This window comes from Novosphingobium sp. Gsoil 351 (assembly GCF_009707465.1).
Taxonomy (GTDB): Bacteria; Pseudomonadota; Alphaproteobacteria; order Sphingomonadales; family Sphingomonadaceae; genus Novosphingobium.
In genome coordinates, this window is sequence record NZ_CP046120.1 from 2,703,975 (window position 1) to 2,815,547 (window position 111,573).

The 111,573-nt window shown below is 66.2% G+C and carries 111 protein-coding genes and 2 pseudogenes (2 of these 113 running past the window's edge); 47 read left to right on the top strand and 66 right to left on the bottom strand.

What is annotated here, in order from left to right; genetic code table 11:
- From GKE62_RS13045 to GKE62_RS13055, 3 genes are all read left to right on the top strand, one after another.
- Positions 1 to 1,170, top strand: the 3' portion of a protein-coding gene (locus GKE62_RS13045) for a pilus assembly protein CpaE (RefSeq protein ID WP_154692612.1). It extends 102 nt beyond the left edge of the window; only the last 1,170 of its 1,272 coding nucleotides appear in the window; its start codon lies off the left edge, out of view; the stop codon is at positions 1,168 to 1,170.
- A 96-nt stretch (positions 1,171 to 1,266) separates the two neighbouring features.
- The gene (locus tag GKE62_RS13050; RefSeq protein ID WP_154692613.1) at positions 1,267 to 2,238 is read left to right on the top strand and encodes a type II secretion system F family protein; all 972 of its coding nucleotides are present in this window, start codon (positions 1,267 to 1,269) and stop codon (positions 2,236 to 2,238) included.
- Positions 2,239 to 2,258: 20 nt separating this feature from the next.
- Positions 2,259 to 3,272: a type II secretion system F family protein gene (locus GKE62_RS13055; RefSeq protein ID WP_154692614.1), complete on the top strand. Its 1,014-nt coding sequence runs from the start codon at positions 2,259 to 2,261 to the stop codon at positions 3,270 to 3,272.
- 21 nt (positions 3,273 to 3,293) lie between these two features.
- Here the strand turns inward: GKE62_RS13055 and GKE62_RS13060 are convergent, their stop codons facing one another.
- From GKE62_RS13060 to clpB, 8 genes are all read right to left on the bottom strand, one after another.
- A complete protein-coding gene (locus GKE62_RS13060; RefSeq protein ID WP_154692615.1) occupies positions 3,294 to 4,301 on the bottom strand; it encodes a fumarylacetoacetate hydrolase family protein in 1,008 nt (335 codons plus the stop codon).
- Positions 4,298 to 4,756 (bottom strand): MarR family winged helix-turn-helix transcriptional regulator, encoded by a 459-nt coding sequence (locus tag GKE62_RS13065; RefSeq protein ID WP_154692616.1) that lies wholly within the window; start codon positions 4,754 to 4,756, stop codon positions 4,298 to 4,300. The genes GKE62_RS13060 and GKE62_RS13065 overlap by 4 nt, the downstream gene beginning before the upstream one ends.
- A gap of 45 nt (positions 4,757 to 4,801) precedes the next feature.
- On the bottom strand, positions 4,802 to 5,434 hold the full coding sequence (gene maiA / locus GKE62_RS13070; protein WP_154692617.1) for a maleylacetoacetate isomerase: 633 nt from the start codon (positions 5,432 to 5,434) through the stop codon (positions 4,802 to 4,804).
- The gene (locus GKE62_RS13075) at positions 5,434 to 6,060 is read right to left on the bottom strand and encodes a TetR family transcriptional regulator (RefSeq protein WP_154692618.1); all 627 of its coding nucleotides are present in this window, start codon (positions 6,058 to 6,060) and stop codon (positions 5,434 to 5,436) included. The genes maiA and GKE62_RS13075 overlap by 1 nt, the downstream gene beginning before the upstream one ends.
- Positions 6,057 to 6,929, bottom strand: coding sequence for a crotonase/enoyl-CoA hydratase family protein (locus tag GKE62_RS13080; RefSeq protein WP_154692619.1), 873 nt, complete (start codon positions 6,927 to 6,929; stop codon positions 6,057 to 6,059). The genes GKE62_RS13075 and GKE62_RS13080 overlap by 4 nt, the downstream gene beginning before the upstream one ends.
- A 177-nt stretch (positions 6,930 to 7,106) precedes the next feature.
- Positions 7,107 to 7,889 (bottom strand): SDR family NAD(P)-dependent oxidoreductase, encoded by a 783-nt coding sequence (locus tag GKE62_RS13085; protein ID WP_154692620.1) that lies wholly within the window; start codon positions 7,887 to 7,889, stop codon positions 7,107 to 7,109.
- Positions 7,890 to 8,006: 117 nt separating this feature from the next.
- Positions 8,007 to 9,179 carry an acetyl-CoA C-acetyltransferase gene (locus GKE62_RS13090; RefSeq protein WP_154692621.1) on the bottom strand — a complete coding sequence of 391 codons (1,173 nt, stop codon included), beginning with the start codon at positions 9,177 to 9,179 and terminating at the stop codon, positions 8,007 to 8,009.
- Between the two features lie 68 nt (positions 9,180 to 9,247).
- Positions 9,248 to 11,830: an ATP-dependent chaperone ClpB gene (gene clpB, locus GKE62_RS13095; RefSeq protein WP_154692622.1), complete on the bottom strand. Its 2,583-nt coding sequence runs from the start codon at positions 11,828 to 11,830 to the stop codon at positions 9,248 to 9,250.
- A gap of 263 nt (positions 11,831 to 12,093) precedes the next feature.
- Between clpB and nagZ the strand changes: the two genes are divergently transcribed.
- Genes nagZ through scpB form a run of 3 tightly spaced genes read left to right on the top strand, consistent with a single transcriptional unit; the run spans position 12,094 to position 14,512 of the window.
- A complete protein-coding gene (gene nagZ / locus GKE62_RS13100; RefSeq protein WP_154693720.1) occupies positions 12,094 to 13,119 on the top strand; it encodes a beta-N-acetylhexosaminidase in 1,026 nt (341 codons plus the stop codon).
- Entirely contained in the window at positions 13,119 to 13,916 is a 798-nt protein-coding gene (locus GKE62_RS13105) for a ScpA family protein (protein ID WP_154692623.1), read from the top strand. Before nagZ ends, GKE62_RS13105 begins: the two co-directional genes overlap by 1 nt.
- Positions 13,916 to 14,512 (top strand): SMC-Scp complex subunit ScpB, encoded by a 597-nt coding sequence (gene scpB / locus GKE62_RS13110; protein ID WP_154692624.1) that lies wholly within the window; start codon positions 13,916 to 13,918, stop codon positions 14,510 to 14,512. The genes GKE62_RS13105 and scpB overlap by 1 nt, the downstream gene beginning before the upstream one ends.
- A 4-nt stretch (positions 14,513 to 14,516) precedes the next feature.
- Here scpB and GKE62_RS13115 read toward each other — a convergent pair whose 3' ends face one another.
- Complete coding sequence (locus GKE62_RS13115; protein ID WP_154692625.1) at positions 14,517 to 15,134, bottom strand: DNA-3-methyladenine glycosylase; 618 nt, start codon at positions 15,132 to 15,134, stop codon at positions 14,517 to 14,519.
- A gap of 97 nt (positions 15,135 to 15,231) precedes the next feature.
- Between GKE62_RS13115 and GKE62_RS13120 the strand changes: the two genes are divergently transcribed.
- A complete protein-coding gene (locus tag GKE62_RS13120) occupies positions 15,232 to 15,549 on the top strand; it encodes a 2Fe-2S iron-sulfur cluster-binding protein (protein WP_154692626.1) in 318 nt (105 codons plus the stop codon).
- A gap of 160 nt (positions 15,550 to 15,709) precedes the next feature.
- Here GKE62_RS13120 and argC read toward each other — a convergent pair whose 3' ends face one another.
- The 4 genes from argC to GKE62_RS19065 all read right to left on the bottom strand — a co-directional run bounded on the left by argC (position 15,710) and on the right by GKE62_RS19065 (position 19,486).
- On the bottom strand, positions 15,710 to 16,624 hold the full coding sequence (gene argC / locus GKE62_RS13125; RefSeq protein ID WP_154692627.1) for an N-acetyl-gamma-glutamyl-phosphate reductase: 915 nt from the start codon (positions 16,622 to 16,624) through the stop codon (positions 15,710 to 15,712).
- Positions 16,621 to 17,331, bottom strand: coding sequence for a C40 family peptidase (locus GKE62_RS13130; RefSeq protein ID WP_230206685.1), 711 nt, complete (start codon positions 17,329 to 17,331; stop codon positions 16,621 to 16,623). The genes argC and GKE62_RS13130 overlap by 4 nt, the downstream gene beginning before the upstream one ends.
- Positions 17,332 to 17,420: 89 nt before the next feature.
- Positions 17,421 to 18,803 (bottom strand): M17 family metallopeptidase, encoded by a 1,383-nt coding sequence (locus GKE62_RS13135; protein WP_154692628.1) that lies wholly within the window; start codon positions 18,801 to 18,803, stop codon positions 17,421 to 17,423.
- 509 nt (positions 18,804 to 19,312) lie between these two features.
- Entirely contained in the window at positions 19,313 to 19,486 is a 174-nt protein-coding gene (locus GKE62_RS19065) for a hypothetical protein (RefSeq protein ID WP_230206686.1), read from the bottom strand.
- Between the two features lie 269 nt (positions 19,487 to 19,755).
- Between GKE62_RS19065 and map the strand changes: the two genes are divergently transcribed.
- The 7 genes from map (at position 19,756) to GKE62_RS13170 (ending at position 26,980) form a co-directional block, all read left to right on the top strand.
- On the top strand, positions 19,756 to 20,580 hold the full coding sequence (gene map / locus GKE62_RS13140; RefSeq protein ID WP_154692629.1) for a type I methionyl aminopeptidase: 825 nt from the start codon (positions 19,756 to 19,758) through the stop codon (positions 20,578 to 20,580).
- A 238-nt stretch (positions 20,581 to 20,818) separates the two neighbouring features.
- Positions 20,819 to 21,157: a P-II family nitrogen regulator gene (locus GKE62_RS13145; protein ID WP_154692630.1), complete on the top strand. Its 339-nt coding sequence runs from the start codon at positions 20,819 to 20,821 to the stop codon at positions 21,155 to 21,157.
- A gap of 158 nt (positions 21,158 to 21,315) precedes the next feature.
- Positions 21,316 to 22,725, top strand: a complete 1,410-nt coding sequence (glnA, locus tag GKE62_RS13150) for a type I glutamate--ammonia ligase (protein WP_154692631.1) — start codon at positions 21,316 to 21,318, stop codon at positions 22,723 to 22,725.
- Between the two features lie 254 nt (positions 22,726 to 22,979).
- Positions 22,980 to 24,047 carry a hypothetical protein gene (locus tag GKE62_RS13155; protein ID WP_154692632.1) on the top strand — a complete coding sequence of 356 codons (1,068 nt, stop codon included), beginning with the start codon at positions 22,980 to 22,982 and terminating at the stop codon, positions 24,045 to 24,047.
- A 23-nt stretch (positions 24,048 to 24,070) separates the two neighbouring features.
- Positions 24,071 to 24,643 carry a fasciclin domain-containing protein gene (locus GKE62_RS13160; protein WP_195908383.1) on the top strand — a complete coding sequence of 191 codons (573 nt, stop codon included), beginning with the start codon at positions 24,071 to 24,073 and terminating at the stop codon, positions 24,641 to 24,643.
- A gap of 104 nt (positions 24,644 to 24,747) precedes the next feature.
- Positions 24,748 to 26,172: an aldehyde dehydrogenase family protein gene (locus GKE62_RS13165; RefSeq protein WP_154692634.1), complete on the top strand. Its 1,425-nt coding sequence runs from the start codon at positions 24,748 to 24,750 to the stop codon at positions 26,170 to 26,172.
- A gap of 175 nt (positions 26,173 to 26,347) precedes the next feature.
- Complete coding sequence (locus GKE62_RS13170; protein ID WP_230206687.1) at positions 26,348 to 26,980, top strand: glycine zipper 2TM domain-containing protein; 633 nt, start codon at positions 26,348 to 26,350, stop codon at positions 26,978 to 26,980.
- A gap of 195 nt (positions 26,981 to 27,175) precedes the next feature.
- On the opposite strand, the gene GKE62_RS13175 is transcribed toward GKE62_RS13170, so the two are convergent.
- The 8 genes and pseudogenes from GKE62_RS13175 to GKE62_RS13210 form a co-directional block, all read right to left on the bottom strand.
- Positions 27,176 to 29,704: a translocation/assembly module TamB domain-containing protein gene (locus GKE62_RS13175; protein WP_154692636.1), complete on the bottom strand. Its 2,529-nt coding sequence runs from the start codon at positions 29,702 to 29,704 to the stop codon at positions 27,176 to 27,178.
- A complete protein-coding gene (locus GKE62_RS13180; protein ID WP_154692637.1) occupies positions 29,701 to 31,404 on the bottom strand; it encodes a hypothetical protein in 1,704 nt (567 codons plus the stop codon). The genes GKE62_RS13175 and GKE62_RS13180 overlap by 4 nt, the downstream gene beginning before the upstream one ends.
- The gene (locus GKE62_RS13185; RefSeq protein ID WP_230206688.1) at positions 31,404 to 33,227 is read right to left on the bottom strand and encodes an autotransporter assembly complex family protein; all 1,824 of its coding nucleotides are present in this window, start codon (positions 33,225 to 33,227) and stop codon (positions 31,404 to 31,406) included. Before GKE62_RS13185 ends, GKE62_RS13180 begins: the two co-directional genes overlap by 1 nt.
- 482 nt (positions 33,228 to 33,709) lie before the next feature.
- Positions 33,710 to 34,564 carry an arginyltransferase gene (locus tag GKE62_RS13190; protein WP_154692638.1) on the bottom strand — a complete coding sequence of 285 codons (855 nt, stop codon included), beginning with the start codon at positions 34,562 to 34,564 and terminating at the stop codon, positions 33,710 to 33,712.
- A gap of 176 nt (positions 34,565 to 34,740) precedes the next feature.
- Positions 34,741 to 35,250: a DUF1993 family protein gene (locus GKE62_RS13195; RefSeq protein WP_154692639.1), complete on the bottom strand. Its 510-nt coding sequence runs from the start codon at positions 35,248 to 35,250 to the stop codon at positions 34,741 to 34,743.
- Between the two features lie 154 nt (positions 35,251 to 35,404).
- Positions 35,405 to 36,611: pseudogene (locus GKE62_RS13200) on the bottom strand (M20 family metallopeptidase).
- Between the two features lie 41 nt (positions 36,612 to 36,652).
- A complete protein-coding gene (locus GKE62_RS13205; protein WP_154692640.1) occupies positions 36,653 to 37,897 on the bottom strand; it encodes a threonine ammonia-lyase in 1,245 nt (414 codons plus the stop codon).
- Between the two features lie 41 nt (positions 37,898 to 37,938).
- Positions 37,939 to 38,322 (bottom strand): hypothetical protein, encoded by a 384-nt coding sequence (locus GKE62_RS13210; protein ID WP_154692641.1) that lies wholly within the window; start codon positions 38,320 to 38,322, stop codon positions 37,939 to 37,941.
- 94 nt (positions 38,323 to 38,416) lie between these two features.
- Between GKE62_RS13210 and GKE62_RS13215 the strand changes: the two genes are divergently transcribed.
- The 3 genes from GKE62_RS13215 to GKE62_RS13225 all read left to right on the top strand — a co-directional run bounded on the left by GKE62_RS13215 (position 38,417) and on the right by GKE62_RS13225 (position 41,523).
- Positions 38,417 to 39,328, top strand: coding sequence for an NAD(P)-dependent oxidoreductase (locus GKE62_RS13215; RefSeq protein ID WP_154692642.1), 912 nt, complete (start codon positions 38,417 to 38,419; stop codon positions 39,326 to 39,328).
- Between the two features lie 59 nt (positions 39,329 to 39,387).
- Positions 39,388 to 41,004 carry an amidohydrolase gene (locus tag GKE62_RS13220; protein WP_154693722.1) on the top strand — a complete coding sequence of 539 codons (1,617 nt, stop codon included), beginning with the start codon at positions 39,388 to 39,390 and terminating at the stop codon, positions 41,002 to 41,004.
- A 303-nt stretch (positions 41,005 to 41,307) separates the two neighbouring features.
- Entirely contained in the window at positions 41,308 to 41,523 is a 216-nt protein-coding gene (locus tag GKE62_RS13225) for a hypothetical protein (RefSeq protein WP_154692643.1), read from the top strand.
- A gap of 184 nt (positions 41,524 to 41,707) precedes the next feature.
- Here the strand turns inward: GKE62_RS13225 and GKE62_RS13230 are convergent, their stop codons facing one another.
- Both GKE62_RS13230 and GKE62_RS13235 read right to left on the bottom strand, forming a co-directional pair.
- Complete coding sequence (locus GKE62_RS13230; protein WP_154692644.1) at positions 41,708 to 42,397, bottom strand: NnrU family protein; 690 nt, start codon at positions 42,395 to 42,397, stop codon at positions 41,708 to 41,710.
- Between the two features lie 435 nt (positions 42,398 to 42,832).
- On the bottom strand, positions 42,833 to 44,458 hold the full coding sequence (locus tag GKE62_RS13235) for a peptide MFS transporter (RefSeq protein WP_154692645.1): 1,626 nt from the start codon (positions 44,456 to 44,458) through the stop codon (positions 42,833 to 42,835).
- Positions 44,459 to 44,606: 148 nt separating this feature from the next.
- Here GKE62_RS13235 and GKE62_RS13240 point away from each other — a divergent pair, with 148 nt between their 5' ends.
- Positions 44,607 to 44,948, top strand: coding sequence for a GntR family transcriptional regulator (locus GKE62_RS13240; protein WP_154692646.1), 342 nt, complete (start codon positions 44,607 to 44,609; stop codon positions 44,946 to 44,948).
- A gap of 197 nt (positions 44,949 to 45,145) precedes the next feature.
- Positions 45,146 to 45,427 carry an integration host factor subunit beta gene (locus GKE62_RS13245; RefSeq protein ID WP_154692647.1) on the top strand — a complete coding sequence of 94 codons (282 nt, stop codon included), beginning with the start codon at positions 45,146 to 45,148 and terminating at the stop codon, positions 45,425 to 45,427.
- 453 nt (positions 45,428 to 45,880) lie between these two features.
- Here GKE62_RS13245 and GKE62_RS13250 read toward each other — a convergent pair whose 3' ends face one another.
- From GKE62_RS13250 to GKE62_RS13265, 4 genes are read right to left on the bottom strand one after another with little or no spacing between them, the layout of a single operon-like run.
- On the bottom strand, positions 45,881 to 46,351 hold the full coding sequence (locus GKE62_RS13250) for a DoxX family protein (RefSeq protein WP_230206689.1): 471 nt from the start codon (positions 46,349 to 46,351) through the stop codon (positions 45,881 to 45,883).
- A gap of 12 nt (positions 46,352 to 46,363) precedes the next feature.
- The gene (locus GKE62_RS13255; RefSeq protein WP_154692648.1) at positions 46,364 to 47,071 is read right to left on the bottom strand and encodes a DNA-binding domain-containing protein; all 708 of its coding nucleotides are present in this window, start codon (positions 47,069 to 47,071) and stop codon (positions 46,364 to 46,366) included.
- A complete protein-coding gene (locus GKE62_RS13260; RefSeq protein ID WP_154692649.1) occupies positions 47,064 to 47,894 on the bottom strand; it encodes a DUF692 family multinuclear iron-containing protein in 831 nt (276 codons plus the stop codon). Before GKE62_RS13260 ends, GKE62_RS13255 begins: the two co-directional genes overlap by 8 nt.
- Positions 47,895 to 47,899: 5 nt before the next feature.
- Positions 47,900 to 48,175 carry a DUF2282 domain-containing protein gene (locus GKE62_RS13265; protein ID WP_154692650.1) on the bottom strand — a complete coding sequence of 92 codons (276 nt, stop codon included), beginning with the start codon at positions 48,173 to 48,175 and terminating at the stop codon, positions 47,900 to 47,902.
- Between the two features lie 164 nt (positions 48,176 to 48,339).
- On the opposite strand from GKE62_RS13265, the gene GKE62_RS13270 reads away from it, so the two are divergent.
- Together GKE62_RS13270 and GKE62_RS13275 are read left to right on the top strand one after the other, a co-directional pair.
- A complete protein-coding gene (locus GKE62_RS13270; RefSeq protein WP_230206690.1) occupies positions 48,340 to 49,629 on the top strand; it encodes an NAD(P)/FAD-dependent oxidoreductase in 1,290 nt (429 codons plus the stop codon).
- Positions 49,626 to 50,048, top strand: coding sequence for a carboxymuconolactone decarboxylase family protein (locus GKE62_RS13275; protein WP_154692651.1), 423 nt, complete (start codon positions 49,626 to 49,628; stop codon positions 50,046 to 50,048). The genes GKE62_RS13270 and GKE62_RS13275 overlap by 4 nt, the downstream gene beginning before the upstream one ends.
- On the opposite strand, the gene GKE62_RS13280 is transcribed toward GKE62_RS13275, so the two are convergent.
- The 3 genes from GKE62_RS13280 to GKE62_RS18540 form a co-directional block, all read right to left on the bottom strand.
- Positions 49,997 to 50,944, bottom strand: coding sequence for a LysR family transcriptional regulator (locus tag GKE62_RS13280; RefSeq protein WP_154692652.1), 948 nt, complete (start codon positions 50,942 to 50,944; stop codon positions 49,997 to 49,999). The two genes, GKE62_RS13275 and GKE62_RS13280, sit on opposite strands and share 52 nt — an antisense overlap.
- A 143-nt stretch (positions 50,945 to 51,087) precedes the next feature.
- Positions 51,088 to 51,477: a response regulator gene (locus GKE62_RS13285; RefSeq protein ID WP_154692653.1), complete on the bottom strand. Its 390-nt coding sequence runs from the start codon at positions 51,475 to 51,477 to the stop codon at positions 51,088 to 51,090.
- Entirely contained in the window at positions 51,446 to 51,721 is a 276-nt protein-coding gene (locus tag GKE62_RS18540) for a hypothetical protein (protein WP_195908384.1), read from the bottom strand. Before GKE62_RS18540 ends, GKE62_RS13285 begins: the two co-directional genes overlap by 32 nt.
- A gap of 94 nt (positions 51,722 to 51,815) precedes the next feature.
- Between GKE62_RS18540 and GKE62_RS13290 the strand changes: the two genes are divergently transcribed.
- From GKE62_RS13290 to GKE62_RS13315, 6 genes are all read left to right on the top strand, one after another.
- Positions 51,816 to 57,200, top strand: coding sequence for a HAMP domain-containing protein (locus GKE62_RS13290; protein ID WP_230206691.1), 5,385 nt, complete (start codon positions 51,816 to 51,818; stop codon positions 57,198 to 57,200).
- A 74-nt stretch (positions 57,201 to 57,274) separates the two neighbouring features.
- The gene (locus GKE62_RS13295) at positions 57,275 to 58,822 is read left to right on the top strand and encodes an ATP-binding protein (RefSeq protein ID WP_195908385.1); all 1,548 of its coding nucleotides are present in this window, start codon (positions 57,275 to 57,277) and stop codon (positions 58,820 to 58,822) included.
- Positions 58,823 to 59,041: 219 nt separating this feature from the next.
- Positions 59,042 to 59,611: a cupin domain-containing protein gene (locus tag GKE62_RS13300; protein WP_230206692.1), complete on the top strand. Its 570-nt coding sequence runs from the start codon at positions 59,042 to 59,044 to the stop codon at positions 59,609 to 59,611.
- A 27-nt stretch (positions 59,612 to 59,638) separates the two neighbouring features.
- On the top strand, positions 59,639 to 60,316 hold the full coding sequence (locus tag GKE62_RS13305; RefSeq protein WP_154692656.1) for a nitroreductase: 678 nt from the start codon (positions 59,639 to 59,641) through the stop codon (positions 60,314 to 60,316).
- Between the two features lie 267 nt (positions 60,317 to 60,583).
- Positions 60,584 to 61,264, top strand: coding sequence for a PilZ domain-containing protein (locus GKE62_RS13310; protein WP_154693726.1), 681 nt, complete (start codon positions 60,584 to 60,586; stop codon positions 61,262 to 61,264).
- A 136-nt stretch (positions 61,265 to 61,400) separates the two neighbouring features.
- Positions 61,401 to 62,567 (top strand): hypothetical protein, encoded by a 1,167-nt coding sequence (locus GKE62_RS13315; RefSeq protein ID WP_154692657.1) that lies wholly within the window; start codon positions 61,401 to 61,403, stop codon positions 62,565 to 62,567.
- Here the strand turns inward: GKE62_RS13315 and msrB are convergent, their stop codons facing one another.
- The 4 genes from msrB to GKE62_RS13335 are packed head-to-tail and all read right to left on the bottom strand — an operon-like array spanning position 62,568 to position 66,684.
- Positions 62,568 to 63,053, bottom strand: coding sequence for a peptide-methionine (R)-S-oxide reductase MsrB (gene msrB, locus GKE62_RS13320; protein WP_154692658.1), 486 nt, complete (start codon positions 63,051 to 63,053; stop codon positions 62,568 to 62,570).
- Between the two features lie 29 nt (positions 63,054 to 63,082).
- Positions 63,083 to 64,405 carry a cytochrome P450 gene (locus GKE62_RS13325; RefSeq protein WP_154692659.1) on the bottom strand — a complete coding sequence of 441 codons (1,323 nt, stop codon included), beginning with the start codon at positions 64,403 to 64,405 and terminating at the stop codon, positions 63,083 to 63,085.
- 51 nt (positions 64,406 to 64,456) lie between these two features.
- A complete protein-coding gene (locus GKE62_RS13330) occupies positions 64,457 to 65,707 on the bottom strand; it encodes an ABC transporter permease (protein WP_154692660.1) in 1,251 nt (416 codons plus the stop codon).
- Positions 65,704 to 66,684 (bottom strand): ABC transporter ATP-binding protein, encoded by a 981-nt coding sequence (locus GKE62_RS13335; RefSeq protein ID WP_154692661.1) that lies wholly within the window; start codon positions 66,682 to 66,684, stop codon positions 65,704 to 65,706. The genes GKE62_RS13330 and GKE62_RS13335 overlap by 4 nt, the downstream gene beginning before the upstream one ends.
- Before the next feature lie 72 nt (positions 66,685 to 66,756).
- On the opposite strand from GKE62_RS13335, the gene queG reads away from it, so the two are divergent.
- The gene (gene queG / locus GKE62_RS13340) at positions 66,757 to 67,878 is read left to right on the top strand and encodes a tRNA epoxyqueuosine(34) reductase QueG (RefSeq protein WP_154693727.1); all 1,122 of its coding nucleotides are present in this window, start codon (positions 66,757 to 66,759) and stop codon (positions 67,876 to 67,878) included.
- A gap of 56 nt (positions 67,879 to 67,934) precedes the next feature.
- On the opposite strand, the gene GKE62_RS13345 is transcribed toward queG, so the two are convergent.
- From GKE62_RS13345 to GKE62_RS13365, 5 genes are all read right to left on the bottom strand, one after another.
- Complete coding sequence (locus tag GKE62_RS13345) at positions 67,935 to 69,158, bottom strand: NAD(P)/FAD-dependent oxidoreductase (RefSeq protein WP_154692662.1); 1,224 nt, start codon at positions 69,156 to 69,158, stop codon at positions 67,935 to 67,937.
- A 50-nt stretch (positions 69,159 to 69,208) separates the two neighbouring features.
- Positions 69,209 to 73,852, bottom strand: coding sequence for an NAD-glutamate dehydrogenase domain-containing protein (locus GKE62_RS13350; RefSeq protein ID WP_154692663.1), 4,644 nt, complete (start codon positions 73,850 to 73,852; stop codon positions 69,209 to 69,211).
- Positions 73,853 to 74,051: 199 nt separating this feature from the next.
- Positions 74,052 to 75,038 carry an LLM class flavin-dependent oxidoreductase gene (locus tag GKE62_RS13355; RefSeq protein ID WP_154692664.1) on the bottom strand — a complete coding sequence of 329 codons (987 nt, stop codon included), beginning with the start codon at positions 75,036 to 75,038 and terminating at the stop codon, positions 74,052 to 74,054.
- Positions 75,035 to 75,835 (bottom strand): tetratricopeptide repeat protein, encoded by an 801-nt coding sequence (locus GKE62_RS13360; RefSeq protein WP_195908387.1) that lies wholly within the window; start codon positions 75,833 to 75,835, stop codon positions 75,035 to 75,037. The genes GKE62_RS13355 and GKE62_RS13360 overlap by 4 nt, the downstream gene beginning before the upstream one ends.
- 53 nt (positions 75,836 to 75,888) lie before the next feature.
- Positions 75,889 to 76,644, bottom strand: coding sequence for an alpha/beta fold hydrolase (locus tag GKE62_RS13365; protein WP_154692666.1), 756 nt, complete (start codon positions 76,642 to 76,644; stop codon positions 75,889 to 75,891).
- Positions 76,645 to 76,706: 62 nt separating this feature from the next.
- On the opposite strand from GKE62_RS13365, the gene GKE62_RS13370 reads away from it, so the two are divergent.
- The 3 genes from GKE62_RS13370 (at position 76,707) to GKE62_RS13380 (ending at position 81,454) form a co-directional block, all read left to right on the top strand.
- A complete protein-coding gene (locus GKE62_RS13370; protein WP_154692667.1) occupies positions 76,707 to 78,353 on the top strand; it encodes an alkaline phosphatase in 1,647 nt (548 codons plus the stop codon).
- Positions 78,354 to 78,597: 244 nt separating this feature from the next.
- Complete coding sequence (gene thrS / locus GKE62_RS13375; protein ID WP_154692668.1) at positions 78,598 to 80,601, top strand: threonine--tRNA ligase; 2,004 nt, start codon at positions 78,598 to 78,600, stop codon at positions 80,599 to 80,601.
- 109 nt (positions 80,602 to 80,710) lie between these two features.
- Positions 80,711 to 81,454, top strand: a complete 744-nt coding sequence (locus GKE62_RS13380; RefSeq protein WP_154692669.1) for a sulfite exporter TauE/SafE family protein — start codon at positions 80,711 to 80,713, stop codon at positions 81,452 to 81,454.
- Here GKE62_RS13380 and GKE62_RS13385 read toward each other — a convergent pair.
- From GKE62_RS13385 to ispG, 5 genes are read right to left on the bottom strand one after another with little or no spacing between them, the layout of a single operon-like run.
- Positions 81,451 to 81,861, bottom strand: a complete 411-nt coding sequence (locus GKE62_RS13385; RefSeq protein WP_230206693.1) for a murein L,D-transpeptidase catalytic domain-containing protein — start codon at positions 81,859 to 81,861, stop codon at positions 81,451 to 81,453. The two genes, GKE62_RS13380 and GKE62_RS13385, sit on opposite strands and share 4 nt — an antisense overlap.
- Positions 81,785 to 82,078 (bottom strand): hypothetical protein, encoded by a 294-nt coding sequence (locus GKE62_RS19070; RefSeq protein WP_230206694.1) that lies wholly within the window; start codon positions 82,076 to 82,078, stop codon positions 81,785 to 81,787. Before GKE62_RS19070 ends, GKE62_RS13385 begins: the two co-directional genes overlap by 77 nt.
- 54 nt (positions 82,079 to 82,132) lie before the next feature.
- A complete protein-coding gene (locus GKE62_RS13390; RefSeq protein ID WP_154692670.1) occupies positions 82,133 to 82,630 on the bottom strand; it encodes a GNAT family N-acetyltransferase in 498 nt (165 codons plus the stop codon).
- 36 nt (positions 82,631 to 82,666) lie between these two features.
- Positions 82,667 to 83,191: a TIGR02281 family clan AA aspartic protease gene (locus GKE62_RS13395; protein ID WP_154692671.1), complete on the bottom strand. Its 525-nt coding sequence runs from the start codon at positions 83,189 to 83,191 to the stop codon at positions 82,667 to 82,669.
- A 38-nt stretch (positions 83,192 to 83,229) separates the two neighbouring features.
- Complete coding sequence (gene ispG, locus GKE62_RS13400; protein ID WP_154692672.1) at positions 83,230 to 84,363, bottom strand: flavodoxin-dependent (E)-4-hydroxy-3-methylbut-2-enyl-diphosphate synthase; 1,134 nt, start codon at positions 84,361 to 84,363, stop codon at positions 83,230 to 83,232.
- A gap of 300 nt (positions 84,364 to 84,663) precedes the next feature.
- On the opposite strand from ispG, the gene GKE62_RS13405 reads away from it, so the two are divergent.
- Positions 84,664 to 85,893 carry a glycosyl transferase gene (locus GKE62_RS13405; protein ID WP_154692673.1) on the top strand — a complete coding sequence of 410 codons (1,230 nt, stop codon included), beginning with the start codon at positions 84,664 to 84,666 and terminating at the stop codon, positions 85,891 to 85,893.
- Positions 85,894 to 85,964: 71 nt separating this feature from the next.
- Here the strand turns inward: GKE62_RS13405 and GKE62_RS13410 are convergent, their stop codons facing one another.
- Entirely contained in the window at positions 85,965 to 86,720 is a 756-nt protein-coding gene (locus GKE62_RS13410; RefSeq protein ID WP_154692674.1) for a sugar phosphate nucleotidyltransferase, read from the bottom strand.
- Between the two features lie 121 nt (positions 86,721 to 86,841).
- Here GKE62_RS13410 and GKE62_RS13415 point away from each other — a divergent pair, with 121 nt between their 5' ends.
- The 4 genes from GKE62_RS13415 to mtnP are packed head-to-tail and all read left to right on the top strand — an operon-like array spanning position 86,842 to position 90,721.
- Positions 86,842 to 88,305 carry a lipopolysaccharide biosynthesis protein gene (locus GKE62_RS13415; RefSeq protein WP_230206695.1) on the top strand — a complete coding sequence of 488 codons (1,464 nt, stop codon included), beginning with the start codon at positions 86,842 to 86,844 and terminating at the stop codon, positions 88,303 to 88,305.
- Positions 88,212 to 89,069 (top strand): CDP-alcohol phosphatidyltransferase family protein, encoded by an 858-nt coding sequence (locus GKE62_RS13420; RefSeq protein ID WP_154693728.1) that lies wholly within the window; start codon positions 88,212 to 88,214, stop codon positions 89,067 to 89,069. Before GKE62_RS13415 ends, GKE62_RS13420 begins: the two co-directional genes overlap by 94 nt.
- Positions 89,062 to 89,826: an N-formylglutamate amidohydrolase gene (locus GKE62_RS13425; RefSeq protein ID WP_154692675.1), complete on the top strand. Its 765-nt coding sequence runs from the start codon at positions 89,062 to 89,064 to the stop codon at positions 89,824 to 89,826. Before GKE62_RS13420 ends, GKE62_RS13425 begins: the two co-directional genes overlap by 8 nt.
- Before the next feature lie 16 nt (positions 89,827 to 89,842).
- Entirely contained in the window at positions 89,843 to 90,721 is an 879-nt protein-coding gene (gene mtnP, locus GKE62_RS13430) for an S-methyl-5'-thioadenosine phosphorylase (RefSeq protein WP_154692676.1), read from the top strand.
- A 193-nt stretch (positions 90,722 to 90,914) separates the two neighbouring features.
- Here mtnP and grxD read toward each other — a convergent pair whose 3' ends face one another.
- From grxD to GKE62_RS13460, 7 genes are read right to left on the bottom strand one after another with little or no spacing between them, the layout of a single operon-like run.
- On the bottom strand, positions 90,915 to 91,244 hold the full coding sequence (grxD, locus tag GKE62_RS13435; protein ID WP_154692677.1) for a Grx4 family monothiol glutaredoxin: 330 nt from the start codon (positions 91,242 to 91,244) through the stop codon (positions 90,915 to 90,917).
- Positions 91,245 to 91,264: 20 nt separating this feature from the next.
- A complete protein-coding gene (locus GKE62_RS13440; RefSeq protein ID WP_154692678.1) occupies positions 91,265 to 91,498 on the bottom strand; it encodes a BolA/IbaG family iron-sulfur metabolism protein in 234 nt (77 codons plus the stop codon).
- 5 nt (positions 91,499 to 91,503) lie between these two features.
- Positions 91,504 to 91,827 (bottom strand): DUF1476 domain-containing protein, encoded by a 324-nt coding sequence (locus GKE62_RS13445; RefSeq protein WP_154692679.1) that lies wholly within the window; start codon positions 91,825 to 91,827, stop codon positions 91,504 to 91,506.
- Between the two features lie 57 nt (positions 91,828 to 91,884).
- The gene (locus tag GKE62_RS13450; RefSeq protein WP_154692680.1) at positions 91,885 to 92,886 is read right to left on the bottom strand and encodes an NADPH:quinone oxidoreductase family protein; all 1,002 of its coding nucleotides are present in this window, start codon (positions 92,884 to 92,886) and stop codon (positions 91,885 to 91,887) included.
- Entirely contained in the window at positions 92,883 to 93,485 is a 603-nt protein-coding gene (leuD, locus tag GKE62_RS13455; RefSeq protein ID WP_154692681.1) for a 3-isopropylmalate dehydratase small subunit, read from the bottom strand. The genes GKE62_RS13450 and leuD overlap by 4 nt, the downstream gene beginning before the upstream one ends.
- Positions 93,486 to 93,519: 34 nt before the next feature.
- Positions 93,520 to 93,690, bottom strand: coding sequence for a hypothetical protein (locus GKE62_RS18545; protein ID WP_195908388.1), 171 nt, complete (start codon positions 93,688 to 93,690; stop codon positions 93,520 to 93,522).
- Between the two features lie 41 nt (positions 93,691 to 93,731).
- Positions 93,732 to 94,223, bottom strand: coding sequence for a DNA-deoxyinosine glycosylase (locus GKE62_RS13460; protein ID WP_154692682.1), 492 nt, complete (start codon positions 94,221 to 94,223; stop codon positions 93,732 to 93,734).
- Positions 94,224 to 94,310: 87 nt separating this feature from the next.
- Between GKE62_RS13460 and GKE62_RS13465 the strand changes: the two genes are divergently transcribed.
- Positions 94,311 to 94,637: a hypothetical protein gene (locus GKE62_RS13465; protein WP_154692683.1), complete on the top strand. Its 327-nt coding sequence runs from the start codon at positions 94,311 to 94,313 to the stop codon at positions 94,635 to 94,637.
- Between the two features lie 20 nt (positions 94,638 to 94,657).
- Here GKE62_RS13465 and leuC read toward each other — a convergent pair whose 3' ends face one another.
- Both leuC and GKE62_RS13475 read right to left on the bottom strand, forming a co-directional pair.
- Positions 94,658 to 96,088, bottom strand: a complete 1,431-nt coding sequence (gene leuC, locus GKE62_RS13470; protein WP_154692684.1) for a 3-isopropylmalate dehydratase large subunit — start codon at positions 96,086 to 96,088, stop codon at positions 94,658 to 94,660.
- A 206-nt stretch (positions 96,089 to 96,294) separates the two neighbouring features.
- On the bottom strand, positions 96,295 to 96,885 hold the full coding sequence (locus GKE62_RS13475; protein ID WP_154692685.1) for a hypothetical protein: 591 nt from the start codon (positions 96,883 to 96,885) through the stop codon (positions 96,295 to 96,297).
- 61 nt (positions 96,886 to 96,946) lie between these two features.
- On the opposite strand from GKE62_RS13475, the gene GKE62_RS13480 reads away from it, so the two are divergent.
- Positions 96,947 to 97,462, top strand: a complete 516-nt coding sequence (locus GKE62_RS13480) for a sterol desaturase family protein (RefSeq protein WP_230206696.1) — start codon at positions 96,947 to 96,949, stop codon at positions 97,460 to 97,462.
- Between the two features lie 34 nt (positions 97,463 to 97,496).
- On the opposite strand, the gene GKE62_RS13485 is transcribed toward GKE62_RS13480, so the two are convergent.
- The 11 genes from GKE62_RS13485 to GKE62_RS13530 form a co-directional block, all read right to left on the bottom strand.
- Positions 97,497 to 97,880 carry a YbaN family protein gene (locus GKE62_RS13485; protein WP_154692686.1) on the bottom strand — a complete coding sequence of 128 codons (384 nt, stop codon included), beginning with the start codon at positions 97,878 to 97,880 and terminating at the stop codon, positions 97,497 to 97,499.
- Complete coding sequence (locus GKE62_RS13490; protein WP_154692687.1) at positions 97,867 to 98,277, bottom strand: SufE family protein; 411 nt, start codon at positions 98,275 to 98,277, stop codon at positions 97,867 to 97,869. Before GKE62_RS13490 ends, GKE62_RS13485 begins: the two co-directional genes overlap by 14 nt.
- 190 nt (positions 98,278 to 98,467) lie before the next feature.
- Positions 98,468 to 98,644, bottom strand: coding sequence for a hypothetical protein (locus GKE62_RS18550; RefSeq protein WP_195908389.1), 177 nt, complete (start codon positions 98,642 to 98,644; stop codon positions 98,468 to 98,470).
- The gene (locus GKE62_RS13495; protein ID WP_154692688.1) at positions 98,641 to 98,877 is read right to left on the bottom strand and encodes a hypothetical protein; all 237 of its coding nucleotides are present in this window, start codon (positions 98,875 to 98,877) and stop codon (positions 98,641 to 98,643) included. Before GKE62_RS13495 ends, GKE62_RS18550 begins: the two co-directional genes overlap by 4 nt.
- Positions 98,878 to 98,903: 26 nt before the next feature.
- Entirely contained in the window at positions 98,904 to 99,152 is a 249-nt protein-coding gene (locus GKE62_RS13500) for a hypothetical protein (protein ID WP_154692689.1), read from the bottom strand.
- Positions 99,149 to 99,499 (bottom strand): hypothetical protein, encoded by a 351-nt coding sequence (locus GKE62_RS13505; RefSeq protein WP_154692690.1) that lies wholly within the window; start codon positions 99,497 to 99,499, stop codon positions 99,149 to 99,151. Before GKE62_RS13505 ends, GKE62_RS13500 begins: the two co-directional genes overlap by 4 nt.
- Positions 99,496 to 99,792 carry a hypothetical protein gene (locus GKE62_RS13510; protein WP_154692691.1) on the bottom strand — a complete coding sequence of 99 codons (297 nt, stop codon included), beginning with the start codon at positions 99,790 to 99,792 and terminating at the stop codon, positions 99,496 to 99,498. Before GKE62_RS13510 ends, GKE62_RS13505 begins: the two co-directional genes overlap by 4 nt.
- A gap of 24 nt (positions 99,793 to 99,816) precedes the next feature.
- Complete coding sequence (gene pspC / locus GKE62_RS13515; protein ID WP_154692692.1) at positions 99,817 to 100,194, bottom strand: envelope stress response membrane protein PspC; 378 nt, start codon at positions 100,192 to 100,194, stop codon at positions 99,817 to 99,819.
- The gene (pspB, locus tag GKE62_RS13520; protein ID WP_154692693.1) at positions 100,191 to 100,487 is read right to left on the bottom strand and encodes an envelope stress response membrane protein PspB; all 297 of its coding nucleotides are present in this window, start codon (positions 100,485 to 100,487) and stop codon (positions 100,191 to 100,193) included. The genes pspC and pspB overlap by 4 nt, the downstream gene beginning before the upstream one ends.
- 2 nt (positions 100,488 to 100,489) lie before the next feature.
- Positions 100,490 to 101,248 (bottom strand): phage shock protein PspA, encoded by a 759-nt coding sequence (pspA, locus tag GKE62_RS13525; RefSeq protein WP_370516099.1) that lies wholly within the window; start codon positions 101,246 to 101,248, stop codon positions 100,490 to 100,492.
- Positions 101,249 to 101,349: 101 nt separating this feature from the next.
- Entirely contained in the window at positions 101,350 to 101,505 is a 156-nt protein-coding gene (locus tag GKE62_RS13530) for a hypothetical protein (RefSeq protein WP_154692694.1), read from the bottom strand.
- A 167-nt stretch (positions 101,506 to 101,672) separates the two neighbouring features.
- Here GKE62_RS13530 and pspF point away from each other — a divergent pair, with 167 nt between their 5' ends.
- Positions 101,673 to 102,716, top strand: coding sequence for a phage shock protein operon transcriptional activator (pspF, locus tag GKE62_RS13535; RefSeq protein WP_154692695.1), 1,044 nt, complete (start codon positions 101,673 to 101,675; stop codon positions 102,714 to 102,716).
- Here pspF and GKE62_RS19780 read toward each other — a convergent pair.
- A pseudogene (locus GKE62_RS19780) lies at positions 102,713 to 104,153 on the bottom strand (DUF3422 domain-containing protein). The gene pspF and the pseudogene GKE62_RS19780 sit on opposite strands and share 4 nt — an antisense overlap.
- On the opposite strand from GKE62_RS19780, the gene GKE62_RS13545 reads away from it, so the two are divergent.
- The 8 genes from GKE62_RS13545 to GKE62_RS13580 form a co-directional block, all read left to right on the top strand.
- Positions 104,143 to 104,757, top strand: a complete 615-nt coding sequence (locus tag GKE62_RS13545) for a ribosome maturation factor (RefSeq protein ID WP_154692696.1) — start codon at positions 104,143 to 104,145, stop codon at positions 104,755 to 104,757. The pseudogene GKE62_RS19780 and the gene GKE62_RS13545 sit on opposite strands and share 11 nt — an antisense overlap.
- Before the next feature lie 5 nt (positions 104,758 to 104,762).
- Positions 104,763 to 106,421, top strand: coding sequence for a transcription termination factor NusA (gene nusA / locus GKE62_RS13550; RefSeq protein WP_154692697.1), 1,659 nt, complete (start codon positions 104,763 to 104,765; stop codon positions 106,419 to 106,421).
- The gene (locus GKE62_RS13555; RefSeq protein WP_154692698.1) at positions 106,402 to 107,115 is read left to right on the top strand and encodes a DUF448 domain-containing protein; all 714 of its coding nucleotides are present in this window, start codon (positions 106,402 to 106,404) and stop codon (positions 107,113 to 107,115) included. Before nusA ends, GKE62_RS13555 begins: the two co-directional genes overlap by 20 nt.
- Before the next feature lie 7 nt (positions 107,116 to 107,122).
- Positions 107,123 to 109,675, top strand: a complete 2,553-nt coding sequence (gene infB, locus GKE62_RS13560) for a translation initiation factor IF-2 (protein WP_154692699.1) — start codon at positions 107,123 to 107,125, stop codon at positions 109,673 to 109,675.
- A gap of 51 nt (positions 109,676 to 109,726) precedes the next feature.
- Entirely contained in the window at positions 109,727 to 110,053 is a 327-nt protein-coding gene (locus GKE62_RS13565; protein WP_154692700.1) for a hypothetical protein, read from the top strand.
- 414 nt (positions 110,054 to 110,467) lie between these two features.
- The gene (locus tag GKE62_RS13570) at positions 110,468 to 111,010 is read left to right on the top strand and encodes a DUF1697 domain-containing protein (protein WP_154692701.1); all 543 of its coding nucleotides are present in this window, start codon (positions 110,468 to 110,470) and stop codon (positions 111,008 to 111,010) included.
- A complete protein-coding gene (gene rbfA / locus GKE62_RS13575) occupies positions 111,010 to 111,414 on the top strand; it encodes a 30S ribosome-binding factor RbfA (protein ID WP_154692702.1) in 405 nt (134 codons plus the stop codon). Before GKE62_RS13570 ends, rbfA begins: the two co-directional genes overlap by 1 nt.
- A gap of 4 nt (positions 111,415 to 111,418) precedes the next feature.
- On the top strand, positions 111,419 to 111,573 hold the start of the coding sequence (locus GKE62_RS13580) for a thymidine kinase (RefSeq protein ID WP_154692703.1). The gene runs 421 nt beyond the window's last position; only the first 155 of its 576 coding nucleotides appear in the window; the start codon lies at positions 111,419 to 111,421; its stop codon lies beyond the right edge, outside the window.

Genomic DNA, 111,573 nt, shown 5'->3' on the forward strand with positions numbered 1-111,573 from the left:
GAGATGGGCTGGCAGCCGGAAAAGTGCCACAAGGGCGGACTGCGCAATGCGGTCCAGTCGTTGTCGATCACCGCCAGCCCCAACATCCTGTTGGTCGATCTGTCCGAAAGCGGCGATCCGCTAAACGATATCAACGCGCTGGCTGAAGTCTGCGAGCCCGGCACGGTGGTGATCGCGGTCGGCCAGGTCAACGACGTCCGGCTCTATCGCGACCTGCTCTCCAGCGGAATTCACGACTACCTGCTCAAGCCGCTCTCGGCCGGCCAGGTGCGCGACTCGCTGGTCGCCGCCCAGACGATCTTCATGGCGCCCAAGAACCAGGATGCGCACGCGGCCAAGAAGCACATTTCGACCGCGGTTGTCGGAACCCGCGGCGGAGTTGGCGCGAGCACTATCGCGACGTCGCTCGCGTGGCTGTTCAGCGTCGAGCACAAGCTACCCACCGCACTGCTCGATCTCGACATCCACTTCGGCACCGGAGCGCTGTCGCTCGATCTCGAGCCGGGCCGCGGCCTGACCGACGCGATCGACAATCCGAGCCGGATCGACGGGCTGTTCATCGAACGCGCCATGATCCGCGCCAACGACAAGCTGGCGCTGCTCTCGGCCGAAGCCCCGATGAGCTCGCCGCTGATGACCGACGGCGCCGCGTTCGTGCAGCTCGAGGAGGAATTCCGTCAGGCTTTCGAGATGACGGTGGTCGATCTGCCCCGCAACATGCTGATCAACTTTCCGCACTTGCTGGCCGACGTGAACGTCGTGGTGGTAGCGACGGAAATGACTTTGGCATCGGCGCGCGACGCGATCCGGATTCTCTCTTGGCTCAAGACCAACGCCTCGCATGCCCGTCCGATCGTGGTCGCCAACAAGGTCCAGCAGGGCATGTCGGAAATCAGCCGGGCCGATTTCGAGGCCTCGATCGAGCGCAAGATCGATCTGACCGTGCCCTACGACATCAAGGCGGCGGCCAACTCGGCCAAGCTGGGTCAGACGTTCGCCGAAGCGAACCGTTCGACCAAGGCGGGGGCGGTGATGCGCGAAATCGCCACGGTAGTGATGGGCGCGGGCGAGGAAGCTGCGGACGAGGCCGAAGGAAAGGTCGTGCAGGGCAAGAAGTCGCTGCTCGGCAAGTTCGACCTCAAGGCTATGCTGCCACCGAAGAAGAAATAATCGAGCGGGCGAAGGGCTGGCGCGCGGCGGATCCAACCGCGCCTGCCGGTCCGAGCCCGGGTCTGGAATCGGACACCGAAAGGCGGGAAGCCGGCAATGAGCATTTTCCAGCTGCTGCTTATGGCCGCGGGGCTGATGACCATGATGGTCCTTGGCTATTCGGCCCTGTCGGGGCCATCGGCTTCCAAGGAAAGCCAGCGCCGCCTCCAGGCGGTGCGGTTCCGTCATGCCGAAAGCGCCAACGTCAAGGTCGAGGCACAGTTCCGCAAGGCCGTCGCCGCGCGCAAGCCGAAGCTTCACCAGGTCGCCGGCTCGGGCAGCCGGATCGAAGCGTTGACGCTGCGCTTGCACCGCACCGGCAAGGGCTGGACGCTGCAACAGTATCTCTACAGCTCGCTCGGGCTTGGTCTGGCCATCGCGGTCATCGTCTACCTCAAGTCGCACGCCGCTCTGCTTTCGCTTGGCGCGGGGGTGGTGATCGGCGGCGGACTGCCGCACATGGTGGTCAACTATTTCGTCAAGAAGCGCGTCAACCAGTTCACCACCAAATTTCCCGACGCGATCGAGCTGCTGGTCCGCGGTCTGCGCTCGGGCTTGCCGGTGACCGAGACGCTTGGCGTGGTGGCGAGTGAAGTGCCTGGGCCGGTGGGCCAGGAATTCAAGTTGATCACCGACCGGATCAAGGTCGGCAAGACGATGGAGGATGCCCTCCAGGACACCGCCAACCGTCTCGACATGGCCGAATTCAGCTTCTTCTGCATCACCCTGGCGATTCAGCGCGAGACCGGCGGCAATCTTGCCGAGACGTTGTCGAACCTGGCCGACGTGCTGCGCAAGCGGGCCCAGATGAAGCTAAAGATCCGGGCGATGAGTTCTGAATCGAAGGCTTCGGCCTACATCGTAGGGTCGCTGCCGTTCCTGGTCTTCACCATGATCTGGTTCGTCAATCCCAAGTACATAGGCGGCTTCTTTACCGAAGACCGGCTGATCGTGGCCGGGCTTGGCGGGATGGTGTGGATGTCGATCGGCGCCTTCATCATGGCCAAGATGGTCAGCTTCGAAATCTGATCCGCGGAAGAGAAATAGCCATGTTGACTCCTCACGGTCCCACTCTTCTCGGCGTCGATGTCATCTTCGTCGGCACGTGCCTCGTCGCGGTCACCGCGATGGCGGTGATGCTGGCGATTTACGCGGCGGTCACCGTGCGCGATCCGATGGCCAAGCGGGTCAAGGCGCTGAACGAACGCCGCGAACACCTCAAGGCCGGGATCGTCACCGGTTCGGCCAAGAAGCGGGTCAGCCTGATCCGCAAGAACGAGACCACCGACAAGCTCAAAGGCACGCTGCAATCGCTGCGCGTGCTCCAGGACAGCCAGGTCGCGGACGTCCAGCAAAAGCTGGCACAGGCCGGGATCCGCCAGAAAGAATGGGCGGTTGCGATCATTTTTGCGCGCATGGTGCTTCCGATCGTACTCGGCCTGACCGCCGCCGCGGTGATCTACTGGGCGAACCATTTCCCCGAATGGGGCGCGTTCAAGCGGTTCATGGCCTTCGCGGCGACAGTCGGCATCGCGTACAAGAGCCCCGACATCTTCGTGGGCAACATGGTGTCCAAACGGACCAAGGAAATCCGCAAGGGTCTGCCGGACGCGCTCGACCTGTTGGTGATCTGTGCCGAGGCCGGGTTGACCATCGACGCCGCCTTCAATCGGGTCGCCAAGGAACTGGGGCGAGCCTATCCCGAGCTGGGCGACGAGTTCTCGCTGACCGCGATCGAGATGTCGTTCCTGACCGAACGGCGTCAGGCATTCGAGAACTTGGCCTACCGCGTCAACCTGGACGCAGTGAAGGGCGTGGTCACGACGATGATCCAGACCGAACGTTATGGTACGCCGCTGGCATCGGCGCTGCGCGTCCTCTCGGCCGAATTCCGCAACGAGCGGATGATGCGTGCGGAGGAAAAGGCAGCGCGCCTGCCCGCGATCATGACCGTGCCGTTGATCTTGTTCATCCTGCCGGTGCTGTTCGTCGTCATCCTCGGCCCGGCGGCCTGCTCGATAAGCGATGCGTTCTCCGCCGGCGGACCAGGCACTACGAAGTAACGAAGATTGGGTGTGGGGCGATCAGCCCCGCACCACTTCGCCCTCGATCGCGCCGAACACGCTTTTTCCGCGGAAGTCGCGCGCTTCGATGCGGACGACGTCGCCATACTTGAGGAACGGGGTGGCGGGCGCGCCGGTGCGGATCGTCTCGACCATGCGCTGCTCGGCGATGCACGAATAGCCGCGTCCGCCTTCGGCGACCGGACGTCCCGGCGAGCCGTCGGGGTCGCGGTTCGAGACCGTTCCCGATCCGATCAGCGTGCCTGCCCCGATCCGCCGGGTCTTGGCCAGATGCGCGATCAGCACGCCGAAATCGAAAGTGCACTCCTCGCCAGCCTCGGCCCGGCCGAAGGCTTGTCCGTTGATATCGACATGAAGCGGGAGGTGAAGCTTGCCGTCTCGCCATGCCTCGCCCAGCGCCGCGGGGGTGACGAACACCGGCGAGAAGTGGCTCGCCGGCTTGGCCTGGACGAAACCGAAGCCTTTCGCCAGTTCGCCCGGGATCAAGTTGCGCAAGCTGACGTCGTTGACCAGCCCGACCAGGCGGATGTGGTCGAGCGCCGCTTCGGGGGTAACGCCTTGCGGCACGTCGCCGGTGACCACCACGATCTCCGCCTCGCAATCGCAGCCCCAGGCCTCGTCGGCCAGCGTGATCGGATCGCGCGCGCCTCGCAAGTCGTCGCTCCCGCCCTGGTACATCAGCGGATCGGTCCAGAAGCTCTCCGGCAGCTGCGCTCCGCGCGCCTGACGGACGAGTTCGACATGGTTGACGTAAGCCGAGCCATCCACCCACTGAAAGGCACGGGGAAGGGGGGCGGCGGCCTCGCGCTCGTGAAACCGCAGCCTGGGGATCGCCTCGTGGGCCAGCTCGATGGCGAGCGAACCGACTTCGGGCGCGAGCCGCTCCCAATCATCGAGCAGGCCCTGCAGGGTCGGCACGATATGGCCAGCCTCGGCATACCAGGCGAGGTCGTCGGAAACCACGACCAGGCGCCCGTCGCGGCCCTGGGGAAGAGAGGCGAGCTTCATCCGGTTTCCCCGAGCATGGCGGTGGCCTGCCGGTCGAGCTTGCCCAGCGTGGCCTTGAGCAGGTCCGTCTCGCGCGCCGTCAGGCAGGCGAACAGCCGGGTCTCCATGTCGAGCGCCATCGGCATGATCTGTTCGAACATGTCGCGCCCGGCTGGGGTGAGTTCGAGGTGGTGCGAGCGGCCGTCGTGCGCGTTGGGGCTGCGCGCGGCGAGCCCGCGTTCCTCCAGCACCTTGCACGCGCGGTTGACCGCGACCTTGTCCATCCGCGTCGCGCCGACCAGCGCGCGCTGGGTCAGCGCCCCCGCGTCGCCGAGCACTGCCATCACCCGCCACTCGGGAATCTTCAGGCCGAAACGCGAGCGATAGCGCCCCGCGATCAGGTCGCTGACGATGTTGGTCGTCACCGACAGGCGATAGGGCATGAAATCGGCCAGGCGGGTGCTGTTCGCGGGCATGGCCTCGTTACTACTGCAACCGGTGAACGGCGCAAGCGTTGCAGTCTAGCCGGCGCGCACCGCCTCGGGCGCGGCGCGGGCGACGGGATCGAGCGCGCGCGCCGCGGCATCGATCCGCACCAGCCGGGGGTAAGGCGTGAGATCGAGTTCGAACCGGCGCGCGTTGTACATCTGCGGGACCAGGCAAACATCTGCCAGGTCGGGCATGTCGCCACCGAACAGCCCCGCTTCCGGCGCCATCCGTTCCAGCGCGGCGAACCCTTCGGCGATCCAGCGCTGGACCCACAGGCGGACTTGCTCCTCGCTCGCGCCGAAATCGCTGCGCAAGGCGTTGAGGATGCGCATGTTGTTCACCGGGTGGATGTCGGCGGCAACGATCAAGGCCTGGGCCAGGGTGCGCGCCCGCCGCGCCGGGTCGGCGGAGACCATCGCCGGGGTCTTATGCGTCGCGTCGAGATAGTCGATGATCGCGAGGCTCTGGGTGAGGACGTGCCCGTCGATCTCCAGCGTGGGGACCAGGCCCTGCGGATTGAGAGCGGTGTAGTCGTCGTGCTTGTGTTCGCCGCCGATCATGTCCAGCGGAAGGCCGCGCCAGAGTATGCCCTTCAGGTTGAGGACGATCCGCACCCGGTACGCGGCGGACGAGCGCCAGTAGTCGTGCAGCACCGCCTCGCCCATCAGGCCCTGATGCCCGCCATGATCAGGTCGATGATGTGCGCCTTGTAGCGATCGCGCAGTTCCGCGGTCAGGGTGTCCTGATCGAAGCAGTGGCGCAGCACCAGGCGTGCGGAGAAAAAGCGGTCGGCGGCGCCGGTGGCGCTGAAATAGAACAGCTGCGGATCGATCGGGCGGAAGACCTTGGCGCGCACCCCTTCGCTGATCAGCCGGTCGTAGGCGTCCTGGAGCGGGGTGAGATAGGTCTCGGCGATCCGCCTCGCCTCTTCGGGATCGCTGTCGCGCACCAGCCGCATCAGGAGGCGGTTGAGATAGGGCGTCGCGTAATAGGTATCGACCATCTTGCCCAGATGCAGGCTCAGCTTGGCCTCCGGGTCCATGTCCTTGCGCAACAGGGCATCGACGCTGTGAGTGATCGCGGCCATGTCGCGATCGAGCAGCGCCTTCATCAGCCCGGCCTTGTTGCCGAAGTAGTATTTCACGAGCGCTGAATTGAGGCCGGAGCGCAAGCTGAGTTCGGACAACGAGATGTCGACGATGTCGCCCTCGCGCATGATCGCGCTGGCGGTTTCGAGCAGCAGCGCCCGCGCCCCGGGGCTGTCGGCCTGAAGAGGAAGCACCTCGCTCATTCGTATTTCGCTTCGTCCCACCACGGATAGAAGTCAGGCATATCGCTGCTGACCTTGCCGGGGAAGGCGGGAGGCCGCTTGGCGAGGAAGCTTTGCACACCTTCCGCGGCGTCGGCGCTTTTCGACAGGCGATAGATCGCGCGGCTATCCACCCGGTGCGCGGCCATCGGGTGATCCTGGGCCGCATTGCGCCACAACATCGCGCGGGTCATCGCGACCGAAACCGCGCTGGTGTTGTCGGCGATCTCGCGGGCGATGGCGCGGGCCGCGTCCATCAGTTCGGCCTGGGGGTGAACGGAGCGGACGAGCCCGCCGTCGAGGGCTTCCTGCGCGCCGAAGATGCGCGCGGTGTAGCACCATTCGAGCGCCTGCTGGATGCCCACCAGGCGCGGCAGGAACCAGCTCGAGGCCGCTTCGGGCACGATCCCGCGGCGGGCGAAGACGAAGCCGTAGCGGGCGTTGTCCGAAGCGAGGCGGATGTCCATCGCGAGCTGCATGGTCACCCCGATGCCCACCGCGGCGCCGTTGCACGCGGCGATCACCGGCTTCTTCGATTCGTAGATGCGCAGCGTCAGCCGCCCGCCGCCATCGCGCACCTCCTCGCTTCCCAGGTCGGCTTCCTGGCCGGGCGCGGAAAACACCTGTCCGCCGCCTTCAGGAGTCAGGTCGGCCCCGGCGCAGAACGCCCGCTCGCCGTGTCCGGTGACGATCACCGCGCGCACCGCGTCGTCGGCATCGCTGCGGTCGAACGCGGCGATGAGCTCGGCCATCATCGTCCGGGTGAAGGCGTTCATCTTGTCCGGGCGGTGCAGGGTGATCGTGGCGATGCCGTCGGCGACTTCGTACAGGATCTGAGTGAAGTCGCTCATGCGTTCTTCTCCTTGGACCACATGGACCACAGTCCAGGGTTTAAAAAACCGGCGCCCCCCGCCCCGCTCGAAAAAGCGGGGAAGGACGCGCCGGAAATCGTCATCGTTGCGCGCCTAACCAATTGCGCACCAAGTAGGAAAACGAATTCTCGCAGACCCGCGCGGCCGCCCTTCGCATCAGCGCGGGGCCATCCGGATCGCGCCGTCGAGCCGGACGTCCTCGCCGTTGAAATAGCCGCACTCGATCATCGTCAGCGCGAGCTGGGCGTATTCCGAGGGGATGCCCAGGCGCTTGGGGAAGGGCACCGACGCCGCCAGCGCGTCCTTCACGTTCTGCGGCGCGCCCTGCATCAGCGGGGTCTCGAAGATGCCCGGCAAGATGGTGTTGACGCGAATGCCCTCGCTCATCAGGTCGCGCGCGATCGGCAGGGTCATGCCGACGACGCCGCCCTTCGATGCCGAATAGGCGGCCTGGCCCATCTGGCCGTCCTCGGCCGCGACGCTGGCGGTGTTGACGATCGCCCCGCGCTCGCCGTCTTCCAGCGGCTCGAGCGTCAGCATCCCCGCCGCCGACTTGGCGATGCAGCGGAAGGTGCCGACCAGGTTGATCTGGATCAGCCAGTTGAACGCGTCGAGCGGGAAGTGCTTGATGCTGCCATCGGTCTTGGACCGGCTGGCGGTCTTGATCGCGTTGCCGGTGCCCGCGCAGTTGACCAGGATGCGCTCCTGCCCGTGGGCGGCGCGGGCCTTGGCGAACCCGGCGTCGACGCTTTCGTCGGAAGTCACGTTGACCTCGCAGAACACGCCGCCGATCTCGGCGGCGACGGCCAGGCCCTTTTCCTCCTGCAGATCGAAGATCGCGACCTTGACCCCCTTGGCGGCGAGCGCGCGCGCGGTCGCGGCGCCGAGGCCCGAGGCGCCGCCAGTGACTACGGCGGCTACGGTGCTGTCGAGTTTCATGCGTATTCCCCTAATCAAAGATCCGATCGTCCCGAGCGAAGTCGAGGGACGCGAGCGCTGTGCTTGACGTGTCTCGACTTCGCTCGACACGAGCGAGAATTTGGTCCCCGCGAAAGTTCAGACCATCTCGACGATCGTGACGTTGGCGACCCCGCCGCCCTCGCACATCGTCTGCAGGCCGTATTTCTTGCCGCGTGCTTTCAGCGCGTGAAGCAGCGTGGCCATCAGCTTGGTGCCCGATGCGCCCAGCGGATGGCCCAGCGCGATCGCGCCGCCATTGACGTTGAGGCGCGTAGGATCGGCGCCGGTGTGCTTGAGCCAGGCCAGCGGCACGCCTGCGAACGCCTCGTTGACTTCGTAAAGGTCGATGTCGCCGATGCTCAGCCCGGCCTTGGCCAGCGCCTTGTCGGTGGCGAACAGCGGCTCTTCCAACATGATCACCGGATCGCCCGCGGTCACCGTCAGCGTGTGAACCCGCGCCAGCGGGGTCAGGCCGTAACGCTTGAGCGCCTCTTCCGAGACGACCAGCGCCGCCGACGACCCATCGCAGATCTGGCTGGAACTGGCCGCGGTCAGCGAACCTTCGGGCTGGAGCAGCTTGACCCCGGCGATGCTTTCCAGCGTCGCATCGAAGCGGATGCCCTCGTCGACGGTGTGCTGCGCCTCGCCCTCGGGGGTCTCGATCGTGATCGGCACGATCTCGGCGGTGAACGCCCCGGCCTGGGTCGCGGCGATGGCCTTCTGGTGGCTTTCGTAGGCGAAGCGGTCGAGATCGTCCTTGGTGAAGCCGTGCTTCTTGACGAGCATTTCCGCGCCCATGAACTGCGACCACATGATCCCGGGATACTTGGCTTCAAGCCCCGGTGATTTGTAGTGGCCCAGCCCTTCCTTGACATGGAACATGCTCGTGCTGCCCATCGGCACGCGGGTCATGCTCTCGATGCCCGCGGCGATCACCACGTCCTGGGTGCCCGACATCACCGCCTGCGCGGCGAACTGGATCGCCTGCTGGCTCGATCCGCACTGCCGGTCGATCGTCACCGCCGGGGTCGATTCCGGCAGCAGTTTCGACGCCAGCACCGCGTTGCGGCCAACCTGCCCGGCCTGCTGGCCGCCCTGGCTGACGCAGCCCATGATCACGTCCTCGATTGCGCCAGGATCCATCCCCGTCAGGGACACCAGGTGGTCAAGCGAGGCTGCGGCAAGATCGACGGGATGGACCCCGGCGAGCCGCCCGCCACGGCGTCCTCCCGCGGTGCGGACGGCATCGACGATATAGGCAGCAGGCATGGTCCGAGTCTCCCGGGCGACGATTTAATCGTCCGGTTAAAGCGCGCCAGCCAGCGGGTCAACCCGCGTCAGGACACCGCGATCGTCAGCGCCCCATCGCCGTCGTCGAGCTTGACCGTGCTGCCGTCGGGAATTTCGCCCGCCAGCAGCTTGTCGGCGAGCGGGTCCTGGACATAGCGCTGCACCGCGCGCTTCAAGGGCCGCGCGCCATAGACCGGATCGTAGCCGACCCGCCCCAGCCAGCGCCGCGCCGCATCGCTCAGCTCCAGCGTGATCTTGCGGTCCTTGAGCAGCTTGGCCACCCGTTCGACCTGCAGATCGACGATCGGCGCCATGTGCTCCTGGCCCAGGCGATGGAACAGGATGATCTCGTCGAGCCGGTTGAGAAATTCCGGACGGAAGTGTGCGCGCACGACTTCCATCACTTGCGGCTCGACCGTGCTCACGTCCTGTCCCTCGTCGAGGCTGGCGAGGTACTGGCTGCCCAGATTGCTGGTCAGGATGATCAGCGTGTTGGTGAAATCGACCTGGCGGCCCTGGCCATCGGTCAGGCGGCCGTCGTCGAGCACCTGGAGCAGCACGTTGAACACGTCGGCGTGGGCCTTCTCGACCTCGTCGAACAGCACGACCTGATAGGGGCGGCGGCGCACCGCTTCGGTCAGGACCCCGCCTTCGTCGTAACCGACATAGCCTGGAGGCGCGCCGATCAGGCGGCTGACCGCGTGCTTCTCCATGAATTCCGACATGTCGATGCGGACCATCGCACTGTCGTCGTCGAACAGGAACCCGGCCAAGGCTTTGGTCAGCTCGGTCTTGCCGACGCCGGTGGGGCCCAGGAACAGGAAGCTGCCCAAGGGCCGGTTGGGGTCCTGCAACCCGGCCCGCGCGCGGCGCACCGCCTTGCTGACCGCGGTGACCGCGTCGCTCTGGCCGATCACCCGCTTGCCGATGGTCTCTTCCATCTTGAGCAGCTTCTCGCGCTCGCCCGCCAGCATCCGCTCCATCGGGATGCCGGTCCAACGGCTGACAACCGCGGCGATGTCGTCGGCGGTGACTTCCTCGCGCAGCAGCATGTTCGAGGTGTCGAGCGCTTGCGCCTCGGCGAGTTGCTTCTCCAGTTCGGGGATGCGGCCGTAGGAAAGCTCGCCCGCCTTGGCGAGGTCGCCCGCGCGCTGCGCCTGTTCCAGTTCGAGCCGCGCCGCGTCGAGCGCTTCCTTGATCTTGCCTTCGGCGGCGATCTTGTCGCGTTCGTTCTGCCAGCGCGTGGTCAGCGCGGCGGACTGTTCCTCCAGCCCCGCCAGTTCGGTGCGCAGCGTGGTCAGGCGATCCTTGCTCGGCTGGTCGCTTTCGCGGCCGAGCGCCATTTCCTCGATCTTGAGCTGGATGATCCGGCGGTCGAGGTTCTCGATCTCCTCGGGCTTGCTCTCCACTTCCATGCGGATGCGGCTGGCGGCCTCGTCCATCAGGTCGATCGCCTTGTCGGGCAGGAAGCGGTCGGCGATGTAGCGGTTGCTCAGCGTCGCGGCGGCGACGATCGCGCCGTCGGTGATCCGCACCCCGTGGTGCAGCTCGTAACGGTCCTTCAGACCGCGCAGGATGCTGATCGTGTCCTCGACCGTGGGCTCGCCGACGAACACCGGCTGGAACCGCCGCTGGAGCGCGGGGTCCTTCTCGACGTGCTTCTGGTACTCGTCGAGCGTGGTCGCGCCGATGCAGTGGAGCTCGCCGCGGGCCAGCGCGGGCTTGAGCAGGTTGCTCGCGTCCATCGCGCCTTCGCCTTTGCCCGCGCCGATCAGCGTGTGCATCTCGTCGATGAACAAGATGATCTCGCCCTCGGCGCCCTTGACCTCGTCGAGCACCGACTTGAGCCGCTCCTCGAACTCGCCGCGATACTTCGCGCCCGCGATCAGGCTGCCCATGTCGAGGGCCATCAGGCGGCGGTCCTTGAGGCTGTCGGGAACGTCGCCGTTGGCGATCCGCAGCGCCAGGCCTTCCGCGATCGCGGTCTTGCCGACGCCGGGTTCGCCGATCAGCGCGGGGTTGTTCTTGGTCCGGCGGGCGAGGATCTGGACCGTGCGGCGGATTTCCTCGTCGCGGCCGATCACCGGATCGAGCTTGCCGTCGCGCGCCGCCTGGGTCAGGTCGCGGGCGTATTTCTTCATCGCGTCATAGGCGTTCTCGGCGCTGGCGCTGTGCGCCTCGCGGCCTCCGCGCAGCTCGGTGATCGCGGTCTCCAGCTTCTTCGCATCGACCCCGGCGGCTTTCAGCGCCTGGCCGGCGGCGGTGGTCGTCGCCAGCGCCAGCGCGACCAGCATCCGCTCGACGGTGACGAAGCTGTCACCCGATTTGGTGGCGATCTTCTCGGCCTGGTCGAGCACCCGCACCGCGTCGTTGTCGAGCCCCGGCGTGGCCTGTGCCCCGCCGCCCGAGACCGCGGGCGTCTTGGCCAGCGCCTTGTCGATCTCCGCATGCGCGATCTGGGGGTCGCCCCCGGCGCGCTGGATCAGCCCGCTGGCCATGCCTTCGCCATCCTCGAGCAGCGCCTTGAGCACATGCTCGGCCGCGATCCGCTGATGGTTCATCCGGATCGCGACGGTCTGCGCGCTCTGAAGGAATCCCTTGGCGCGGTCGGTGAATTTTTCGAGGTTCATGGAAAAGGCGTGCCTCCTGTGTGCGTGGGAGATAGTGTTGCTGATTGGCAACACAAGGTTGCCGCTCGCAACAAATCAACTTTAGTCGCCCCGGTGCAGGCCGGGTTCCATCCGGATTCTTGGCACGGTGATGCCGGCGCGGGCGCAGAGCCTGGTTGACCCCCGGCCTGGGCCGGGGCGACGGTGAACGGTTGTGCAGCCTTTTCCCCACCATTCACCGCGTCGCGCTTGCCCAAGTCCAGCATTTCCGCCAGATTCATCGCATGGTCCCCGCAATCTTCGGCCTCTCCGGCCCGACGCTCACCGCCGACGAGCGTGCCTTTATTCGCGACGCCGACCCCGCAGGCTATATCCTGTTCGGACGCAACATCGTTGATCGTGGTCAAGTCCGCGCGCTGACCGACAGTTTGCGCGAACTCCATGGGCGAGACCGCACTTTCATCTGCATCGACCAGGAGGGCGGCCGGGTGGCGCGGATGAAGCCGCCGCAGTGGCTCGCGTTCCCGCCGGGCGAGGCGTTCGACAAACTCTATGACCTGGCCCCGATCAGCGCGATCGAGGCGGCGCGCAGCAACGCCCATGCGCTGGGGCTCGACCTTGCCGAGGTCGGGATCAACGTCGATTGCCTCCCGCTGCTCGACGTCCGCCAGCCCGACGCGAACAACGTGATCGGCGACCGCGCGCTGGGGTCAGAGCCAATGCGGGTCGCCGCGCTCGGCCGCGCGGTGCTCGACGGGCTCGGCCGGGCGGGGGTCGCGGGGACGGTCAAGCACATGCCGGGCCACGGGCGGACCTCGGTCGATACGCACAAGGCGATGCCCACCGTTACCGCGAGCGAGGAGGAACTCGAAACCGACCTCGCCCCGTTCCGCGCGCTCAAGGACGCGGCCATCGGCATGACCGGACACTTGCTGTTCACCGCGTGGGATGCCCAGAACCCCGCCACGCTCTCGCCGTTCGTGATCCAGGAGGTCATCCGCAAGCGGATCGGCTTCGACGGGCTGCTGTTGACCGACGACCTCGATATGGAGGCGCTGACCGGCTCGGTGCCCGAGCGGGCCGAACGCGCGGTCGCGGCGGGATGCGATATAGCGCTCAATTGCTGGGCGAAGATGGACGACATGGTCGGCATCGCCCAGCGCCTGCCGGCGATGGATAGGGAGACCCAGGCCAGGCTCGATCGCGCGCTGGCGGGAACGGCCGACTTCTCGGCCCCGGTGGAGATTGCCGCGCAGACGGCGCTGCTCGATACCCGCGACCGGCTGCTGGCGCTGGCGGCGAGCGCCTGATGGACGAGGCGGTCCTCCCGACCAGCCTGTTCGCGGGCGACGAGGCGTGGGACGGCCCGGCGGCGCGGCCGACCGACGACGCCGCGCTCTATCTCGAACTCGATGGCTGGGAAGGCCCGCTCGACCTACTGCTCGATCTCGCCCGTCGCCAGAAGGTCGATCTGCGCGGGATATCGATCCTCGCGCTGGCCGACCAGTACATCGGCTATGTCGAGCGCGCCGCCGCGCTGCGGCTGGAGCTGGCCGCCGACTACCTCGTGATGGCCGCCTGGCTCGCCTACCTCAAGTCGCTGCTGCTGCTGCCGAAGGAGGAGCAGGAAGAGCCCAGCGCCGACGAGCTCGCGTTGCGCCTGCAACTGCGGCTCCAGCGGCTGGGCGCGATGCGCGAGGCGGGCGCCCGGCTGATGGCTCGCGACCGGCTGGGCCGCGACGTGTTCGCCCGCGGCGCGCCCGAAGGTTTGCGGGTCGAACGGCGCAACGCCTGGCAGTGCGACTGGTTCGATCTCGTCCAGGCCTATGGTCAGGTCAAGGCGCGGACGGCGCCGGTGGTCCACATGGTCCGCGACCGCGCGGTGATGACGCTCGAAAGCGCGCTGTCCCGCGTCGCCGCGATGCTCGGCGTGGCGCTCGACTGGATGGCGCTGGAGGAATTCCTTCCCCCCTTCGCCGATCCGCGCCTGCGCCGCTCGGCGCTGGCCTCCAGCTTTGTCGCCGCGCTTGAACTGGCGCGGCAGGGCAAGGCCGAACTGGCGCAGGACGAGGCCTTCGGCGTGCTCCGGCTGAGAGCTCTGGCCTGATGGACGACCTCACCCGCGCCGTCGAAGCCGCGCTGTTCGCGGCAACCGAGCCGATGACCGCGATGCAGCTCTCGAAGCATCTCGGCGACGCCGATGTTGCAGCAGCACTCGTGCGACTGGGAGGCCATTATGCGGGCCGCGGGGTCGAACTGGTCGAGCGTGGCGGGCGCTGGCATTTCCAGACCGCCCCCGATCTCGCCCACCTCCTGCGCCGCGAACGCGAGGATGTCCGCCGCCTCAGCCGCGCCGCCACCGAAGTCCTCGCGATCGTCGCCTACCACGAACCGGTCAGCCGCGCCGAAATCGAGGCGATCCGCGGCGTCCAGACCGCCAAGGGCACGCTCGACGTGCTGATGGAGGCCGGCTGGATCCGCGTCGCCGGGCGCCGCGAAGTGCCGGGCCGCCCGGTGATCTATGCGACCACCCCCGATTTCCTCACTCACTTCGCCCTCGAATCGCGCCGCGATCTGCCCGGCATCGATGAACTGCGCGCCGCCGGATTGTTGGAGCCGGTCGACGACGCGTTCGCGGCATTCGGGAGCACGGAAGACGAAGATTCCGAACGGCCCGCCCTCTCGTCTTCAGGGGAAGAGTAGCGCTTCAAAGCGCCGGATTGTTGTAGCAATGCCAGGTGAAGATGGCCGCCGCGCCGCGGTGCGGGCGCCAGGGTTCGGCAAGAAGGCGCGCGGCTTTTTCGTCGGGGCGGGTCTCCAGCCCCAGCAGTTTTGCCAGCCCCGCCTGCACCGCCAGGTCGCCTGCGGGCCAGATGTCGGGGCGGCCTTCGGCGAACAGGAGATAGATCTCCGCCGACCAGCGGCCGATGCCCTTGATCCGGGTCAGCTCGGCGATGGCGGCCTCGTCGTCGGCGGGCAGCGCGTCGAGGTCGAGTTCGCCGGAGACCACCAGTTCGCACAAGCTGCGTGCATAACCCTGCTTCTGGCGCGAGAAGCCGCAGGCGCGAAGACTGTCGAAATCGGCGGCGAGCAGGGCTTCGGGCGGGATGTCGTCGCCCAGCAGCGCCGCCAGCTTGTTCCACACCGAGGCGGCGGCGGCGACGCTGACTTGCTGGCCGACGATCGTGCGCAGCAGGGTGACATATCCGGTCGAGCGGAAGCGCGGTTCGGGATAGCCGGCGCGTTCGATCGCCGCGCCGATCAGCGGTTCGAGCGTGGCGACGTGATCCAGCCCCGCCTTGATCCTCTCGGCCGTCAATCCCATCGGTCACCGCTCCGCTTGCCAAACTTCCACGTGGGCACTAGCAGCCCGGCCAAAGCGGCGATAGCGCCGATGCGAACAAAGCAGGGACACGACCGATATGCCGAAGCTGCTGGTGACCAATCGTGCCGGGGAAGAATCGACCGTCGAAGCGACCACGGGCCTGTCAGTGATGGAAAACATCCGCGACAACGGCTTCGACGAGCTGCTCGCGCTGTGCGGCGGTTGTTGTTCGTGCGCGACCTGCCACATCCACGTCGACCCGGCGTTTGCCGACCGGCTTCCCGCGATGAGTGAAGACGAGAACGACCTGCTCGACAGCAGCGACCACCGCAACGAGTTCTCGCGGCTGTCGTGCCAGGTGCCGATGACCGATGCGCTCGACGGGCTGAAAGTGACGATTGCCGAAGAAGATTAGGTTGCTCTCGCCCCGCGTGCGGGGAGAGATACGAAGGCTTGGCGCCGATGCGCCTAGTCGAAGTTGACAGGGGCGGCGGCAGTGCGCGACCCCTATCCAGGCTGCGCTAGCGCCTGCGGCGCAAGCTTCGCCATCCTCTCCCCATTCTGGGGCGAGGAATTCAGAGCCGCAGCCCGGCGGTTTCTTCCAGTCCCGCCATCAAGTTCAAACTCTGCACCGCCGCACCGCTGGCGCCTTTGCCGAGGTTGTCGAGCAGCGCGATCAGGCGGATCCCTTCTGCGCCACCGAATACATGCAAGCTCAGCGCATCGCTCGGCGCACTCGATCCGCGCAGCAGGATTTCGCCGTCCGCAGGCCATTCTTGTGCGACCCGCACCAGCGCAGAACCGGTGAAGAAATCGGCCAGCGCACCGCGCAGGGCCGCCGCGTCGGCGCCAATCGCGGCAGGCAGCGGCACTTCAACGGCCATCCCGCGAAACGCCGGGATCACCGCGGGCGCGAATAGCGGCGCGTGGACCAGGCCGGCCCATTTCCGCATTTCCGGCACATGCTTGTGCCCGCCGCCCAGGCCATAGCCGCGCCAGGCGATGTCGCGGTCGGCTTCGAACCGCGCAATCAGGGCCTTGCCGCCCCCCGAATAGCCCGAGACCGCGTGAACCGTGTAGGGCCAGTCGGCCGGCAGCAGCCCGGCGCGAACCAGCGGCGCGACCAGCGCTAGGAATCCGCTAGGATAGCAGCCGGGATTGCTGACCCGGCTCGCATTGGCCACCGCCTCACGCCCGACGAGTTCGGGAAAGCCATAAGTCCACCCAGGAGCGACGCGGTGCGCGCTGCTGGCGTCGACGATGCGGACGTTGCTGCCCTCGGCCAAGGCAACCGCGTCGCGCGCGGCATCGTCGGGAAGGCACAGCACCGCGAAGTCGGCGGAGCGGAAGGCCTCGCGCCGGGCTGCCTCGTCCTTGCGTTGCGCTTCATCGAGGACGAGCAGCCGGAGATCCCGCCGGCCTTCGAGCCGTTCGACAATCTCAAGCCCGGTGGTCCCCGCGGCACCATCGACGAAGACGACCGCCGTCATGCCAGCCGCCGGAGGTGGGTCGGCGCGCCCTTTCGCGCGATCAGCGCGGCGAGCGGTTCCATCACCACCGCGCCCGCATCCTGGCTGGCGTGCACGATTTCGTCGGGACCCGTGGCGATGGCGACATGGCCGGGAAAGAACACCAGATCGCCCCGCCGCGCGGCATCGACAGCTTCGCCACAGGCCTCCTGCTGGTCGCTGTCGCGTGGCAGGAGCTGGCCGGCGTGGGCGAACGAAGTCTGCACCAGGCCCGAACAGTCTATCCCGGCCCCACCGCGCGCACCCCAGACGTACGGCATGCCGAGCCGGGCAAGCGCGGCTTCGACCGGGTCACCCGGTCTGGCGACCGGCGCCTTGCCCTGCGGCTCGCCCAACGCGTCGAGCGCGAGGTAGCCGTTGTAACAATCGTGCTGGCAATAGCCCCAAGCCCACGCGCCCGCGATGTCGAGCACCATGAACCGCTCGCCCGAGAGCAATTCCGATGTCTGCTCGGCGTCATCGTGCGGGATCTTGCGCAGCGGCGCGAACGGCACCGCCACCGCGCGCTCCATCGGCACCACGTAGTGCGGCGCGAACAGCTTGCCCGCCAGCGCGATGTCGGCGAGGTCACCGCGGATCGGGGTGACCCGCGCGTCGCGCACCTTGGCCGGGCCGGACAGCGCGTACTGTCCGGAATAGTCGGTTGGCTGAGGGGGAATTGCGGTCACAGAGGTCTCTTGGCGGAAAGCGGGGGCGAGTAGACGCTGCTCGGCCTCGGAGCAAGGCGCGGCGGAGTCCCGCGCCAACAAGATCCCGTTCACCCGAACCGCTCGCGCAGATAGTGCCAGGCCGCGCGCAAGCCGAGCGCCTCGCCGCCTTTGGGTCGACCGGGCTTGGAGACCGGCCGCCAGGCGAACGTATCAAAGTGCGCCCAATCGAAGCCCGAAGGCACAAAGCGGTCGAGAAACAAGCCCGCCACGCTGGCTCCGGCGAACCCGTTCGAGGGGCTGTTCTGGAGGTCGGCGATGTCGGACTTGAGGTATTCGCGATAGGGCTCGGGCAGCGGCAGCCGCCACACAGCGTCGTCGTGCGCCAGGCCCGCGGCGATCAGCCCGGCGGCGGTCTCGTCGCGCCGCGCCATAAGCGCGGGCAGGTCGGGGCCGAGCGCGACCCGCGCCGCCCCGGTGAGCGTGGCGAAATCGAGGATGAATTCGGGATCTTCCTCGCCTGCCCGCACCAACGCATCGGCGAGCACCAGCCGCCCTTCGGCATCGGTGTTGGTGATCTCCACAGAAATGCCGCCACGCGCGCGGAAGACATCGCCGGGGCGCATCGCGTTGCCGGCGATGGCGTTCTCGACCGCGGGGACCAGCAAATGGAGCCGCACCTTCAGGCCTGCTGCCATCACCAGCCCGGCCAGCGCGATGGCATGCGCCGCGCCGCCCATGTCCTTCTTCATCAGCAGCATGCCGCTGGCCGACTTGATGTCGAGCCCGCCCGAATCGAAGCACACCCCCTTGCCGACGATGGCGAGGCGCGGGTGCTTCGCGTTGCCCCAGACCAGCTCGATCATCCGCGGCGCATGGCTGCGCCCCGCCGCCCGACCGACCGCATGGGTCAGGGGGAACTCCTGCTCGAGTTTGTCGCCAGTAGTGATGGAAACATCCGCCTTGTGCGCTTTGCCTAGCGCGCGGACTTCGGCCTCGAGCGCGGCAGGGCCCATGTCCTCGGCGGGGGTGTTGACCAGATCGCGGACCTTGGCGACCGCTGCCGCCTCGGCCAGCGCGGGTTCGATGGCCTTGGCGTCGTTGGTAACCAGAATGCGCGGCCCGGTGGTCTTATTGGCCTCGCGATAGCGATCGAAGCGATATTGCGCGGTGACCCAGCCGAGCAACGCCGGACCCGGCTCGGCGCCCTTGAGCCGATAGGTTCCAGCGGGAAGCGTTTCGGCCAGCTTGGCCAGGCACCAGCTCGACAGCTTCGCGGTGTCGGCCACGCCGCCTACCGCCGACCAGCCGTCTCCCGCCGGCACGATTGCGGTCTCGAACCCGCCGCCCTCGAACTTCTGCGCCTCCACCGCCGCGCGCGCGGTCGGCGGCAGCGCCTTCGCCCAGGCGGCGAAGCCCGCCTTGTCGATCAGTTCGAGGTCGATCGCCTTCTGGCCGCGGTCGGCCTGGATCAGGGTGTGCTTGTCGCTCATCGCCAAGCCGCTTATCGTGTTTGCGTCGGCGGTGTGAGGAATTTTGCGTGTCGCGTGTTCTTGCCGTCATGATCGCCGCCGCCTTGCTGGCTGCGTGTAAGGGCGAGGCGCCCGCCACGGCAGCCACCGCGACGGCCAGCGTGCGGGCCCCAGGTGCTTCCACCTCGAGCGATTCAGGCGCAACCGCCGCGGCGACATCGTCAGCCAGCGAAGGAGGAGCGAGCGCGGTCGAGGAATCGACCGATCTGTTTGAGTTCGACTACAGTTATCCCGCCGCGGCCGGCCGCATCCCGGCGCTCAAGGCCTGGCTCGACGTCCAGCGCACGAAGGCCCGCGCGGACCTGATCAAGAGCGCGAAGGAAGGGCGCGCGACGGCCAAGGAAGACGGTTTGGAATACCGTGCCTACGCTTCGGGACGGGCCTGGGCGAAAGTGACCGAAACACCCCGCTTCCCTCAGCCTGTCGGCGCAACTCTACGAGGACAGCGGCGGCGCGCATCCCAACCACGGCTACGATTCGCTGCTGTTCGACAAGCAGGCCGGAAAGCGGCTAGCGCAGCTCGACGCCTTCGTTTCCAAGGCGGCGTTCGACGCGGTGATCGAGAAGCCGCTTTGCGTTCTGCTCGACAAGGAGCGGAGCAAGCGCCGCGGCGAGCCGGTGGTCAGCGACGGGTCGATGTTCAACGATTGCATCAAGCCGTCCGACCAGACCGTGATCCTGGGGTCGTCGAACGGGCGGACGTTCGACAAGGTCGGCGTTTTGATCGGACCTTATTCCGCCGGACCCTACGTGGAGGGCGACTACGAGTTCACTTTGCCGGTGAGCGCGGCGCTTGTTGAAAGCAGTGAAGCCGGAATATCGGGGCGCGTTCTCGGTGGGATGATGCCCGTACGTCCGTTTCCCGGGGCGGTAAGAGGTCGCAATTCGCCGTTACCCGCGCTATATTCGGGACATGACCGATTACGTGACAGTTGCCGACACCGACACGCTCCCCCGCGACGGGACGATCAAGCTCCATGGACCCGCCGGGTTTGCGGGGATGCGCAAGGCCGGGCGGCTGGCCGCCGAAATTCTCGACGCGCTCGCCCCGCTGGTGAAGCCCGGTGTCACGACCGCCGCGCTCGACGACGTCGTGCGGCAGATGACGCTCGATGGCGGCGCGGTGCCCGCGACGCTGGGCTATCGTGGCTATGCCCATTCGTGCTGCATCTCGATCAACCATGTCGTCTGCCACGGCATCCCGTCCGAAAAGACGCTCAAGGACGGCGACATCGTCAACATCGACGTTACCCCGCTGCTTGATGGTTGGCACGGCGATACCAGCCGGATGTACCTGGTTGGGGACGTGCCGCTGAAGGCCCGCCGCCTGGTCGAGGTGACGTACGAGTGCCTGATGATCGGGGTGGAGAAGGCGCGGCCCGGCGCGCGGCTGGGAGACATCGGCGCGGCGATCCAGCGCCATGCCGAAAGCCACCGCTACGGCGTGGTCCGCGAGTTCTGTGGGCACGGCGTCGGCCGCCTGTTCCACGATGCGCCCGAAGTGATCCACGCCGCTCGTGCTGGGACCGGGCCTGAGCTGCGGCCGGGCATGTTCTTCACGATCGAGCCGATGATCAACCTGGGCAAGCCGCCGGTGAAGCTGCTCGAGGACGGCTGGACGGCGGTCACCCGCGACCGATCGCTTTCGGCGCAGTTCGAGCACTCGATCGGGATCACGGAGGATGGCTGCGAAATCTTCACCGCCAGCCCCCGCGGGCTGAACAAGCCGCCCTATTGACAGGGGGTGCCTAAATTTTAGGCACACCCTGCGCAAAATTCGTGCAGAAAACGGTTGGCTGACAGCCACATCGTTGCGTCGCGCGCATCGTATCGAACGGCAAAATTGCTGCACCCGCGAAATTGCGGCTTTCGGTGCCGCTTGCAATCGCTTAGACACCCCCCCTCAAGCCAATGGCACGATTCTTGATGAGTTGTTGTCCGACACGGCGTCGCCAAAGAGGCCGTTTGGGGGTCATGTGAAGAAGATCGAAGCGATCATCAAACCGTTCAAGCTCGACGAGGTCAAGGAAGCGCTCCACGAGGTCGGCGTATCTGGGATCACGGTGACCGAGGCGAAGGGCTTCGGGCGCCAGAAGGGCCACACCGAGCTCTATCGCGGCGCCGAATACGTCGTCGATTTCCTGCCCAAGGTGAAACTCGAGGTGGTCGTGCCCGACAACCTGGCCGAGCGCACGGTGGAGGCGATCGCCTCGGCCGCACAGACCGGGCGGATCGGCGATGGCAAAATCTTCGTGTTCCAGGTCGAGAGTGCGCTGCGGATCCGCACCGGCGAGCGTGACGACGACGCGATTTGAGCAATCGATCTAGAGGTCAATTCATCCGTTCGTACTGAGCTTGTCGAAGCACCGTTCTCCTTTCTTGGACAGAGCGCCGGGCCTAAAAAGAAGGGCGGTCCTTCGGCAAGCTCAGGACAAGCGGACTTTTAAAATTGGATAAGAGGGAACCTATCAACATGGCCAAGGCAACCGACATTCTCGCCCGGATCAAGGACGAGGAGATCGAATGGATCGATCTGCGCTTCACCGATCCCAAGGGCAAATGGCAGCACCTGACCATGGTCGCCAGTGTGATCGGCGAGGATGAGCTGGAAGACGGGCTGATGTTCGACGGCAGCTCGATCGAGGGGTGGAAGGCGATCAACGAGAGCGACATGATCCTCAAGCCGGATCTCGAGGCGGTTTACATCGATCCGTTCAGCGCAACTCCGATGATGATCATCTGCTGCGACATCGTCGAGCCCTCGACTGGCGACCTTTACAGCCGCGACCCGCGCTCGACCGCCAAGCGCGCCGAAGCGTTCGTGAAGTCGAGCAAAGTGGGCGACACCGTGTACGTCGGCCCCGAGGCCGAATTCTTCATGTTCGACGACGTCAAGTTCTACGACGACTATACCGGTAACGGCTTCAAGATCGACGACATCGAGCTGCCGACCAATTCGGGCCGCGAATACGATGGCGGCAACATGGCGCACCGGCCGCGTGCCAAGGGCGGCTATTTCCCCGTCGCCCCGGTCGACAGCGCGGTCGATATCCGCGGCGAAATGGTCTCGACCATGATCGAGATGGGCCTGCCCTGCGACAAGCACCACCACGAAGTCGCCGCCGCGCAGCACGAGTTGGGGCTGACCTTTGGCACGCTGGTGCAGACCGCCGACCGGATGCAGGTCTACAAGTACGTCGTCCAGCAGGTCGCGCACGCCTATGGCAAGACCGCGACCTTCATGCCCAAGCCGATCAAGACCGATAACGGCAGCGGCATGCACACCCACATCTCGATTTGGGCAAAGGGCAAGCCGCTGTTCGCGGGTACGGGCTATGCAGGTCTGTCGGACATGTGCCTTTATTTTATCGGCGGGGTGATCAAGCACGCCAAGTCGCTCAACGCTTTCACCAACCCGACAACCAACAGCTACAAGCGTCTGGTCCCGGGCTACGAGGCTCCCGTGCTGCTCGCTTATTCGGCGCGCAACCGCTCGGCCTCCTGCCGCATCCCCTATGGCGCGGGCGACAAGGCCAAGCGGGTCGAGTTCCGCTTCCCCGATGCGATGGCCAATCCGTATCTGTGCTATTCGGCGCTGGTCATGGCCGGGCTCGACGGAATCAAGAACAAGATCCACCCGGGCGAGGCGATGGACAAGAACCTCTACGACCTGCCTCCCGCCGAGCTCGAAGCGGTGCCGACGGTGTGCGGGTCCTTGCGCGAGGCGCTGGAAAGCCTCGAGGCGGATCACGACTACCTGCTCCAGGGCAACGTCTTCTCCAAGGAGCAGATCGAAGCCTATGCCGAGCTCAAGTGGCAGGAAGTGATGCGTTGGGAAACCACCCCCAGCCCGGTGGAATTCGACATGTATTACAGCGCCTGAAGGCTTTCCTTTTCGCCCACAAAGAGGCGTCCGGAGCGATCCGGGCGCCTTTTTCGTTCGCGACGCATCCGGCATGACCCGGGCTCGCCCGGCAAAGACTCCTTAGGTCGCCAAGACCGTGGAGATTGCCGCGGCCTACGCCGCAAATCTGGCGCGCCTGCCCTGCGACGCGCGCTATCCAGGCTAACGGGACCGCGACAGACGGCGGAACGACTCCCGTGACGGGGCGTTCGATGAGGCAAGGAGCCTATCGCATGCTGAAATACCTCACTGGAGCCGCGGCACTCGCGCTGGCGGCAAGCACGGCACTGGCCGACCCCGGCGGCGGCAAGGGCGGCGGAAACGGCGGTGGCGGCAACCCCCACCAGCACCCGGGGGGCGACGGTGGCGGCAAAGCTCACGGAAACGGCGGTGGCGGTGGCGGTGGCGGCGAGAAGGCTCACGGCAATGGCGGCGGCAATGGCCACGCGATGCGGGGACCGGACGGCGGCAACAAGGGCAACGCGGGCGGCAAGCAACAGGTCCGGGCGACATCGCGCGGCCCTGAAGACCGCGGCAACGCCAAGGCCGGCGGACCTGAGAGGCGTGCTGTCGCGGTCGAACGCGGCAACGCCCAAAACAGGTGGGAGCGCAACGATGGCGGACAGGACGCGGCGCGCGAGCGCGACGGTCGCAATGGCGGCGGCGAATGGCGCTGGGCTTCCGCCGTTCCGCAACGCACCCGCGGGCTGATCGCCGGGTGCCCGCCGGGCCTCGCCAAGAAGGGCAACGGCTGCCTCCCGCCGGGGCTCGCGCGCGGCGCCGTGGCGGCGCCGCGGTTCTACGACAGCCCCAACTGGTGGGATTTCGACGACCGCTGGCACGACCGCGCAGCATGGAGCAGCGGCGACTATCGCTATTATGACGGCTACCTGGTGCGTTACGGCGCCAGCGGGATCGATTCCTGGCTGCCGTTGCTGGGCGGTGCGCTTGCCCCAGGCAACTTGTGGCCCAGCCAGTACGAGACCGCCGCGCTGCCTGCGTATTATCAGGACTACTATGGCGTCGGCCAACCCGACAATTATCGCTACTACGATGACACGCTTTATCGGGTCGAGCCGCAGAGCAACGCAATCACGGCGATTTCGGCGCTGCTGACGGGCGATACCTTCCAGGTCGGTCAGCCGATTCCCGCGGGCTACGACGTATACAACGTGCCCTACAGCTATCGAGACCGCTACGTCGATGGGCCGGAGTCGAACTACCGCTACAGCGACGGAACGATTTACCAGGTCGATCCCACCACTCAGCTGATCAAGGCCGCGATCGAGTTGCTGACATGAGCCGCCCCGGAGGAGCCGCCCGCATGCACCGATCGTTGGCCTGGGCGCTGGCCGCGCTTGCGCTGGTCCCGCTCGCCGCCTGTGACAAGGCGGACAAGGCCGCGACCGACGACGCCGCACCCAAGGTTTCCTCGGAAACGCTGACCGCCGCGATCGGCGGAACTCCGGGACTGACCACCGTTGCCGCCGCGCTCAAGGGCACCGGGCTCGCCAACGTGTTCGACGGGACCGCGCCCTACACCCTGCTGGCCCCAGACGACGACGCGTTCGGCAAGCTTGGCGAGACCGGGACGATGCTCAAGGCGCCTGAAAACGGCGCGGCGATGGCCTCGGTGATCAAGGCGCATGTTCTGCCCGGCTACGTTACGGTCAAGGACATCGATGCCGCCCTGAAGGCGGCTCGCGGCAAGCCGGTGCGAATGACCACGATGGCTGGCGACGAGGTGACCTTCGTTCGCGACGGCGAAGCGTTGAGCGTGACCGCAGCGGACGGCTCGACCGCTCGAGTTTCCGGCTCGGACGTGGCGGCCGGTAACGGTGTGGCGATCCCGGTGGATACCGTCCTCAAGAAGGTTCCGTCGGCGGCCGAGGGCTGACCGCCGACACCTGTCCTTTTGACGCTTGCATTCGACCGCGTTTCTCCCACATGAGCGGCGGGCATTTAATCGGTCCATTAACTGGGCAGAGCGGGAGAATCGGCGTGGACAGCTATCTCAAGAATTACATCAACGGTCAGTGGGTCGACAGCATCGGCGGCAAGCGCCACCTGGTGATCTCACCTTCGACCGAGGAACCCTGCACCGAGATCGTGCTGGGCACCAAGGCCGACGTCGACGCCGCGGTCGCCGCCGCCAAGGAGGCAGGCAAGAGCTGGTCGCAGACCACGGCCGAGGAACGCCTCGCGGTGATGGGGCGGATTGTCGAGGAATACAAAAAGCGCGTTCCCGACCTCGCCAAGTCGATGGCCAACGAAATGGGCGCGCCGGTCAGCTTCGCCAGCACCGCGCAGGTCGGCGCCGGCATCGGCGGCTTCCTCGGAACGATGGAAGCGCTCAAGACGTTCTCGTTCAGCGAGATGATGGGCGCCAACAAGGTCGTCTATGAACCGATCGGCGTGGTCGGGATGATCACCCCGTGGAACTGGCCGCTCAACCAGATCGCGCTCAAGGTCGCTCCCGCGCTTGCCGCGGGCGATACCATGGTGCTCAAGCCTTCGGAGGAATGCCCCGGCAACGCGGCGATCTTTGCAGAGATTCTCGACGCGGCGGGTGTCCCCCCGGGCGTATTCAACCTCGTCCAGGGCGACGGCCCGGGCGTCGGCACCGCGATCAGCCAGCACCCCGACATCGACATGGTCAGCTTCACCGGCTCGACCCGTGCCGGGATCATGGTGGCCAAGAATGCCGCCGACACTGTCAAGCGGGTGCACCAGGAACTGGGCGGCAAGTCGCCCAACCTGGTTCTGCCCGACGCTGATTTCGCCACGCACCTGCCCGCCGTCGCGATGGGTCCGCTGATCAACACCGGTCAGAGCTGCATCAGCCCGACTCGCGTGCTGGTGCCCAAGGAACGCGAAGCCGAGGCGGCGGCGTTCTACACGGCGATGTATTCGGCCACCCCGGTTGGTGATCCGCTTACCGAGGGCAATCACCTCGGACCCGTGGTCAACAAGGCGCAGTACGACAAGATCCGCGACCTCATCCAGTCGGCGATCGATGAGGGCGCCAAGCTGGAAACCGGCGGGGTCGATCTGCCGAGCAACGTCAACCGCGGCTACTACATCCAGCCGACGGTGTTCTCGGGCGTGACGCCGGACATGCGCATCGCCCAGGAAGAGACCTTCGGCCCGGTGGCGACTATCATGCCCTACGACAGCCTCGAGCAGGGCATCGAGATCGCCAACGACACCGCCTATGGCCTTTCGGCCGCGATCACCGGCGACCCCGCCAAGGCCGCGGACGTCGCGCCCAAGCTCAAGGCGGGCATGGTCGCGATCAACAATTGGGGCCCGTCGCCTGGCGCTCCGTTCGGCGGCTACAAGCAATCGGGCAACGGCCGCGAGGGCGGGCTGTTCGGCTTGAAGGACTTCATGGAAGTAAAGGCGATCAGCGGATTGCCCGCGTGATTTGAGCTTTCCTGGATTGGCAAGATCGAAACCGGCGGCTTCGCGAGAAGTCGCCGGTTTCGCTATGTCATTCAGGCGGGGTGAAGATGCGACGGCGCAAACCCTTTCGGCAAAGTCTGTCGCCCTGCTGCCGCATGGCGGAAAACGGAGAGAACGCATGCAAACCAAATCGATTTTGGCCGCGCTGGCCCTGACCGCGAGCGCCGTCACAGCCGTCCCGCTGGCTGCGCAATCCGCCGATCGCTGGCAGTCGGGCAGCAGCAACTGGGACCGTGACGCGTTCTGGCGCGGTGCGCCGGATGCCACGCAGCAACGGATCGACTGGCTGGAGCGGCGCATCGATCGCGGCATCGCCGATGGCAGCCTCGATCGCGAGGAAGCCCGGCGCGCCCGTTACCAGCTCGATACCCTGCGTCGCGATGCCGATGCGCTCGATGCCCGGCTCGACAGCCTGGGCCGCAACCTGCGCTGGGCGCGCCGCGACGGCGATCGCGACTACGGCTACGGCGATCGCGATCCTTACACCACCGATTACGACGCCTCGCGCTACTACCGCGACGATCCGCGCTACACGGAGCGGCGCCTCGGCAGCAACGATGAGGTCTATCGCGGCTCGGACGGGCGTTACTACTGCAAGCGCAGCGACGGGACGACTGGGTTGATCGTCGGCGGCGTCGGCGGAGCGCTCCTCGGCAACGTCATCGACGGCGGCCGCCACCGCACCGGTGGCACACTGATCGGCGGCGCACTGGGCGCGCTGCTCGGCCGTTCCGTCGACCAGAACCAGACCGACGTCCGCTGCCGATAACCACAACGGGTTCGCACGTGTGGAGTTAAGCCGTGCGAACCCCGCTTTTCCGGCGTGGCGGGAGGCAAGTTCCGCAATGAACCGAATTGGTCGCGGTCCAGTGCACCATATACGTTGGGTGGGTCGCCTGCGCTGCCGACGGCCTGTTGCGCCTGACCTTCCCCATCGCGGCGGCCAAGTTAGGCACCGTGACGCTCAATAATCCTTGCTGACTTTCACATTGACGCTCTCCTCGCCGACCGTCGAGATCGTCGCCAGCAGCGCCAGCCAGCGGGTGACGCGGAACTCCAGCGACGTCGCCGAATAGCCCTGGCCATCGGTAACCAGCTCGACGAAGAACCGCCGCCCGAGGTATTTGCCGACTGCGATCGACGTCCCGCGCCCGGTCACCGGGTCGGAGCCGACGATCCGCAGTCGGTCGAGGCCGATCGAGCTGCGCAGCTTGTTGATCGGGTCGAGCCCGCCGCCGCCTTGCAAGCTGGCCACCGCCGCGCCGAGTTGCAGCGCCTCGACTGCGCTGATGTTGGTGATCGAGCTGCCGAACAGCAGGCGGCTCAGCACTTCCTCCTCGGGCAGTGTAGGCGTGCTGCTGAAGGTGATGATCGGCTTGCTCGCTGTCCCCTGGATCGTGATCCGCGCGGACAGCGTATCGACGTCGGCCTCGGCGGCGATGTCGAGCTGCGGGTCGGGCGGGTTCTCGCCGAAGAAACGGATACGGCCGCGGCTCAGCTCGAAGCGCTTGCCCGCGAACTCATAGCCGCCGCGCACCAGATCGGCTTGGCCGGTGATGGTCGGCGCAGCAGTGGTGCCGCGCAACTTGATGTTGGCGCTCCACTCGCTGTCGAGGCCCAGACCACGGACATCGACCTGATTGGGCGCGCGTGCGTCGATCAGATAGCGCCACGGCGAGGCAGCAACTCGCGCAGGGGCGACATCGGCGCGCCGGTTGATCTCGCGGGTGCGGATCACCGGTAGCGCCGCGGGGTTGACCGCGCGGCCGAGCTGCCAGCGCGCGCTGTCCAGCGTTACCCGGCCGGCCAGCGTCCCGCCGATCCCATCGGAGACGATCCGCAGCGGCCCGGTGACGCGCGCTGCCATGTCGTCGCGATCGATCAGCAGTGCGCTGGTGGCGGCGATGCGCAAGTCGAGCGAAGGGCCACGGGTACCCAGGTTGGTGAGGTCGACGGTACCCGCCCCGATCACGCTGCCGCCGCCTTTGGTGGTACCGGTCATCGACGTGAGTTGGAGCCGTGAGCCGTCGAACGTCCCGTGCGCTTTCACCTGGCGCAAGTCGGTGCCCGAAAGCGCGCTCTGGACGCGCAAGTTGTCGCTGGCGACGCTGCCGCGCACGCGCGGATCGTCGATCCGTCCGGTGACGTCGGCGGCGATTGCGATCGGCCCGGTCAGGTCGAACGCTTCGATCGCGGCGAGGCGCCACAGCGCGTCGGCCGGGCCGGAATAGCGCAATTGCGCGAACAGCGTTCCACCGCGCAGGCGCTCGATCAACGAGCCGCCAGCGGGCATCCTGGCGATCCGTGCCTGCAGACGTCCGCGCTGCTCGCCGCCTTCCTTGATCGTCGCACGGGTATCTAGGCTGGAAGCGCCGAGCCGGGCGACCAGCGACAAGTCGATCGGCTTGGAGGTCAGCACCAGCCCCGAGCGGGTCAGCCCTTTGACCATCAGTGCGACGTCGCCGGTTGGCGCCGAGCCGGGCGCGCCGCGGTAGTTGACTATGCCCGAAGCGGTGCCGCCGAGACCCAAGTCACTGACGAAGATGTCGCCGATCGACAACGGCATCTGCGCCATCTTGAGCTCGACGTTTGTAGTGCTGCCGAGCACGCGGCCCGAGGCGATCACGATGCCTCTGCCGAAGCCGATCTGGGTGGGGGCAAGCAGCCAACCGTCGCCCTTGGCGTCGCGCGTCAGCACAGCGCGCCGCGGCATCGTGATCCGCCGCCCGGCATATTCGCCGCTGGCCAGAACGACCACCCGGTTGGGCGAAATCTGGCCGGTGCCAGTCAGCGCGAAGCGGCTGCCGCGCGATCCGGCGATCGAGGCGACGACGGTGCCGCTGCCGTTGATCAGCTTGGCGTTGGCCGCGAGCCGGCCGATGAACAGCCGCCCGCTCGAGATTCCCTCGGCCGAAACCGTGGCGTCGATCGTCGTCCGGCCCTTGACGATCAGGCCGTTGGCCTCGAGCCGTCCGCGCGCGATCGCCAGCGGGGTAGGACCGCCAAACCGCGCGTCGGTAGCGGTGACCAGCGCCTGGATCGCCTGGCCATTCCCTTGCGGCGTGATTTTGACCGTACCGTCGAGCCCGCCGCCGATCAGCGCAAGGTTGCCGCTGAGCCCAGCCTTGCCGAGAAGAACCTCGCCGGTGACGTTGGTCTGCCACACCTTCAATCGCTCGATCGCCAGGCGGGTCGATCCGCCGGGCGAAGAGAACAGATTGATGACGCCATCGAACGGGCCGAGCGTCGATCCGCCCGCGGTATCGATCCGGAAGCCGTCCTTGATCGGCGCGAGCGCGACGCGGACGTCCTTGAGCCCGGCCGCGGGGAGCGGGCTGGCGAACACCAGCACCGCGCGTGGGCCATCGGCGCCGACATCGGCTCGAACCGTGAACGGGCCGTAATCGACGTGGCGGCCGCCGCCGCTGAAGGTTGTGCGCCCGTCGGCAAGGCGCTGGCCGCTGACCCGCAGGCTCAGCTTGCTCGCGGTCACCCGCGCGTCGCGGAACAGGATCGGCGCGTTCTGGGCGAGGTTGCCCCCCCCGAAAAGCGGATGTTGCCGCCTGCGACGCTGGCCAGCGTCGCATTGTCGATCCGCGTCATCCGCCCGTTGGCGTTCACCGCGAGCTTCCACGGAGCGCCCGCACCGATACTGGCAAGGATCTTGGCATCGGCGTCGACCAGCCCGAGATTGGGCAGCGCGAACCCGCGCGCGGTGACCGGCCCGGCGACCGCGTAGTTCGCTTTGGCGACGTCGCCGCGCAGCACCAGCCGGGCGGCGAGCCCGCGCAAACTGATCGCGAGGTTGTCCGAGGTCAGCCGGTTGCCCGTCAGCACCAGCTCTCCCTTGGCGCTCGCCCCGGCGAAGCGCGGGTCGAGCTGGGCGTTGCCGGTGACGATCTTGGCCGCGGTCAGATCGAGCGGCAGAACGAGCCGCGATCCATCGTAGCGCGCGGTTCCAGCGGTGCGCAGTCCCCGGGCGATGGTGGTCCCGGCGGTGAGACGATCGATTTGGAGTTCGTGCGCGAAAGTCAGATCGCGGAATGGCCCGTCGAGAGTCCCCGCCAGCCGCACGCCTTCCAGCTTGGGTGACGCTAAGACCAACTCGGGACGGTCGAGCGCGACCTTGGTGACCAAGCCGACGAAGCGGTTCTGGGCGAAGTCGATCTTACCCCCGGCGTTGGCCTTGAACGCGGCGGCGTCGGACCAGACGTTGCCGCTCAGCACGCTATCCTGGAAGGTGCCGTCGAACTTGAGTGACAGTGCCGGGCCGATCGCGGCCTTGGCGGCGCCGGTCAGCAGCCCGTCAGGATAGGCCTGGCCAAGCACGCCGTAGTGGCCCGCGCGGTTGGTCAACTGGAACGCGGCGAGCCGCTTTGCGTCCTGGGTGACGTACAGGCCACCCTTCCAGTCGCTCCACTTGCCCCTGCCGAACAGCTTGGCGCGGATGTCGCTCTTGGCGCCCGCCAGCCCGGCGAGCACGCCGCCCCGGGGCGCGGCATAATCGGCGTTGAGCTCGAACTTGTCGCGGTCCGGCTCGGCGTCGATGTGGCCGACCAGTCGGTCGGATCCGCCGAGCAGCGAGTTGACGTCGAGCAGGACCCGGCCCTGGCGGATGTCGGCCTTGGAGACGAGGTCGATCCGGCGGCGCTGGCCGATCACCTTCTCGCCCAGCGTCAGCTTGTCGAGCTCGAAGCGATCGACGCGGATGTCGAACTGCGGCAGCAGCGGCGCGTTGGGGTCGCCGGGGCGCAGCTTGGGATAGCGCGACAGCTCGCCGCGGTGGAGCACGAGCTTGCGAATATCCAGGCCGCTCTTCAGCCACGAGAACGGGCGCCATTGCAGCTCGGCAACGGGCACGGTCATGAACACGCCCTCGGGATCGCGCAGGACGATGTCGTGGATCGTGGATTGGTTGAAGATCGAACCCTCGATCCGCCCAACCTCGATTTTCAGGCCCGAGCGGGGGCTGAGTTCGGTGATCCGATCGATCACGAAACGGTGTCCGATCTGGCTGTCGAGCAGCAGAATCAGCGCGAAGATGCCGACGATCGCCGCGCCCAACAGCGCCGCGCCGCGGGTGACAATATAGCGCCGCCAGTTGCGCCGCGCCGGCGAATCGGGGTCGTTGGGAGTGGGCGCGGCCTCGCCGGTCAGCGGGTCTTCTTCGTGGAGCGGCGGATCGTCGGCCATCAGAACGCCTGGCCCAGCGCGACGTAGACCCCGATCCGGCTGTCGCCCTTGCGCGGGTTGAGCGGGGTGGCGACATCGATCCGCAGCGGGCCGAAGTTGGTGTAATAGCGCACGCCGATTCCCGCGCCGAAGCGCAAGTCCTGGAAGCTGGGGGTCGTGGTCGTGTCAACAGCGCCGGCATCGACAAACGGCACGAACGCCAGCGCCCCGCCGAACAATCCGGTGCGCACGCGCGCCTCGACCGACAGTTCGCTCAAACTGCGGCCGCCGCTGGGGTCGCCTAGCGTGTCGCGCGGGCCGATCTGCTGATAGCCATAGCCGCGCACCGATCCGCCGCCTCCGGCATAGAACCGTCGCGACGGGGCGATGTCTGCAATGTGCGCGCCGGTAATCGTTCCCAGCCGCGCGCGCGCCGCCAGCACGATCCGTTCGCTCACCGGCTGGTAGTAGCTGCCGTCGAACTGCGCCTTGATGTAAGTCGCGCTGCCGCCGTTGTTGATCTTCGAATATTCGGGCGAGAAGCGCAGCCCGGCGCGGAAGCCTTCCTTGGGATCGAGCAGGTCGTCGCTCGCGTCATAGAGGAAGTGCGCCGGAATCGCGCCGATGAAGTAGGTCTGGCGCGGCGACCGGATACCCGCCACCGGACCCTCGCGCTCTTGCGTCGCGACCGCTTCCAGCCCGATCCCGTAAGTCCAGCGCTTCTGGTAGAGGATGGTCGATTGACGCTCGAAGCTCGTGATGAATGAGATCGTCCGCGCATCGAACGCGTCGCGGTCCTGGGTCTGGGCGAACAGATCGACGCTGAGCACCCGGTCGCGGCCCATGAAGTTGTTGCGGCGATAGGTGACCCCGGCGAGCTGCTCCTGGGTGCCCGCAACCCCGCGCACCCGCAGCAGGCCCTCGGGTGGGAAGAAGTTGCGATGCTCCCAGCTAGCTTCGGCGCGGAACCCTTCGCCGCTAGAGTAACCCACCAGTCCGGCGATCGTGCGCAGCTTGGCCTTGGTCAGCGCCACATCGAGATCGACGGTTCCAAGCTTCCCCGGGCCGGGATCGCCGGGCGCCGGGGCCTGCGTCTCGCGCGGGGTGACCGTTACGCTCGAGACCAGCCCGGTGGCGAGGATCGCGCGGCGCAAGTCGTCGACCTTCGACTTCTGGTAGAGATCGCCGGGACCAAACCGCGCGATGCGGGCGAGGTGCTTCGAACTGAGGAACTGGGGCAGCGCGCTGATCACCTGGCCGAAGTTGTACTTGCCTGCCGGGGTTACGGGCAGTGTCAGGTCGCCTTCGCGGCGGGCATGATCGATAAGCAGATCGGGCTCACCGACTTTGGCGAAGGCATAGCCGGTCTCGCCCAGCTCGATGGTCAGGTCGGCCTGCTCGGTGACAATTTTGTCGCCGATCACCGGCTCGCCCGGCTGGATGTCGAAGGCGGCGCGCAGCTTGGCGAAATCGTTGCCGGTGGCCTCCAGATCGTGAAGGTCGATCGCGCCGAAGACATAGCGCGGGCCGGGAATCACGTCGAAACGCACCCGAACCTTGCCCGGATCGGGGGGCTGGCGCGTCGCCGTCGCGGCATCGCTGGTCCCGCCCTGCCTGGCCCCGCCGAGTGTCTGATAAACCTCGGCGTCGTAGTAGCCGTAGTTGCGTAGCGTCGCCAGCAACAGGTCGCGGTCGGAGCGGGCGCGGCGCGCGAGCTGGGCGATGTTGTCGTCGTCGCCACGCAGCCGCCGCAATGTCGACAGCGCAGCGAAACGATCTGCGATGTCGTCGCGGCCGATTGTTTCCTCGGTCGCGGGGAAGGCCAGCTCGACGCCCTTGCTCAAGTCGTCCACCTTGGCGTCGACCAACCGCGGCGCCGCTTCGCCCGGAGCGACGCCCGCCGCCTCGAGCTCCTTCTCGGCCGCATCCTGAGCCAGTTGGATGTCGGGCTCGGGGGTCAGCGGCTCGACCGCGGGGGAGGACCTGGTCGTCGGGCCAGGCGAGCTGGAGCTCGGGCAGGTCGGCGAGCGGCGAGCCGGGATCGAGCAATGCTGCCGCGCCTGGGGGCGCTGCCGCCGCGGCGGGGGCCTGCTGGACCCAGGCTTCGGGATTGCGGACCGCGCTGTCGGGGATCAGGTCCTCGAGCGAAGGTTCGGCGGTGACGGGAACGGGCGGTGGAGCCGGTTCGACGGGAGTGGCTGGAGGCTCAACGGTCGCCGGCTGAGCGACTGGTGCGGTCTGCGCGAAGGCCGGGTCGGTAAGCGCCAGCAGCGCGATGCCGACGAGCAGTGTTGGGGCGAATCGGCGGGAAAGCGCCAACCCGCGATCAAACGATCCGGTATTGCTTCTGCCCGCCTGGAACCCCGTCCTTGCCGACGCCGTCGAGCACGGGGATGGATTCGCGGGGAGGGGCGCTGGCGGCGCGACCGATGGCTCTCGCCTGGTCGCGCGGATCGAACCGCTCCCAACCTTCGCGGCCGAGCCGTTCGAGCGGGCGGTAGCGGACCTTGTACTGCATTCTTGCGGAACCTTCGACCCAATAGCCGAGATAGACGTAAGGCAGCCCCGATCGTGCGGCGCGCAGGATGTGATCGAGGATGATGAAATTGCCAAGCCCGGTCCGCGTCTCATGCTCGGGATCGTAGAAGCTGTAGATCATGCTCAGCCCGTCGGCTTGCTGATCCGTGAGGCATGCCCCCACCAGCTTACCAGGCACGACCCCGTCGCCCGGTTCCCTGTATTCAATGACATAGCTCTTTACGGGGGTGTGTTCCACCATATCCGCAAAGTCCATTTCATCCATCGTCGCCATGCCGCCACCGGGGTGGCGTGTCGCCAGATAACGCTGGAGCAAATCGAATTGTTCCGCCGTCGACCACGGCTTGCAGGCGGAAACTTCCAGATCGGCATTGCGCTGGATAACCTTGCGCTGGGTCGCCGATGGCACGAACTCGTCCGCCGCGACGCGAACCGAAACGCACGCCTGGCAGTCGAGGCACGAGGGACGGTAGGCGACGGTCTGCGAGCGGCGGAAACCTATCCGTCCGAGCGCATCGTTAAGAGAATCCGCGTGCGGGCCCTTGAGCTCGGTGAACACCTTGCGTTCGCTCTTGCCCGCGAGATACGGGCAGGGCGCCGGGCTGGTGACGAAAAACCGGGGAAAGCGCACGGGGGCCGTCACGTCTTCACAGCATCCTTCCAACCGCGAACCTGGGTTTCGGCTCTGCGGCGACTATGACCGAGCACGAGTAATGGTGAAAGAGGCTTAACCACGAAACAGGGTTAGCGAACGATTATTTTGCACATTGTTGACGACCAGGAGGCCTCGGTCCGCCCCGCGACGGCACAGTCGACCGTCTAGAGCTTGAGCCGCGGCATGCCCATGAAGTCGCGTTTGCCGATCTTGAGCCCCTGGGCGCGCAAGATGTCGTAGGCGGTAGCGGCGTGGAAATAGAAATTAGGCTGGGCGAAGCTCAGGAGGAAGGTTTCGGCGGTGAACGGCATCCGTGTCTGGCCGAATTCGAACGCCATGTCCTGGCCGATGAAGCCCTCAATTTCGCTCGGGTCGAGCGCGGCAAGGAAGGCGTCGGCGTCTGCCAGCTTGGCCTTTAGCGCAGCGAAGTTGTCGGGCCATGGCGCGGTGCTCGGCGAATAGACCCCTGCGCGCACCCCTTCGATCGCGCCCTGCGAATGTTCGGCTACCGACTTTATCTGGTAACCAAGTGGGAGCATATCGGGCGCCAGCCGTGCCTCGATCAAGGTGGCATCGGCGGTTTCGTGCGCGACCGCCTTGTCGATAAGCGCCGACGTGGCGGCGATGATCTGGCGGTAGGACGGGATCGTCGCGTCGTAGAGCGAAAGCGGCATGAGAAACCTCTCCGATTGATACTAAAGCACAAAACCCGTTCACACCGAGCTTGTCGAAGCACCGCTAATTGCCTTCATTTCTATCGAGCGGCTGCAGAAAGGACTAGCTGTCCTTCTGCGGGCGCGGCACGAGCGGCACCTCTTGTGGTAAGTGTCAGGTGAACCCGTTCGCCAGAAACTCTTCCGCAAGTCCAGCCAGCAGAGCGGCGCCCTTGGGCATAACCCCCTCGTCGAGAATCATCCGGGTCGAATGCAGCCCGCAGCAGCTGGCGAGGTCCGCGCCCTCGTGCGCTACCCCAAGGAAGAACATCGCGCCGGGAATCTTCTCGAGCACATAGGCGAAGTCCTCCGCCCCCATGATCGGATCGCGCATGCGGTGGAAGGCGCCGGCGCCGAACAGTGCAGTGCCGACCGTCTCGCCCAGCGCCACCGCGCGTTCGTCGCAGATCGTCACGGGGAAACCTTCCTCGATCCGCACCGTGGCCGTCAGGCCGTGCGCCGAAGCGATCCCTTCGGCAAGGCGGGTGATCTCTTCCTTCAAGCGCGCGCGCGTTGGGGCTGAGCGTTCGCATCGTCCCGTCGAGTTCGCAAGCGTCGGGGATGACGTTATTGGTCGTCCCTGAAACGATCTTGGCGATCGTCACCACCACCGCGTCGGCGGCATCGAAGCGGCGGGTGACCAGCGCCTGGAGCGCGGTGACGATCTCACACGCTACCGGGATCGGATCTAGCGTCTGGTGCGGCATGGAAGCGTGGCCGCCGCGCCCGTTGACGACGATGAACAAGCGGTCGGCGGCGGCCAGCAACGGTCCGGCGCGCCCGGCGACCATCCCGCCCGGCCCGGTTGGCATCACGTGCAGCGCGAAGGCAGCGTCGGGGAGCGGGTCCAGCAGCCCGTCCTCGAGCATGAACCGCGCCCCGTGCCAGCCTTCCTCTCCCGGCTGGAACATGAAGTGGACTTGACCTTCGAGAAATTCGGTCCGCGCGCACAGCAGTTCCGCAGCTCCTGCGAGCATCGCGGTATGCGCGTCATGGCCGCAGGCGTGCATTGCGCCTGACACGGTGCTGGCGAACTCCAGCCCGGTTTCCTCGGGCATCGGCAGCGCATCCATGTCGCCGCGCAGCAGCACCGAACGCCCCGGCTTGCCCGTATCGAGCGTCGCGACCATCCCCGTGGTCGAAGGCCCATCGCGCCAGTTCAGCGGCAGATGCGCCAGCGCGGCCCGCACTTTGGCGCTGGTCCTGGGATTGTGCAGACCGAGTTCGGGTTCGAGATGGATCGCGCGGCGCAGTGCGATGAGCTTGTCGCCCAGCGCGGCGGCGGAGGCGTTGAGGGCGGGGCGGTCGAGAACGGTGGCCATTTCCTGATCCTACGCCTTCAGGACCGCCTGTCGAGCCTCGTTCACGCCAACTCCACCTGGCTCACCGCGTACCCCTTGGCGCGCAATGCCTCGATCAGCCTCTCGAGCTGGTCCTTGTCGCGGGCCTCGCATTCGATGTCGGTGATCAGGCCCTTGGCGGGCAGCGTGGTGAAGATCCGCTGGTGGTAGATCTCGATGATATTGACCTGGTGCGTATCGAATTCACGCATCACCTTGAACAGCGCGCCGGGGCGGTCTTGCAAGGTCAGGCGAAGCCGCGCCAGACGGCCGGAACGAGCCAAGTCGCGGAGCAGGACATTGGCGAGCAAGCGGGTGTCGATGTTGCCGCCGCACAGCACGATCCCGATCTTGCGCCCGGCGAACAGCTCGCGGTGGGCGAGCACCGCGGCCAGTCCCGCCGCGCCCGCACCCTCGACCACGGTCTTCTCGATCTGGAGCAGCAGCGCCACTGCGCTTTCCAATGCCGCCTCGTCGACCAGAACGATGTCGTCGAGCAGGTTCGCGAGCCAGCCTGAAGTCAGCTCGCCCGGTTCCTTGACCGCGATGCCTTCAGCCAGAGTATCGCCGCCGCAGGGCAGCACGGTTCCCTTGAGGCGATTGTACATCGATGGGTAGAGTGCCGCCTCGACCCCGATCAGGCCGATCTCCGGCTTGATCGCACGGGCCACGGTGCCCATGCCCGAGGCCAGCCCACCGCCGCCAACGGGGATCGCGAGCATGTCGAGCTCGGGCACGTCCTCGAGCATTTCGAGCGCGACGGTGCCCTGGCCCGCAGCCACGTGGGGGTCGTCGAACGGGTGAACGAAAGTCAGCCCCAGCTCGCCTTCAAGCTGGCGGGCATGGGCATAAGCATCGTCGAACGTCTCGCCCTCGAGCACGACGATCCCGCCGACGCTTTCGGTCTGCATGACCTTAACCGTGGGCGTGGTCCGCGGCATCACGATCGTCGCTGGGATGCCTAGGCGGGTGGCGTGATAGCTCAGACCCTGGGCGTGGTTGCCCGCCGAGGCCGCGATGACGCCCCGGTTGCCGCGCTCGCCGCCCAGCAGGAGCAGCGCGTTGAGCGCGCCGCGTTCCTTGTAGGCGGCGGTGAACTGGAGGTTTTCGAACTTCAGCCAGATTTCGGCGCCGCTAATCGCGGACAGCGTCTTGCTGTGCAGCGTTGGGGTGCGCACCACCTGACCCTCAATCCGTGCCGCCGCGGCGCGAACGTCGGCGACCGAAAGCAATTGACCGGGGGCGGGCGAGAGGAGCGGCTTGTGCATGGCTGGGGCGCCGTAACCAAAACCGGTGCCGATGTGAACCGCTATCCCGGTTCGACAGGGGTTCGGCCTATCCGGCGCCCTGGTGCCAGCCAGGCGAGCAGTAGGACCACGACCACGGCGGCGGCGGTGTCCGTCGCCCAGTCGAGCACGTCGCAATCGCGGTGCAGCGCGGGGATCGATTGGAGCACTTCGATCGCCGCACCCAGGAACGATAGCCGCTCGACGATCAGCCGCCGCGGCGCGCCGGTGAAGCCGAACCAGGCGAGGGTGGCGAGGACCGCGAACACCGCGAAATGCTGGACTTTGTCGGAATATGGGAACCTCGGCCCGAATTCGGATGGGGACGCCAGCGCCGTCACGGTCGAGAATATCGCGGCGGCGTAGAACGCCTGGCGGAACAGGCGCGGATCGAGCAGACGGGTCATGCGCGCCCCGGTAGGGGTTCGGCACGGCCCGTCAAGCAACGCGCTGCCGAGCGGCGGGTATTTGCGCGGAGTGAAAACGCGCTAAGACGGGGCCATGACAGAAACCCTGCCCAAACCCCTCAACGTCTCGTTCCTCGGCTTGGGCGTGATGGGATCGCCGATGGCCAGGCATCTCGCCAACGCCGGGCATCGGCTGACCATCTACAACCGCTCGCCCGAACGGATAGAACGCTGGCGGGCCGATCATCCGGACCTGACGGCGCGGGTCGCGCAGTCGCCCGGAGAGGCCGCCGAAGGAGCGGACGCGGTCATCACCTGCGTCGGCAACGACGACGACCTAGCCGGGGTCGTGCTCGGCCCCGCGGGGGTGTTCGCGCACTTGCGCCGGGGCGGGATATTCATCGATCACACCACCGTTTCGGCCAAGATCGCCCGCCAGATCGCGGTTGAGGGGCGCGACAAGGAAATCCTGTGCGTCGATGCTCCGGTCACCGGAGGACAGGCCGGGGCGGAAAAGGGCAAGCTGTCGATCATGTGCGGGGGCAGCGCCAAGGCGATCGCCGCGGCGCGCCCGGTGATGGAGGCCTACGCCGCGCGAATCGTCCACGTCGGCAAGGCCGGGGCCGGGCAGTCGACCAAGATGGTCGACCAGATCTGCATTGGCGCGGTCGTCGCCGGGCTGGCCGAAGCCGTGCGCTTCGCCCAGGCCGCGCGGCTCGACCTGGATAATGTCTATGAGGCGATCTCAGGAGGCGGCGGGCAGAGCTGGCAGATGGACAACCGCTGGGCGACGATGGTCGACGGCCGCTTCGACTTCGGCTTCGCGATCGACTGGATGCGCAAGGATCTTGGGCTGGCGCTCGAGGAGGCGCGCAACCTCGGCGCGGCGGTGCCGATTGCGGCGCTGGTCGATCAGTTCTTCGCCGATGCGCAGGCCCTGGGTGCCGGGCGCGAGGACACCAGCGCGTTGATCAAGCGCCTGCCGCGGAAGGGCAGCGCCGCGTGATTCTTCGCCTGCTTGCGGCCATCGCCCTGCTTGCCGCCGTCCCCGCCCGTGCTGATACGATGGTGATCAACGTCAACGGCGTGACGCTGGACGACAAGGGCCAGCCGCAGCGCTTCACCGCGCTCCAGTTCGGGCCCGACGGCAAGGTCAAGGCGCTGTTCCAGTCCAAGGACAAGCGTCCCAAGACCGAATACCAGATCGACGGCAAGGGCCGGACGATGATCCCCGGGCTGATCGATGCCCACCTCCATGTGATGCAAGTCGGCTTCGCCGCGCTGACGCTCGACTTGTCCGGAACCAAGTCGCTGGCCGAGGCGCAGGACAAGGTCCGCGCCTATGCCGCCGCCCATTCCGACCGCGCGTGGATCGTCGGGCGCGGGTGGAACCAGGAGGCCTGGGGGCTGGGCCGCTTCCCGACCGCCGCTGAGCTCGACGCCGCGGTCGCCGGGCGCCCGGTATGGCTCGAGCGGGTCGATGGCCATGCCGGGTGGGGCAACACCGCGGCGCTCGCCGCGGCGGGAGTGACGGCGACGACCAAGGACCCGCCGGGCGGGCGGATCGAGCGGCTTCCCGGGGGCAAGCCCGCCGGGGTACTGGTCGATGAGGCCGCCGCGCTGGTCGCGCGCGCGGTTCCGGCGCCGCGGCCCGACGATCGCGATTTGGCGTTCGATACCGCGCAGCGCCTGCTGTTCGCCCGCGGGCTGACCGCGGTCGCGGACATGGGCACGAGCATCGAGGACTGGCAGACCTATCGCCGCGCCGGCGATGCCGGACGGCTGCGGCTGCGGGTAATGGCCTACGCACTGGGGATCGAGGCAATGTCCCTCATCGGCGGGCCGGGGCCAACGCCGTGGCTCTACGACGACCGGCTGCGGCTCAATGGCCTGAAGCTGTACGCCGATGGCGCGCTGGGTTCGCGCGGGGCGCTGCTCAAGGCGCCGTATGCCGATGCGCCCCAGACCCGCGGGATCAGCCGGATCGGCGAGACCCAGCTCAAGAACCTCATGAGCCGCGCGGCGATGGATAACTTCCAGATCGCCGTCCACGCAATCGGCGACGGCGCCAACGCCGAGGTGCTCGATGCGATCCAAGACCTGGCGGCGACCTACAAGGGCGATCGCCGCTGGCGGATCGAGCACGCCCAGATCGTCGATCCGCTGGACATCCCGCGCTTCGGCAGGCTCGGCGTGATCGCCTCGATGCAGCCGATCCATCAGGTGTCCGACCGGACGATGGCCGAGGCGCGGCTGGGTCCGGCCCGGCTGGCCGGCGCCTACGCCTGGAAAAGCCTGGCCGCAGGCGGCGCGCGGCTAGCGTTCGGCTCCGATGCGCCCGTGGAACTGCCCGATCCGTTTGCCGGAATGGCCGCCGCTCTGACCCGCGAGGATGCATCGGGCCAGCCGTTCGGCGGGTGGCAGCCGCAGGAACGGATCGACCGTACCGCGGCGCTGGCGGGCTATACCACCGGCGCTGCCTGGGCCGGATTCGCCGAGCGCAAGTTCGGCCGGCTGGCGGCGGGGCTGCGCGCCGACTTCGTCCTCATAAATGTCGACCCGTTGCTCGCCCCGCCGGGCGAGCTGCGCAAGGCCCGGGTCTTGGAGACCTGGATCGGGGGCGAGAAGGTGTTCGAGGCGGCCCGGCCGCGCGACGGCGCGAGTGTCGACGAAAGTCGCTGATTGTTGCCGCAATGCAACAATCGCTGAAAAATGTGGCGGCACGCCTAGGGCGAGGAACTCTTATGGCGTTCATGTTTTGGAAGGATGTTCGGCTCTAGGTGGTTTTCAGGCTGGACAACGAAGGGGTCCCTGTCCAATAGTTCGAAGGCCGGTCGCGAGGTCGTGAACGGCAAGAAGAGTTTCCTGGAACTCCGGCACTGAGAGTGGTTGGACGGATAGGGTCCGAATTAGGTGTTTGGCTTGCGCCATGCTGTCGATGGCGTTAAGCGTCCGATCGAATAAAGCTCAAAAGGAGACGTTTCAATGAAGTTGCGTAATCTGGCTGCCGCTGTAGTAGCCACGTCGCTGACCGCGGTCCCCGCGTTCGCGCAAGCTGTCGAGCGGGCCGCTGCGCCGGTTGCCGACGCCAGCCAGATGGGCGGTTCTTCGACCCTCCTGCTGATCCTCGCGGTCGTCCTGATGGGCGCCGGGATCTACTTCCTGGTCGACAACGGCAACAACAATCCCGACAGCCCGTAAGCCACGGCTGTTCAGAGCAGTATTCGGAAAAAGCGGGGCTAAGGCCCCGCTTTTTTTGTGTCCTCGGACCTTGTGTCTGGAGTGTTAGAACAGAACCGGCAGTTGCGCGTGAGGGATTAAGCCAGGGACTTTCCTTCGCCAGTCCGGGATGCAAATGGCTGGGCCGGATTGAGCGTTCCTCGCCCTACGCTACCCAGCGCCAGAGCCCCGCGGGGACATAGGCTAGCCAGATGTGTGCCCAGGTGATCGCCAGCCACAGCGCGATCGTCACCGCCCACAATCCGATCCCGATGCCCGGCAAAGCGCCAAGGCGCGGCCAGTAACTGGTCTTGCTTTCCCAGGCGCGCCAGCTTTCGCCCATCAGCGCCTGCTTCTTGCGGTCCTGCAGATGCGCACCGACCAGCGCGAGGAAGCCTATCGCGCCGGCCAGGACGACCGTTCGTGCGGTCGGCGCGACCAGGATGTGCGACAGCGCCCACAGCGCGAAGCCCCACATCATCGGGTGGCGGGTGACTCGGAAGACGTGGTCAGGTTGTTTGTCAGCCAGCCCTTGTGCGGCGCGCGGATCGGGCAGTGCGGGGTTGCCGCGCAGCGATCCGATGAACAGCGCCAGCGCGACGATGCTGAGCAGACTGGCGACGATCCAGATCGCCTCGCTGCTTCCGTCCCACAGCGGCGTGCCCCGCCGCGGCATCGACACGAACGCCCAGACCATCCAGCCGAACGTGGCGAGGCTGACCATCGAATAGACGCCTGCAAATCCGGCCGCCCCGAGCGTCCGCACTAGCGGCGCGCGCAAGGGGTGAGACATCGCGAAATGGGTGCCGACGAAGGCGATGCCGGCGGCGATCAGGCTGACGAGCGCGGGGTCCATCGCAGTTTCCCTCCCTGTTGCCTCGCAACTTCTACCAATCGAGGGCGTTGGGCAAGTCGCCGTCGCTGGGCGCGCGGTGGCGCTCGCACAGGCGGGTCTGCGTCGATGTGGTTACGACTCGTCCGTTGGGAATGCGCGACCGGCCGATGGTTTGGCGGGCCGCAAATCGGCCAAGCCTAGTAGCAGCGACGACGGTTCCTGGCCTTGCGGAGTCGGCGTCTCTTGCGAGCGACTATGCCGAAGATCACTACTCCAGCAATCATCAGCGCGATGAGCGAATAAGCGATGACAAGGCGGAGTTCCATGCCCGCAAAATCTGCGACAGCGGCAAAGGTTCCGGCTCCACGGCTACGACCTGCGTGAGAGGAACAGCTCAGCTGTCACCTTACGCGAACCCCTCGTCACCGTGGTGGGCTGCGACATGACGCCGGATACTTACGCCCGCCCCGGCAGTGCACCCTCTGCGTTCAAGACTTCGCTTCCGCCATGCAGTCTGGCCTCGGCTTCATGCGCGTCGCGTTCGAGGCTCTCGATGTGCATCCAGCGTTTCACGAACGGCGAGAGCGCAAGCACCACTACGCTGATCCCGATGGTGATCCAGCCGATCTTGGAATAGATCGCCAAGGTCAGCTCTTTGCTCATCTCGCCGCCTTCGCCGCCGGTCGCTTCCCCGATCTTGCCCGCGACGAAGCTGCCGACAGCGGTCATGTAGAACCAGGCACCCATGATGAAGCTGGCGAGGTGGAGCGGGGCGAGCCGGGCCATTGCCGAAAGGCCGACGGGCGAGAGGCAAAGCTCGCCGGTGGTGTGGAGCAGATAGATCAGGAACAGGAACAATACCGGGGTCATCGCCGCCGCGCCGACCGAGTTGGCGCCCCAAACGAATACCAGGAAGCCGAGCCCGACCTGAGTGAGCGCCAGCCCGAACTTGGCCGGAGCGCTGGGCTCGAGCCCCTTGCGTCCGAGCCATTGCCACAGCGCGGCGAAGATCGGCGCGAACAGGACGATGTAGATCGGGTTGATCGACTGGAAGATGCTGGTCGGCACGCCGCCCTTGTCGACATAGCGATCGGTATAGAGGTTCAGGCTGCCGCCGCCCTGCTCGAACAACCCCCAAAAGATCGGGTTGAGTGCAATCAGGAACAGCATCGCGAACATCCGCTCGCGCGGCTCCTTGGGCAGCTTGAACGCCTCGTAGAGCGTGTAGGCGAGCATCGCGATGCCCGAGATGATCAACAGGGTCTGGATCACATCCTGGAACTGGATCAGCCCCCAGCACACCGCCACCGCGGCCAGGCCGATCCCGTAAAAGGTCCATTCGCGGTTCTTTGCCAGCGGCTCAGGGGCCTCACCCCGGCCCTTGAGCGCGGGCCGCCCGATCACGAAGATGATCAGCCCCACGACCATGCCGATGCCCGCCAGCCCGAAGCCATACGACCAGCCGATCGTCTCGCCGAGATAGCCGACCAGGATCGTGCCCAGCGCCGCACCGACGTTCACCCCCATGTAGAAGATCGTATAGGCGGCGTCGCGGCGCACGTCGGTCATCTTGTAGAGCTGGCCGACGATCACCGAGATGTTGGCCTTGAGGAAGCCCGAACCGACGATGATGAACGCGAGCGCTGCCCAGAACACGTTGATCGTGGGATCGCTTTGCCCGCCGGTGCCCTCGACCGCCATCAGTCCATGGCCCAGCGCGAGCAGGATGCCGCCGAAGATTACCGCCTTGCGCTGGCCGAGATAGCGGTCGGCGATCACCCCGCCTAGCACCGGGGTGATGTAGACGAGCGCGCCATAGGCGCCGTAGATCAGGTTGGCCTTGCCGTCGCCGTAGAGCCAGTGCTTGGTCAGGTAGAGCACCAGCAGCGCGCGCATCCCGTAATAAGAGAACCGCTCCCACATTTCGGCATAGAACAGCACGAACAGTCCGCGTGGGTGGCCGACCACCTCGTCGCTCTTGCTCGCCGCCATTGCTCCGCCGATGGCGAGAAAGGCGAACAGGAACAGCGCGGCGATCGCCGCGATCCAGTCGCCCTCGTTCCACAAAGCCATGTCTTTCATATTTCGCGAACCTTTTGCGGGCCGGGCAGGTCGGCTCCTTCGTACAGCGCGAACCTAGCCGCATTCGCGCGGTTGTGAAGCCTTTGTTGCAAATGTGACTGGTTCGCGAGACTTGCCCGCAACGCTGTATTATGGCAGTGCAACACCGATGAGTTCAGCCTCCCGCCCGGTCTATCTCAAGCTGCGCGACCAGATCGCCGCGGCGATCATCGACGGCAGGTATCCCGAGGGCGCGATGCTGCCTTCGGTGCGGGCCTTTGCCGCGGCGCAGGGCGCCAATCCGCTGACCGTGGCCAAGGCTTACCAGGCGTTTCAGGACGAGGGCCTGGTCCGTGTCCAGCGTGGGGTTGGGATGTACGTGGTCTCCGGTGCTGCCTCGACCTTGCGCTCAAGCGAGCGGTCGGCTTTCCTGGCCGACGAGTGGCCCGAGATCGTCCGGCGGATCGAACGTCTCGGTCTGCACGCCGACGAGTTGCTTACCCACGTATAAATATCTCGCAAAGCACGCTTTCCCAAGGTGGGACGCCGGTTTGGGTTTGCAGTGGCGCGGCGCTTCTGCCAATCTGTATCAGGGGAATCGCCGCATTCGATCTCTGCCGAAGGGGATGCGGCCGGTTCAGGACGATGACATGGGACGCGCCCGGGGCCGGCGGATAACGCCGGGCCGGGATTGAGAGGGGAAAGCCCATGATCCGGTCCGAACTGCTGCAGGCGTTGGCCAAGGAAAATTCCGGATTGCGCGCCGACGAGATCGAGCGCGTCGCCGACGTGTTTTTCGACGAGATCGCGCAGCGTTTGGCTGACAACGGCCGGGTCGAACTGCGCGGGTTCGGCGCGTTCTCCACCCGCGAGCGCGATTCGCGCCGCGGCCGCAACCCGCGCACCGGGGAAGCTGTCGACGTGCCCGCCAAGCGCGTCCCCTACTTCAAGCCCGGCAAGGAAATGCGCGCACGCCTGAACACGGACTGAGTTAGCTTGGCGGCGCGCGGGGCTTGGCCTATAGCGGCCTTGGCAATGCGGGCGTGGCGGAACCGGTAGACGCAACGGACTTAAGCCAGATTGAGTGCTCGCGGGGAAATCCGCGATGCAGAACTGCTCAAATTCGGGGAACCCTGTCAGATGGCGATCCCGAGCCAAGCCCCGGCGCGAAAGCACCGTGGAAGGTGTAGAGACTAGACGGGCAGCACCTAACCCTTGGACGCCCAAGGCACGGTGAAGGGATAGTCCAGACCACAAACACCCTAGCCCGACCGAGGGCGACGGGCGGCGGCGAAAGCCGTAGCTGGTACGAAAATCCGTTGGGCTTTTGCCCGTGTGGGTTCGATTCCCACCGCCCGCACCAGCTATCGTCGAGCACGATCCGACAACGCCGCTGGACCGACGGCGCGGCCCGATTGGAGCCGCGCCGTTTCGATAGCCGGGTCAGGAAATCCGGAACAGGCGATCGAGCGAGATCCGTCCGCCGCCCAGCGCGATCAGCGGAAGCAGAAGCCCGGCCCAGCTCAGGTGCGTCGGCCAGGCATCGGGGTAGACGAAAATCTCGATCACCGCGGTCATCCCGAGCAGCACCATCGCCGAAAAGCGCGTGAACAGGCCGAGCACCAGCAGCACCGAAAAGACGTGCTCGTTGATCGTCGCCATTACTGCGGCGATCTCGGGCGGGATCGGGACGCCCGCATACTCGGTGCGGAACAGTTCGTAGGTCGAATCCGAGATCGTGAACCAGCCCTCGACCTTGGTCCGCGCCGACATCCAGAAGATCGAGGCGATGCCGAGGCGCTGAGTCAGTAGCAATAGCGACGGGCTGAGGACCCGCTGGGCGAGGCCGCAGGCGCGGGCGTAGAGCGAGCCGACCCTGGAAGCGGGCGGCATGGTGGGGGCAAGCGAGGCCATTGTCGGGTCCTTTCAGACGGTGAGAGCGACGAACGCGCCGCGGTTCAGGAGGAGGGCGAAGGCGGCGGCGATGTCGGCGTCGGGGAACGCCGCCAGAGTGGCCTCGACGGCCGCGGCGACACTGGCGCCGCGGGCGAGCGAGAGGACGAAGCGGTGCGCGGGCGCGGGGATCGCCTCGACCGCGACCGTCTGTCCGGCGCGGCTGACCAGCACGTATTCCGGGCGCCAGGCGATGGTGTCGAGATCGCCGCCGGGCTGGTGCGCCCGCCACAGGCTCGCCGCAGGCCAGCGCGAACAGGCCAGCCGCGTCGCCGGATGCAGCGTCAGCCGCGCCCGGGTCCATTCGTGCGCCGCGAGCCGGGCGAACGCGCCGGGATCGAGCGGGGCCGCATCGGCGGCGAACAGCGCCTCGCCATGCAGCCGTTCGACCCGTGCAAGATCGGACACGTAGGGCAGTTCGGCCGCCCAAGACTGTTCCTCGATCCACTCGGGGAAATCGGCACCGTAGGTCGCGAGCACCGGGTCGAGCGGCGGACGTTGGCTGGCGTGATCGACCGCGAGCGCGGTGAACATCTCTTCGCCGACCAGCGCGCGGACAACCGGGAAGTTGGCGGAGAGCGCATCGGCCGCTCCGGCGAGCGCTGTGTTGCGGTAGATCGCCAACGGGCCATCAACCGGCGCGGAAATGGCCCCGGCGAACGCTTCGTGGAACTCACGCATTGGCCACCTGCGGCAATAGGATCGCGGCGGCGCGGTGGCGTTCGCGTAGCAGCTCGGCGAAGGGCGGGACCTCGGCGTCGCGCTCGATCAACGTCGGGCGCGGCCCGGCGCGGGCGACGAACCGTTCGAACAGCGTCCAGACGCCTTCGGCGACCGGAGCGGCGTGGCTGTCGATCAACAGGTCAAGCGCCGGATCGGGGGTGTGGCCCGCGAGATGGATTTCGCCGACCGGTGCGAGGGGAAAGCGGTCGAGCCATGCTCCGGCGTCGAAGCCAAGGTTGTGTGCGCTGACCGCGACGTTGTTGACGTCCAGCAGCAGCCCGCAGCCGGTGCGGCGGACCAGTTCGATTAGAAAGCCGATCTCGTCCCACTCGTGCCCGGTGAGCGCAAGGTAGTGCGAGGGGTTCTCGATCAGGATCGTCCTGCCCAGCGCGGTCTGAGTGGCGTCGACATTGCGCACGATCTGCCGGAGCGCTGCGGTGGTGCGCGGAAACGGCAACAGGTCGGGAAAGCAGCGCCCGTCGAGCCGAGACCACGCGAGGTGCTCGGAAACAAGGAGGGGTGAGAACCGCTGTTCGAGCCGGACCAGTGCGGCGAGGTGGGTCGGGTCGGGTAGGTCTGGCCCTGCCAGCGATAGCCCCACGCCGTGAAGCGATATAGGAAAGCGCTCGGCCAGCTCGGCCAGCATCGCCAGCCGCGGGCCACCGGCAACCATGTAGTTTTCGGCATGCACCTCGAACCAGAGCCCCGCCGCCGTCGAGCCGAGGGAGGCTTCGAAATGCTCGGCTTTGAAGCCGATACCGGCGGTCGGGGTCGTGGTCATGCCGCTCAGCCTTTGGGGGTCAGCGAACCGGCGCCCTTGGGCGTCTTGATCGCAGCGCAGGTGCCCTTGGCGACGTACTTCCAGGCATTGCCCGCGTAGTCGCGCTTGCTGGTGCCCGCGCAACTGGTGCCCGCGCCCGCAGCGCAGTCGTTCTTGCCGGCGAGCGAAATGCCATAGCACTTGTCCTTGTTCGGCTGCGGTTTGACCGGCCCGGCGTGTGCGGCGGTCGCGACCAGCGAGGCGAGGACGGTGGCGACGGCGGTGGAGGTGAGCAGTTTCATGGGTTCGGATCCTTTCGATCGGGTGCCGGTTTCGGCCCTGCCAAATGACCCGATCGGCAGGCATTGTGGAAATGCCGGTCGGGCATCGGGTCGATGCCGGACGCGCATTTCAATCGGCGCCGATGCGCGTGCAGTTAGGGCGGCGCTCAACGAAAGGCCCGCTCGTGTCCCAATTTTCCCGTCCCCATGTGGTCATCGTCGGCGCCGGTTTCGGCGGCCTGTCCGCCGCGCGGGCGCTCGCCAACGCGCCGGTCGACGTCACCGTCATCGACAAGCGCAACCACCACCTGTTCCAGCCGCTGCTCTACCAGGTCGCCACCGCGGCGCTCTCGCCCGCTGATATCGCCGGTCCGATCCGCGCCATCCTTGGCGATCAGCGGAATGCGAAAGTGCTGCTCGATCGCGTGATCGGGATCGACCGCGAGAAGCAAAGCCTTGCTCTAGCTAGCGGTCGCGTGGTTTCCTACGACTGGCTGATCGTCGCCACCGGGGCGCGCCATTCGTACTTCGGCAAGGATCACTGGGGCGCGCACGCGCCCGCGATCAAGACGATCGACGACGCCACCGCGGTGCGCTGCAAGATACTCCTGGCGCTCGAGCGGGCGGAGACGGAGACCGATCCCGAGCGCCGCAAGGCACTGTTGACATTCGTGGTCATCGGGGCGGGGCCGACCGGGGTCGAGATGGCAGGGGCGATCGCCGAACTTGCCCACCGTTCGGTCTCGAACGACTTTCGGTCGATCACCCCACACTGCTCGCGAGTGGTACTGATCGGCAGCGAACCGCGCGTTTTGGCCGCCTTCCCCGAGGACCTCTCCACAGCCGCACAGCGCTCGATCGAGCAGCTTGGAGTCGAGCTGCGGCTGGGCCAGCGGGTGACCCACGTTGCGCAGGATCACGTCATGATCGGAGAAGAGGCGATCCCTACTCACACCGCGATCTGGGCCGCCGGGGTCATGGCCTCGCCCGCGGCCGAATGGCTCGACGCACCTCGCGACCGCGCGGGGCGGGCGATCGTGCGCGGCGATCTGACGGTCCCCGGGTCCGAACGGGTGTTCGTCATCGGCGACACCGCGGCTTTTACCGGACCGGGAGACCGTCCGCTGCCAGGCATCGCCCCGGTAGCCAAGCAGCAGGGCTTTTACGCTGCGCAGACGATAATGGCGCGCCTGGCCGGTCGCGAACCTGCCGCGTTCGTCTATCGCCACTATGGCAACCTCGCGACGATCGGACGCAAGCGCGCGGTGATCGATTTGGGGCGGGTCCACCTCTCCGGATGGCTGGCGTGGATGCTGTGGTCGGTCGTCCACGTCTTTTTCCTGGTTGGCTACCGCAATCGCTTGGCGGTCGGCTGGAACCTGTTGTGGAATTACCTGACCTTTGCGCGCCACGCCCGGCTGATAAACGGCGACGTGGAATTCACGGCGGCGGATGTGAAGCGGCTGGCGGCGTGACGGGATCGGTCGATCGGTACCGCGCCGGGATCGAAACGCTGCTCGCGCTGTCGCCCGACAAAGGCGAGCTCATCAGCGACGCGCTGGCCGCTGAGGCGCCTGACTTTGCCCGGTTGATGGTCGAGTTCGCCTTTGCCGATATCTTCGCCCGCAACGGACTCGATCTTCGGTCGCGGATGTTCGTTGCAATCGGCGCGCTGGCTGCACAGGCTCGTTCGCCTACCCAATTGCACTGGTTCGTCCGCGCCGCGCTCGGCTTGGGAATCTCGCGCGACGAAATCACCGAGGCGCTGATGGAGGTCGCGGTGTTCTCCGGATTTGTCGTCGCATCGGACGCGCTCGAAGCGTGCCGCGATTTGCTCGCAGATCAGCCGTCCGGCGATTGTTGTCCCAGCCGGGCGGCGTTCGCGGCGCGATAGGCGCGGGCCTCGCGCACGAATGCACCGACCGCCGGCGAATGCGGCCGGCCGCGCATCGTCGTCAGGTAGATCGTCCGGCGAAATTCGGGTTCGATTAGTTGGCGGACGACGACATCGGGGTCGGTCACCGAAAATTCGGGAAAAAACCCGAAGCCCAGCCCGGCCTTGACCATGCCCTGGACCCACGTGTCGCGCGGCGAGGAGAACACCTTCACCGGCTCGATCCCGCGCTTGTAAAGCGCCTTGGCGACACGATCGTGAACTTCGCAGAGCGATCGGCAGACGTATGGTTCGCCGTGAAGATCGGCGCCGGTCACCTCCTTGTTCGCCGCCAGCCGGTGGTTGCGCGGCAGGATGACCACGAACCGCTCGTCCAGGATCGGCAGATGATGGAGGTGGCCGGGCAGCTCCTCGGGAATGCCGACCACCGCGATCTCGAGTTCGCCGCGCTCGAGCATTTCGAGCATCCGCGGCGCCTCGTCCTCGATCATCGAAATCGCGACCTGGGGATGGCTCATGGTGAAGCGCAGGATGAGGTCGGAGAGCACCTGCGATCCGATCGTGCACATCGCCCCGATCCGCAGCTTACCGCCTTCGAGACGCGTCGCCGCACGGGCGAGATCGCGCGCGGACTTCGCCCGCTCGGCGATCTCTGCCAGGTAGGGGTGCATCATTCGCCCCAACTCGGTCAGGTGGAAGTTGCCGCGTTCGCGGTTGACCAGGGGGCCGCCAAGCTCGTGCTCGAGTTGCTGGATCGCCCGGCTGAATGCGGGCTGGGTAACGTTGCAGGACTCGGCCGCACGGGTAAAGTTGCGCAACTCGGCGAGGGCAACGAAGTAGCGGACCTGCTGCATCTCCACGGCCTGCCCTCCCATTGCGTCGTGCGAAAACGCCATATTCTGATCGGGGCTGGTTGCACAGTCCGCGCGAGGCGGCGGGCTTTGCGGCTCGACGCGACAGGGGCCGACCGTGTTCAAAGTTGAGATGGGCCGGGATGGGGATAACAGGCGCCAGGCCCCGATACCGTCCGGCCTTGCGCCTAGTCGCTTTCGTTGATTTGGCTGTTCAACAGGGTCGCGAGGGCCGTGATCAACTGAGCAGCGACAAAGGGTTTTTGGATCATGACGCTATCCGGCACACCGTGCGCACTATGGTCGACGGCACTGTCGCCGGAGACATAGACGACGGGCAGACCAGGGCGATGTTCGCGCGCAAGTCTTGCCAGTTCCCAACCCGACAAGCCTGTTCCCAGGCGGATGTCCGTCACAAGCGCTGCCGCCGTATCGATTTCTTCTTCCAAGGCTTCCTTCGCCTCTCGAGAATCAGTCGCCAGGAGGACCTTGAAGCCCTCATCTTCCAGCGCTTGTCGGACGAACATCGCGACCAGCGGCTCGTCTTCAAACAATAAAACCGCGATCCCGCCGTCCATACATCCCCCGCCGTAAGGCGAAGCCCCAACTCACGAACGTTGCATTGGGTCCGGCTGATGTCAAAAAAATCAAGCGGGCGCCAGACCTGAGGGTGAGCGCCTGACACAATACTCCCCCAATCGCGGGCCGGGGCATGGTATTTCCAAGACCCAGGTCGCTACGGGCCAGCAATTTGTCGATCTGACGCTCGATCGGCACGTCGACCGATTTCGCCAATCGTCCTGCGAACACCGCCTTTGCCAATCGCGGTCCCTGCGGATTGGAACGGTTTACCGCAAAGGACGTTGCCAGTTTGGGCCGCGGTTTCGTTCTACGAACGCTGGGAGGGTGGATAATCGTGAACGTGCATACGGGGATAGCGGATGCCGCTGCAAATCGCCGCGAACTGATTGTTGCATTGCGCAAGCTGCGCCAGGGCGATTTTTCTGTGCGCATGGCCGAAACCGGGTCGGACTCCGACCTCGAGGTAGCGATGCTGTTCAATGAGGTCGTTGGCCTCAACCAGCAGATTACCGAAGAATTCGACCGGCTCTCCAGAGTGGTGGGGAAGGACGGCAAGATAGGGCACCGGGCGAAGGTGCGCGGGGCGACCGGCGGCTGGGATTCGAAACTGCGCGCGGTCAATGAATTGATCGACGACATGGTCCAGCCGATCACCGAAGTGGCGCGGGTGATCGGCGCGGTCGCCAAGGGCGACCTTTCCCAGACCATGGCGGTCGAAAGCGACGGTCGCCCCCTCAAAGGCGAATTCCTGCGCATCGGCAAAGTGGTCAACACCATGGTCGAGCAGCTCGGCAGTTTCGCCGCCGAGGTGACGCGCGTCGCGCGAGAGGTTGGAACGGAAGGCAAGCTAGGCGGCCAGGCGCGGGTCAGGGGCGTGGCGGGAACGTGGAAGGATCTGACAGACAACGTCAACTTGATGGCCGCAAACCTCACCGGCCAAGTCCGTAATATTGCCGAAGTGACAACCGCGGTTGCGCTGGGCGACTTGTCGAAGAAGATCACCGTCGATGTGAAGGGCGAGATTCTCGAGCTCAAGATCACGATCAACACCATGGTCGATCAGCTCAACGGCTTTGCCTCTGAAGTCACCCGGGTGGCGCGCGAAGTGGGTACCGAGGGCAAGCTCGGGGGCCAGGCGCAAGTGCCGGGGGTCGCCGGGACCTGGGCCGACCTGACCGAAAACGTCAATTCGATGGCGGCCAACCTCACCGGCCAGGTCCGCAACATCGCCGAGGTCACGACCGCGGTCGCTTCGGGCGACCTGTCGAAGAAGATTACGGTCGACGTGAAGGGCGAGATTCTCGAGCTGAAGAACACGATCAACGTGATGGTCGATCAGCTCAACGGCTTCGCCAGCGAGGTCACTCGCGTCGCGCGCGAGGTCGGGACCGAGGGCAAGCTGGGCGGACAGGCGCAAGTCCCCGGCGTGGCCGGAACTTGGGCCGACCTCACCGAAAACGTTAATCTCATGGCCGCCAACCTGACAGGGCAGGTCCGCAACATCGCGGAAGTGACCACCGCGGTCGCGCGCGGGGACTTGTCGAAAAAGATCACGGTGGACGTGAAGGGCGAGATTCTCGAGCTCAAGGACACGATCAACGTGATGGTCGACCAGCTCAACGGCTTCGCCTCCGAGGTCACGCGCGTCGCCCGCGAGGTCGGGACCGAGGGCAAGCTTGGCGGGCAGGCGCAAGTGCCGGGCGTGGCCGGAACCTGGGCGGACCTTACCGAGAACGTCAACCTGATGGCAGCCAATCTGACGGGGCAGGTTCGCAACATCGCGGAAGTCACTACCGCGGTGGCGCGCGGCAATCTGTCGAAGAAGATCACCGTGGAGGTCCGCGGCGAAATCCTCGAACTCAAGAATACCATCAACACGATGGTCGATCAGCTCAACGCCTTCGCCAGCGAGGTCACCCGCGTCGCCCGCGAGGTCGGGACCGAAGGGCGCCTCGGCGGGCAGGCGCAAGTGCCCGGGGTCGGGGGTACGTGGAAGGATCTCACCGACAACGTCAACGCGATGGCGGGCAACCTGACAGGCCAGGTCCGCAACATTGCCGAAGTGACCACTGCCGTGGCGCGCGGGGATCTTTCAAAGAAGATCACCGTCGATGTGAAGGGCGAAATTCTGGAGCTCAAGAACACCATCAACGTGATGGTCGACCAGCTCAATTCGTTCGCCTCGGAAGTGACTCGAGTCGCCCGCGAAGTCGGCACCGAAGGGCGCTTGGGCGGCCAAGCTCAGGTCGAAGGCGTCGGCGGTACCTGGAAGGACCTGACCGAAAACGTCAACGCGATGGCGGCGAATCTCACCGGACAGGTGCGCAACATCGCCGAAGTGACGACCGCGGTGGCGTTGGGCGATCTGTCCAAGAAGATCACCGTCGACGTGAAAGGCGAAATTCTCGAGCTCAAGAACACGATCAACACCATGGTCGATCAGCTCAATTCGTTCGCCTCGGAAGTGACGCGCGTCGCGCGCGAGGTCGGGACCGAGGGCAAGCTTGGCGGACAGGCGCAAGTCCGCGGCGTTGCCGGGACCTGGGCCGACCTGACCGACAACGTCAATCTGATGGCCGAAAATCTGACCGGACAGGTCCGCAACATCGCCGACGTCACGACCGCGGTGGCGCGCGGCGACCTCTCGAAGAAGATCACGGTGGACGTGAAGGGTGAGATCCTCGAGCTCAAGAACACGATCAACGTCATGGTCGATCAGCTCAATGGTTTCGCCTCGGAGGTGACACGGGTCGCACGCGAGGTCGGCACCGAGGGGAAGTTGGGCGGTCAGGCTCAAGTGCCCGGGGTCGGCGGGACGTGGAAGGATCTCACCGACAACGTCAACCTGATGGCGACCAACCTGACCAACCAGGTTCGCGGCATTGCCGGGGTCGTCACTGCGGTTGCCCAGGGTAACCTCAAACGCAAGCTGACATTCGACGCCAAGGGTGAGATCGCCGCACTGGCCGAGACGATCAACGAGATGATCGAGACGCTCTCGACCTTCGGCGACCAGGTTACCAATATGGCGCGCGAGGTTGGCGTCGAAGGGCGGCTGGGTGGTCAGGCCCGCGTGCCTGGTGCCGCGGGGCTGTGGCGCGATCTGACCGACAACGTCAATGCCATGGCCACCAACCTGACCAACCAGGTTCGCTCGATCGCCGACGTGGCGACCGCGGTGACCAAGGGCGACCTGACCCGGTCGATCGCGGTGGAAGCCTCGGGCGAAATGGCCGCGCTCAAGGACAACATCAACGAGATGATCCTCAATCTCAAGGATCAGACGCTCAAGAACGCCGAGCAGGACTGGCTCAAGACCAACCTCGCGCGTTTCTCGCGCATGCTCCAGGGCGAGCGCGACCTGGCGACGATCTCGCACCTCATCATGAGCGAACTCGCTCCGCTGGTTAACGCGCAGTACGGGGTGTTCTACGTCGCCAACGAGAGCGGCAGCGACAATGCCGGCGGACCGACGCTCGATCTCGTGGCCAGTTATGGCGCCGACAAGCGTGCCCAACTCAAGGAACGCTTCGAGCTACGCGAAGGGCTGATCGGTCAGGCCGCGGCGGACAAGCGCGCAATGCGGTTGACCGGGGTTCCGGGCGACTACATCCGGATCGGTTCGGGCCTCGGCAGCGCGGCGCCCGCGAACGTCAACATCCTGCCCGCGCTGTTCGAGGACGAGGTCAAGGCGGTGATCGAGCTCGCCTCGTTCGAGGAGTTCAACGAGACCCACCACAGTTTCCTCAACCAGTTGATGGAGACCGTCGGCATCGTCCTCAACACGATCGCCGCGACGATGCGCACCGAGGAACTGCTTAAGGAATCGCAGCTGCTCACGCAGGAGCTCCAGGCGCGTCAGACCGAACTGACCACCAAGCAGGAAGAATTGCACAACACCAACGAGGAGCTCCAGGAAAAGGCCCAGTTGCTCGAGAACGAGAAGCGCCAGGTGGAGGCCAAGAACTTCGAGATCGATATGGCCCGCCGCGCGGTCGAGGAGAAGGCCGAGCAGCTCGCCCTGACTTCGAAATACAAGTCCGAGTTCCTCGCCAACATGAGCCACGAGCTGCGCACGCCGCTAAACTCCCTGCTCATCCTCTCCAAACTGCTCGCCGACAACCAGCAGGGCAATCTCAACACCAAGCAGACGGAATTCGCGCGGACCATCCATTCGGCGGGAACCGACCTGCTCAATCTGATCAACGATATCCTAGACCTGTCCAAGATCGAATCGGGGACCGTCTCGATCGACCTGGGCGACATGCCGCTCGCCAGCCTGAAGCTGCACATGGAACGGACCTTCCGCCAGCTCGCCTCGGAAAAGGGGCTGGCGTTCGAAGTCGATTTCGCACCGACCCTGCCAGCTTCCATCCGGACCGACGAAAAGCGCCTGCAGCAAGTGGTTCTCAACCTCCTGTCGAACGCCTTCAAATTCACCTCCCACGGACGGGTCTCGCTTTCAGTGCGAACCGCGTCAAGCGGGTGGACCCCGACCCATCCGGTGCTCAGCGATGCGGATTGCGCGATTGAGATCGAGGTCACGGATACCGGAATTGGCATCCCCGACGACAAGCAGCGGCTCATCTTCGAAGCCTTTCAGCAGGCCGATGGCACGACGAGTCGCAAGTACGGCGGAACCGGACTCGGCCTCTCGATCAGCCGCGAGATTGCGCGTCTGCTCGGCGGCGAGATTCAGGTGCGCTCGTCGGCCGGCAAGGGGTCGACCTTCACCCTGTTCCTGCCGCTGCAGTCGCCCGGAACGAGTCCCGCGCTGGCGTTGCCGCAGCCACTCGAGGTGGAGGGGCTGTTGCCAAGTGTGGGGACGGCCGCGCAAGCCGACGACCGCGACAGTATCGGCGATGAGCCGTTCGTTCTGATTGTGGAGGACGACCCGACGTTTGCCTCGATCCTGCTCGAGGTTGCCCGCGAGGCGGGATTGAAGGGGGTCGTGTCCTCGGCCGGCTCGGGGACCACGGCGATGGTCCGCAAAATGCGCCCCAGCGCGATTACGCTCGACCTGGGCCTGAGCGATATCGACGGGTTCGTTCTGCTCGATTTGTTGCGGCACGACCCGGAGACGCGCGATATTCCGGTGTTTGTGATCTCCGGCGCGGATCAGGCCGCGCACGCACTTACTTTGGGTGCGGCAAAAGTGATCGAAAAGCCGGCCGAGCGCAGCGATCTGGTCAAGATGTTCGGCAAGGTTGGCACAAACGCCAGGCCGGTCCGGCGCAAGCCTCGAACGCCGACGAAGCGATCTGGCCCCACAACCGGTGCGGAAGCATCGCTTGAGCTGGCTGGCGCCAAGATACTCATCGTCGATGACGACATTCGCAACATCTATTCGCTCGCCAGCGTGCTCGAAGCACAAGGGGCTAACGTGGTTCATGCCGAACGCGGCGCCGAAGGGATCGCCTTGCTCGAGAGTTCGCCCGATATCGCTATCGCGCTCGTCGACATCATGATGCCCGAAATGGACGGATACGAAACGATGCGCAGAATTCGCGCCGATCCGGCTATCGCGCATGTTCCCCTGATTGCGGTCACTGCAAAGGCGATGAAGGGAGATCGCCAGAAATGCCTCGATGCGGGTGCCTCCGACTACATTTCGAAGCCGGTGGATATCGACCTCTTGCTGGCGCTCACGCGGGTCTGGGTCGGTCGCGGGCGCTCAGATGCGCTTGAAGGGGCTGTGGCCGAGTCACGCGCGACATGAACGTCAGATCTTCGCTCAAGCTTAGAGCCGAGCGTCCTCCTCCAGCGCCAGACAAGGTACACAAAGCCAAGATATTGATCGTCGACGATGACGAGCGCAACCTGCTGGCATTAACCGAAGTGCTAGATTCGCTGGCCGAAGTCGTCACTGCCACTTCAGGCCGCGACGCCCTGCGCGCCCTGCTTCGCGAGGACTTCGCGGTAATTCTGCTCGATGTTTTTATGCCCGAAATGGATGGCTACGAGACCGCCGGCTTTATCCGCGAGCGTGACCAGACCGCACGGATTCCGATCATTTTCCTCTCGGCAGTCAACAAGGAGACCGAACACCTGATGCGCGGGTATGCGATGGGCGCGGTCGATTACGTGTTCAAGCCTGTCGATGCTCTGGTCTTACACTCGAAAGCGGCGGTCTTCGTAGATCTCTATAAGCTGCGGCGAGAAATCGAAGAGCGTAATCGCGCCGAAATCGTCCTGCAGGAAGCCAAGTTTCGCGCGGAAGAGCAGCGCCTCGAGATCGAGCGCGAACTGCAAGCCACGCGTCTGCGGCAAGCGGCGATCTTGAATTCTCTGCCGGTCGTGCTCTTCGAAGCCACGTATTCGGAGAAAGACGGGCTCCGTCGGCGCGTCGTCGGCGGAGACCGGAGTGCGCTGAGCGGCGACGCCGCGGCGTGGTTGCGCGATGATGAGGCCCGCTGGGAGGATCAGATCCTAGCCGAAGATCGTCCGGCCGTCGCATCGGAATACGCGAAGCCCTGCGGCAAGGGCGACCGGGCCAGCGTGCGCTATCGTTGGGCCACCGCCGATGGCCCGCCGCTCTACTTGCTGGAACAGGCCGTGCGCGTTGACGATCGCGCCTGGGTGGGCTCGATTACCGATGTCACGGCGCAGAGCTTGCTCGAAAACCAGCTCCTGCAGGCACAAAAACTCGACGCGTTGGGTCAACTCACCGGCGGTGTGGCACACGACTTCAACAATCTCCTCGCGGCAGTGCTCGGCGGTATCCAGCTTCTCGCCCGACGGACAAACCTGGACCAATCGCAACAAGCTATCCTCGATCAGATGCGCGAGGCGGTCGATCAAGGCATCGCTCTGGTCAAAAGCCTGCTGGCATTTGCTCGAAAGCAACCGCTGAGCCCGACCTCCATCGATCCCGAGACGCTCCGAAAATCGGTAATGGGCCTCGTCGACCATGCGTTGGATACGACCTTCCCCGTCGATTGGACCGTGACCGCCGAAGATCATGCGTTTTTCGCAGACCCGTCGCAGCTTACGCTCGTGCTTCTCAATTTGATAATCAACGCGCGTGACGCGATGCCGGGCGGCGGGACCATTTCAATCGTCATAGATCGCCCCAGCGAGCCCTCCACCTCAGCCGACGGACTGCGGATCGTCGTGGCGGACGAGGGACCGGGAATCCCTGCGGAGATACTCGACAAGGTTACCGAGCCGTTCTTTACCACGAAGCCGCCGGGCAAGGGCACGGGCCTTGGATTGTCTATGGCCGCGGGCTTTGCAGAACAGTCGGGTGGAAAGCTGCTTATCAGCGCGCCGCCAAACGGCGGCACGCGTGTTGAGATCAAACTCCCGGCAAGGCGAGTTGATTGCGACGAAGACTTGTAACGCGTTCATGCAAGGAGGCGAGGCAGGTCCTCGCGACCTAGGGGCTACCCAGCAACGCGCTATGCTATCGCAACTTTTCATCACAGCGCCATTTATATCGTCTGGCAGTATGTTAACCGGTAGACCCGGCGGACTTGAAATACCCTGAGCCTTGCTCGTGGGGATTGGAGTCCCACAGTACGCATCATGGGCCCTCGCGGTCCCTGCAGGAGCTTTGGCGTGCAGAACCCGTTTCGCCGGATCGTTACCGGCCACGACGCGGCGGGTAGGGCAATCATCCAGGAGGATGGCTCGCCGACCCGGATTCAGCGGATCGGCGGCGAGGCCGGACCGGTGTTTTATGAAGTGTGGAACACCCGGGCAACACCCGCGCCGATCGATCGCGCATCGGGCGAGCCGCCGGAAATCGGCATCGTCCTGGCCCCGCCCCGAGGCGGCACCCGCATCCGCGTGCTCGACTTTCCGCCCGACGATCCCGGTTTGGCGGACATGACCCCCGAGCAGGCGCGCGCCTATTTCGCTGAGATCGGCGCCGCCGACGCATCTTCGCACACCGGCGAGGGCAGCCGCCATGCGCACATGCACCGCACCCAGACCGTCGATTACGGCATCGTCATCGAGGGTGAACTGGTGCTGATCGTAGACGAGGGTGAAACCGTAGTCCGCGCGGGCGACATCGTGATCCAACGCGGCACCAACCACGGCTGGGCCAACCGTTCGGGCAAGAATTGCCGGATTGTGTTCGTGCTGATCGATGGCGTGTACGCAGACGGGTTGCAGCCTGGTTAACCGCCCAACCAAGATACGGAGCAATACATGCTTTTCGACGACGTCGTTCTAGGACGCCGCAGTTGCCGCGGCTACAAGCAGGAACCCGTTCCGCGCAGACTGATCGAGGAAATCCTCGGTCTGGCCATGCGCGCGCCGTCTTCGATGAACACGCAGCCGTGGCACTTCTACGTGATCACCGGCGAGCCGCTCGACCGCATCCGCCGCGGCAACACCGAACGCATCCTCGCAGGCCATCCAGATTCGCGCGAATTCCGCAAGGGCCAGCCGTTTGCGGGGGCGCATCGCGATCGTCAGGTCGGCGTGGCCAAGCAGCTATTCTCGGCGATGGGCATCGCCCGCGACGACAAGGACGGACGGCAGGACTGGGTGCTGCGCGGGTTCCGCCAGTTCGATGCGCCGGTGTGCGTGATTATCACTTACGACCGGGTGCTCGACGGCAGCGACGATACCCCATTCGATTGCGGCGCGGTGGCGACCGCGTTGGTCAACGCGGCGTGGTCGCGCGGGCTGGGCACGGTGATCAACAGCCAGGGCATAATGCAATCGCCAGTGGTCCGCGAGCACGCCGGCATTCCCGACGACCAAGTCATCATGAAGAGCATCGCGCTGGGCTGGCCCGACGACAGCTTTCCCGCGAACGCGGTCGTCTCGGAGCGCAAGTCGCTCGACGAGGCGGCAGTCTTCGTGGGGTTCGAAGGGTAGTCATTCCGCGTCCAACCGGTAGTCATCGTACCCTCGATCTTAAGTCGAAGCGCGAACAGTTCCCACTGAAGCTGCGATGCCGAGCAACGTGACGCAAGACTGCTCGGGGCAATTTTCGCACTGGGCGTAAGGCATGCTTAAGAACACGGATAGGGGGTTCTCCCGAGATCTCGCCCACGGCGCTGTTAACGAAGCATGGACTATCTCGCGCAATCGAATGTCAGCAATCGTTTGGCACCACTGGCAGGACGCGGAGACCTTCCCACAATGACGTATTCGCTGTCGTCGCTGAACCGGCCGACCGGCCCCGCGTCCGGGGGTGACGCGTGGGACGAGGGGTCTTCCTCTCCGGAACAGCGCAACGCGCCGCGCTTCACCCTGTTGATCCGCGCCGCAAAGTTGATTGCGGGAGACGACGAATTCCTCGTCGTGGTTCGTGACATCTCGAGCGACGGACTCAAGATCAAAACGTTCCACGCTCTGCCGGAACACGGTGAATTTGCTATCGAACTGGCGAACGGTGAACGGCACGCGATCGACAAAGTATGGGAAGACGGCGATCTCAAGGGGTTCCGCTTCCATGATCCGGTCGCCCGCGAACGGCTGCTCGCAGAAAGTGGCGGCGGCAAGCGCAAGCGCCCGGTGCGGTTGCGGCTCAAGGTGCCAGTCAAGGCTTTTGCCGGCGTGCGCTGCCATGACGGGGTCTTCGTCGACATTTCCCAGAACGGCGCGTGCATGTCGTGCGACGAGCATCTTGCGCTCGGCCAGCGCATCCGGTTCGAATGCCCGGGCCTTTGCGAGCTCACCGGTCTGCCCGAACTCACCGGGCGGGTCCGCTGGCGCCGCAGGCCGCTGTACGGCCTGATCTTCGAGCAGACCTTCCGGTTCGACGACCTGGCCCGGGTGACTGCGCGGTTCGCCGCAACCGAGGTGTTAACGCTTCGTTAGGCATATTTCTTCATGACCTGGCAGGATCGCTATGGCTTGCTGCGGTCGGGGGAATGGGGATGGCCGGGTTCCGCGCTGCACTTGCCGTAAATTCGTTGCGCCAGGCTGGCGTCGGACCGCTGCCGGTTTGCGCCAGATGATCCTCAGGGATCGCCGCCGCCCCGCGCTTCCCGCCGAGCTGGTCGGACGGGTCTGCTTGATCTGGATCGGCGTGGCGATGCTCCAGATTGCGGCGACAACGCTCGCGGGTCGGCTTTCTGCCGTCGCACTGCCGCCCGTATGGAGTCTGCCGACAGTTGCCTCGGCCCTGACCTTGGGTTGCGCGATGTTGCTGATCGGGCGGATCGCATATCGCTTGTTCGACGAGGAGATTGCCGGTCTCTCCTGCCTGGCCAGCGCCGTGGCGGTGCCCTTGCTCGTCGCGATGCATCCGGCGACACTCGATACACACGGCCTCCATGCGGTCTGCATCCTGTTCGCACTCAACGGGTTGATGGCGCGCGAAGCGCGGCTCGGCGGCTGGGCGATCGGCGCGGCGCTCGCCTCGGCGCTCGCCCTTTCCCTCGACGGTGCGGTGCTGGGATTGGGCTTCGTCGCGGTCGCTGCTTTGAAGTGGCTGCGCAATCGCAACGAACGCTGGTGGCTCGTTCATGCGCTCCACGCGCTAACGGCGGTCACGGGGGCCATCGTCGCCGTGAAATGGGCGGCCGGGCAGGCGCCGGTGTGTGGCGTGCTGGGGATTGCACACCTCGCCGCGTTCGCCTGGGCGGCGGGGGTCATGACGGTGGTCGCGCTGTTCGAACCGCACCCGCGCGCCTTCACTCTCGGCGGCATGGGAGCCGCGACCGGCGGCGCGCTGCTCCTGCTTGGAGGCCTCGACAGCAGTTGCAGCGTCGTTGCTGCGACCGGCCTGAACGGAGCCACGCCTCTGTGGCGGGGCGGAGCGATCTTCGCAATACAGGCGCTGGGTCTTCCCCTGCTCGGGTTCGCCGCGGCGCTGCGCCTGCTCGGACCCGCGCGGGACTGGCTGCGGCGGTGGTGGACCGATTATGCGCTGTTGATGTTACTGGCCGCGATCATGACCGCGCTCGATGCCCGGGCCGCTGCGGCGGCTTGCTCCCTGGCGGCGGTGCCGATTGGCTGGCAGATGCGCGCGTGGACCCGCGCAGCGCGCAACTCTCGTCGGAGCGGCCGTCGTGCGTTGGCGCTGACCGGGGTGGCGTTGGCCCTGGCCCCGGCAATGCCGCTCAGCTTGCTGGTGCTGGCCGCGCCGACATATGCCAGCAACCTGATCGGCCGCTGATCAGCCGGGCACGAACAGCATCGCGTCGCCGTTCATGCAATAACGCAAGCCGGTGGGCTGAGGACCGTCATTGAATACGTGGCCCAAATGCCCGCCGCACTTGGCGCAATGCACCTCGGTGCGCTCCATCAGCAGCGAACGGTCCAAGGTGGTGCCGATCGCGCCGGGCAGCGGTTTCCAGAAGCTTGGCCAGCCGGTCCCGCTCTCGAACTTGGTGGCGCTGTCGAACAGCCGGTTGCGGTCCGCTGCGCACACGAACGTTCCTTTGCGGTGCTCCTTCAGCAGCGGTGAGGAGCCGGGCCGCTCGGTGCCTTCCTTGCGCAGTATTGTATACTGCCTTGGCGTCAGGAGCTTACGCCACTCGGCATCGGTGTGCGTCACCGGATAGCTTTTGGCCTTGGCCGGCGTGGCCCCGCAGGCCGACGCCAAGGGGAGGAGGCTGGCGGTGCCTAGCCAGGCGAGGACACTGCGACGAGGTTGCGGCATCGAATCCTCCGTCAGAATTTCTCGAGCCATCAGAACTTCTCGAGCGTTACCTCGAGCTTGCGATGGCCATGGACGAAGTTGGCGCGTACCCGCTCGACCCTGCCGGTAACCTTAACCCGCATCCGCCGCTTGTGCATTTCCTCGAGCAGAATCTTGAGCTGCAATTCGGCCAGCCTCGCGCCGACACAACGGTGGATGCCATAGCCGAACGCCAGGTGGCGGCGGGCGTTGTCGCGAGTGATGTCGAGCTCGTCGGGGTTGGGGAACACCGTCTCGTCCCGGTTTGCCGAGATGTACCACAGCACCACCTTGTCGCCCGCCTTGATCTCGTGCCCGAACAGGTCGGTATCGGCGGTCGCCGTGCGGCGCATGTGCGCCAGCGGGGTCACATAGCGGATGCACTCCTGCACCGCGTTGGGGATCAGCGAGGGATCGGCCTCGAACAGCGCGCGCTGGCCGGGGAACCGATCCAGCGCCTCGACGATCCCCGACATCGTGTTGCGCGTGGTGTCGTTGCCGCCCACGATCAGCAGCACCAGGTTGCCGACGAATTCGTTGAAGCCCATGTCCTTCATCGCGTCTGAATGGATCATCATCGAAATCAGGTCGGGCGTCGGCGGGGCGTTGGCGCGCTCGTTCCACAGCCGCGTGAAATAGTGACCCATCTCGTTGAGGATGCCCTGACGGTGGGTGATCAATTCGGGGACCAGCCCGATCTCGGTGTCGCCCGACCAGTCCGACCAGAAGGTCAGCAGGCGGCGGTCCTCCCACGGAAAGCCGAACAGCAGCGCCAGCATTCCGGTGGTCAACTCGATCGACACCCGATCGACCCAGTCGAACTGTTCGCCCCACGGCAATCCATCGAGCACTTCGCCCGTGCGCTGGCGGATCTCCGCGCTCATCCGCTCCATCTCGGCGGGGGTGAACGCGGGCGCGACCGTGCGGCGCTGCCCGGTATGCTGCGGCCGGTCCATCGCGATGAACATCGGAAGCTGGAATTCTTCCTCAATCTCGTCGCTGCGGTCGCCAATGGTGATCCCGCCGTGTTCCCATGAGGATGAAAACAGTTCGGGCAGGGCTTCGACGTGCTGGATCGTCTTGATCGTGGTGACGTTCCAGAAGTCCTTGAATGGCGTTCCGGTGACCTTGTTGATCGGCGCCTTGGCACGCATTTCGGCAAAGATCGGCTGCCAACGATCCTCGACGTAGATGTCCGAACGGCTGACATCCCATGGGTGGGTATGGACCGGGGTGCTTTGCGGATTCCTGCGAAGCCAGTCCTCGAGCATGTCCATCGCGGTCGGCGACGTCTGATACGTAAACGGCGCCTCGGGGGCGAGTTGGGTAGCCATCAGGTAATCTCCCGGTCCTGCGGCGCCGAAGGACAGTTATGCTTTTGCAACTTATCCAGCCAAACCTTCACGGGTGTCAACAAGAGTCGCTGTCCGTTTCCGCCCGAACAGCGAAAGACGCTGTGCCTTGCCCCTGGCCGGTCCCGATTTCATCACGCTGCGACGGAAGATGCCGGCCCCCAGGCGGATGATTCCCGCGACGCACAGCGCCTGCCAGGCCAATGCCAGCAGGTGCGGCCACAGCGCCGGGCTCTGCGCGGCCCGTGCGAGCATGGCGAACGGCGAGCTGAACGGAACGATCGTGGCGAGCAGCTCCATCGGCTTGCCCTGCTGCGCCACGGTGAAGCTGGCGAAGAAGAACACCAGCAGTTGCATCATCGTCACCGGCATCGACATCGTCTGAACCTCGCGCACCGTCGCCGCCATCGAGCCGATGCCGAGGAACAGCGAGCCGAGCAGGAGATAGGCCGTCGCGAAGTAGAGGAACCCCAGCCCCAAGAACAGCGGCCAGCCGACCGCGGGTTCGGGCAACGTGGGCAACGACTGTCCGCCAATCGCGATGACCGCGCTGCCCACCGTGAACCATACGCCGATTCCTACCAGACTGACCGCAAGCATCGCGAACAGCTTGCCCAGGAACACCGCGTCCATCGGGATTGCGGCGGCGAGCACCTCGATGATCTTGTTGCTCTTTTCCTCGACCAGGTTGGACAGGACCATCCCCGCCAGCAGCATCGTCAGCAAGAACAGCACCGTTTGGGCGGCCTGGGCCGTGGCGAGGCGGCCGCTATGGACCTTGGCGGCGCTTGTAGCGATGGTCGTCGTCGCGATCTCGGGAAAGCGTAAGTTCGCAGGATTGCGCGCGGTGGCGGCCATCGTCGCGATCATCCCATCGTAGCGATCGAGGCGCTCGCCGGTCCCGGTCAAGTGGGGATTCTCGATCGAGCCGGTGACCACCGCCGCGAGCCGCGGTCCGCCCGATCGCATCGCGGCCACCGCGTCGAACTTGTCGCCGGGCGGTACGTCCTTGAGCTTGATGAACTCGGGGACCTCGCCCGCCATGCGACCGGCCATGCGATCATGGGCATAGACCATCGCAAGGTTGTCGGCACCGCCCATGGCCAGCCCGATCTGGGGGTTTTCCACCGACTTGGCGACTTGCGCTCCGATGCCGCCGGCGAGCCCGCCGACCAGGATCGGGAACAGCGGGCCAAGCAGGAAGAACAGGAAAGTCTTGGAAAAGATCACCGCCACGAAATCGCGCCGCGCGATCACCCAGGCGGAACGGATGGTGCGGGTCATTTCAGGTCGGCCTTTTCTTCCGCAAGCGCTTTGGCGGCGGCCTCGCCCGCGATGGCCACGAACGCGTCGTGCAGGCCGGGCCGCTCGATCGACAGCGAGAGAATCCCCGCCTCGCCCTCGATCAGCGCGCGAAGCAGCGGCTCGACCCCGCCCGGCGGCAGGCTGAAGTGCCAGATCGCGCCTTCGCGCCGGGCGTCGCTGGGGAGCGCATCGCGCCACACGCCATCGTCGCGCGCCAGTTCCAGCCTCACCTGCTGGGGCAAGCGGTCGCGCGCTTCGCCGACCAGCCCGGTAAATGGCACCTTGCCCCCGGCGATGATCGCGATCCGCTCGCACAGGCGTTCGGCGTGGGCGATGACATGGGTCGAGAAGATCACCGTGGTGCCGCGCTCCGCCAGCCCGCGGATCATCGCTTCGAGCTTGCCCTGGTTGATCGCGTCGAGACCCGAAAACGGTTCGTCGAGGATCACCAGGTCGGGTTCGTGGATCAGCGTGCCGAGCAGTTGCACGGTCTGCGCCATGCCTTTCGACAGCTGGCGAATCTGACGGTCGGCGGCATAGCCAAGCCCATATTCCTCGAGCATCGCCCGCGCCCGCTTGCGACCCTCTCTCAGCGGGACCCCGCGTAGGTGGCCGAGAAATGCGATCGCTTCGAACGCCTTCATTGCCGGGTACAGGCCGCGCTCCTCGGGCAGGTAGCCGATGCGATGTGCGATCTCGTGCGGGCGTTCGTGGCCCAGGGTGCGGCGCAGGCCCTCGTCGGGATCGATGATCCCCAGCAGCATGCGCAGGGTGGTGGTCTTGCCCGCGCCGTTGGGACCGAGGACCCCGAAGATCGTGCCCGCGGGCACCTCGAGATCGACGCCGTCGACCGCGGTGAACCCGTCGAAGCGCTTGACCAGCCCGCGCGCCTCTATCGCGAGCGGACTCGTTGCGTGGTTGCCGCCCCCAGCGGTCGGGCCTAGCTCGCTCTTCATCATCCGGCGCCTATCTAGCAGGCATGAACGGGAGCGACAGCAGGTTTGGTTAATCCCGAAACTTTGGGCGAATTGAAATCGGCGCTTTCGGGCGAGGCGCAACGGCTCGGCTTCGTCGCCTTCGGGGTTGCGGACGCGGCGCCGGTTCCGCAACGCGCCGAGCGGCTTGAGCAATGGCTTGGCGACGGTCGCCACGGCGCGATGGAATGGATGGAAGCGCGCAAGGACCAGCGCGCAGAGCCGCAGGCGCTGTGGCCCGAGGCGCGCAGCGTCATCGCGCTGGGCATGAGCTATGCCCCGGCGCACGATCCGCTGGCGCTGGCGAACGCGCCCGATCGCGGGCGGATCTCGGTCTATGCCCAGGGCGGAGACTATCACGACACGGTCAAGAAGGCGCTCAAGTCGCTGGCCCGCTGGCTGATCGCCGAGGCCGCGCGGCGCGGTCTGGGTGACGTCGCGGTCAAGGTGTTCGTCGATACCGCCCCGGTGATGGAGAAACCGTTGGGCGAGGCGGCGGGGCTGGGCTGGCAAGGCAAGCACACCAACCTGGTCAGTCGCACGCACGGCTCGTGGCTGTTCCTCGGCAGCATCTACACGACGCTCGATCTGCCGCCCGACGCCCCCCACTCGCCCCACTGTGGCAGCTGCAACCGCTGCCTTGTCGCCTGCCCGACCGATGCATTTCCCGCCCCGGGCCAACTCGATGCGCGGCGCTGCATCAGCTACCTGACGATCGAGCACAAAGGCCCGATCCCGCACGAATTCCGCGCCGCGATCGGCAACCGCATCTATGGCTGCGACGATTGCCTGGCGGTCTGCCCATGGAACTCGTTCGCCGATGCCGCGGCGGCCAACCTCGCGTTCCTGCCGCGGGCAGAACTGGCAGGGCCGAAACTGGCGGAGTTGCTGGCGCTGGACGATGCCGGGTTCCGCAGCCTGTTCGCCGGCTCGCCGATCAAGCGCATCGGGCGGAATCGCTTCATCCGCAACTGCCTGATCGCGGCAGGCAATTCGGGGGATCTGAACCTGGTCGGCCAAGTGGAGCAATTGCTCGACGATCCAGACCCGGTTGTAGCCGATGCTGCGATCTGGGCGCTCCAGCGTCTTTCCGAATCCCGAAATATTTCACACGAAGACACGAGGATGGGAGAAGATGGCGCAGGGGCCGTCCGTCGATCAGACACCGTTGTTTAGTTAACGCGCCGCTGCGCGGCTTCGCGCGACATCTTCGTGTCTTCGCGTGAAACTGCTTATGCGAGTTCCTTGAGCGGCACCGCGACGTCGGCCAACTGCGCGACATCCGGCGTGCTCCGCCCTTCGACCAGCTTGCGCCCTTGGGCATAGTCCTTGACCGCATTGACGCAGTCGAGCGCGATCACCCGCCCGCTCTTGAGATAGATCACCGAAAACGATCGCGCCGCCGGATCGCCGCGCAAGACGGTCGCGTCGTGGCCGGTGCTCAGGCCCACGGTCTGCAGGCGCAAGTCGTACTGGTTCGACCAGAACCACGGCGTCGCGGCGTACGGCTGCGGTTCGCCGATGATCGCGCGCGCGGCGCAGGTCGCCATGTCGTTGGCGTTCTGGACCGATTCGAGGCGGATCACCGCGCCATCGGCGAAACCGTTCGAATGCGCTGCGCAATCGCCGATCGCGAACACGTCGGGCAACGATGTGCGGCAGAACTCGTCCACATCGACCCCGTTGCCGCCGGCCGCCCCCGCCGCGATCAGCGGGCCGATCGCGGGGACGATGCCAATCCCGACGATCACGATCTCGCACGGCAGGACGGTGCCGTCGGCGAGGCGGACCCCGCTGACCGCCTCGTCGCCCTCGATGCACTCGACCGTCACCTCGGTCCGCAAGTCGACACCGTGGGCGCGATGCTCCGCCTCGTAGAATGCGGACAATTCCTCGCCCGCGACGCGCGCCAGCACCCGCGGCAGCGCCTCCAGCAAGGTTACGCCCAGCCCCAGCTTGGTCAGCACCGCTGCTGCTTCCAGCCCGATATAGCCGCCGCCGATCACCACCACACGCTTCGCCCCGGCGTCGATCTCGCCGATCAGCTTGTCGACATCGGCGCGGGTGCGAACCGCGTGCAACCCCGCCAGATGCGCTCCCGCACACGACAGCCGCCGCGGATCCCCACCGGCCGCCCAAATCAGCGATCCGTAAGTCAGCGTGGTTCCGTCGCTCAGCGCCAGCGTCTTGGTTGCCGGATCGACTTCGTTGACGCTCGTCGAAAGCCGCAGCGTCACCTGCTTTTCCGCCCATAATTGCGGCGGACGGATATACAGCCGCTCGAAAGGCTTTTCGCGGGCAAGGTATTCCTTGGACAGCGGCGGGCGCTCGTACGGCGGCTCGGGCTCTCGCCCGATCATCAGAATCGATCCGGCAAACCCCTGCTGGCGCAAGGCCAGCGCGGCCTGCGCGCCACCATGCCCGGCCCCCACGATGACGACATCCGCGTGATCCATGGTTTGCGCGATTGGCCAGAACTGCGGGCGCGGTCAAGCCGCTGGTGATTCTACCGCCCCAACAGATTTCTCGCCTGGCTGGCGATCTGGGCGAGCATCGCGGGCGCGACCGGAGCGGCGGACTGGGCGCGCCCGACCACGGCCCGAAACGCGCGGACCGCACCGGCTTCCTCCTCCGCCCAGTTCGCTACGCATTCGCCGGGCGCCTTGGCGCGGGCGCGACGGCGCAGGAAGTCGAGCCGGACCTGCTGGAAATCGCGCGCCAGGCCTGCGACCAGCAGCCGCTCCCACGGATCCGACGGACTCATCCGGGCGGCGGTCATCTGCGCCCAGTCGAGCCCCAGCCGCGCGCCCAGATCGGTGAACGCGCCGGTCAGGGTCAGCGGATCGATCTTGCTGTCGCGCGCCAGCCGGGCGAGGCCGACAGCGCCGTCCATGTCGTAGAGCTTGGCGACCATCGCCGCCTCGGCCGGGGGCGCGCCCGCGGCGGCGAACGCTTCGAGCATCCGACCCGCCTGGCTGCGCCCTTCGGCGTTGAGCAGGCGCGAGGTCTGCGCCGACAGCTTGGCGACGCCCGGTGCGAGTTCGGCGATCAGCTTCGACGCCGCGGTGCGCGCCGAACTGACCCGCACGAGATCGGCGATCTGGGTGCGCAGCGCGGTCGAGCAGCGGCGGAAAAGCAGCAGGCGCGCGGCCTCGGGCATCGCCGCGCGCTCGAGCGCTGCCCAGATGTCGGCCATCGCGAACAGCCGTTCGGAGGCGACGAAGCACGTCGCGATATGCGCAAGCGTCGTGCCTTCCTCTTCGATCAGCTCGAACGGATGAATCACCCCGATGCGGTTGACGATGCGATTTGCGATGCGCGTGGCGATGATTTCGCGGCGCAGGCGATGACCCAGGATGTCGCTGCGGAAGCGTCGCCGCATCGGTGCGGGGAAGGCGCTCAGCAGTTCGTCGGCCAGACCCGGATCGTCGGGCAGCGCGCTTTGCTCGATCGCCTGCTGGAGCACCAGCTTGGCGCTCGACAGCAGCACCGCCAGCTCGGGCCGGGTCAGCCCCGCGCCGTCCGCGGCGCGGCGGGCAAGGGCGTCGCTCTCCGGCAGGCCCTCGGTCCGCCGATCGAGCTGGCCGCGGTCCTCGAGCTGTTCGATCAGGCGAGCGAACGCCGGCGTCCCCGCCGCCCCGCCGGTTTGCGCGATCGACAGCGCCAGCGCCTGGAGCCGGTTGTCTTCGAGCACGATTCCAGCGACTTGGCCGGTCATGCTTTCAAGCAGCGCGTTGCGCGCGGGCAGCGTGATCCGCTTCGCCCGCCTTGCAGAAGCCAACGCGATCTTGATGTTGACCTCGTTGTCCGAGCAATCGACCCCGGCCGAATTGTCGATGAAGTCGGTATTGATCCGGCCACCGGCGAGCGCGAACTCGATCCGCCCGGACTGCGTGATCCCAAGGTTGGCGCCTTCGCCGATGATCTTGGCGTGCAGTTCGGAGGCGGCCAGCCGAATCGCGTCGTTGGCCGGATCGCCGACCGCGGCGTTGCTCTCGCCAGAGGCGCGGACATAAGTGCCGATCCCGCCGAACCACAGCAGATCGACTTGCGCCGACAGGATCGCATGCATCAGCCCGTCTGGGTCGATCGTCGGATTCTCGATCCCCAGCAGCTCGCGGACTTGGGGCGAGAGCGGGATCTCCTTGAGGCTGCGCGCGAAAACCCCGCCGCCCTTGGAGATCAGTTTGGTGTTGTAATCCGCCCAGCTAGAGCGGGGCAGCGCGAACATTCTCGCGCGTTCCTGCCAGCTCTTCGCCGCATCGGGATGGGGATCGAGGAAGATGTGGCGGTGGTCGAACGCGGCGACGAGGCGGATCGATTTGGACAACAGCATGCCGTTGCCGAAAACGTCCCCCGACATGTCGCCGACGCCCGCGACGGTGACCGGATCGCGTTGAACGTCCACGCCCATTTCGAGGAAATGGCGCTGGACCGAAATCCACGCGCCCCTGGCGGTGATCCCCATGGCCTTGTGGTCGTAGCCATTGGAACCGCCGCTCGCGAAGGCGTCGTCGAGCCAGAAGTCGGCTTCATCGGCGATTGCGTTGGCGACATCGGAAAAGGTCGCGGTGCCCTTGTCCGCGGCGACCACGAAGTACGGGTCCTCTCCATCATGGATCACGACCCGTGCGGGATGAACGACCTTGCCGTTGACGATGTTGTCGGTGATCGACAGCAGCGTGCGGATGAATACCTGGTAGCTGGCCTTGCCCTCGGCCAACCAGCCTTCGCGGTCGATGGCGGGATCGGGCAGGCGCTTGGGATAAAATCCGCCTTTCGCCCCGGTCGGCACGATGACCGCGTTCTTGACCCGCTGCGCCTTCATCAGCCCGAGGATTTCGGTGCGGAAATCGTCGCGCCGGTCGGACCAGCGCAAGCCGCCGCGGGCGATCGGCCCCGCGCGCAGGTGAATGCCTTCGAGGCGGCTCGAATAGACGAAGATCTCGCGCCACGGCAGCGGCTTGGGCAGGTTGGGAACGAGCGCGGGATCGAGCTTGAACGCCAACGCCTCCTGCCCCGAGGGGGCGAACGCATTGGTCCGCAGGATCGACTCGATCAGTGCGCGATACAGCCGCAGCAAGCGGTCGTCGTTGATCGCTGCGACTTCGCCTAGCGAATCGCGGAACGCGCGGTCGGCAGCAGCCGCCGCGCGGGCGCGATCTCCGCCGAACGCGGGATCGTGACGTGCGGCGAACAGCGCAAGCAGCGCGCGCGTCGCCTGCGGGGCGTTGCGCAGCGCGTCCACCACGGTCGCAATGCCGAAGCCCATTCCGCCCTGGCGAAGATAGCGGAACCACGCGCGCAGCCAGTTGGCGTGGTTCGCGTCGAGCGCGGTGGTGACGATCAGGCGGTTGAACGGATCGTCCTCGGCCTCACCGTTGAGCACTTCGGCGATCGCAGTCTCGATCGCTCCGGCGCGCGCCAGCACAGCGTCCTCGGCCTGCCCCGCAGGCAGGGACAGAAGAAAGTCGTGGATCGTCGCGATGCGCCCGGCGTCGAGCAAGGTGGGCACTTCCTCCATCACCCGGAAGCCGAAGTTCTCGAGCACCGGCACCGCGTCGGACAGCGGCAGCGTGCCCTCGCGCTGGTAGAGCTTGAGGCGCAGACCGGTGTTGGTGCCGGGCAGGCGATAGAGCCGCGCGGCGCGGCGGGTGGCGGCTTCGCTGCCGCCCAGCGCCCGCAACACGCGGATGTCGGCGGCAGCTTCGCCCGCGCCGTAGAATGTGCGGTAGGCCGAGGGAAATGCCTCGGCAAAGCGCGTCGCCAGCGCGGCGGCACGCGCGGGATCGTCGCCTTGCGCCAACTCGGCCTCGACCGCCTGCGGCCAGCCTCGGACCATTGCCTGGAGCTCGGCGTCGAGCGCCGCCTCGTCAGGGGTCCGCCCGGTCTCGCGGATGTCGATCACGAAGCGCAGCAGCGCCAGGCTGCTGCCTTCGACCTGCAGGCTCCAGTCGAGCACCTCGGCCTTGGCCGCGGCCTCGAGCATGGTCTGGATCTCGAGCCGCAACGTGGTCGAGAGGACGTCGCGCGGCAGCCACACGAAGGCGAACAGATGCCGGGCGAGGGGAGCCTTGACCAGCGCCAGCTTGGGGCGCGGGCGATCGACCAGGCTCATCATCGCGGTCGCAATCCGCGCCAGATCGGGTTCGGCGAAGCCGATCAGCAGGTCGTGCGGCAGCGCGGTCAGCGCGTGGACCAGGCTCTTGCCCGCGTGCCCCGCCGGATCGAACCCGAAGCGGTCCATCAACTGGGCCAACTGGCTGCGCATCCGCGGGATACGGTCGGGCGGCGCGGCCAGCGCGGCGCTGGTCCACACCCCGGCGTGGACCGACAGCGCGACGACGCTGCCGTCCTCGATCACCGGCACGATGAACAGATCCAGCGGCGCGCGGCGATGGACATTGGAGACGCGGTTGGCCTTGATGATCAGCGGAGCCTGTCCCTGGCCTTTGCGCTGGCCGTCGAACCACCGGAACGCGCGCTCGAACGAAGGCGCGGCGAGCAGCCCGCGGGCGCTCTTGCGGCAGATGCCGAGCAGGCCCGACTGACTACCGTCGCGCTTGCGCAGGACATGCCCGAGCTGGGTCAACATCCCGTCGTTGAGCCAGCGCAACAGCGCCGCGCCCTCAGGGTCGGCGATCCGCTCGGCGTCCGCGATCAGGGCCTGCTGGAGCTGGGACCAATCATCTACCGCAGCGTGGACATCCCCCAGCACCGTCACCAGCGTAGCCGCGAGCAGGCGGCGCTGGCGGGCGTCGCCGCGCTCGGTCTCGAGGTAGATCACCGATTCGCGACACTCGCCGTCGCCGTGTTCGCCGGCCAGTTCGACCAGGCGGCCCTTGCCGTCGCGCCGCACCGCGATCACCGGGTGGACCAGACGCTCGATCGTCAGCCCCTGTTCGGCGACCGCGGCGGCGACCGAATCGACCAGGAACGGCATGTCATCGTTGATGACCGCCAGCCGCAGGAACCGCTCGCCGGCGCTGCCGCCGATGCTTTCCAGCGCGATGCCCGGCTCTCCCGGCGCGCGGGTCGCCATTGCGGTCAATGTGAACGAGGCCGCCTCGGTCAGCCGCTCGGAATCCATCCCCTCGGCCTCGCCGGGCAGCAGCGATTCTGCGAAGCGCGCGGCGAGCGCCGGGACCATCTGCTTGACCTTGCGCGGGATGGCGCGCGAGCTGGCCGGGCGCGAGCGGGGGCGGTGAGCGGGGCGTCGGTCATGCCTAGGCAAGTCTCCGGGCGCCTGGGATGGCGCGGCGCGGCTCTATTATTTTATTACGGCCGCTTGAAGCATTAATTCGCATGGTAGTCTCCGCCAGCGGCGGCGGCAACCGGGTAAATCGGCTTTAGAGGCCCTCAACCGCGCTCATCGCCAGTTCCAGCGAGCGGACCCGCGCGGCGGGATCGTGGGTCGATCCGGCGAAGATCAGTTCGTCGGCGGCGGTGCGCTCGATGAACGCGGCAACCCGGGTGCGGACGGTATCGGCCGAGCCGACCGCGCTGGCTTCGCGGAAACCTTCAAGCATCGCCAGCGCGCTAGGGGGCAGAGATTGGCGATAGCCTTCGACCGGGGGCTTGAGTTTGCCCGGGGTGCCGGTCCGCAGGGCGACGAACGACTGGTCCATCGAGGAGCCGAGCAGCACTGCTTCGGCATCGGTGGGAGCGGCAATCACATTGATCGCGGCGGCGACGTACGGCCTTTCGAGCCGCTGTGACGGTCTGAATTCGCGCCGGTACAGGCCAAGCGCCTGGTCAAGCGCGGCCGGGGCGAAGTGCGAGGCGAACGCGAATGGCAGTCCCAGCATCGCCGCCAACTGCGCCCCGAACAAACTCGATCCCAGGATCCAGATGTCGACCGCCGCACCCTGACCCGGCGTCGCCTGCAGCGGCAGCCGCGAGTCGCCCGCGAACAGCGCCTGCAGCTCGACCACGTCGCTCGGGAACGCCTCGGCGGCGCGCATCAGGTCCTTGCGCAGCATCTGCGCGATCCGTCCGTCGGCGCCGGGCGCGCGGCCCAGGCCCAGGTCGATGCGGCCGGGAAACAACGCGTCGAGCGTGCCGAATTGCTCGGCAATAACGAACGGCGAATGGTTGGGCAGCATGATACCGCCCGAACCGATCCGGATGGTCGATGTCGCCTGGCCGATGTGGGCAAGGGTCACCGCGGTGGCGGCGCTGGCGATGCCGGCCATGCCATGGTGCTCGGCGACCCAATAGCGATGATAGCCCAGCCGCTCGGCCGCCTGAGCCAGAGTGACGGCGCTGGCGAGCGCCTGGCCGATGCTGCCGCCTTCTACCACCGGAACCAGATCGAGCACCGAGAAGCGGGTCATCGTCCCTCCACCGGCCTGGGAGATGTCGGGGGATTGGTCGGAGCAGGCGCATCGCCAAGCTGGGCGAGATAGCCTTTCGCAGTCTCCGCCGCTTTCGTCCCCGGTGCGACCAGCGCCACCGATTGCCAAGCCTTGCGCGCCGCCGGCTCGCGGCCGTCGAGCATGGCGATGACCCCCGCCTCGAGCCCGACTTCGGGATCGGTCGCGGCGAGCTTGCCGGCGACCTCGATCTGGCGTTGGGCAGCGGCATAGTCGCCACGCCGCCGGGCGAGGGTCGCGCCGAGTAGCCAGGCGTCGGGATCGTCGGGGGTGTCGCGCTGGGCCGAGGCGAACGCCGCGACCGCATCGTCGAGCCGGCCGAGCGCGACCAGCGCGCGGGCGCGGTCGATTTCGGCCTGGCCGCGTGCGAGCGGTCCGATCCCGGGAACGCCGAGCGCGGCGTCGAGGTGGCTCAGCGCGCGGTCGGCATGGCCCCCGGCAAGTGCCGCGTTCCCCGCCTGAGCGAACAGCGCTGAGCGGCGCGCATCGTCGCTGCTCGGGGTTACTCCTGCCGCCTCGGCGAATGCGCTCTCGGCGGCATCCCAGCGCAGCAGCACGGTGTAGATCTGGCCGAGGCATTCGAGCGGCTTGGAGCGGTTCGCGCCCTTGGCGGCCGCGACCCAGGCGGAAGCCTCGGCGAGAGCGGTCGCCGGGTCCTGGCCCGCGCGCTCGATGCACAACTGCAGGCGATCGTCCTCGACGGTGGGGGCGGCGGGCGACCGGGCCGGGGCGGCCACCGCAACCGGCGCTTCGGTCACAGCTTGGGCGAATAAGGGGAAGGGCAGGGGCAACTGGGCGGGACTTTCTGCGATCATGAGAGTTCATCCGCCAGCGCAGCGACGGTGCGCAGCAGCAGCGCGATATCGGCCTCGCGCGACAGGCGGTGGTCGCCGTCCTTGATCAGCGTTACCTGAACGTCGGCGGAATGGAGGGTGTCGGCCAGACGGAGCGAAACTTCGAACGGTACGTCCGCGTCGGCCTGACCGTGGATCAGCCGCACCGGGCAATCAATCATGATCCTGCCGTCAAGCACCCGCTGCCGCTGCCCGTCCACCCAGAAGCCGGGGTGTGTCGGGGTCGGCTCGGAACCATAGGGATTGGTCTCGAACACCGTCTCGCCCCGCGCCAGCGCCGCTTTTTGGGCTCCGTCGTAGCCCCATTCGGTGAAATCGGGCGCTGCGGCGATGCCGATGAGCCCGGCGACGCGCTCGCCCAGCCGCAGCGCCACCAGCAGCATTAGCCACCCGCCCAGCGACGAGCCGACCAGGATCACCGGACCCCCATATCCTTCGGCACGCTTCGCCTCGACTAGCGCCACGACATCTTCGGTCCAGCGCGAAAGCGTACCATCGGCGAAGTCCCCCGAACTGGCCCCGCAGCCCGAATAGTCGAGCAGCAGGCAGCCTTGGTGGTGCTCCTTCGCCCACGCGTACAGCGCGGTCGCCTTGCCGCCGCTCATGTCGGACTTGTAGCCGGGCAGGAACACCAGGGTCGGCCCACGCCCCGCGGTGAAGCGGTGGGCTATCCGGCGACCGTCCGACATGGTGTGGAACGCGGGTTCTTCCATCGGTAACGGTCATGGCGCATGACCCCGTGCAACCGCAACCGCTTCCGCCCGAAAGTCCACGCATGGCCACTCCGCTTCCGTTGCTTCCGCCCGCGTTCGATCGCCGCGCCTTCGTACGCGCCGGGATCGTGGGAATCGGGCTGCTCGCGCTCCCTGGCATGGCGCTGGCAGCGGGGGTCGACGATTTCACCCACGGCGTCGCGAGCGGCGAGCCGGGCGCCGACCGGGTGCTGTTGTGGACGCGTTACGTCGGAACCGGCGACGATGCCGTGCTGCGCTTCGAGGTTGCCGATTCGCTCGATTTCGCCAAGCCGGTGACCGGAGGTGAGGTCCGCGCGCTCGCGGATCGCGATTGGTGCGCCAAGGTCGTGGCCACCGGCCTGCAACCGGGGCGCTGGTACTACTACCGCTTCGTGGAACCCGGCGGCGCGATCTCGCCCGTCGGCCGCACCCGGACGCTGCCTGTGGGCAAAGTCGATCGATTTCGTATGGCGGTGTTCAGTTGCTCGAACCTGGGGTTCGGCTGGTTCAACGCCTATGCCCATGCCGCCGAGGATGGCGCCTTCGACGCCGTGGTGCATCTTGGCGACTACTACTACGAGTACCAGAAGGGGGAGTACCCCGGCCTCGATCAAATCGTGCCGGGGCGCGTCCTTTTACCCGAGAAGGAGATTGTCTCACTCGCCGACTATCGCCTGCGTCACGCCAACTACCGCGCCGATCCGGACCTGCAGCGCCTTTTCCAGCTCCAGCCCTGGATCATGGTGTGGGACGACCACGAGACCGCCAACGATAGCTGGAAGGACGGGGCAGAGAACCACCAACCCGCCACCGAAGGCCCGTGGCCGCTGCGCGAGGCGGCGGCGATGCGCGCCTACCACGAATGGCTACCGGTTTCCGACGAGACTTGGGCAGCCTACGAAATCGGAGAGCTGGCGACGCTATTCCGGCTCGAAACCCGGCTAACCGCGCGCGACGAGCAATTCGATCTCTCGGCGATCGAGCGGGGCAGCGATGCCGAAATCGCCGCCGCGCTGGCAAAGTTCCGCGACGGCGAATGGCGCGATTCCGCGCGAACGCTGATGGGGGCCAAGCAGGAAGCTTGGCTGGCGGATGGACTCAGGGAATCCCGCCGCGCTGGAAAGCCATGGCAGGTGCTTGCCCAGCAGATTGTGATGGGCAAACTGCTGCTGCCCACAAATGTTGCCGATGGGATGCGCCCCGACAGTCGCGAGGAGCTTCGCAGCCGGATCCTCGGCAGGATCGCCGCGACCAAAGCCGGTCTGCCGTTCAACATGGATGCCTGGGACGGATATCCCGCCGCGCGCGAGCGGCTTCTCGCCAGCGCCCGCGCCGCCGACGCCAATCTGGTGGTGTTGTCGGGCGACAGCCATAACGCCTGGGCCAACGACCTCGCATTGGGCAAGGCGGCGGCGGGGGTAGAGTTCGCTGGAACGAGCGTGACTTCGCCCGGCGCTGAAGGCTCACTGCCGTGGATGAACCCCGATCGGCTAGCGTCCGACCTCGTCGCGCTCAACCCCGGCCTCAAGTGGTGCGATACCGCGCAACGCGGCTACATGGCGATCGAACTGACCCCGGCGCGCAGCACATGCGAATGGCGCTTCATCGACACCGTGCATCAGCGTTCGACCAAGCTTGCTCCGAGCCATACGATGAGTGTGGAGGCAGGTCGCAATCGCTTCGCCTGATCGCCTCCATCGACAATTAACCGTCGCGTGGCTATATCGCAGCCCATGGACCGCCGCCGCACCCTGACTGCAGCCACCACTATCCCCACCCGGGGGCGATCGGTCGCGCGCTAGGCGCCGCCGTCGCCGCCCGGGGTTTCGGGCGGGCGGCATCTCCACTCGAAACGTCAAGCATTCCGCGATGCCGAGGCTTCCGGCGGCGCAGGCCTTGTGCCAAAGCGCCGCCAAACCAGACGAGTGAACCATGTCTCAGATGTTCAAGATTTCCCTGCCCGATGGTTCGGTGCGCGAGGTGCCGCGCGGGCAATCGCCTGCCGATGTCGCCGCGGCGATCGGCCCCGGCCTCGCCAAGGCCGCGCTGGCGGCGCGGGTCGATGGCGAGCTGCGCGATCTCAATCGCCCGTTCGAGGGCGATGGTAGCCTCGCGCTGGTCACCGCGCGCGACGAGGCCGATGCGCTCGAGTTGGCGCGGCACGACTTTGCGCATGTGCTGGCCGAAGCGGTGCAGGCGCTGTTTCCCGGTACTCAGATCACCTTCGGTCCAAGCACCGAGGACGGTTTCTATTACGACTTCGCTCCGGCCGAGCGCCCCTTCACCGACGAGGACCTGCCCGCCATCGAAGCCGAGATGCGCCGCATCATCGCCGCCGACAAGCCGCTGACGCGCGAGGTGTGGAGCCGCGCCGACCTGATCGCACGCTGGCGCGAGCAGGGCGAGAGCTTCAAGGCAGAGTGGGCGAGCGAACTGCCCGAGGGCGAGGAGTTGACGGTCTATCGTTCCGGCTCCGACTGGCTCGACATGTGCCGCGGTCCGCATCTGGCTTCGACCGGCAAGCTCGATCCCAACGCGTTCAAGCTGACGCGCGTCTCGGGCGCGTACTGGCGCGGCGATCAGGCCAATGCGATGCTCAGCCGGGTCTACGGTACCGGCTGGCTCAACAAGAAGCAGCTCGACGCGCACCTGATGCGGCTCGAGGAAGCGGCCAAGCGCGATCATCGCAAGCTGGGCGCGGAGATGGACCTGTTCCACCTTCAGGCCGAGGCTCACGGCAGCGTGTTCTGGCATCCCAAGGGCTACAAGGTCTGGCGCGAGCTCGAAGCCTATATGCGCCGCGCGATCGACGATGCCGGCTATCGCGAGGTCAAGACCCCGCAGATCATGGACGCGCGCCAGTGGGAGCAATCGGGCCATTGGGGCAAATATCGCGAGAACATGTTCGTTATCCCCGACGAGGTGCCGAACGTAGAGGATGAGGGCGCGCTGGTCAGTGGCAGGGGCGACTGGATGGCGCTCAAGCCGATGAACTGCCCGGCGCACATCCTCATCTTCAAGCAGGGGATCAAAAGCTATCGTGACCTGCCGCTGAGGTTCTATGAAAACGGCTGCTGCCACCGCAACGAACCGCAGGGCGCGCTCCACGGGCTGATGCGCGTGCGCCAGTTCACCCAGGACGACGCGCACATCTTCTGCCGCGAGGACCAGATCGTGAGCGAAGTGCAGGATTTCTGCGCGCTCGCGGACCGCATCTATCGGGACTTCGGTTTCACTTATTCGATCAAGCTGGCCCTGCGCCCCGATCAGCGATTCGGAACGGACGCCGATTGGGACAAGGCCGAGGACGAGTTGCGCGATGCCGTCGTTCGCGCCGGGCTGGCGACCGAGGCCTATGGCTGGGAGGAACTGCCCGGGGAGGGCGCGTTCTATGCCCCCAAGCTCGAATGGCACCTGACCGACGCGATCGGAAGGACTTGGCAGGTCGGCACGATCCAGTCGGACCGGGTACTACCGGATCGGCTCGACGCCCACTACATCGGCGAGGACGGTGAAAAGCACCGCCCGGTCATGCTCCACCGCGCGATTTTCGGATCGTACGAACGCTTCATCGGCATCCTGATAGAGCACTACGCGGGCAAGTTGCCGCTGTGGCTGGCGCCGGTGCAGGCGGTGGTGGCGACGATCGTTTCGGACGCAGACGGCTACGCGAGCGACGTTGAAGCGAGCTTGAGGTCTGCAGGTATCCGTGTCGAATCAGACCTGCGCAACGAGAAGATCAACTACAAGGTGAGGGAGCATTCGCTCCAGAAGGTTCCCCACCTGCTGGTCGTCGGCAAGCGCGAAGCCGAAGAGCGCACCGTCGCGATCCGCACCTTGGGCGAGGAACGCCAGCGGTTCATGCCGCTGGACGAGGCGGTGGCGTGGCTCAAGGGCGAGGCGCTGGCGCCGGACTTGCGGGAACGGGGCGCATAGCCATCCACGACGCCCGCTCATTCGGAGCGAAGTTGAGGGATCGCGCGCAAGAGTGCGGCGGAGCGCGCGATGTCTTGATTGCGTTCGGCACGAGCGGAGGTGGGGCTGAATGCTTGGTCTGACCCCTGCCGCACTCGCTCTCGCCATCGCCGCCGCCTTCACCGCCGCCTTCGTGCGCGGCCTCGCCGGATTCGGAATGGCGATCCTGCTGGTGCCGTTGCTTGGACTGATGGTGCTGCCGGTCGAGGCGGTGGTCGTTTCCAACCTCCTTGGCTTGCTGATCGGTTTGAGCGGACTGCGCACGACTTGGGACGCCGCCGACCGTCCGAGCGCGCTGGCGATCGGCGTGCTGGCGATGGCGGCGACCCCGTTCGGTCTCGCCCTGCTCCATGCGATCGATCCAGCTTGGGCGCGGGTGCTGATCGCGCTGATTGCGGTGCTGGCGTTCGTCCTGGTGCTGCTCCCGCCGCGCCCCGATGGCCACCGCCCACACCGCGCCGAAGTGGCCGCGACCGGCGTCGCCGCGGGCCTCTTGACCGGGTTCGCCGGTATGCCCGGCCCGCCGGTGGTTCCGTTCTATCTGCGCCAGGCGATTCCGGCGGCGCGGGCGCGCGCATCGATGCTGCTGGTGTTCCTCGCGACTTCGCTGGCGAGCAGTGTCGCGGGATTGGCGATGGGGATGGCCGGATCGCGCCATGCGCTGTTGGCCGCGGCGCTGTTCGGGCCGATCTGGCTCGGCAACCGGCTGGGCGGCATGGCGTTCGGGCGGGTATCGGATCGTGCCTGGCGCTGGCTGGTGGCGGCCTTGCTGGCGGCCTCGGGCGCGGTCGCGCTCGTGCGGTTGATCCCTTAGTAGATCCCCAGTTTGTCGGCGAAGATCACTCGGCCGCCGGAAAGCTGGGTGAGAGCGGCATTGAAGTCGTCGCCCGGGGCCATCGCCAGGCAGCCGTCGCTGCGCCCCAGCTTGCCGAATTTCTCGAGCATCTCCGGCGCGGCGTACGGCGCTGAATGCATCACTATGGCGCGGTTGAGCGCGTTCGAGTTGTCCGGATCGAGGCCGCCGAGGCGGATCGAGACGCCGTATTTTCCGACGTACCATTCGTAACTGATGTAGGCCCCGCGGCTGGTCGCGAGGCTGCCCGGCTCGTTCGAGAACCAGTGCAGGAAACCGTCGTGGTCGGGGTCAGAGCCCTTGCCATGCGTCACCAGGAACGAGCGCACGGTCCCGGCTTCGAGGTTGGCGAAGTGCAGCCGCGGCATCGACGAGGGGGAGGCCGAAGTCGGCCACCCCGGCGATGTCGCGGCGCCACAGGATGTTACCCGCCCGATCGACTTCGCGCCTCGCGATGTCGAGGATACGACGGTTCTGTTCGGGGATCGAATACGGCTGGGCAAACACGCGTGCAGGCAGGGCCAGCGCCATGGCGCCGGCGGCAGCGCGCTTGAGCGCGGTCCTGCGGTCCAGTCCTTTGTCCATTCGTTCCCGTCTATCACGCCAAGCCTAACCGTGCGGTGAACGTGGACACAACTCTCAAGCGCTGGAAACCGCCTCGTTTGCGCCGAGTTGCGCCAAGCTGTCGGCGTCGAGCCGCATGGTCGTCCAGTCGGTGAGCGGGCGGGCGCCGAGCGAGCGGTAGAAGTTGATCGCCATCATGTTCCAGTCGAGCACCGACCATTCCATCCGCGCACAACCCCGTTCAACCGCGATCCGCGCGACCTCGCCCAGCAGCTTGCGCCCAAGTCCGGAGCGGCGCGCGGAAGGCACCACGAACAGATCCTCCAACCACACTCCGGGATGACCCTCGAAGGTCGAGAAGTTGTGGAAGAACAGCGCGAAGCCGCTCGGCTGGTCGTTCAGTTCGCCGATCAGCACTTCGGCCATCGGTCGAGGGCCGAACAAGTGGCGTTCGAGCACCGCTTCGTCCATCCTCACCGCGTGGCTTAGCCCCTCGTATTCGGCCAGCCCGCGAATCAGCGCGGCGATCAGCGGCATGTCGGCGACGGTGGCTGCGCGGGTGGCGATGGTCATGCGGCCACCTAGCCCAGCCAAGCCCTCAACTGCAAATCAGCGGCGGATCGTCATCCGATCGCCTTCCAGGCTGACCTGGCCCAGCTTTGCCAGCACCGTCTGGCCGAGCAGATTGACCGACAGGCCCTCGAGCACGACCGCGTCGACGTCGTGGAACTCGGTTCCCGCGACTTCCAGCCGGTCGAGGCGGACGATCGCGCCGTTGCCGGTGCCCGAGGCGGTCTGCATCAGCGGCACGAACTCCGCCGGATCGACCGGATGACCGAGCCGTCCCGCTTCATCGACGGTCAGCGCGACGATGTCGGCGCCGGTATCGACCAGAAACTGCGTGTCCTGGCCCTCCACCTGGGCATCGACATGGAACTGGCCGCTGCCGTCGCGCTGGAGAACCATCGCATCGTCGAACCCGCTCGCTGCCGAGGCTGATCCGGACGGCTGTTCCCCCAGCCTCATGGTCTTGACCGCTTCCGGGCCCTGCGGCCTGACCGGCGCCTGTTCGTGCGGCGAAAACACGATCCAGATGAATCCGCCGAAGGCCGCGAGAGGTATCAGCTTCTGCATCGCCGCACAGGCTAACGCAGGATGGGTTACTGCTTCGTCTACTCCGCCGCTTCGGCGTGCCCCGCGTCGCTCATCCCGGCTTCGATCTCGGCCGCCTTGGCCTCGACCAGCGCGACGATGTGATCGAGCATATCGGCGCTCTGGACGTGGTGGTCGGTCACCCCCGAGAGGTAGACCATGTGCTTGCCGTTGCCCCCGCCGGTGATCCCGATGTCGGTTTCGCGCGCCTCGCCCGGGCCGTTGACCACGCAGCCCAGCACCGAGAGCGAGAGCGGGGTCTTGATGTGGCCGAGCCGGCTTTCGAGCGCCTGGACGGTGCGGATCACGTCGAAGCCCTGCCGCGCGCAGCTTGGGCACGAAACCACGCGCACGCCCCGCGTCCGTAGGCCGAGCGACTTGAGGATCTCGAACCCGACCCTGACTTCCTCCTCGGGCTCGGCCGATAGCGAAACGCGGATGGTGTCGCCGATCCCAGCCCACAACAGGTTGCCCATCCCGATGCTCGACTTGACCGTGCCGCCGATCAGCCCGCCGGCCTCGGTGATTCCCAGATGCAGCGGGCAATCGACCGCCTCGGCCAATTGCATGTAGGCGGCGACCGCGAGGAACACGTCGCTGGCCTTCACCGCCACCTTGTATTCGTGGAAATCGTGGTCCTGGAGCAGCTTGATGTGATCGAGCGCCGATTCGACCAGCGCCTCGGGGCAGGGCTCGCCGTACTTTTCGAGCAGGTCCTTCTCCAGGCTTCCGGCGTTGACCCCGATACGGATTGCGCAGCCGTTGGCCTTGGCCGCGCGAACGACTTCGGCGACGCGTTCGCCGCTGCCGATGTTGCCCGGATTGATCCGCAGACACGCCGCGCCCGCATCGGCTGCCTCGAGCGCGCGCTTGTAGTGGAAATGGATGTCGGCGATCAGCGGCACCCGCGCGGCCTTGACGATGCCGCGCAGCGCCGCGGTGCTTTCGACATCGGGGCACGAAACCCGGATCAGGTCCGCCCCGGCATCCTCGCAGCGCCGGATCTGGTCGATGGTGGCGACCGCGTCGCTGGTCAGCGTGTTGGTCATCGTCTGCACCGTGATCGGCGCATCCCCGCCGACGGGTACGCGCCCAACCATGATCTGGCGGGATTGGCGGCGGGCGATGTCGCGCCAGGGGCGAATACTGCTCATGGCCGGTCGATACCCAAAGCGCGGACCACTTGGACCACTGTCCTGAGGGAAATTTTCCCCCTGGATGCGGAGGCGCCATTTTGCACGGTGCGGGAGGCGGGAAACAAAGACGTGACCATCAGGCGCGGCACCTAGCACCTTTTGGCGATGTAGGAAAACGGGGTGCAAGGAACGGGCGGCTCGGCGGCCCCCGGAGGCGTTTGCCGAACCAGTCCTCCCTTGCGGGCCCCGTTGGGGAAATGGCTGGAAAACCTCGTCCGACCGGCGCACTGTGGCCGTGTCTGGTCCTGGGGACGCCGAATGCAATACGCCGACCTCGCGGGCGATTTGCCGCGCGATTCCGCAGTCGAAAAGCAGGCTTCCGCTGGCCGCGTGGCTGCGCAAGGCGCGCGGTTCGCGTTCTCGCTCATCGGGGGTCAGCACCAATTCTGGCACGCGGCGCCCGTTGCTGCAGCGCTTTCGCGCATGCCCAACACTCGCGTGGAGTGTTTCGTGATCGATTCCGAGGACCAGGCCGCGCTGGCGGAGATGCTAGCGGCGCTCGGATCGGGTCCTGTCGAGATCGTCGTCATGACCCTGCCGCGTGCGCTCGAGCGCGGGCTTGCGGCGCTGCGGCGAACGCGCAGTTCTCCGCTCAAGGCGCTGCGGCTGGTTTGGTGGGCGCGCGCCATGCGTTCGGCCAGCGTCATCGTGACCGTGGAACGCACGTCGACGCTGCTGAAGCAGATTCCGGGCCGGTGCCCGCCGCTCGCACACATTCCGCATGGGGTGGGCGGCGCTCGCCGGGCGAAGGGAATGGACCCGCGCTTCGCCAAGTTCGATCGGGTTTTGCTGGCTGGCGAAGCGGACCGCCGCTCGACGCTGGAACACGGACTGCTACCGGCCGACGCGGTTGCCGTGGTCGGCCACGTCAAGCTCGACGGTTTGCGCCGTGCCGGTCGGCTCAAGCGCCGCCCGCTTCTTCCCGGACCCAAACCGACGGTGCTCTACAATCCGCACTTCGACGCTCAACGGGGGTCGTGGCAATGGGCCGGGCCACAGATCGTTGGGCAAATTCGGGCGAGCGGCCGCTTCAATCTGATCACGGCTCCGCACGTCAGGCTGTTCGAGGGGGCGAGCGCAGCCGAACGCGCCGCGTTCCGCGACCAATCGGACGGAACCCACGCCCTGTTCGACCCGGGGTCCGAGCGTTCGATCGATATGACCTACACGCTGGCCGGCGACATCTATCTTGGTGAATTCAGCAGCCAGCTCTACGAGTTTCTGGTCATTCCCCGGCCATGCGTGTTCATCGACATCAAGGGCGATGGCGGTGCGGGGGACAGCAAGTTGCCCGACATGTGGCGCTGCGGCGAAACGGTGACCCGGGTCGAGGATGTCGTCCCCGCGCTCGATCGCGCCATTGCCCGTCATGGCGAGTTTCTGGCCCAGCAAGAAGCGTTGGTGCGCGACGGTTATGGCGACCAATCGGTCAGCGCGTCCGAACGAGCCGCCCAGGAACTGATCGAGATGGCCGGGCTGGCAGCCTAAAGGTGCCGAGCGGCAACGCACGGTCGCGGGTCGGGTCCGCCCGCAACGCAGCTTCCATCAAGGTTCGCCGATCACGCTCGGGTCGGAAACGACCAGGCATCCGTCAGCTTCGTCGCAGCCTCGATGTCGTTCAGAAAATCGACTTCGCCCCAGCCCATCCCCTCGATCGAGACCGTGCCGACCTTGCCGGTGGGGGCGAGACCGTCGATGACCTTGAGGTACCAGTGCTGGACCCCCTCGGGGGTGCGCATCGCGGCGCGCACCGCTTCGCGAAACAGCGCCGCGCCTTCGCCGCGGAAGGCAAGGAAGCCGATGGATTCGGCGTCGCTTTGGGCCGCGGTCAGGGTCTTGCCGATGCGCTCCAGGCGGCCGGTGGCGGGGTCGCGGGTGACTTTCATGTCATCGCTGTCGTAGGCGGGCTTGACGTCCACCGTTACCGCGATCGGCCAGTCCGAACCGACCTGGACCTTGGCCACGATTTCCTCGCTGACCAACGTATCGCCGTTGAGGATTAGGAAATCGCCGTCCATCGCGTCGCGGGCGATCCAGCAACTGCCGAGATTGTCGGCCACCTTGTAGAACGGGTTGAACCTGCTGGTAATTTCCACCCGGGGATCTTGGAGCGCCGCCAACTCGGCATCGACCATGTCGGTCATGAAACCGGTGACAACGTCGATCCGCTTGACCCCTCCGCGCGCGAGCATCTCGATCTGCCAGGCGAGCAGCGATCGGCCCGAGAACTCGATCAGGCACTTGGGCCGCTCGGCGGTGAGCGGGAGCATTCGGCTGCCCTGGCCGGCGCTGAGCAGAATGGCGTGTTCGATCATGGGGGGCGTTTAGCGGAGTGGGCGGGAGCATCAACCATCCATCCAGTACCGGCGGGTAGCGTGGGTAGGGACCGAGCGTGGACGCTTGCGCCCCGCGCCGCCCTCCGCCACATGGCGGCGGATGGTTCGAGGTCGCGTTCCCACCCTGCCGAAGTCCCCGATCGGGCGGATCTTCGCCAACACCGCTTGGCTGCTCGGCGGCAAGGGGTTCGGCGCGGTGTTCGGAATCGCGTATCTCGCGATCCTCACCCGCAGCCTGGGTCTGAAGGGGTTCGGCCACTTTGCGCTGATCTTCGGCACCGCGCAGGCGCTGATCGCCATCGCCGGGTTCCAGACCTGGCGGATCATCGTCCGCTATGGCGCGCCGCACGTCCACGCCGGCGAATGGCGCGCATTCGGGCGGCTGGGGATGTTCGGCGGTCTGCTCGACGCCATGAGCGCGACCTTTGGGTGCTTTCTCGCCTGGGTGCTGATCTATCACAGCGACGGTCTGATCCACATCAACCCGAACTTCATCGATCCGGCATTCTATTTCTGCTGTGCGATGCTGTGGTCGCTGGTTTCCGCGCCAACCGGAATCGTCCGCGCGCTCGATCGGTTCGACATGGCGGTCTATGTCGAGGCGGTGGTGCCGATCGGTCGGTTGGTGGCGGCGGCGGCGATCTGGGCGACGGGGCCGACGGTGATCAAGTTCCTGGCCGCCTGGGCCCTGGTCGACCTGATCGAGGCGGCGCTGTACTGGATCATGGCCCGGCGGCTGTGCCCGGAAGCGGTAAAGCTTTCCCACATCGCCGAATGGCGCCAGGTTCTCCGCGACCATCCCGATATCAAGCACTTCACTCTGGTGACCTATGCCGCCTCGACGCTGGAGGCGGTGATGCGCAACGGGCCGTTGCTGGCGGTCGGCGCGTTCGTGGGCACGCGCGCTGCGGGTCTTTACCGGCTGGCCGCACAATTGAGCCAGGCGCTGAGCAAGCTCTCCAGCCTGTTGACCCGCTCGGTCTACGCCGAGATCGCGCGGGCGCGCGTCGCGGCCGATCCCGGCGAGTTTCGCAAGCTGGCCTTCCAGACTAGCGCGATCGCGGCGGCGGCCGGGGTGGTGGTGGTCGCGATCGCGGTGCTGGCGGGGGACAAGCTGCTCGCGCTGCTAGGCGGCGACGAGTTCTCGCGCGGGGCCAGCATCCTCATTCCGCTGGCGCTGGCGGCAAGCTTCGATCTGGCGAGCGTGGCCTTCGAGCCTGTGCTCCATTCGACCGGACTCGCTCGCTATGCGCTGTTCGCCCGCGCCTTCGCGGTGGTGGCGATGGCGGGAGCGATGGTGCTGCTGGTTCCCTTATGGCGCGGCCGGAATTGCCTGGGCGGTGGCGGTGGGGGGACTGGTCAGCTTTCTTGCCTTGGGTGGCTTTGCCCGGCACACGCTCAACCGGATGGAACACGGCGTTGCCTGAGGCCGGAGCCGCCCGCCCTCGCGGCCTCGACCCGGTCCGCCCGATGCGTCCGCGCGAACTGGAAGATACGCTCAACCACTGGCTCTATCACCCGCTTGCCTGGCAACTCGCCAAGCTGCTCGCCCGCACGCCGCTGACCCCCAACCAGGTCTCGGTCGCAGGCGGCCTGACCGTGGTCTGCGCCGGGATCGCGTACACCGCGCCACTGTGGGGAGGCGAGGCGTGGCCGTTCAGCGCGCTGCTGGGCATGGCGCTCCACATGGCGTGGCACGTGATCGACGGCGCCGATGGCGATCTGGCGCGGATGACCGGCCGGACCAGTCCGTATGGCGAGATGATCGACGGGCTGTGCGACTATTCGAGCCACTTCGTCCTGTATCTGCTGCTCGGCGTGCTGCTGTCCGCGACGCTGGGGCCGTGGGCCTGGGCCATCGCCATCCCCGCCGGGATCGCGCATGCCGTGCAATCGACCCATGTCGAAGCGCAGCGGCGGTTCTATCTCTATTGGGTCTACGGCAAGCCCTGGCTCAACAACGCCCTTCCCGAAGGTCGCGGGCCGTTCGCGTGGCTGGTCTCGCTCTATCTGCGCGTCGCCATGGGGACCACGCCCAGCGCGCTGGCGATCGACGCCACGATCACTGCGGCGGCAGGCGATCCGCCTCGGCTGGAGCGGCTGCGCGCGATGATTCGCAGCGAGATGCCGCCGCTGCTGCGTTTGCAACGGTGGCTCGGGCCGAACAGCAGGGCGATCGCGCTGGGGCTGTCGATGCTGCTCACGGCCGGCCCGCTCGCGTATTTCGTCTATGGCGGAGTGTGGATGTCGCTGCTGCTGATCGCCTCGATCGTGCTCCACAACAACGCCTGGCGGCGGCTGGCGCGGCGGATCGAGGCCCTTGGCTGAGGATCTGCTCGACGCCGACGAGCCAGGCCCGGCGATCGTCCGGGCGGGTGCGCCCGGTTGCCCGTTCGTGCTGGTCGCGGACCACGCGGGTAACGCGATCCCCCGCACGCTGGGCGACCTCGGGCTCGGCGAGGCCGACCGGAGGCGACACATCGCCTGGGACATCGGCATCGCCGGAGTGGCCGAGGCGCTGGCGGAGAAGCTCGGCGCGCCGCTGGTCCGCCAGCGCTATTCGCGCCTGGTGATCGACTGCAACCGCGATCCCGCGCGCGCCGATGCGATACCCGCGATCAGCGACGATAGCGTGATCGCCGGCAATGCGGGACTGGCCGGTGCCGCGCGCGCAGCGCGCGTCGCGGCGATCCACACGCCCTATCACGCCGCCATCGCCGCCGCCCTAGCCGGGCAGACCCGTCCGCCGATATTGGTCGCGCTGCACAGCTTCACTCCGGCGATGAGCGGTCGAGCGCGGCCCTGGCACGCCGGTGTGCTCCACGACCGTGGTGACACGCGCTTTTCGGGCGCCGTCTTGGCGGGACTGCGCGCGCGGCTCGATGCGCCGGTCGGAGACAATGAACCTTACGCGATGGACGGGATCGATTTCACTGTTCCCCATCATTGCTATGCGGCGGAGCGGGCCTATGCCGAGATCGAGATCCGGCAGGATCTGATCGCGGAGGCGGCGGGCCAAGTCCGTTGGGCGAGCCTGCTGGCTGACGTCCTGACCGGCGCGTTGTCTGGCTGCGGCCGGACCTGACAAAAGGATAGACGCGATGGCCGCGAACGGCTGGACGATCGGGATCATCGGCGGATCGGGGCTCTACGCACTTGAAGCGCTGGAAGATGCGCAGTGGATCGCGGTGGACACACCGTGGGGGGCGCCTTCGGACGAAATCCTGTTCGGGCGGATCGGCGATGTCCGCGTGCGGTTTCTGCCCCGCCACGGGCGCGGCCACCGCGTGCCCCCTTCTGAAGTCAACGCCCGCGCCAACATCGACGCGCTGAAACGCGCGGGCTGCACCGATGTGCTGGCGATCTCGTCGGTCGGATCGCTGCGCGAGGCGCTGGCGCCGGGACGGTTCGTGGTCGCCGACCAGTTCATTGACCGCACGCGCAACCGCCCGGGCAGCTTCTTCGGCACGGGCCTGGTCGCGCACGTCAGCCTGGCCGATCCGGTGTGCCCCCGGCTCTCCGCGCTGGCTGCTGACGCGGTCGAAGGGGCGGGCGGCGAGGTCACCCGCGGCGCGACCTATCTGGCGATGGAAGGGCCGCAGTTCTCGACCCGCGCGGAAAGCCTGTTGTTCCGCAAGTGGGGCGCCGACCTGATCGGGATGACCGCGCTGCCCGAAGCCCGGCTCGCTCGCGAGGCCGAGCTGCCCTACGCGCTGATCGGGATGGTCACCGACTACGACTGCTGGCGCAAGGCCAACGCCTCGGTCGAAGCAAGCGAGGTGATCGCGCAGATGCACGCCAACGGGGATCTGGCGCGGGCGACGGTCGAGCGATTCGTGGCGCTGCTCCCGTCCGAGCGGACCGCTTCACCCATCGACACCGGGCTCGACCGTGCGGTGATCACGTCTCCCGAAGCGCGCGACCCAGCGCTTCTGGCGCGGCTCGATGCGGTGGCGGGCCGGTTTTTGGGAATAAAATGACAGCCCGCCTCTCCCCCTGCGGGAGAGGATAGCGAAGCTTTGCTCCTTCAGGAGCCAGCGCAGCTTGGTGAGGGGGCGAGGCTTGGCGCTGTGCCGCGCCCCCTCGCCAACTTTGACTAGGTGGGCTGCACCAAGTCTTCGTATCCTCTCCCGCAAGGGGAGAGGCGAACTTCGGCGATTTCAGTCTATCCGTTTAACCAGCCGCAGCAACCTGCTTGTCCTGCATCAGCTGGTGCAGTTCGCCCGCCTCGAACATCTCCATCATGATGTCCGATCCGCCGACGAATTCGCCCTTTACGTATAGCTGAGGGATCGTCGGCCAGTCGGAGTACTGCTTGATGCCCGAGCGGATTTCCATGTCCTGGAGCACATCGACGCTCTCGAAACCGACGCCCAGGTGCTCGAGGATCGCAACCGCCTTGCTCGAGAAGCCGCACTGGGGAAACAGCGGCGTTCCCTTCATGAACAGCACGACGTCGTTGCCGGTGACGATTTCTGCGATGCGGCTCTGCGGATCAGACATGGCGGTGTTCCTTTCGCGCCCTAGCTGGGCACGGCGGTGGTGAGTTGCAAGGCGTGAAGCGCGCCGCCCATCCGCCCATCGAGCGCGGCATAGACCGCCTTGTGCTGCGCGACGCGAGACTTTCCCGCAAACCCCGCCCAGACGACGTGGGCCGCCCAGTGATCGTTGTCGCCGGCCAAGTCTCTCATCGTCACCTGCGCGCCGGGCAGGGCGGCGCGGATCAGCGTCTCGATCTCGGCGGCTGGCATTCCCATCGAAGCTAGACTCCGCCCATCAACGAACGGCGGGCCTCGATCGCCTTGGCTTCGAGCGCACTGCGGATTTCAATCTCGTCGATTTCGATCCCCGCCGCTGTGAGGTCGCCGAGCAGCTTGCGGATCACGTCCTCGTCGCCGGCTTCCTCGAAATCGGCCTGGATCACTTCCTTGCCATAGGCGTCCGCCTCGGCTGAGGTCAGCCCCATCTTCTCGGCCGCCCAGGCGCCAAGCAGGCGGTTGCGCCGCGCAGCGACGCGGAACTCCATCTCCTCGTCGCGGGCAAACTTGGCCTCTTCGGCGCGCTCCTTGTCGGAGAAACTGGTCATGACGGACGATTCCCTCGGATTGGTTCACCCCGCGATAGGGCGGGGCAGGCTTTCGGATCAAGCGCCCATCGTCACCACGACCTTGCCCAGGGCCTTGCGATCTTCGAGCAACTTGATCGCCTCGCCGCCGCGTTCGAGCGGGAAAGTCTGGGAAACGCGCGGGTTGATCTTGCCGGCCTTGAGCAACGCGAACAGTTCGGCGATGTGCGCGGCATTCTTTTCCGGCTCGCGCGCGGTGAACGCGCCCCAGAACACTCCGCAAATGTCGCACGACTTGAGCAGGGTCAGATTGAGCGGCATCTTGGCGATCCCCGCGGGGAACCCGACCACCAGGAAGCGGCCCTCCCACGCGATCGCACGCAACGCCGGTTCGGAATAATCGCCGCCGACGATATCGTAGATCAGGTTGGCGCCATCGGGCCCGCAGGCGGCCTTGAACGCGTCGGTCAGCGCGCGCTGCTGCGCCTTGTCGAGCGCGCCGGTGGGATAGATCACTACGTCGTCGGCTCCCGCCTCGCGCGCGATCGCGGCCTTCTCCTCGCTCGATACAGCGGCGATCACGCGCGCGCCCCAGGCCTTGCCGAGTTCGACTGCCGCAATGCCGACTCCGCCCGCCGCGCCCAGCACCAGCAGGGTGTCGCCCGCCTTGATGTGGCCGCGGTCCTTGAGGCCGTGGATGTTGGTGCCATAGGTCATCAGGATCGCGCTGGCAGTCTCGAACGAGACGCCCTCGGGGATCGCGAACGGACGGCCCTGATCGACCACCACCTTTTCCGCCAAGCCACCATTGCCGGTGCCGCACAGCACCTTGTCGCCGACCTTCCAGCGCGTCACGCCCTCGCCGATCGCCTCGACCACTCCGGCGATCTCGCCACCCGGGGCATAGGGCCGCTCGGGCTTGAACTGATAAAGGTCCCGGATCATCAGGGTGTCTGGAAAGTTGATCGCGCAGGCCTTGACCGCGATCAGCACTTGGCCCTTGCCCGGGACAGGCGCGTCGATCTCGTCCAGGGTCAGCGTTTCGGGGCCGCCGGTGGCGTGCGAACGTAAGGCTTTCATGCGGCAACTCCGATCGGATGGGCGAGCCACGGCGTGTCACGCTCATGGCGGGATTCGTAGTCCGATATGGCCGCGTCGCGTTTTAGGGTGAGGCCGACTTCGTCGAGTCCCTCGAGCAGGCAGTGCTTGCGGAAGGGGTCGATCGCGAACTCGAAACGGTCTTGAAAGGGTGTGGTGACGGTCTGGTGTTCGAGATCGACGTGGATCGGATCCGTCTGGGCGACATCGAGCAGCCGGTCGACCTGATCCTGCGGCAAAACGACGGTCAGGATGCCGTTCTTGAACGCGTTGCCGCTGAAGATGTCGGAAAAGCTCGGCGCGATCACGCAGGCGATGCCGAGGTCGGCGAGCGCCCAGGCGGCGTGCTCGCGGCTCGATCCGCAGCCGAAGTTGTCGCCCGCGATCAGGACTGGAGCACCGGCGAAGCGGGGGTCGTCGAAGACGTTGCCGGGCTCGGCGCGGATCGTCTCGAACGCGCCCTTACCGAGGCCCTCTCGGGTGATCGTCTTGAGCCACCGTGCGGGAATGATGACGTCGGTATCGACGTTCTTGCGGCCGAGCGGGATCGCGCGGCCTTCGATTTGGCTGACGGGTTGCATCGGCTCGCTATAGCGGGGCGCGAACCCCGCGCAACTAGTCCGTTTCTTGCGGCGGAGCGGCGCTCTTCTTCTTGGCCGCAGCCTCGGCTCGCTCCTTGCGGCGCGAGGTATAAAGCAGCGCGGCCGCGAGCGCGGCGGAGCCGATCGCGGCCCCGGCCATTGCGGCCGGCCCCGCCCATTTCGAACTTTCGGTCTTCTTGGTCATAGCCTGAGCGAATCTGGCATCGCCGCGCCGATGCCGCAAGGTCAGCCGAGATATTCGCGCAACAATTTCCACCGTTCCGCCTTTTGCGCAAAGTTCATGGCCGCGTGGGCAGGACTGGAGGAAGGCAGATCGATCAGCGCGAGCCGAGTTTCGCCCAGCGCCTTGCGGCCGATCCTTGCAGCGGCCGCGCCGTTGAAACCGATCGCGCGCAGGGAAGGTAGGGTGGCGACAAGGTCGCCCAGGGCGTTGCCTTCCACTTCGCGCAAGGCGGCATCGAGGCTTCCTTCTCTCCGTGCCGAGGCGACTGTGTCCCACATGCCGAACTTCGCGTCGAGTAGCGCTGCCAGCCTTGCCTCATAGTCGAGCCGCGCGATTTGCCGCCCGATCACGCATCCTGCGAGTCGCCAAAACTGATTCCGCGGATGCGCGTAGTATCGCTGGGCGTTCAGCGATGCCTCGCCGGGCAGGCTTCCGAGCACGAGCAGCCGGGTTTCCGGAGACACGACCGGCGCGAACGAGCATTTTTGCGTCACCGGCGTTGGTCTTGGCTACGGTCGTCGGTCCGCTGCTGGAATTGCCCGCTTCCGCGATCTAGCGTCGGCCCTAAAGGAGTGCGCGATATGTCAAGCTTCCTGTTCGCGTTCCACCAGCCTCCCGGCCCCCTATCCCCGGCGCAGGCCGACGCGCTCATGGCGAAAGGGCAAGTCTGGCTGGAAGGAATCGCGCGATCCGTGACCGGACCGCTCACGCCGCTCGGCAAATCGGTCTGGCTTGGTTGCGACGGTGCGGATGCCAACGAAACGCCTGCTCCGCTGGCCGGATTCATGATCGTCGAGGCCCAGACCGTGGAGCACGTTGTAGATATGGCGAGCAGCTCGCCCCATCTCGATGTCGGCGGCATCATCGAGATCGCGCCCGTGCTCGACCTCGATTTCAACTCTGCCTGAACTGCCATCTTGCGCTTCGGCTAGACAAGCTCGCGCACGTCGGTCAGCCGCCCGGTCACCGCCGCCGCTGCCGCCATTGCGGGGGAGACCAGGTGCGTCCGCGCGCCCGGCCCTTGCCTGCCGACGAAGTTGCGATTGCTCGTCGAAGCGCAGCGTTCGCCCGGCGGCACCTTGTCGGGGTTCATGCCGAGGCACGCCGAGCAGCCCGGCTCGCGCCATTCGAGGCCGGCGTCGATGAACACTTTGTCCAGCCCCTCGGCCTCGGCCTGGTGCTTGACCAGGCCGGAACCGGGCACGACGATCGCCCACTTGACGCCTGGCGCCTTGTGCCGTCCGCGCAGCACTTCCGCGGCAGCGCGCAGGTCTTCGATCCGGCTGTTGGTGCAGCTGCCGATGAACACGTTCTGGACCTCGACTTCCGCGAGCTTCTGGCCGGGGGTCAGGCCCATGTATTCCAAGCTCTTGCGCGCGGCTTCCTGCTTGGAAGGGTCGGCGAAGCTCTCGGGGGCGGGGACGGTCCCGCCGATCGGCGCGGTGTCCTCCGGGCTGGTGCCCCAGGTGACGGTTGGCCCGACATCCGCCGCGTCGATCCGGACCGTCTTGTCAAAAGCCGCGCCTGGATCGGTGGCGAGGCTGCGCCACCACGCCACGGCGGCGTCCCATTCGGCGCCCTTGGGAGAATAGGGACGGCCCTTGAGATAAGCGAAAGTGGTGTCGTCGGCGGCGATCAGACCGGCTCGCGCTCCCGCCTCGATGCTCATGTTGCACACGGTCAGGCGGCCCTCGACGCTCATCGCCTCGAACACCGCGCCGCGATATTCGATGACATGGCCGGTGCCGCCCGCAGTGCCGACCGTGCCAACGATGTGGAGAATCAGGTCCTTGGGGGTGACGCCCGGGCCGAGCTGGCCATCGACCCGTACTTCCATGGTCTTCGACTTGCGCAGCAGCAGGGTTTGCGTCGCCAGCACGTGCTCGACCTCGCTGGTACCGATCCCGAACGCCAGCGCGCCGACCCCGCCGTGCGCGGCAGTGTGGCTGTCGCCGCAGACGATCGTCGCGCCGGGCAGCGAAAAGCCCTGCTCGGGGCCGACCACGTGGACGATACCCTGCTCGGCGGCAGAGGCGTCGATATACCGGATGCCAAACGCCGGGGCATTGCCTTCCAACGCGGCGAGCTGAGCCGAACTTTCGGCATCGGCGATGGGGATGCGCTGCCCCGCGGCATCGAGTCTCGCGGTCGTCGGCAGATTGTGGTCGGGCACCGCCAGCGTCAGGTCAGGGCGGCGCACCTTTCGCCCGCTGGTGCGGAGCGATTCGAACGCCTGCGGGCTGGTCACCTCATGGACGAGGTGGCGATCGATGAACACCAGCGCGGTCCCGTCCTCGCGCGTTTCGACAACGTGCGCGTCCCAGATCTTTTCGTAGAGAGTGCGGGGTCTGCTAGCCATTGCGGTTCCTACCCTGGTCCGCTCATCCAAGCGCAGTCGAGGGACGTCGCGCATCGGCCGCGCGTCCGTCCGGCATGTCTCGACTTCGCTCGCCACCAGCGGGGAAGTTCGAGGCTGCCTTTAGATGCGGGGGGCGTGAAAGCAACCCGCCAAGCAAGAAGGCGCCCCGCGTTGCCGCGAAGCGCCTCCATTTGCCCGGCTGGCGGTTACCAGCGGCGACCGTCGCGATCGTTGCGCTCATAACTCAAGCGCGAGCGGACCTGGTTGATGCGATCCTGCAAGGTGCGGGCCTCGCGCTGGGTCAGGCCGTTGCGGTTGAAATCGCGGAACTGCATGCGCAGCTGATAGACTTGCTGACGCAGGCCCGCGGCTTCACGCTCCGAAATCCTGTCGCGGTTGTCGTTCCGCGAAACCCGGCGCTGGAGCTGCTCGATCTGGGTCCAGATCGCGTTGGCGTTGCCGCGATACTGATCGTTGCGATCGTAGCGGTTGTCACGGTTGTCGTAACGGCCATCGCGGTCGTCAAATCGCCCGTCGTGGTTCGTGTCGTACCCATCACGCTGGTCGATGCGACCGTCGCGGTTGGTATCGTAACGACCGTCTTGCGACTGCGGGTAGCTATGCTGCGGATAGTTCTGCGCCTGCGCGGGGATCGCGGCGGCAAGCGCCGAGCCCGCGACGAGCGCGGATACGAAGAGTTTGGTGCGGCTACGCATGAGATATTCCTTTGCAAATGGCCCGCCTGTTTTCGGGCTCACGTTCAGGTTTATGCCTCTCCAAATGAACGGCTGCTGCATTCGATCCCCGAAATCGTAAGAAAGTGTCGCAGCCAGCGGTGGCCTGCGTTAGAGACGCGACGTGTCGCCATTCGCTGCCATTGCCATCGTGCTCGCTAGCATCCTCGCGATGGAGGGCGTGGCGTGGTGGAGCCACAAGTACGTGATGCATGGCTTTGGCTGGGGTTGGCACCGCGATCACCACGAGCCGCACGATGGCTTTCTCGAGCGGAACGACCGCTTCGCCCTGGTGGGCGCGGCGATCAGCATAAGCTTCTTCGCGCTCGGCTCGCCGCTGGTGCTGGGCGCGAGCGCCTGGCCGCCGGGGACGTGGATCGGGCTCGGCGTGATGGGCTACGGGATCATCTACACGCTGGTCCACGACGGACTAGTCCACCAGCGCTGGTTCCGCTGGGTTCCGCGCGGCGGTTATGCCCGGCGGTTGGTCCAGGCGCACAAGCTCCACCACGCGACGATCGGCAAGGAGGGCGGAGTCAGCTTTGGCTTCGTCTTCGCGCGCGACCCGGTGCGTTTGAAGCGAGAGCTGAAGGCGCAGCGCGAGAGCGGGCTGGCGGTGTTGAGGGAAGCGGTAGAGTAAAGTTCCCCTCTCACTCATGAGGGGAGACAGGATATCACTCCGCCCGCGTCCAGATCCACGAGCCGGTTGCCGCCATCACCGCCAGCGGGATCAGCACCCACGGCCAGCCGAGCGCGACTCCGGTCGCGACCACCCCGACGCCCATCGCTACCAGGGACGCGATCTTGGCCTTGCGCCCGATCGCCCGCCGGTCACGCCATTCGCGCAAGGGCGGACCATAGCGGCGATGGTCGTAGAGCCGCTCGGCCCATTCGGGACGGCTTCGCGTAAAGCAAAACGCGGCGAGCAGGTAGAACGGCACCGTCGGCAGCAGCGGCAGCGCGATGCCGATCGTGCCCGTTCCGAACGCCGCCAGGCCCGCGCCCAACCACAGGTGCCGCCCGAAACCCTTGACTGGCGGTCCGCTAGGCGGCGGCATAGCGCGCCGCGGCCTGGCGGATCAGCGCGATCATGTTGGGCACGCCCTGGGTGCGGTTGGAACTGAGCTGATTCTTGAGATCGAACGGCGCGAGTGCCTCGGCGATGTCCATTTCCGCCACCTCCGCCGCGGGCTTGTCCTGCACGGCGGCCAAGACCAGCGCGACGATCCCCTTGGTGATTGCGGCGTTGCTGTCGGCGAGAAAGTGGAGCGTGCCGTCCGCTTGCGGCACCGGATAGACCCACACGCTGGCCGAACAGCCGCGCACCAGCGTGGCATCGGTCTTGAGCGCCTGCGGCATCGCTTCAAGTTCGCGCCCCAGCTCGATCAGTAGGCGATAGCGGTCGTCACCATCGACAAATTCGTACTCGTCGCGGATGTCGGAGAGCGGGCGCATCCGGGGGCAGGTAGGGGGCGGATGTGGTGGGGGCAAGGGCGGGTATCGCGTTTCCGCGGCCCCTCGCCAAGCTTCGCCGCTTCCTGACGGAACAAGCTGCGCTATCATCTCCCGCAAGGTAAGACGAAATGACGGAACTTGCTCCTCTCCTCCTCGCTAGGCGAAGTTGATGAGGGGGTCAGCAGAGCATTCAGCCAGCAAACCCGCCTGGGCGGGTCAGCGCGAAGTAGAGCACGTAAAACCAGCCGAAGAACCCTTGGACGATCGCCCAAACGATCGACTTGTGGAGGCTCCACGAAATTGCCACCGCCAGCGCGCTGCCAAGGCCGATCCCGGCCTGTGCGGCTCCGCTGCGGACCTGGCTCACAGATCGACTCCGGCGGCGATGGCTTCGAGCTTGCGGACGCGCTCTCGCAAATCGGCGAGTTCGATGCGGGCGGCACCAGTGCCTGGGCGCGGCTCGGCGGGCTGGACCCGATCGAGTTCGCATCGCTTGAGCTCGAGCCAGCCCTGCCAGCCTTTCAATGTCGAGGCGGCGATGACCACCAGCCCGAGCAGCGCCGCGGCCGCGATGAGAACCTGGTCGTAAGCCATGTCCATGCTCCTATATCCGCGCTGGCAACCGCTCAGCGGTCGCGCAGCGATTCGATTTCTTTGGCGATCGCATCGGACTGGCGATCGTCGGTTGCGATCCGTTCGAGCACCGCGAGGCGCTTTTTGAGGTCCAGCACTTCGCGTTCCAACTCCGCCTCGCGGCCGATGGCGCGTGCTTGAGACGCGTCGCCGCCGCCGCCGAGCGAGCGGTACTTTGCGACCCGCAAATTGGCGAAAGCCACGATAGCGACGATTACAACCACGGCGGTCCAGAAATTCATTGCAGTTCGCCCTTCTTATCGTGTTTCGGCTCGCGGAGCGCCTCGATCTGGCTGGTCAGGTGATAGCCGCCGTCGGTGACGATCCGCTCGACGTTGCCGAGCCGGTCTTTCATGCTCCCCAGTTCGGCGCGCAGCGCAGCGTTTTCCTGGCTTAGCAGCTTGATCCGTTCGACCGCCTCGTTGCCGACGCCGGGCTTGAGCGACTGGCCCCACATACCCTCGAGGGGATAGCCGTGCTTGATCTTGAGTCTGGTGTTGTGGACCGAGGCGAGAATGCCGCCGGCGCCCAGCGCCAGTCCGCCACCGACTACCCAAGGGGCGAGGGTGATGATGTCCGCCAGGCTCATGAACGCGCCTCCGGTTCGCGGCTGTCGATCAGCGCTTCGGTGCGGCGTGCATCGCGCAGCGCCTCGATCTGTGTGGCCACGTCGTAGCCCTTGTCGGTAACGATGCGTTCGAGCACCCGGACGCGATCTTCGAGCTGCTGGGTATGCGCGACGTACTGCGCCGCCTTTTCTGCGCTCAGCTCGCTGGTCGATTCGATTCGCGCCTGCGCCAGTTTGCTCTGGTGCTTGGTCCAGACGATGAAGGCGACCATGATGAAGGGCGCCAAAGGGACCAGTATTGCAAGTTCGCCCATGATCAATTCCCCCAATGAAGGTTATCAGCGCAAGCGCTCGATCTCTGCCGAAAGCCGCGGGTTGCTGGTGACGTAGAACGTCTCGATGTCGGCCAGGCGGCGGTCGATGTCGCGGAAGTTGGCGCGCACTTCACGGGCCGTGCGGCCCGGCGACTGGCGCACACGCTGCCAAAACTTCTGCTCACCGCTATCGACATAGAGGTACGATGGCTTCTGGGCTGCGAAGAACCCGGCGATGAAATAGGCGGGAATAACCAGGCCGACCCCCATCAGCACGAGTGCGATCGCACCCAGCCGGACCCACATGACATCGACCCCGGTGTAGTCGGCGACGCCGGCGCAGACGCCCATGACTTTGCCGTTCTGCTTGTCGCGATAGAAACGGGTGCGCGGGCTGTTCACTTCGCTTTCCTCCCCTTGGCCAGAAGGCGCTCGGCGGCGCGCAGCGGCTCGTCATCAATTTCGCGGTCGTTGGCGATGCGGCGTGGCTGGAATTCGGGATTATCGGCCGCGACCAGCCGCTCGACGGTGTCCATGCGCTCGTCGAGCCGGCGTGCGATCTGGTACATCTCTTCGAGCATGGTTTCGTCGTCGCTGGTCAGCGTTGCGGCGGTCTTCCACTTGGTGATGTAATGGAAGATCAGCCACGGAAGGCCTAGCACCACGATCGGGACGATGATGACGGCTTCGTCCATGGTCAGGCTTCCTTTCCGGCGTCGTCGCTCTTGAGCGCGGCCTTCATCGCTTCGAGTTCCTCGTCGATCTTGTCGCTCCCGGCGAGCTCGCTGATCTGGTCGGCTAGGCTCTTGGGGCCGTTGCTACCATCGGCCAGGCTCAGCGCATCGGCGCGACCCTCGGCGTAGTCGACCCGGCGTTCGAGCTGGTCGAACCGGCTCATCGCCTCATCGACCCTCTCGCTGGCCAACAGGCTGCGTAGCTTGACCCGGTTCTCGGCGCTTTCGAGGCGCGCGGCGATCGCGGTCTGGCGGCTGCGGGCTTCGCGCAGGCGGTTCTGGAGCTTCTCGATGTCCTGCTCGTAGGCGCGCAGGGCGTCGTCGAGAACGCCGATCTCAACCTTGAGCTGGTCGGCCATGTCGCCGGCCTTCTTCTTTTCGACAAGTGCCGCGCGGGCGAGGTCTTCGCGATCCTTCGACAGCGCGAGCTGGGCCTTTTCGCCCCAGTCGGCCTGAAGCTGATCGAGCTTGATCGTGTGGCGGTGCATTTCCTTCTGGTCGGCGATCGTCCGCGCCGCGCTGGCGCGGACTTCGACGAGCGTTTCCTCCATTTCGAGGATGATCATCCGGATCATCTTGGCAGGATCGTCGGCCTTGTCGAGCAGGTCGTTGAAATTGGCCGCGATAATGTCGCGGGTACGGCTGAAGATACCCATGAAGGAAACTCCGGAGGCGTTGGATCGGATCGGGCGGTTGGGGGTGTCACTGCGCAAGCGCTGCACTTCTTCCTCGAAGCGCGAGAACTTGCGGGGCTCGGCCTCGGGTTGCCGCAGGCGCTCGTTCGGCGAACGCTCCGGCCCCAGGTCGAAGGGATCCGGACCGGTCACGCGAGCTCAACCATCGTCGGCGCGGAAGCATAAGCCGTCGGCACCGCGTGAAGCTGGCTGCTCAGCGCGAAGACGTTCAGCGCCAGCATCGCGGCGAAGCTGATCACCGAGGCCTGGCCAAGCTTGGACTGGAGGAACTGGCGGTCGAACATCGGTTTGATCCTTGCTTCTCGGTTGGCAGCAGTCGCTGTTGTTCATGGCTTAGCAAGCGGCGTGCCAAGTCGTTGGCAGCGCGCGATTGCGCCATTTTCGCCACGCTCCGCAAGAATCGATATGGTGTGGATTGCGCAAGGTTGGGAAAATTCGCTAAAGCATGGGTATGGATCGGGAGGTTCAGTTCATCGGCCAGTCGGGCGCGTTTCTCGACGCGGTCGAACGCGCCAGCCGGGCCGCGCCGATGCGTCGCCCGGTGCTCGTGATCGGTGAGCGCGGCACCGGCAAGGAATTGATCGCCGAACGCCTCCACCGCCTGTCGCTGCGATGGGGTGAGCCGCTGGTGACGATGAACTGTGCGGCCCTGCCCGAGACGTTGATCGAGGCCGAGTTGTTCGGGCACGAGGCGGGCGCGTTCACCGGCGCCACCCGGGCGCGGGCGGGACGCTTCGAAGAGGCTGACAAGGGGACGCTGTTCCTCGACGAGCTCGCCACGCTGTCTATGGGCGCGCAGGAACGCCTGCTGCGCGCGGTCGAATACGGCGAAGTCAACCGGATCGGTTCGTCACGGCCGATCCAGGTCGACGTGAGGATCGTCGCGGCGACCAACGAGGACCTGCCGCGGATGGCCGCCGAAGGCCGCTTTCGCCCCGACCTGCTCGATCGCCTCTGCTTCGAGGTCATCACGCTTCCGCCGCTGCGAGTCCGCGAGGGCGACGTCTTCGTGCTCGCCGAATACTTCGGCCGGCGGATGGCGACCGAGCTGCGCTGGGAGGAGTGGCCTGGCTTCGCCGAGCCGGTGATGCGCGCGCTCGAGGACTATGCCTGGCCAGGCAACGTGCGCGAACTGCGCAACGTTATCGAACGCGCGGTCTATCGCTGGGACGATTGGGACCGTCCGATCGGCCACGTTCAGTTCGATCCGTTCGAAAGCCCGTGGAAGCCGTTCGTACCCGAAGTTGCGGCGGCCGCGCCTTTGAAGGCGGTGTCGGCCGGCACCAGTCATGCTCCTGCTTTGGCCCGCCACGATCACGATTCGATCAGCGACCTGCGCGCCGCTGTCGACGCCCACGAACGCTCGATCATCGAGCACCACCTGACCAAGCACCGCTACAACCAGCGTTCCACCGCCAAGGCACTGGGGCTGACCTACGACCAGCTGCGCCATTGCATGAAGAAGCACGGGCTGGTGGAGAAGATGGCGGGCTAACCCACTCCCTCTCCCAGGACGCGATGCTTGAGAGCGCGCAGGGCCAGCCAGATCGCCAGCAGAGTCGGCACCACCAGCAGCGCGATTAGCAGCTTGGCGTCGAAGCCATGCCAATGCTTCTCAGCGCCCTCAAGCACGAGCTTGGCAAGCGACAGCAGGTAATAGCTTAGCGCAATGACCGAGAAGCCTTCGACCAGCTGCTGGAGCCTGAGTTGCGTCTTGGCGCTGCGTTCCATGGAGTGGAGCAACTGCGCGTTCTGACCTTCGATTCGCGCCTCGATCCGCGCGCGCAGCAGCGACGACAGCTCGGCCGCGCGCACCGACAGCTCGCGCGCGCCTGGTGGTCGCGCGGCAGGTGTTGGCGGCGGGCAGGAAACGGCGCTGGGTGAAGTCGATCAGCGAAGCGTAGCCGGGGATCGGGCGGCAATCGAGCTGTTCCAACCGTTCCTCGACCAGCCGCGCGTAGGCCTCGGTCGCGTCCATCCGAAAGCCGATCGCGGTCGAAACCGCCATGAGTTCGAGTGAGAGCGCCGAAAGCTCGCGCATCAGCTCGTCGTCGTCCGCCGCGCTGTCGGCGACACGGCCAGCCAGCGCCGCCAATCGCTCCTCGGCCTTGTCGAGCCGCGGCCACGCCCCGCGCGCCACCGGCAGGCCAAGCAGCGCTCGATTGCGATAGTTGCCGAGTTCCTGGAGCCGCTGAAGCTGGCGCGTCAGATCGCCCGGCTCGGCGTCGTTGGCGGCGATCGCAAGGTGCCCGAAGCCATCGGGCTTGATCCGGAAGTCGGACCACATCCGGACGCGATCGCCGATTAGGCACGAGACCAGTTCGTCGCGGATCAGTTCGAGTTCGGGCAGTACGGCTTCGGCGGCGGCATCGTCGGCGACGATCCGAATGGTGGTGGCGCGCAGAACCTGAAGCGGCAACTCTTCGGCCCAAGTCAACGCTTCGGAAAGGTCGGCGCCTTCCTCTGCGAACAACGCCAGGCTACTGCCCTCGCTGTGTCGTTCCCACGCGAAGCGCACCCCCGGGGACAACGTTCCAGCTCGATGCGCCGGATTGGTGCGCTGGTGATTGGATCGCGCGTCGATCGCCGAGTATTCCGCTGAGCGCTCCGCCTCGGGCACGATCGCCACCCACTGCACGATCCGGCTCGGCACGACGACCTGCGGCCAGCGCCGCAAATGCATCTCGCCGACGACGCTGCGCCGCAGTTCGTGATCGCGCATTCTTGTCCCCCGCCGATTCTCCGCTGGAGTATCAGATTGTGCGATGTGGGTCAGTGGATGCAAAAGCCCCGCTTGCAAATCCCGCGTATGTCCCCTATCTGGCCACTCATCCCGACATTGTTGACGCAACGAAGGGCTGGCGCCGCAAGGGGCCGGCGCGATACGGCGTTGAGGCTTTGGGGACTGACTGGAGCTGGCATTGGCCGACATCGAACGCGTAACCGGAATTGCGAAGGACGAGGCGCAGGCGCTCGGCTTCGATCTGGTGCGCGTACGGCTTTTCGGCGCGCGTCCCGCGAAGGGGGATGACGACGGCGACGATCGCACCCTGCAGATCATGGCAGAACGGCCCGACACCCGCCAACTGACCATCGACGACTGCGGAACGCTGTCTCGCGCGATTTCCGACCGGCTCGATGCGCTCGAGGAAGCCGGGCAGGATCCGATCCCCGGCTCTTATCGGCTCGAAGTCTCCTCGCCGGGGATCGACCGGCCGCTGACCCGGCTGGCCGATTTTTCCGATTGGGCAGGGCACGAGGCGCGCGTCACGCTCATCGATGCAGTCTTGAGCGACACCGGCGAGCGCAAGAACCTGCACGGCATCATCGACGGGGTCGAACTGGGGACGATCGCCTTCACCGACCGTAAGGGCGGGGCGGTGCGTTTCACGCTTGAGAACATCGCCAACGCTAAGCTCCTCTTGACCGATCGCCTGATCGCCGCCACCCGGCCGCTCGACACCAGTGGAGTGGACGAGACCGTCGAGGAAGCCGGCATCGAATCCGAATATCTCTCCAGCGAACAGGACCAGTAAGACCCATGTCCAGCGCCATCTCCGCCAACAAGGCCGAGCTTCTCGCGATCGCCACCGCGGTCGCGACAGAAAAGATGATCGACCGCGCCATCGTTATCGAGGCGATGGAAGAAGCGATCCAGAAGTCGGCACGCAATCGTTACGGGGCCGAGAACGACATCCGCGCCAAACTCGATCCACGCACTGGCGACTTGCGCCTGTGGCGCGTGGTCGAGGTGGTCGAGGAGGTTGAGGACTACTTCAAGCAGGTCGATCTCAAGCAGGGCGAAAAGCTGCAGCCCGGCGCCAAGGTCGGCGATTTCATCGTCGATCCGCTGCCTGCGGTCGATCTGGGGCGGATCGACGCGCAATCGGCCAAGCAGGTCATCTTCCAGAAGGTCCGCGACGCCGAGCGCGAGCGCCAGTACGAGGAATTCAAGGACCGCGCTGGCGAGATCATCACCGGGGTGATCAAGTCGGTCGAGTTCGGCCACGTGATCGTCAACCTCGGCCGCGCCGAAGGCGTGATCCGCCGTGACCAGCAGATCCCACGCGAAGTCGCCCGCGTCGGCGAACGTGTCCGCGCCTATATCTCCAAGGTCGAGCGCCAGAACCGCGGGCCGCAGATCTTCCTCAGCCGCGCGCATCCTGAATTCATGAAGAAGCTGTTCGCGCAGGAAGTCCCCGAAATCTATGACGGGATCATCACGATCATGGCGGCCGCACGGGACCCTGGGTCGCGCGCGAAGATCGGCGTGATCAGCCGCGATAGCAGCATCGATCCGGTCGGCGCCTGCGTCGGGATGAAGGGTAGCCGCGTCCAGGCGGTGGTCCAGGAGCTGCAGGGCGAGAAGATCGACATCATTCCGTGGAGCGAGGACACCGCGACGTTCGTGGTCAACGCGCTTCAGCCCGCCACCGTCAGCCGCGTCGTGATCGACGAGGAAGAGGGCCGTATCGAGGTGGTCGTTCCCGACGATCAGCTATCGCTCGCGATCGGCCGCCGCGGCCAGAACGTGCGCCTGGCGTCGTCGCTGACCGGCTCCGCGATCGACATCCTTACTGATGCCGAAGCGAGCGAAAAGCGCCAGCGCGAATTCACCGAGCGCTCCAAGCTGTTTGAGACCGAGCTCGACGTCGACGAGACGCTGTCGCAGTTGCTGGTGGCCGAAGGCTTCACCGAGCTGGAGGAAGTCGCCTACATCGACATCGCCGAACTGGCCGGGATCGAAGGCTTCGATGAGGAGCTGGGCGAGGAGCTGCAAAGCCGCGCGGTCGAGGCGCTCGATCGCCGCGACACCGCGTTCCGCGAACAGCGCACCGCACTGGGGGTCGAAGACTCGCTGGCCGAAATCCCGCACCTGACCGAACAGATGCTGGTCGTGCTGGGCAAGGCGGGGATCAAGACGCTCGACGACCTGGCCGATCTGGCCACCGACGAACTGATCGCCAAGAAGCGCGCCGAGCCGCGCCGGCGCGAGAATCCGGCGGCGGCTCCCACTGGTCCGCAGCTCAAGGCCGATGTCCGCCCCGTGCGTCCCGAGGACAAGGGCGGGGTGCTCGGCGAATTCGGTCTGAGCGAAGAGCAGGGCAACGAGATCATCATGGCGGCGCGCGCGCATTGGTTCGAAGACGAACCGGCCGCCCATCCTCAGGAGGCCGCCCATGCGGACTCCTCACAATGAGCAAGTAGGCTCCGACATCCCGGTCGATCCGGCGGAGCGGACCTGCGTCCTCTCCGGCGAGAAGGCCGCGCGCGACGCGCTGATCCGGCTGGCGGTATCGCCAGAAGGGGAGGTGTTTCCCGATGCCCTGGCCAAGGCGCCCGGGCGCGGAGCGTGGCTGGGTGTGTCGCGCGGTGACCTTGAGATCGCGCTGGCGAAGGGGAAGTTCGTGGGAGCGATGAAACGTGCCTTCAAAGGTGCGCCGATCGCGGTCGCCGCCGAGTTGCCCGCCATGATCGAAGCGGCATTGAGCCGCGCGTTCACCGATCGTCTTGGTCTCGAACTGCGCGCGGGCAAGGTACTGCTGGGGTCCGACCGCATCGCCGATAATGCCCGAGCGGGAAAAGTCGCCTGGATCGGCCACGCCGCCGACGCCAGCGAGGACGGCAGCCGCAAGCTCGATCAGGCTTGGAGGGTGGGCGAGAACGCCGAAGGAACCGGGCGCGGGGGAATCCGATTGCCGCTGGACCGCGCGGCTTTGTCTGTGGCATTGGGCCGCGACAACGTCGTCCACCTGGCGCTTACCGATGCTGCGGCTGCTGCAAGGCTGGCCGTGCCTCTGGGGCGCCTGTTGCGCTTCCTGGGCCACACGACAGAAACCGCCTCGCGCGATTCAGCGCGGGCGGGTGATTTGATTTTGAACGAAGGGCTGTGACAGTCACATGAGCGAGACCGACAACAAACCGACGCTGGGCCGCAAGCCGCTGGGGCTCAAGCGCACGCTCGACGCGGGCGAGGTCAAGCAGACCTTCAGCCACGGCCGCACCAACAAAGTGGTGGTCGAGGTCAAGCGGCGTAAGATCCTCGGCAAACCTGGGGAGACGCCGGTTGCCGCGCCAGAGCCGGTTGCCCCGCCCCCACCTCCGCCCGTTGCGGAGGCTCCCCGCCCGGCGCCGCGTGCGCCCGCGCCCAGCGCCGAGAGCCGCCAGGAGCTTCAAGCTCGCCTGCTGCGTGAAGCCGAGGAGGCCCGGCTCAAGAGCTCCGAGGACAACCGGCGTCGCGAACAGGAAGAGCGCGCCCGTGCGGCCGAGGCCGAAAAGCGCCGGGCCGAAGGCAAGGACGAAGTCGTCGCCCCGCCGCCGCCGCCACCGCCCGTGGCCGAAACCGCCGCGCCCGTCGCCGGCGAACCGCCCGTCGCCGGGCCGGACGCGGATCAGCCGGCCGATGCTGCCGCTGCTGAAACCGAAACCGCAACCGCAACCGAAGGAAACGCCGCTCCCGCGCCGCGTCGGTTCACCCCGGTCGCCGGGGTCAAGCGTCCTGTGGAACCCAAGAAGGTTGCCCATCCGCGCGACAAGAGCGGCGGCGAAAGCCGGCGCCAGGCGGGCAAGCTCACTGTCACCCGCGCGCTTAACGAGGACGAGGGCGCCCGTGCCCGTTCGCTCGCCGCGCTAAAGCGCGCGCGCGAAAAGGAAAAGCGTGCGCATTTCGCGGGTAAGTCGCAGCCGCGCGAAAAGCAGAGCCGTGAAGTCGTGGTGCCCGAAGGGATCACCGTCCAGGAACTCGCCAACCGCATGGCCGAGAAGGGCGCGGATCTAGTCAAGGCGCTGTTCAAGCTGGGGATGATGGTCACCGTCAACCAGACGATCGATCAGGACACCGCCGAGCTGCTGGTCGAAGAATTCGGCCACACAATCCAGCGCGTCTCGGCAAGCGATATCGACATCGACACCTCGGTTGATGTCGATGCAGAGGATACGCTGCAGAAACGTCCGCCGGTGGTCACGATCATGGGCCATGTCGATCACGGCAAGACAAGCGTGCTCGACGCGCTGCGCGGGACCGACGTAGTCCGCGGCGAGGCGGGCGGCATTACCCAGCATATTGGCGCTTATCAGATCAAGACCAAGGGCGGTGAGCTGGTCACGTTCCTCGACACGCCCGGCCACGAGGCGTTCACCGAGATGCGCCAGCGGGGTGCTAACGTGACTGACATCGTGGTGCTGGTGGTCGCTGCCGACGACGGAATCATGCCTCAAACGGTCGAGGCGATCCGCCACACGCAGGCCGCGGGCGTGCCGATGATTGTGGCGATCAACAAGATCGACAAGCCCGAAGCCAACGCCCAGCGGATCCGCGAGCGTCTGCTCGAGCACGAGGTCGTGGTCGAGGCGATGTCGGGCGATGTTCAGGACGTGGAGGTTTCGGCCAAGACCGGGGCCGGGCTCGACGACCTGATCGAGAAGATCCTGCTTCAGGCAGAGTTGCTCGAGCTGCGCGCCAACCCCGATCGTGCGGCGGAAGCCACGGTGATTGAGGCCAAGCTGGACAAGGGCAAGGGTCCGCTGGCGACCGTGCTGGTTACCCGCGGTACGCTCAAGACCGGCGACGTGCTGGTCGTGGGCACCCAATCGGGCCGGGTCCGCGCGATGATTGACGACAAGGGCCGCCAGATCAAGGAGGCCACGCCGGCAATGCCGGTCGAAGTGCTCGGCATCGGCGGGGTACCGCACGCTGGCGATCAGCTCACCGTGGTCGAGAACGAGCAGCGCGCGCGCGAAGTAGCGTCGTATCGCCAGGAAAAGGCCACCGATCTGCGCACCGCGACCGCGCCAGCCAGCCTCGACACGATGTTCTCGGCGCTGGCCGACAAGGCAAACCTCATCGAGTATCCGGTGGTCATCAAGGCCGACGTCCAGGGCTCGACCGAGGCCATCGTCAACGCTCTCCACAAGATCTCCAACGACGAGATCAAGGTCCGGGTGCTCAACTCGGGCGTGGGCGCGATCACCGAGAGCGACGTGACCCTGGCGCATGCCTCGGGCGCGCCGATCGTCGGCTTCAATGTGCGCCCCAACGCCAAGGCGCGCGAGATGATCGAGCGCCACAAGGTGCGGATGAAGTACTTCGACGTAATCTATCACCTGACCGACGACATCCGCCAGGAGATGGCCGGGCAGTGGGGGCCAGAACGGATCGAAACCGTCGTCGGCCGCGCCGAGGTCAAGGAGGTCTTCACTTCGGGCAAGCGCGACAAGGCCGCGGGCCTGCTGGTGCTCGAAGGGATCATTCGCAAGGGCATCGATGCGCGCCTCACCCGTGGCGACGTCATCGTCAGTCAGACCACGATCGCGAGCCTGCGCCGCTTCAAGGACGATGTCCCCGAAGTGCGCTCGGGCCTCGAGTGCGGCGTGGTCTTGGCCGACACCAACGATGTCAAGCCAGGCGACATGCTCGAAGTGTTCGAGGTGGAGATGAGGGACCGGACGCTGTAACATCGCCTGCCCTTGGCCAATCTGTCGAGAGGGACATCTGGGAAGAGCGGAATGACCTTTGGCGAGCGAGCGAAGCTGACACTTCGGCAGGTTTTGGACCGCTACGGTTTCGAGTTGCGATACCAGCCATCGCTCAATCTTTTTCTAAAATTTCACGACATCGATTTGGTTTTGGACGTCGGCGCGAACCTTGGCCAATTTGCCAAGCAGATTAGGGAGCGGGGATACGCCGGCGAGATTTGGTCCTATGAACCTACGTCCGCCGCCTTTGCTACCGCGGAGAAAGAATCCAGGTTCGATCAGCACTGGAGTCTTTTCAACTGGGCTTTTGGGATGTTCAGAGCAAAAGGCAATTATCAATGTAGCCTCAGCAAGTGAGCTTAGTTCGTTTCGGATTGCCTGTAGAACCGGAAAATATTTCACTGACGCGATTGAGGTCAGATTAAACAAACTGTCGACGTGAAATTGCTTGATGACTGTTTCGGCCAAAGAGACCTCGAAAAATTCAAAAATCTATTTTTGAAGATTGACACTCGGGACTTTGAAAACGAAGTCCTTCAGGGAAGTGGAAGAACACTCTTCAGTTATGTAAAGGCCTATTGATAGAGTTACCTCTAGAGAACATACACGAGAACGTCTGGGAATTTTCTGAAGCAATAAAATATATTTATGATATCGGCTTCACACCTTCGCAATTTCGTTGTATAAATGTCCTAAAGGATGATCAGGCATCCGCCTTAGAAGTCGATTGCGTATTTCGCCGCCGTAAATTCCATTGATCAGAATCTAAATATGCCCCGCTACGTCGCCTTTCTTGGCAGCATCAATGTCGGCGGCAACCGGCTGTCGATGGCCGACTTGCGTGCGGCGTTCGAGGCGGAGGATCTCGAGCGGGTCGAGACCGTGGTCGCCAGCGGCAACGTGCTGTTCGATTTTCCCCAGCGGCCGACGCCCGGTCTCGAGGAAAAACTTGGGTTGATGATGCGCGACAGGTTCGAAATGGAAGGCGCGGTGTGCGTGCGCGACCGTGCCGAGGTCGCTGCGGCGATTTCCGACAATCCGTTCGCAGGCGTGGGAGAGGACAAGCTGGTCCACACCCACTTCCTCGAACGCCCCGCCGATGCCGATCAGTTCGCGGTACTTGTCGCCGACCACGCTGGCCGGGGCCCTGAGAAGGTGGCGCTGGGTGACCGCGCACTGTTCATCGACTACGTCGACGGAGTGGGCGACAGCCGCCTGACCGGTAAGTTCCTCGAACGCCGCCTCGGCTGCCGCGGCACCGCGCGCAATATCCGCTCGCTTGCGCGAATCCTTGCCAAGATGGATGAGGCTTGATGGCCCGCCCCCCAGCCAGCCCCGAAATGCGTAGTGTCCGTCTGCTCAAGGTTGGCGAGCAGGTGCGCCATGTCCTGTCCGAACTGCTCCTGCGCCAGGAAGTCCATGACGACACCCTGACCGCGCACTCGGTTTCAGTCACCGAAGTCCGCATGTCGCCAGATTTGCGCCATGCAACCGTGTTCGTGAAGCCGTTGCTCGGCGAGGACGAGGAAGTGGTGCTCAAGGCGCTGCGCACCAACACCGCGTTCTTCCAGCGCGAAGTCGCCGCCCGCCTCAAGCTCCGCTTCGCCGCCAAGCTGAAGTTCCTGGGCGACGAAAGCTTCGATGAGGCAGCAAGGATCGAACGCCTCCTGCGCGATCCAAAGGTGGCGCGGGATCTGGGCGCCGACGAGGCCGGCTGACGCTATGGCGAAGCTCTATTTCTACTACGCCAGCATGAACGCAGGCAAGTCGACCACGCTGCTTCAGGCCGACTTCAACTATCGCGAGCGGGGCATGGCGACTATGCTGTGGACCGCGGCGCTCGACGATCGCGGCGGGGAAAAGGCGATCGAAAGCCG

Excerpts from the sequence above, each read along its gene's own strand:
- pspB (WP_154692693.1), bottom strand. The coding sequence starts at position 100,487 with ATGGACGAAGCCGTCATCATCGTCCCGATCGTGGTGCTAGGCCTTCCG.
- GKE62_RS13135 (WP_154692628.1), bottom strand. The coding sequence starts at position 18,803 with ATGAGCGACAAGCACACCCTGATCCAGGCCGACCGCGGCCAGAAGGCG.
- GKE62_RS13160 (WP_195908383.1), top strand. The coding sequence starts at position 24,071 with ATGCACCGATCGTTGGCCTGGGCGCTGGCCGCGCTTGCGCTGGTCCCG.
- GKE62_RS13440 (WP_154692678.1), bottom strand. The coding sequence starts at position 91,498 with ATGGGAATGCCAGCCGCCGAGATCGAGACGCTGATCCGCGCCGCCCTG.
- GKE62_RS13345 (WP_154692662.1), bottom strand. The coding sequence starts at position 69,158 with ATGGATCACGCGGATGTCGTCATCGTGGGGGCCGGGCATGGTGGCGCG.
- GKE62_RS13445 (WP_154692679.1), bottom strand. The coding sequence starts at position 91,827 with ATGACCAGTTTCTCCGACAAGGAGCGCGCCGAAGAGGCCAAGTTTGCC.
- GKE62_RS13230 (WP_154692644.1), bottom strand. The coding sequence starts at position 42,397 with ATGGACCCCGCGCTCGTCAGCCTGATCGCCGCCGGCATCGCCTTCGTC.
- GKE62_RS13075 (WP_154692618.1), bottom strand. The coding sequence starts at position 6,060 with ATGAGCGAGGTGCTTCCTCTTCAGGCCGACAGCCCCGGGGCGCGGGCG.
- GKE62_RS13105 (WP_154692623.1), top strand. The coding sequence starts at position 13,119 with ATGGACGAGGCGGTCCTCCCGACCAGCCTGTTCGCGGGCGACGAGGCG.
- GKE62_RS13490 (WP_154692687.1), bottom strand. The coding sequence starts at position 98,277 with ATGCGCCCGCTCTCCGACATCCGCGACGAGTACGAATTTGTCGATGGT.
- GKE62_RS13225 (WP_154692643.1), top strand. The coding sequence starts at position 41,308 with ATGAAGTTGCGTAATCTGGCTGCCGCTGTAGTAGCCACGTCGCTGACC.
- infB (WP_154692699.1), top strand. The coding sequence starts at position 107,123 with ATGAGCGAGACCGACAACAAACCGACGCTGGGCCGCAAGCCGCTGGGG.
- GKE62_RS13285 (WP_154692653.1), bottom strand. The coding sequence starts at position 51,477 with ATGGACGGCGGGATCGCGGTTTTATTGTTTGAAGACGAGCCGCTGGTC.
- GKE62_RS13385 (WP_230206693.1), bottom strand. The coding sequence starts at position 81,861 with ATGCCGCGGCTGCACTTCGCCAACCTCGAAGCCGGGACCGTGCGCTCG.
- GKE62_RS13450 (WP_154692680.1), bottom strand. The coding sequence starts at position 92,886 with ATGAAAGCCTTACGTTCGCACGCCACCGGCGGCCCCGAAACGCTGACC.
- GKE62_RS13235 (WP_154692645.1), bottom strand. The coding sequence starts at position 44,458 with ATGAAAGACATGGCTTTGTGGAACGAGGGCGACTGGATCGCGGCGATC.
- GKE62_RS13335 (WP_154692661.1), bottom strand. The coding sequence starts at position 66,684 with ATGAAGAGCGAGCTAGGCCCGACCGCTGGGGGCGGCAACCACGCAACG.
- GKE62_RS13495 (WP_154692688.1), bottom strand. The coding sequence starts at position 98,877 with ATGGACATGGCTTACGACCAGGTTCTCATCGCGGCCGCGGCGCTGCTC.
- leuD (WP_154692681.1), bottom strand. The coding sequence starts at position 93,485 with ATGCAACCCGTCAGCCAAATCGAAGGCCGCGCGATCCCGCTCGGCCGC.
- GKE62_RS13565 (WP_154692700.1), top strand. The coding sequence starts at position 109,727 with ATGACCTTTGGCGAGCGAGCGAAGCTGACACTTCGGCAGGTTTTGGAC.
- GKE62_RS13055 (WP_154692614.1), top strand. The coding sequence starts at position 2,259 with ATGTTGACTCCTCACGGTCCCACTCTTCTCGGCGTCGATGTCATCTTC.
- GKE62_RS13115 (WP_154692625.1), bottom strand. The coding sequence starts at position 15,134 with ATGGGATTGACGGCCGAGAGGATCAAGGCGGGGCTGGATCACGTCGCC.
- GKE62_RS13350 (WP_154692663.1), bottom strand. The coding sequence starts at position 73,852 with ATGGTCCCGGCGCTCGCCGCGCGCTTCGCAGAATCGCTGCTGCCCGGC.
- pspF (WP_154692695.1), top strand. The coding sequence starts at position 101,673 with ATGGATCGGGAGGTTCAGTTCATCGGCCAGTCGGGCGCGTTTCTCGAC.
- GKE62_RS13050 (WP_154692613.1), top strand. The coding sequence starts at position 1,267 with ATGAGCATTTTCCAGCTGCTGCTTATGGCCGCGGGGCTGATGACCATG.
- GKE62_RS13260 (WP_154692649.1), bottom strand. The coding sequence starts at position 47,894 with ATGACCACGACCCCGACCGCCGGTATCGGCTTCAAAGCCGAGCATTTC.
- GKE62_RS13555 (WP_154692698.1), top strand. The coding sequence starts at position 106,402 with ATGCGGACTCCTCACAATGAGCAAGTAGGCTCCGACATCCCGGTCGAT.
- GKE62_RS13485 (WP_154692686.1), bottom strand. The coding sequence starts at position 97,880 with ATGCCGCCGCCTAGCGGACCGCCAGTCAAGGGTTTCGGGCGGCACCTG.
- GKE62_RS13420 (WP_154693728.1), top strand. The coding sequence starts at position 88,212 with ATGCGTCCGCGCGAACTGGAAGATACGCTCAACCACTGGCTCTATCAC.
- GKE62_RS13415 (WP_230206695.1), top strand. The coding sequence starts at position 86,842 with ATGGTTCGAGGTCGCGTTCCCACCCTGCCGAAGTCCCCGATCGGGCGG.
- GKE62_RS13505 (WP_154692690.1), bottom strand. The coding sequence starts at position 99,499 with ATGAGCCTGGCGGACATCATCACCCTCGCCCCTTGGGTAGTCGGTGGC.
- GKE62_RS13205 (WP_154692640.1), bottom strand. The coding sequence starts at position 37,897 with ATGCACAAGCCGCTCCTCTCGCCCGCCCCCGGTCAATTGCTTTCGGTC.
- msrB (WP_154692658.1), bottom strand. The coding sequence starts at position 63,053 with ATGCCGCAACCTCGTCGCAGTGTCCTCGCCTGGCTAGGCACCGCCAGC.
- GKE62_RS13530 (WP_154692694.1), bottom strand. The coding sequence starts at position 101,505 with ATGTTCGACCGCCAGTTCCTCCAGTCCAAGCTTGGCCAGGCCTCGGTG.
- GKE62_RS13065 (WP_154692616.1), bottom strand. The coding sequence starts at position 4,756 with ATGCCCGCGAACAGCACCCGCCTGGCCGATTTCATGCCCTATCGCCTG.
- GKE62_RS13255 (WP_154692648.1), bottom strand. The coding sequence starts at position 47,071 with ATGCGTGAGTTCCACGAAGCGTTCGCCGGGGCCATTTCCGCGCCGGTT.
- GKE62_RS13305 (WP_154692656.1), top strand. The coding sequence starts at position 59,639 with ATGCTTTTCGACGACGTCGTTCTAGGACGCCGCAGTTGCCGCGGCTAC.
- GKE62_RS13220 (WP_154693722.1), top strand. The coding sequence starts at position 39,388 with ATGGTGATCAACGTCAACGGCGTGACGCTGGACGACAAGGGCCAGCCG.
- mtnP (WP_154692676.1), top strand. The coding sequence starts at position 89,843 with ATGGCCGCGAACGGCTGGACGATCGGGATCATCGGCGGATCGGGGCTC.
- GKE62_RS13120 (WP_154692626.1), top strand. The coding sequence starts at position 15,232 with ATGCCGAAGCTGCTGGTGACCAATCGTGCCGGGGAAGAATCGACCGTC.
- nusA (WP_154692697.1), top strand. The coding sequence starts at position 104,763 with ATGTCCAGCGCCATCTCCGCCAACAAGGCCGAGCTTCTCGCGATCGCC.
- GKE62_RS13500 (WP_154692689.1), bottom strand. The coding sequence starts at position 99,152 with ATGAATTTCTGGACCGCCGTGGTTGTAATCGTCGCTATCGTGGCTTTC.
- argC (WP_154692627.1), bottom strand. The coding sequence starts at position 16,624 with ATGACGGCGGTCGTCTTCGTCGATGGTGCCGCGGGGACCACCGGGCTT.
- rbfA (WP_154692702.1), top strand. The coding sequence starts at position 111,010 with ATGGCCCGCCCCCCAGCCAGCCCCGAAATGCGTAGTGTCCGTCTGCTC.
- GKE62_RS19070 (WP_230206694.1), bottom strand. The coding sequence starts at position 82,078 with ATGGACAAAGGACTGGACCGCAGGACCGCGCTCAAGCGCGCTGCCGCC.
- thrS (WP_154692668.1), top strand. The coding sequence starts at position 78,598 with ATGTCTCAGATGTTCAAGATTTCCCTGCCCGATGGTTCGGTGCGCGAG.
- GKE62_RS13315 (WP_154692657.1), top strand. The coding sequence starts at position 61,401 with ATGATCCTCAGGGATCGCCGCCGCCCCGCGCTTCCCGCCGAGCTGGTC.
- GKE62_RS13240 (WP_154692646.1), top strand. The coding sequence starts at position 44,607 with ATGAGTTCAGCCTCCCGCCCGGTCTATCTCAAGCTGCGCGACCAGATC.
- GKE62_RS13310 (WP_154693726.1), top strand. The coding sequence starts at position 60,584 with ATGACGTATTCGCTGTCGTCGCTGAACCGGCCGACCGGCCCCGCGTCC.
- GKE62_RS13085 (WP_154692620.1), bottom strand. The coding sequence starts at position 7,889 with ATGAAACTCGACAGCACCGTAGCCGCCGTAGTCACTGGCGGCGCCTCG.
- GKE62_RS13215 (WP_154692642.1), top strand. The coding sequence starts at position 38,417 with ATGACAGAAACCCTGCCCAAACCCCTCAACGTCTCGTTCCTCGGCTTG.
- GKE62_RS13245 (WP_154692647.1), top strand. The coding sequence starts at position 45,146 with ATGATCCGGTCCGAACTGCTGCAGGCGTTGGCCAAGGAAAATTCCGGA.
- GKE62_RS18545 (WP_195908388.1), bottom strand. The coding sequence starts at position 93,690 with ATGACCAAGAAGACCGAAAGTTCGAAATGGGCGGGGCCGGCCGCAATG.
- map (WP_154692629.1), top strand. The coding sequence starts at position 19,756 with ATGACCGATTACGTGACAGTTGCCGACACCGACACGCTCCCCCGCGAC.
- nagZ (WP_154693720.1), top strand. The coding sequence starts at position 12,094 with ATGGTCCCCGCAATCTTCGGCCTCTCCGGCCCGACGCTCACCGCCGAC.
- scpB (WP_154692624.1), top strand. The coding sequence starts at position 13,916 with ATGGACGACCTCACCCGCGCCGTCGAAGCCGCGCTGTTCGCGGCAACC.
- GKE62_RS13080 (WP_154692619.1), bottom strand. The coding sequence starts at position 6,929 with ATGAGCGACTTCACTCAGATCCTGTACGAAGTCGCCGACGGCATCGCC.
- GKE62_RS13325 (WP_154692659.1), bottom strand. The coding sequence starts at position 64,405 with ATGGCTACCCAACTCGCCCCCGAGGCGCCGTTTACGTATCAGACGTCG.
- GKE62_RS13355 (WP_154692664.1), bottom strand. The coding sequence starts at position 75,038 with ATGACCCGCTTCTCGGTGCTCGATCTGGTTCCGGTGGTAGAAGGCGGC.
- GKE62_RS13570 (WP_154692701.1), top strand. The coding sequence starts at position 110,468 with ATGCCCCGCTACGTCGCCTTTCTTGGCAGCATCAATGTCGGCGGCAAC.
- GKE62_RS13405 (WP_154692673.1), top strand. The coding sequence starts at position 84,664 with ATGCAATACGCCGACCTCGCGGGCGATTTGCCGCGCGATTCCGCAGTC.
- GKE62_RS13195 (WP_154692639.1), bottom strand. The coding sequence starts at position 35,250 with ATGCCGCTTTCGCTCTACGACGCGACGATCCCGTCCTACCGCCAGATC.
- GKE62_RS13330 (WP_154692660.1), bottom strand. The coding sequence starts at position 65,707 with ATGACCCGCACCATCCGTTCCGCCTGGGTGATCGCGCGGCGCGATTTC.
- GKE62_RS13465 (WP_154692683.1), top strand. The coding sequence starts at position 94,311 with ATGTCAAGCTTCCTGTTCGCGTTCCACCAGCCTCCCGGCCCCCTATCC.
- GKE62_RS13475 (WP_154692685.1), bottom strand. The coding sequence starts at position 96,885 with ATGCAGCAGCCGTTCATTTGGAGAGGCATAAACCTGAACGTGAGCCCG.
- GKE62_RS13370 (WP_154692667.1), top strand. The coding sequence starts at position 76,707 with ATGGCCACTCCGCTTCCGTTGCTTCCGCCCGCGTTCGATCGCCGCGCC.
- GKE62_RS13380 (WP_154692669.1), top strand. The coding sequence starts at position 80,711 with ATGCTTGGTCTGACCCCTGCCGCACTCGCTCTCGCCATCGCCGCCGCC.
- GKE62_RS13390 (WP_154692670.1), bottom strand. The coding sequence starts at position 82,630 with ATGACCATCGCCACCCGCGCAGCCACCGTCGCCGACATGCCGCTGATC.
- clpB (WP_154692622.1), bottom strand. The coding sequence starts at position 11,830 with ATGAACCTCGAAAAATTCACCGACCGCGCCAAGGGATTCCTTCAGAGC.
- GKE62_RS13180 (WP_154692637.1), bottom strand. The coding sequence starts at position 31,404 with ATGGCCGACGATCCGCCGCTCCACGAAGAAGACCCGCTGACCGGCGAG.
- GKE62_RS13280 (WP_154692652.1), bottom strand. The coding sequence starts at position 50,944 with ATGGCGTTTTCGCACGACGCAATGGGAGGGCAGGCCGTGGAGATGCAG.
- leuC (WP_154692684.1), bottom strand. The coding sequence starts at position 96,088 with ATGGCTAGCAGACCCCGCACTCTCTACGAAAAGATCTGGGACGCGCAC.
- GKE62_RS13090 (WP_154692621.1), bottom strand. The coding sequence starts at position 9,179 with ATGCCTGCTGCCTATATCGTCGATGCCGTCCGCACCGCGGGAGGACGC.
- GKE62_RS13060 (WP_154692615.1), bottom strand. The coding sequence starts at position 4,301 with ATGAAGCTCGCCTCTCTTCCCCAGGGCCGCGACGGGCGCCTGGTCGTG.
- GKE62_RS13395 (WP_154692671.1), bottom strand. The coding sequence starts at position 83,191 with ATGCAGAAGCTGATACCTCTCGCGGCCTTCGGCGGATTCATCTGGATC.
- GKE62_RS13210 (WP_154692641.1), bottom strand. The coding sequence starts at position 38,322 with ATGACCCGTCTGCTCGATCCGCGCCTGTTCCGCCAGGCGTTCTACGCC.
- GKE62_RS13365 (WP_154692666.1), bottom strand. The coding sequence starts at position 76,644 with ATGGAAGAACCCGCGTTCCACACCATGTCGGACGGTCGCCGGATAGCC.
- GKE62_RS13250 (WP_230206689.1), bottom strand. The coding sequence starts at position 46,351 with ATGGCCTCGCTTGCCCCCACCATGCCGCCCGCTTCCAGGGTCGGCTCG.
- ispG (WP_154692672.1), bottom strand. The coding sequence starts at position 84,363 with ATGAGCAGTATTCGCCCCTGGCGCGACATCGCCCGCCGCCAATCCCGC.
- maiA (WP_154692617.1), bottom strand. The coding sequence starts at position 5,434 with ATGGGCGAGGCGGTGCTGCACGACTACTGGCGCTCGTCCGCCGCGTAC.
- GKE62_RS13155 (WP_154692632.1), top strand. The coding sequence starts at position 22,980 with ATGCTGAAATACCTCACTGGAGCCGCGGCACTCGCGCTGGCGGCAAGC.
- GKE62_RS13265 (WP_154692650.1), bottom strand. The coding sequence starts at position 48,175 with ATGAAACTGCTCACCTCCACCGCCGTCGCCACCGTCCTCGCCTCGCTG.
- GKE62_RS13510 (WP_154692691.1), bottom strand. The coding sequence starts at position 99,792 with ATGGGCGAACTTGCAATACTGGTCCCTTTGGCGCCCTTCATCATGGTC.
- GKE62_RS13410 (WP_154692674.1), bottom strand. The coding sequence starts at position 86,720 with ATGATCGAACACGCCATTCTGCTCAGCGCCGGCCAGGGCAGCCGAATG.
- glnA (WP_154692631.1), top strand. The coding sequence starts at position 21,316 with ATGGCCAAGGCAACCGACATTCTCGCCCGGATCAAGGACGAGGAGATC.
- grxD (WP_154692677.1), bottom strand. The coding sequence starts at position 91,244 with ATGTCTGATCCGCAGAGCCGCATCGCAGAAATCGTCACCGGCAACGAC.